This window comes from Methylomonas rapida, from assembly GCF_024360925.2.
In the GTDB taxonomy this organism is placed as follows: domain Bacteria; phylum Pseudomonadota; class Gammaproteobacteria; order Methylococcales; family Methylomonadaceae; genus Methylomonas; species Methylomonas rapida.
On record NZ_CP113517.1, the window covers coordinates 3,279,256 to 3,394,598 of the forward strand.

Consider the following 115,343-nt stretch of genomic DNA (forward strand, 5'->3'; position numbering starts at 1 on the left):
ATACAAGGGATCATTCTCGCTATCGCCCCCTTCGACACCCGCAATTTCGCCACTGTCGGTTCGCTCTTGCGTGATTTCATCCAGATAATTGGTGGGCCCGGTTTTCTTCAAGAACTCGACCACGCGATGCACCTCATGATCGTCCACGAAGGCGCCATGAGCGCGTAACGGAATACTGGTACCGGACGGCAGGAACAACATGTCGCCGTTACCCAACAAAGCCTCGGCGCCACCTTGATCGATGATGGTGCGAGAATCGATCCGCGACGAAACCTGAAACGAAATCCGGGTTGGCACGTTGGCCTTGATCAAGCCGGTCAATACATCGACGGACGGCCGTTGTGTGGCAAGAACCAAATGTATCCCCGCTGCCCGCGCCTTCTGCGCCAGCCTAGCAATCAACTCTTCGACCTTTTTACCGACCACCATCATCATGTCGGCCAACTCGTCGATGACGATGACGATACTCGGCAAGGTCGTCAGCATTGGATAATCTTCCAAGGCGATTGGGGTTTGCGGATTGAACAATGGGTCCCGAATCGGCTGACCCTTGGCTTCGGCTTCCTTGACCGCGTGGTTGTAGCCGGCCAGATTACGCACGCCTACCTTGGACATCAGCTTGTAGCGGCGCTCCATCTCCGCGACCGCCCAACGCAAGGCATTCTGGGCGTCTTTCATGTCCGTCACGACTGGCGTCAATAAATGCGGAATCCCTTCATAAACCGACAACTCAAGCATTTTCGGGTCGATCATGATCAGGCGAACGTCTTCCGGCTTGGATTTGTACAGCAAGCTCAAAATCATCGTGTTGATCGCCACCGACTTACCGGAGCCCGTGGTACCGGCCACCAAGGCATGCGGCATTTTGCCGAGATCGGCCACGACGGGGATGCCGGAAATATCCTTGCCCATCGCAATGCTGAGCTTGGATTTGGCGCGTTCAAACTCGTCCGACACCAACAGGTCGCGCAGCGACACCATCTCGCGCTCTTGATTCGGAATCTCGAGACCGATTACCGACTTGCCCTCGATGACTTCTACGATACGCACACTGGTCACCGACAAGCCCCGAGCCAAATCCTTGGCCAGACTGCTAATCCGGCTGACCTTGACTCCGGCCGCCAAGCGCAATTCGAAACGCGTGATCACGGGACCGGGCAACACGGCTTCCACTTCGGCGGAAATCCCATAATCCTGCAATACGTCTTCGACCTGTCTGGAAATCTCTTCCAATTCGGTTTTGGAATAGCGTTTGACCTTAATTTCCCGTTTATCCAGCAATGTCAGAGGCGGCAACGCATTCAAGTAAACATCCTCGCCAAACTCCTCGGCGACAGACTTATTGTCTTTTTTGCGCTGTGGCTTGACTACTGCTGGTTTCTCGGTCGGCACCGATTTCAGGATCTGCAATGCAGGTTTCTTCGGCGCTTCTTCTGCGGGAATTTCAGGGGCACGCGCCTTTTTGCCGCTGACCGCCACTTTCTCCTGCTTGGGTTTGTCGGCGCGATAACGAGTCGGCGCGGCAATGGCCTCTCTCCCAACCACAGTAAATGCACCCAAGGCGAACTTGCCCACCCAATTCATCGCGCCCAGCCAGGACAACCCGGTCAACATCGTTACCCCGGTCATGAAAATCGCCAACAACAGCAAGGTCGATCCGGAATTACCGAGCAGATGCACCAGAACATCGCCGATTTCCCGCCCCAAAATTCCGCCCGGACTTTCCGGCAGATCGACTTTGGTTCTGAGGAAATGCAAATGCAAGCAAAAAATGGCCGAACCGGAAATCATCGTCGCCACAAAGCCGCCAGTGCGCGTCAGCAACATCCATCGACCTTTGTTGACTGGACCGGTCGTATACAGCATATAACCCAGCCCGAATACCATCAGGGGTATCAGATAAGCCATCAAGCCGAAGAAATACAACACGAAATTGGACAGCCAGGCCCCGAACAAACCGCAGGCATTATGGATGGCTTGGTAAGACGTACTGTGACTCCAGCCCGGATCGTTGGAGTCGAAGGTCAACAAGGCGATTAAAAGAAACAGTCCGATGCAAGAAAAACCCAATAGAGCAATTTCGCGAAAACCTCGCGCAGTTCTTTCTTCCACAACAGCTACCATAACTCAATGCTCACAAAATAAGCGTAATAAAACATGATTATAGATGATAAACACAGACTTCACATTAGCTTGAGGCATCAGGAGGCTGCGCTATCGACAATGAATCCGGGTTTAGCCGGCGGTTGATCGAGGGGAACTTGGCGGAAAAGCGGCAGTTTTTTCACGCCAGAAATGCAATCGTTTTGCTTAGCGACCGCTTATTTTCCAGCATGCCTCCCTCTTTGAAACGAGCTATTTGCCTGAAACAGAAAAGCTTCTCCCAGTGTTTTCCGGAACATATCGGGGGCATAATCCTAGAAAAACTCTTTGTCCACGAAACACAGGAAAATCACAAAAAGTTTCAAACAGTTATCACCCCCAAAGAGCAGCGCCGAACAGGTGAATCGATAAATTTCATATCGCAATGATTTATTTCGTGCTTTTCATGGACGTGCTGCTGCAATATTCCTGGCCGCTATGGCATGCGCGCAAGCGCTTGTCAGTTTGCGCCCTGATCGATCCAGTTTTTTATGCGCAAGACCTCGGATTCCGGCAGAAGGTGGCGCTCGGCCATCGGCATATTATTTCGCTGGCCAGATACGATTTGAATCAGCAGACTCTGTTCCCCCTGCCCCGGCAACACCAACGGCGCATCCGCTTTGAAAAAATCTTGTCGTCGATCGACGCGCAAATTTGCCAACGACGTCCGCGGACCATGACAGGCCATGCAATGCTCTACAAAAATGGGATAAACATCCTGCCAAACAAGCTTGACATCGACCGAATCCGGCCCCGGCGTCAAGCTGGCACCCGTCTGTGCCGCCGAATCGAGGCTACTGCCGCCCCGATGCTGCCTTTGCATGGGACGATCATAGGTCTTGACGCTCACCTCGACCAGCCAAGCGAAACCGAAGCAAAGAACGACCAAAACGGCCACTGTCCACGCCGCGCTACGGACCAAGGAAAACGACTTGTCTCTTGCCGCGCCACAACGCTTGCCGATCACCGTCACGATCCAGTTCCAATGCAAAGCCAAATGCACCAGCAAAGTCAGCAACAAGCCGACACTGATCCAAAAATGCACATCGCCCCACTGATGCCGCCCCAAACCCCAGAGCACATGCGTTTTGTTGCTACCGGGCGGCAATGGAAAACGCAGCAAATAGCCCGTTGCGATCATGCCTAGAAACAGCAGCGCCGCAACCAAATCGATGATGATATTTACCAGCGTACGATTCATGCTATTACCCTTTGCGTTACGCCGGCATGCGCGAGGTTTCGTTACATCAACCAATCCGGCCTTAGAAACATGGCCAGCGCCAAAGCCATCATCACGATACCGCTGATGAGTTTTAACCAACGCCCGGACTCTTCGGTGAGTTTATGACTGCCCAGCGTAATAACGGCGATGGTCACCATCAAGGAATCGTCGGCAATATAAGCCAGGATATACAGCAGCAAATAACCGTAGTAACCCATCAAGCCCAATTGATGCTGACTGAGCACGGCGGTATAGATCGCCGGCAAGCCGGCGGTGCACAGCAATTCTATAAAATTGACCAGCACCGCCAGGATCGTTACCGACAACAACGATGCCGCCAAGGCTTCGGTTTGCAGCAAGCCCCGCATGCGCGCATATAAACCGGGCTTGGCTGCAGCCGGAATCGACAAGGAAATGCCTTGCTGAAAGGCGAAGTAATCCTTGACGTTCACCGCGCCTATCAGTAACGCCAGGCCTGCCAGTGTCCAGCGCACCGGATTGGACATGCCCATGATCAGGAACACGTTCAGCCAGGCCGCCATGAAGGCGTAATAAACAGCCCCGCTTACCAATACGAAGGTGCCTGCCACCAGGGCCATCCGCTGCCTGTCTTGCAAGCGAATCAACAAGGACAATAAAAATAGCAACACCCACATCGCACAAGGGTTGAAGCCGTCCAGCAATCCCATCGCCAGCGTGAATAAAGGAAGCCCCAAGCGTTCGACACTGAGCGTGCCAAACCAGCCTGCATCGACTTGCTGGCTGGCGGTAATCGCATCGTCGATAAAAGCCTTTAGCTGCGGACCACTGTGCTCGGCATCGGCGAAACCCACCAGTATTTTGCCGTGCATCACGAAGGTCGGCACTCCCGGCGGCCAGACTCCCGCTTGCCGGGACAAATTGAACAGATCTATGCGGGCATGGGGGTCGCTATCGAGCGAGCGATAGACGATCTTTAGATGCGGCCGTTCAGCGGCCAATTTAGGCAGAAACTGCTTTGCCTCCGCGCAATGCGGGCAACCCTCGCGCACGAAAACCTGCAACTCGCCCAAGGTTGCCGCTTCGCCGGCAAAGACTGGAATCGGCAGCAATAGACAGAGCAAGCAGACGAAAACACTAGCCCAATGGAGAGGCGCGCGTTCCACTGTCAATCCATCCAATCCATTTGAAATAACCGGTATTCGCGCAAGAGGGAGACCGCTAGGTTAGGCTTTAATCCCAAGTAATGCGATCATTTCTTCGCGCTGAATGACCTCTTTTTCCTGCAGCAAGTCGGCCAGTTGATCGAGCTGTTGCCGCTTGGTGGTCAAAATGGCTTGCGCCCGTTGCTGAGCGTCTTCCACCAGCGCCTTGATTTCGGCGTCGACGATGCGCGCGGTTTCCTCGCTGTAATTACGCTGTTCGGAAATGTCTCCGCTCAAAAATTGCAATTGTTGACGTTGGCCGTAGATCAGCGGCCCGAGTTTTTTGCTCATGCCCAGATAACACACCATGTTACGCGCAATCTCGCTGGCTTTTTCCAGATCGTTCTGCGCCCCGGTCGATACGCTGTCCAAGGCCAGTTGTTCGGCGACGCGGCCTCCCAATAGGATGGCCAGCTGATCTTTCAGCTCGGCTTCTGTAGAAAGATATTTTTCCTCGACCGGCAATTGCAAGGTAAAGCCCAGCGCCGAGACCCCGCGCGGGATGATGGAGATTTTGTGCACCGGTTGACCGGTCGGCACGTTTTCCGCGATCAAAGCATGCCCGGCTTCGTGGTAAGCCACGCGACGCTTCTCTTCCGGCCCCAGCACGCGGTTTTTCTTTTCCGGGCCCGCCATCACTCGATCGATGGCGGCTTCGAAGTCAGCCATCGTCACCGTATCACGCCCACCACGGGCGGCCAGAATCGCCGCTTCATTGGCGATATTCGACAAATCGGCGCCGACGAAACCAGGCGTACGCTTGGCCACTGTCGTCAGGTCGATGTCTTTATCGAGCTGCATGGCTTTACTGTGCAGTTTCAAAATCTCGATACGGTCATGCAAATCTGGTTTGTCGACCACGATTTGGCGATCGAAACGTCCGGCACGCAACAAGGCTTTGTCCAGAATTTCCGGCCGATTGGTCGCCGCCATCACGACTACGCCGGAAGCAGGGTCGAACCCATCCATTTCGGTCAACAATTGATTCAGGGTTTGTTCGCGCTCGTCGTTGCCGCCCATCACCACCGGGCCGCCTCGAGAACGGCCGATGGCGTCGAGTTCGTCGATAAAAATGATGCAAGGTGCTTTTTGACGGGCCTGCTCGAACAAATCCCGCACTCGCGCCGCGCCCACACCGACGAACAATTCGATGAATTCCGAGGCGCTGATATTGAAGAACGGCACGCCAGCTTCGCCAGAAACGGCGCGCGCCAGCAAGGTTTTACCGGTACCGGGCGATCCGACCAGCAACACGCCTTTGGGCATGCGGCCACCGAGCTTTTGCAGCTTTTCGGGGGATTTCAGAAAATCTATGGTTTCCTTCAATTCCTGCTTAGCGCTTTCGGCCCCCGCCACATCATCGAAGGTAGTCTTGCCCGCTTCTTGTTTGATCTTGATCTTATTGCCCAGATTCAAAAAACCGCGCCCTGCACCACCTGTCATGCGCGGCAGCAGCCACATCCAGATACCGGCAAAAATCGCGATCGGAATGATCCAGTTGAACAAAATATTGCTGAGCCAGTTTTCGCCACTTCTGACCACATATTCGACCTTGTGGTCCTGCAGATTTTTGGTCAGCGCCTCGTCCCACAGCGGAATCGTGACGAAATACTTGCCGAATTCCTTGTCTTCGTCTTTCAACGAACCGTTGATGAAACGTTGCGTAACAACGGCCTTGTCGACCTTGTTCTCGTTGACCAAGGTCAAAAACTGGCTATAAGGAATTTCGTGCCCGCGCGGTTTTTCGCCGCCTGCGAGCAGCGATAATACGAAAATGCCGACCAGCACATACAACCAAAGGCGGGACGGTTTATGGGGGGCATTTTCGGCATCGTCAGCCTTGGCGCTCGCATCCGCAGACGGTTTAAACAACGATCGCAACCAATTCCAGGCCAGGCATAACCAATCGAATAGGGTTTTATAAACTTCGGTTAGTTTTTGCTTGTCTATCATGACATTTACCCCCGCGGGAAAAAATTAAAACACCGGTTTGCGACCTCGTAGACTCGCTCTTAATAAACTATTATGCTGGCGACAATTGCCGATAGGCACCGTTGTAATACAGCAAAGGTTCACCGCTACGGCAAATCACCTTTTCCACTTCGCCGATTACAATCCAGTGGGTCCCGGCCTGAATTTGCTGAACCACTTTGCATTCCAGGCAGGCCAAAGCCCTGCTCAGCAACGGCGCGCCATTGTCGCCGTTTTCCCAGTCCACGCTGGCAAAGCGTTCGGCTTGCGTACTGTTGCCGGCAAACTGGTTAGACACATCCTGCTGATCGCTCGTGAGTATATTGACCGCAAAATGCCGGCTCTCCAGCAAGGCGCCGCCCGTATCGGTAATTTTGTTCAGACAGACCAGAATTTGGGGCGGATCGACCGATACACTGGCAAATGAAGTCGCCGTCATACCCTTGAGGCCTTGTTTTTCGGACTGCGTGGTAACCACGGTCACGCCGCTGGCCCACAATTTCAGGGCATTTTTAAACTGACTTGCATCGACACTCATAAATTTCTCTTGATTATCCTAAACGCGATGAAGCTTTCAAAAGCTTCTTCAAATCATAATGGTAAATAAAGCCCGGCAGCGCAAATACCACGAATAGACACAGGGTGGCCACATAAAACTCCCACTGCTGCTCATGTAGCTCGCCGGTCATTTTGTGTTCCAGGGCCAGGGATAATCCCCCCGTCAAGCCATAGCATACCAGCCATTCCAGCCACCGACACCAGGCATTCTTGTTCAACTTGAGCACCAGCAGGAAGCGTTCGCTCAGCCAGGGCAAATTGGCGGCCACAAAAGCCACCAGCAACAACACCCAGAAAACACTGCTCTGGGTCATCAGTTTTTAGGCCGCATATGCGGGAACAGTAACACATCCCGGATGCTCGGCGCGTTGGTAAACAACATCACCAGGCGATCGATACCGATACCTTCGCCCGCTGTCGGCGGCATGCCGTGCTCCAGCGCGGTGATGTAATCGGCGTCGTAATGCATGGCTTCGTTGTCGCCGGCCTCTTTTTCCTCGACCTGTTTTCTGAAGCGTTCCGCCTGGTCCTCGGCGTCGTTCAACTCGGTAAAGCCGTTGGCGATTTCGCGGCCGCCGACGAAGAATTCGAAACGGTCGGTGACGTGCGGATCGTTATCATTGCGGCGCGCCAGCGGCGACACTTCCACCGGATAAGCGGTAATGAAGGTCGGATTCATCAAGCGGTGCTCGACGGTTTTCTCGAAAATCTCGATCTGCACCTTACCCAGGCCGTAACTGTCCTTGACCGGGATTTTCAGATTTTCGGCGACTTTGACTGCCGCTTCGCGTGTAGTCAAATCAGCTACCGTCAAATCGGGATTGAAGTGCAAAATCGATTCCAGCACCGTCATTCGGGCGAACGGTTTGCCGAAATCGTAGCTTTCGCCCTGATATTCGATGGTAGTGTTGCCGACGATATCCTCGGCGATGCCGCGCAACATGGCTTCGGTCAGATCCATCAAGTCGCCATACTCGGCATAGGCCTGATAGAACTCCAGCATCGTGAATTCAGGGTTATGCCGAGTCGACAAACCTTCGTTACGGAAGTTGCGATTGATTTCAAACACGCGCTCGAAACCACCGACCACCAAGCGTTTCAAATACAGTTCCGGCGCGATGCGCAGATACAGCTCCATATCCAGCGCGTTGTGATAAGTCGTAAATGGCCGCGCAGTGGCGCCACCGGGGATGACTTGCATCATCGGCGTTTCCACTTCCAGGAAATCGCGTTGCACCAAAAACTCGCGAATATAATTGACGATTTTCGAGCGCATCACAAAAGTTTTGCGCGCGTCGCTGCTCATGATCAAATCCAGATAACGCTGGCGGTATTTGATCTCCTGATCGGCGATGCCGTGGAACTTCTCCGGCAATGGTCGCAAGGCCTTGGTCAGCAAACGAATGTCGTCGACCTTGACGCTGAGCTCGCCCACCTTGGTTTTGAACAACACGCCTTCCGCGCCGATGATGTCGCCGATGTCCCACTTCTTGAACTGGTCGTTGTAAACGCCTTCCGGCAAATTGTCGCGGGCGACATAAACCTGAATTTGCCCGGACATATCCTGCAAATGGCAAAAACTGGCCTTGCCCATGATACGGCGGGTCATCATCCGGCCGGCGATCTTGACCCGTATCGGATCGGCCAGCAGTTCCTCTTCCGTTTTTTCACCGTACTCGGCCAACAATTGGCCGGCTACCACGTTGCGGCGAAAGTCGGTCGGAAAGGCGATACCTTCCTCGCGCAAACCGTTGAGTTTTTCGCGGCGTTGTTTGATCTGTTCTTGTTCGTCGTGTTCGAGTTCTGACATGTTTATGGCAAATTTAAAGGATTTCTATAGGTTGAAGCACTCGCAAGAGCTACTTCAGAAAGGGATTAACGATAGTCAAACGACCTTCAATCACTTGTTCGTGCTGCATGTCTTCACTATAAAGCAAGGAACAACCTGCCGACAAAGCCGCAGCAAGAATTAAACTGTCGTAATAAGAAAACCGATAGCGTTCCAGCAACTTCCAGGCTAAACGGACTGTAGCAATATCACTGTATTCCACGGTGACAAATCGCAAGATTTTATCCAGGGCTTGAGCAACATCCTGCACATGCCATTGCCGTTTTCGATTTAGGACATTGCTGCACTCGTTGAGAACTTGCAACGAGATACACGGCCTTGTGAACAATAAGTTCCAGGCAACATCCCTTTTCTGCTGATCAGCATCCAGAGCATAAAGCACAATGTTACTATCGATAAAAGCGCGTTCAGCGGCGGGCATTCGCTTCCTCGCGATCCGCAATCGGCTTACCGTTCCAGTCGATGCGAATCTTGTCTAAATATTCATAGGCTTCGCGCTGTTCGGGCGTTAACGCCTGCAAGCGCTCATCAACCGGACTTTCAGCCCGCTGAGTTTTTTTCATTATAAAATCAATGAAATCAATAACCTCCCTAGCCTTATCGTCGGGCAAATGCAGGGACTTTTCATAAATCATTTCAGATAATGTCACGAAAACCTCCACTATAAAAAGCCCATGCTGGACGTCTATCGTCGCTTAGCTTGAGGCTCTTGAAATTGAACGTATATGTTTTGATGACCGTTTTCCATCATTCTTGATTCGGACTTTACATAATCAAGCGACATAATTAGTTTGCCTAGTTTACTAAATCCATAATTTCTCGAATCAAATGAACTATCTACCCGAGGAATGTAAGAACCTACACCACCCAGGTTTGCCCATCCATCTTCCTCTGAAGCCGATTCAATGGCATCTTTTATTAGTTTTTTAAGGCTCTCATCGCTAGTTGGAGCTTCCTTTTTAACTGCTTGTTCTTTTTTACTATCCTTAGTTATTTCGACGATATTGGTATTAGCAGCCAAAGATGATTTTGAATCACTACTTACCAAATCCAACTCTTCCGCTACAGAAATTTCATCTTCCATAATGGTTTCAGTAAAAATAAATTTGTTACAGGCCGCACGAAAAGCTTCGGGTGTATTTCTTCGCCCTATTCCAATAACTTCAAGTCCAGCTTCTCTAATGCGAGTTGCCAACTTGGTAAAATCGCTATCGCTTGAAACCAGAAAAAAACCATTAAACTTGCCCGTATACAGCAAATCCATTGCATCGATTATCAATGCAGAATCTGTGGCATTTTTGCCGGTGGTATAGCTAAATTGCTGGATAGGCTGAATGGCATGCCTGTTTAAAACCGTTTTCCATGGCGCAAGTTGTTGACTAGTCCAATCTCCGTAACAACGTCTTGACGTCGTATCCCCGTATCGCGCAGCCTCCGTTAAAACTGCATCTATCGCTTTAGCTTGCGCATTATCAGCATCAATTAACAAGGCAAAACGTTTGGTTTCAGAGGGATACATATATTTTCCTTAATTTTAAATCAGCAAAAGCTTACAACCCACTCTTCAAACTCGCCTCGATAAACTGATCCAGCGCCCCGTCCAGCACCGCCTGGGTATTGCCGGTTTCGACGTTAGTACGCAAATCCTTGATGCGCGACTGATCCAATACATAGGAACGAATCTGGCTGCCCCAGCCGATGTCCGATTTGGAGTCTTCCAAGGCCTGCTGGGTTTCGCTGCGTTTCAGCATTTCCATTTCATAAAGCTTGGCCTTGAGCTGCTTCATCGCCGTGTCTTTATTTTTGTGCTGCGAACGGTCGCTTTGGCATTGCGTGACGATGCCGCTGGGAGCATGGGTAATGCGCACCGCCGATTCGGTTCTATTGACGTGCTGACCACCGGCGCCGCTGGCGCGATAAACGTCGATCCGCAAATCGGCCGGATTGATGTCGATTTCGATATCGTCGTCGATCTCCGGCGAAACGAAGACCGAGGCAAACGAGGTGTGGCGACGGTTGCCGGAATCGAACGGCGATTTTCTGACCAAGCGATGCACGCCGGTTTCGGTGCGCAGCCAGCCGAAGGCGTATGGCCCTTCGAATTTGATGGTCGCGCTCTTGATGCCGGCCACGTCGCCGGGCGATTCCTCGATCAATTCGGTCTTGAAGCCTTTGGCCTCGCCCCAGCGCAAATACATACGCTCTATCATCGAAGCCCAATCCTGCGCTTCGGTGCCACCGGAACCGGCCTGAATATCCAAAAAGGCATTGTTGGCATCCATTTCGCCGGAAAACATGCGCTGAAACTCCAGAGTGGCCACTTGTTTTTCGTAACCTTCCAGATCGGCGGCCACGGTATCGACGGTTTCCTCGTCGTTTTCCTCGACCGCCATCAGCAACAATTCCTCGGCGTCGTTGAGGCCTTGTTCGAGTTCGTTGATCGTCAAGACGATGCCTTCCAGCATCGCCCGTTCCTTACCCATGGCTTGCGCCTGTTCCGGCTTGTTCCAGATGGCAGGATCTTCCAGTTCGCGCAGCACTTCGACCAAACGCTCGCTCTTGGCCGCGAAATCCAGATAGGTTTTCAGACTGGCGCTACGCTCGCGCAAATCGGCTATTTTGTATTTAATCGGATTGATTTCTTGCATGAACCCTCAAAACTCAAGCAAAAACGCCGGCCTTAGCACCGGCGACTTGAAAAAAACTTGCAATTATAAACGATTAAGCCGCCGACTTGCTCGAGCGGTTTTTCAAAGACCAAGCGATGCAGCCCATGCCTGCCAATACAAACGGAATGCTCAGCAATTGCCCCGTAGTCAACGCGACGCCGGTATCGTACATCGCCTGCTCGGTTTTGAAATATTCCAGAAAAAAACGCACACTAAACAACATGCTGATGAAACAACCAAAGGCGAAACCGGGTTTATCGCCGTGTTTCTTGTAGATCAGGAGCGAAATGCCATAAATCAGCAAATAGCAAAAGGCCTCGTATAGTTGTACCGGATGACGGGGCAAGGCGTCGATGCGGGCAAAAACGACGCCCCAAGGCTTTTCGGTCGGCAACCCGAGAATCTCGGAATTGAAAAAATTACCGATGCGTATCAAGGCGCCCGCCAAGGCTGTGGGAATGCTCACGCGATCCAACAACCAGAAATAACCGTCGCCAAATTTTCGACTGTACAAAAACAGCGCCAGTATGATGCCCAAAGTGGCGCCGTGACTGGCCAAGCCGCCTTCCCAGATCGCCAGGATTTTAGCCGGATGCGACAGGTAATAAGCCGGATCGTACAGCAAGGTATGCCCCAGCCGAGCACCAACTATGGTGGCAATCACCATGTACCAGAGCAAGGTATCGAGTTCCTCGACATTTTTGCCCTCGCGTTGATACATCCACTGCAGGGTCAAAAAACTGCCAACAAAACCCAACGCGAACATCAAGCCGTACCAACGGATTTTCACAAAGCCAAAGTCGAACAGGATAGGGTCGATATTCCAGATGAAATGTTCCATGATTTTCAGGATTACTTGAGAGAGTAGCCAAGCCAAGGCCCGACATTGTAACCTTCGCCCGGATTTTTAGCTTCTATCTTAGATTTTTCAGCGCTTTCAGGCTTTCTCCGACACCTGAATCCTGCCATCCACCACCCGCACCGGAAACGTGGCCACATCCTCATAGGCCGGGGCGCATTTGACTTCGCCGGTTTTTACGCAAAATCGAGCGCCATGGCGCGGACAAACGATTTCGTCACCCTCCAACTCGCCGCTGGCAATCTCGGCGCCGTCATGCGTGCAGACATCTTCAATGGCATAAAGCTGACCCTCCAGCTTGAAAATGGCCACGTCATATCCCTCGACATCAACCACCACATGCTCACCGTCCGCCAAGGCGGATTCAGGCATTACATCTATCCAATCGCTCATGCTTACCTCATCGTTGCAAAAACCAGAATCTTTCGTCTTTGACGCCCAAACATGACCCGCGTCAAAAAATTGTCTTTTGTTTCTTATAAATCAATAAATTATGCATCATTTGCAGTGTTGCCTATCGCAGCAAACCAACCTATAGTCCAAATTCGTTTAACCACCGGACCATCATCATGAGAAGCTTACCCAAAGACATCGTGACAGGACTGGCGTTTATAGCCGGTGTAATCGGTTTTATCAACGGTGAATTCATCATTTCATCGGCGCTCTTCGCCGTCACGACCTATACCAGCAACATTCACATCAACCGAAAAAAACATCAGCATTGAATACCATGGGGCTGGGAATCGCTAGCTTTACCCGCCCCGTTCGCAAAGCCAATTTCGACAGCGCCGGTATGTTTGGCGGAAGGCTCACCGCATAGGATGCTGTCACGGAATTCATACAGCCGTATTGAGGGAATCCGCTGACCGACATACCGGCGCCCAATTTGGATCAGGGGACTGTATATTCCATACAGTCTCGATTGGGTCAGCCCCTTGCATCGCAATGCATTAGAATGGTGCCTTGCAATCATCACTTTAATCAATCCGATGGCCGACTCGAAAACCTATCTCAACGTTCCTTATGCGCAGAAAGACGCGGCAAAAGCCCTGGGCGCGCGCTGGGATGCCGCCGCCAAAAAATGGTACGTGCCGGCCGGCAAGGACATCGCGCCTTTTGCGCAATGGCAGATGGACACTATGGCCTTGGCTGAAATATCCGCCGCCGCAAATCCAGGTCAAGCTTCACCCTCCAGGCACTCGATAGTCACCAATGGGAGTGGCGTATTTACCTACCCCGGTATCGCCAACTTTACCGCCTACACGGGCAATGAAGCGCCCTGGGATTAAATCCCTGGTTTATACCAGCATCTTAACCATTGCCAGCTTCCCCTCGATTACATGACTTTGGAAGGCCTTTACAGCCTGATCGATCTGTCAGACTCCCGCACGCTGGCTTATATAATCGGCAGCATTGGCATTTCACTGGAATGGCGCGCCTATTACCTATCCTCAGGAAGGGCTTTCCGTCGTTGGTCGGCGGCCGGTGCCGTGCTATGGGGCTTGCAATACCTGTTTCTGGATGCCTGGACGGCAGGCTTGAGCATGGGCTTTACCGCCTTGCGCACCTTGCTGTCGGGGCGCTTGACCACGGGCTTGCCCAAACACCTGGCGGCGGCAGGCTTTGTACTGCTGTTTGCAGGCTTGACCCTTGTTTCCTGGCAAGGAAACATTTCTTTGCTGCCCGCCTTTGCGGTGATCAACACTACCTTGGCGTTGTTTTATCTGAACAACCGTAACATGCGCATCGCGATGCTGGCATCCAGTATCTCCTGGATTATCAACGATTGTTACTGGCAAGCCTGGCCGGCCCTGCTGGCGGAAACCGTTGCCATGGGCATCAACCTGAAAACGATACATTCATTCTTTGTCACGAAAACCGGCGATTGAAGCAATCGGTCAATCCGGCTGCAACAGGATTTTTCTGACGCCACGACGCGATGCCTGCTCGAATGCCAACAAGCCATCCTGTAGCGCATGACATCCATCTATCAGCTCTTCGACAGCCACGGTTTTTTGCCGCAAAACGGCCAGGGCATCCGCAAAAGAACCGCAGCGCGAGCCCAGTACATGGATTTCCGCCACCACTATTTTGCTTAAATCGATGGTCTCTTGGGCGGAAAATGTGCTCTTCAAGATCAAGGTTCCCAGCGGCCGCAGAATGCGGAGCGCTTGCGCAAAACCCGACGGCGTACCGGTCGCATCCACCACGCAGTCATGCCCGTTATCCGGAACCTCAGCCACCAAGGCTGTGGCGAGTTGCCATTGCCGCGGTAAAACCAAAGCAGCCTCGGAGCGTCCCAACACCGTGACCTGGTATCCGGCCAGCGACAAGACTTTGGCAATCAACAAGCCAAGCCGTCCGGGGCCCAGCACCGCCACGGCCCCGAACGGCCGGGATCGCAGTTGTTCGACCACTCGCAGCGCGGCGGCCAAGGGCTCGGTAAATACGGCCTCCCGATCCGAGACATCGTCTGGAATGACATGGAGATTATCGACCGGCAAGGAAAAATAGTCGGCAAACACACCGTTTTTACCCCGAATTCCCAGCACCGTTCGTCGCAAGCAATGTTCCGGCCCCTGATTCATGCACGTCTCGCAGTGATTGCAACCGATGTTGATGCTACCCACCACGCGCCGTCCCAGCCAATGCCGATGCTTGTCTTCGTTTACCGCCGCAACCACGCCGACAAACTCATGCCCCGGCACGCCGCTGAAACCCACATAGCCGTTAAGCAGCTGCAGATCGGTCGCGCAAATTCCGGCCAAATTCAGCCGAATCAAGGCTTCGCCCGCACCCAATAACGGTTCGGGGACATCTGTCCGATAAGTCAACCCTCCTTCCAACAGCAAAGCTCTCATAACCCTTCACGCCTTGTCGACGCCGGCTTTATCCAGGCCGACAGCATCCGGCATATCTTTCTTTTTACTGACGGACTCGGAGAAGCCAAAACCTTGATCGATACGCGCCATTTCTTGCAGAATTTTTTCAAACAACTCGCCCTGGGATTCGGCGGAAAAAACGACATGCCGCATCAAATTTTCGGCATGCACCTGGCGTTTCTTGTAATGACCATACAAGGCAAACATCAAGGCAGCCCAGCCGGTTACCGATGTCTGCACGATTGCGCTGAAACCGACCTCCAGACTATCCAGCCTGAAGGCAATCGCCGGCCAAATCAGTAGCGAAATCCCCGCCACCAGGGCCAGCCAAAAAAACACCTTGTTCAAGATCGCGTAACTTCGGGCTTTGATGAACAAGTCGTACAGCATCAGATAACGTAGCCGTAGCGCCTCGATGTCGCTATGCGCCCAATGCTTCGCTGCAAAATCCACCAATAAACGGGCACTGGTCTTGTTGGGTGTAAAAATCGTGTTCATGATTTCTCCAGAACGAATCCAAACCAAAAACCTCGGCATTAACAGCTCAATCCAGCGAAATTTTATGCCGCGCCCCACTCAAACGGGGGTAACATAATCGAATTTACTCTTTCGCCTGTCCGCCATGTTGTCACATATTCTGCCCAAAGCCGAAATTTCGATCCGGGAAAACTTAAACTGGCTGTATATCCTGAGAAACTTGATGCTGTTTTTGGTGGTCATGGCGGTATTCTTTGCCGTACATGGCCTCGGCATCGACTTGCCGATGAATCAATTGTGGCTGGCGATTTTCGCGATTTCGATATTGAACCTGTACACTTGGCTGCGCCTGCGCACACCCGAGCCGGTCACCGAACACGAGATTTTTTCGCAGATCTGCATGGATGTGCTGGCGCTTTCATATTTGCTGTATCTGACCGGCGGTGCTTCCAATCCCATCATCTGGGTGTTTTTATTGCCGCTGATCGTCACCGCGATCATGTTGCCGCAGTCCTATGCCTGGAACATGGTCATCATCACTTCTTGCATCTATACGGTTCTGATCGCCTACAACGTGCCGCTACCCGCCCTGGCACCGCATGCCGAACATCACAACATGTCAAACTTGACGCCGGAAATGAGCCTGCGTATGCAACTGCTGGAAGACCGACGCTATTTCAATTTGCATGTTTTCGGCATGTGGTTCGGTTTTGTGTTTAGCTCCGGTTTGGTGGCATTCTTCGTCGTGGCGCTGGCAAAGACCCTGAAAGACCGCGAGCGCAGCCTGGCGGAAGCCCGCGAAAGCGCCCTGCGCGACGAGCGCGTGGTATCGCTGGGCACGCTAGCGGCAAGCGCGGCTCACGACATGGGCACGCCGTTGGGTACCATAGCCATTCTGGCGCACGAACTGGCCGAGGACTTCCCGGACCACCGCTTTCCCGAGCTAAACCAAAAGCTCATGATATTGCAGCAGCAGGTAGACCGCTGCAAGCAAGCTCTCTCCGTGATGTCTGCCTCGGCCGGTGAAATGCGCGCCGAATCCGGTAAAGTCATGCTGGTCAGCGATTATATCGACGAAGTCCTGAATCAATGGCGCACGCATAAAGCCGCCACCAAGCTCAATCTGTTCATTTCCCCCCACGTGAACTTGCAGGCGCAAATCATCGCCGAGCGCACGCTGACTCATTCCTTGATCAACATCCTGAATAACGCGGCCGAAGCCACTCAAGACGATTTAGGCATAGAATTCCATGTCGATTGGAATTCGGCCTCGCTATCGCTGAAAATCCGGGACTTCGGTCCAGGTTTACCGTCGGAACTGGTCGATTTCGCCGGTCAGAAACCGGTCAAGAGCAATAAACAGGGCATGGGTGTGGGTCTGTTTTTGACGTATAGCACCATCAAACGCTTGAAGGGTACAATAAGCTTCAGCAATCTTGAATCAGGCGGCGCCTGCGTCGAAATCAGTTTACCATTATTGACCAAGGAGAGTGAGCATGACGGCTTCCACGGATAAACCCAATCTATTGCTGGTCGACGATGACGTCACGTTCTGCTCGGTCCTGAAGCCGGCGCTGGAAAAACGCAATTTTCAGGTAACGGTGGCCAACGACGTTAACACAGCCATGCAGTTAGCGGAGCAAACCGAACCCGAGTACGCCATCATCGATTTACGCATCGGTTACGATTCCGGCCTGGAAATGGTGAAAAAACTGATTTCGCTGGACAGCAACACCCAAATCGTCATGTTGACCGGTTTCGCCAGCATTGCCACCGCCGTCGAAGCGATCAAGCTGGGTGCGATTCATTATCTGACCAAACCCGCCAGCCCGGATGAAATCGTCAGGGCGCTCTACAAAAACGAAGGCGATGCCACAGTGGCGATCAGCGACAACCCGCTTTCGGTGAAACGGCTGGAATGGGAACATCTGCAAAAGGTGCTGATGCAGCACGACGGCAATATTTCCGCCGCGGCAAGGGCGCTTAACATGCATAGGCGAACGCTGCAAAGAAAACTGGAAAAACGTCCGGTCCGCGAATAACTCCCGCCCCCGCCTCATGACAAACCCTAAAATGCTCGACGTTTCGGCTCTGTTGGCTTATTGCGGCTTGATCTTTTGGCTGTCCGCCCAAGAGAGGCTGCCGATGCCGGCGGTGTTCGACTTTCAAGACAAATTTCTGCACTATGCGGCCTATTTTGTGATGGGCGTATTGGCCGTCAGAGCCTTGCGTCATTTCGTGCGGTCGCGAGAACGAATCACGCTGATCGCCGCCTTGTTTTGCAGCCTGTACGGCCTGTCCGACGAATGGCACCAGAGTTTCGTACCGGGTAGGGACGCCAGTTTCAGTGACTGGCTGGCCGATAGCATCGGCGCGGTGATGGCCGTATGGGTAATGAGCCGATTTCTGGTTAGCACCCAGAAAAACGACTAAGCAGCATCTACTTTTTTTTGGTCTTTTGGGGCGTCGATTTACTGCTGACCTGTTTTTTGCCCGCCTGTTTCTTGGTCGTGATTTTTGCCGGCTTTTTCTTGGCTTCCGCTTTTTTGGCTGTCGTTTTCTTGTTGGGATTGGACTTTTGCTTGACTGGTTTAGCGCTCGTCTGCTTGGCTGATTTAGTGCTCGCCCGTGGGCTCGTAACGGCGGCCGGCTCTACTGTCGGTTTCTCATTTTCCCGTTCCTCGGCAAGATCTTCCGCATCGGGCGGCATATCGGGCATCGCAACGGCTGCGGCCGGCGGGGCTGCTTCGTCATCATGAACGGCCTGTTCGCAATCCGGCAACACTTCGCCACCGGGCGTGCAAATCACCCGATAGGTGATACGCCTGTCATTGTTGACGACAGGGGCTTGGCTTTCAGCGGCCATTTCCGAATCTTCGGCAATATGACCCAAAATTTCAACCGCACGGGTTTGAGCCTGCCAAAGCAGCAGCGCGCCTAGCATGGTGATTTTAGATACACCGCGCATAGTCATCGATTAAGACCTTTGCTTTGCACCCGTTTGGCTTCGCCCCACAAGCCATCCAATTCCGCCAGCTCACAATCCCGCAAGGTTCGCCCCGATGCTTCGACTTGTTTCTCGATGTAATTGAAACGACGCGTGAATTTTTTGGTCGCTTCGCGCAGGGCGATTTCCGGATTGACTTTCAGATGTCTGGACAGATTCACCACAACCAGCAATAAATCGCCGACTTCCTCCTGAATATGGGCTTGATCGCCCGATTGCCAAGCTTCGTGGACCTCATGCAGTTCTTCCCTGACCTTATCGAACACCGGCTCGGTATCTGGCCAATCGAAGCCGTGGCTTGCGGCCCTGTTTTGGATTTTTTCGCATTCCACCAAGGCCGGCAAGCTTTTGGCGACACCCGCCAAAACGCTTTCGGTCTTTTGCTCGGCCTCTTTTTGCCGCCTTTCTTGCGACTTGGCCTCTTCCCAGGCCTGTTGCCGCTGTTCGTCGGATGCGAAAGTCACGCCGGCAAACACATGCGGGTGACGACGGATCAATTTCTCGCCGATCGCGGCGGCCACTTGCTCGAAATCGAACAAACCGCGTTCTTCGGCGATGCGGGAGTGAAACACCACTTGCAACAATAAATCGCCCAACTCGGAACGCAAATCTTGAAAATCGTTGCGCTCTATGGCATCGGCCACTTCGTAGGCTTCTTCGATGGTATAGGGAATCAGGCTGTTAAAATCCTGTTTCCGATCCCAGGCGCAACCCGTTTCCGGATCGCGCAAACGGGCCATCAGACTCAACAAGGCTTGGGTTTTTTCCAGACTCAAAATGACGATCCAAACACTTCCAGATAACGTTCCTTGAATTCGGCCATCGTGAACACATGATTCTGCGTGCCGTTATGTTCGATTTTGATCGCACCCAACAAGGACGCTATCCGCCCCGTGACCTTCCAATCGTAATCGTTCATCAGCCCATACATCAAACCGGCACGATAGGCATCGCCGCAACCGGTGGGGTCGAGCACTTGCTTGGGCGTCACGGCTGGAATATCGATACAGGTACCCTGGGTATAGATTTTCGAACCCTTGCCGCCCAAGGTGATGATCAAGGCATCGACTTTTTCGGCAATTTGCTCCAGCGTCAAACCGGTACGTTGCTGCACCAGTTCCGATTCATAGTCGTTGAAAGTTGCGTAATTGGCCAGCTCGAGGAAATGCAGCAATTCCTCGCCATTGAACATAGGCATGCCTTGGCCCGGATCGAATATGAACGGTATGCCTTGCTCGGCGAATTGTTCCGCGTGCTGCAGCATGCCCTGTTTGCCGTCCGGCGAAACGATGCCAATGGAAATATCCGGCGCCGCCGGCACATCGTTCAAATGGGAAAAATTCATCGCTCCCGGATGAAAGGCGGTAATCTGATTGTCATCCACATCGGTGGTGATATAGGCCTGGCCGGTGTAATGATCATCCAGCACCTTGATATAACGCGCCGAGATGCCGCATTGGCTGAGCCATTGCGCATAGGGTTCAAAGTCATGGCCCACCGTGGCCATGATCAACGGCTCTTCCTTCAACAGTTGCAAGTTATAGGCGATATTGCCCGCGCAACCACCAAACTCGCGCCGGATCGCCGGCACCAAAAACGATACGTTCAGTATTTGTACCTTTTCCGGCAGGATGTGATGCTTGAATTTGTCGTGAAACACCATGATGGTGTCGTAAGCCATTGATCCACAAATTAATGCGCTCATTATTCTCCTTTTTGCGAGATTTATTTCGGGGGCTTAAAATACCGGATGTTGGAAATAGACACAAGATGAAAGATAAAAGGCAAAAATATTAAAACGCCTTTTTGGGCTTCACCACGCTATGCCAATAGCAAAAACCATGTCGCGGCCGCCCACGCCAGCGACAGCATGACCGCCGCTGAGCCAATATCCTTGGCCCGCCCGGACAACTCATGATGCTCCAAACCCACCCGGTCGACAACCGCTTCCACCGCCGAATTCAACAACTCCACCAGCAAAACCAGTACCACGCTGCCGATCAACAAAACTTTTTCGATGCCATCGCTTCCGAGCCAGAGAGCAATGGGCGTGGTCACGATAAATAATGCGACTTCCTGCCGGAACGCTTCTTCGTGCCGCCAAGTCGCCTTGAAGCCGGCCAGCGAGAAAAAGCAGGCGTTGATTAGACGTTTAAAACCCTTCGCGTTTTGGTTGGCCATCGTTTCGTTCGCTATTCTTCTATCATGCTCTGGTAAGCCGAAGCACTCATCAATTGATCCAATTCGGCCGGATTGTTCACCTTGATGCGAAACAGCCACGTCGCATAGGCATCTTCATTGACTTTTTCCGGCTCGTCCTGCACCGCGTCATTGACGGCAACCACCGTGCCAGTCACTGGACTGAATAAATCGGAAGCCGTCTTGACGGATTCAACCACGGCGATCTGTTCTTTTGCGGACACCGATCTGCCGACGTCCGGCAAACCTATGAAAACGATGTCGCCCAATTCGGATTGCGCAAAGTCGGTGATGCCGACTCGTACGAGATCGCCCGCTTCCAGCACCGCCCATTCGTGGGTCGCCGCATATTTCAGATTCTCTGGTAAGTTTTTCATTTCCATTTCCTGTTTTAAGCTTGAATAGCAAGCAATAAAGCATAACCGGCATTTATTTTTACACAACAAAAAAATACGCCGACCGGCAAGCCAAACCCTATAATGCCTGCCTGCACTGCTTACAAATCCTGCCAGAATGACGCTATCGATACGCTTTGCCTGCCTGACTTTCTGCTTACTCAGCGCGCCTTTATCTCTAGCCAATGACGACGATCAGGCCTTGCCGAAACATGATCATGCAGCACAAACGCCCCAGTCGCCATCAGTCGATGACGATGCCGGCTTGCAACAATACGCGGACATCAAAACCCAGCCCTTGGTTTCCAGCACGATTCAGCCCGAGTTTGTCGCCTACGGCGTCGTGCTTGGCCTGGAGCCTTTATTGGCATTACGTCAACAATATTTGGCCGCGCAATCGCTGCAGGACAGCGCCGCGGCCAAATACCAGGAAGCCGATGCGAATTTGAGTCGCACGCGCAGTTTGCATCAAAGTGACATAGTGTCGACTCGCCGCCTGCAAGAACAACAAGCACAATGGCAAACCGACAAAGCCAATCTGGCGACCAGCAGCTATCAACAACAAACCATCTTGGCCGCAGGCCGCCTGCAATGGGGCGATACCTTGGCGACATGGTTCACGCAACATCACGACAAACAGGCGGAACGGTTTTTGAACCACCGCGCGCAGTTGCTACAAATCACGTTACCCGCCAACACATCCCTGCCACCAGGCTTAAAAAGCCTCACGGTAGGCACGCAGGGCCGCCGTGACCTGGCAATTCGCGCGACCTTGATTTCCCAGGCGCCCCAAGTCGATCCCATCACCCAAGGCGAACGCTATTTCTTCGAATACGAAGGACATAATTTGCCCTTCGGCACACATCTCAACGCCTGGATTCCCAGCGGCAGCCCAGGCAAAACCGGCGTGCTCATTCCGGAAAGCGCGGTAGTCTGGCATTTGGGACAAGCCCATGTCTTCATCAAAACCGCAGAAGGCCAATTTAGCCGCCGCACCTTGACGGAACTGGTTCCGGACAAAAACGGATACTTCGCCGCGGCAGGTTTCGAGCCAGGCGAAGAAATCGTGATAACCGGCGCGCAAACCCTGCTATCCGATCAGCTGAAAAACCTGATTCCCAACGAAGACAAGGATTAACGCCCAGTTCGAACGCCTGCTCCATACGCAGACATCGAGCTTGATCTGCGGCAGGTCATTAACGTCTAACTTGTAAAACTTCGACGTCATTCCAGACACTTTCGACGAAATCTTTCTGGATTTCCGGCATACCCTCGCGCAGCCATTGCACCAAAACCTTGGCGACATTAGGGTAAGTCACCCGCACGGCGTGAGGATCATGCAACCAGTCTTCGATGACCGCGCTATCCAAATCGAACATCGCGTGGCCATAACCCAATTGCTCCAAGGCGGCGGCATTGGAAATCTGTTCCATCTGCGCATGCAGGGGCTTAGCCAGGATTTTTTTGCCAAGCTGCAAGGATTCGCTGGCCAGTTCGAAACCGGCGTTGCTGATGATTCCGCTGCAATCGTATAAATCGCGTTGAAACCCTTCCCGCGATAAGGGCTTGAACTCGATATGCGAGTATTTCGAAGTCACGACTTCGGGCGAATAAACATGGAACTGAAAATTCTCGAACGGACACAAATATCGCGTGACATCATGAGGATCTTCAAATGGCAGGTAGACCACGATTTTGTCGGCTTGTACCCGCTCTGGAAAGGCTGGCGTCTCTATGATCGGCGGCAAGATCGGTTGACCGAAATGATGCCAATGCAAACCCACGCCAATATCGGCCGGAGCAAAATGTTTCATGACCTGGTCCGCCAACGGGTCCGAGCCTTTACGTGGAATGTCATGTTTAAACGCATATTGATGACCGATGCCGAGCACCTTTTTTTTCTGTCTTTTGCCGGCCCAGGCGGTTACCGGTTCAAAATCGCTGATCACCAAGTCATAAGGCCCAAGGTCCAAGGAGGCAATGTCTTTGACAAACTGGATCGGCTTAGCCTGTAACGCCGTTTTCAAATAGGAAACCTGGCCTTTGCGGGTATTGAAGGTCAGGCCCTCTTTAGTGCGGTAGCCATTGAAGACTTCCATGTCGAAATATTTATCCGCGGGCCGGCCGCTGAACTGAAAATCCACCTCGAAGCCGGCCGCGTAGAGTTCGCGCGCCATCACCCGTGCCCTGGTAATGTGACCGTTACCAGTACCTTGTACGCCGTAAAATATTTTCATCATAAAATGTAGTTGAGAGCGAAGAATGCGATGCCAACACCCAACACCATGCCTATCAGGGTGTCGGTCGGAAAATGCACGCCTAACACGACACGCGAAAAGCCGACCAAGACCGCCCAAAAATAGAGGCCTATCGCCACAGAAGGGAAGAAATAGCTGACGAGTGTCGCCATCATGCAGGCGGCCGAGGTATGGCCGGAAGGAAAACTAAATTGATCGGAAGGCGTAATGACGCTGCGAAAATCCTGGATGGCCTGTTGTGGCCGATTACGCTTGAAACCGTTTTTCAACACGAAATAGACAGGCCTTTCCAGTGCAAAGGCTAGCAACAGGCTTTGCAGCAATGGCGAGCTCGGTCCTTGATGCCAATACAATCCAAGCGCCAACGCCACATATAAAAAGCCGTCGGCGCTCCATGAAATCAATCGGCAAACACGGATCAAATTGGCATGTATGCCACTGCTGTTCAAACCGATGAACATACGGACATCGAATTGGTGGATCGAATACATTAATCTCATCACGCTACCCTCGTCTTGCCGCACCCTTGCGGCGCTTTTTCATCATTCTCTTTTTCGCCTTCAGCTTACAGGCGCTTTATGACAATGATGTGAAGGTATGTTTAAGATTGCATGACAAGCCCGTTGAACCGGCTGCGCTTGTTCCTGCAGGCAAGCCTGGAGAACGAAGTTTTTATAAGAAAATGCAAAAAAGGGATGGCAAACGATCGCGTTTTATCGGCCAAGCCATGAGCCGACTTTCTATAAGATTGTGATAAACATCATTTTTTTGAGTTTGGGACCTGAAAATTCTGCCCGTCAATTCACAACAATTTTTTTATGAACAAGGACAATGCGAAGGGTCCAATTCGATCGGGAGCCTGCCATGTTAGATTCACAAACCAGACAACGCATCAGTTTTTTCGAACAATTACATCAACAGTTTCTGTACCTAAAAGGTTATGGTACCTACGCCTACATCAGCGCCAACGAGGTTGATCAACTTTACGACTCATACTTGAGACATCAACAGGCATTTGCCTCATCCCTCTCGCCGCAGCACCTCGAAATAAACTTTATCCAGTCTTTCATCAAGTCTTTGTAGTCGCGGGCTTGCTGGCATGAAACCTTGCCAGCAAGCCTGTCCGGCAATGGATTCCCCCGTTTCGACTTCCGCAACTCAACCCTCAGTATTTTTCCGCACGCCCGCCGCCTGCAAACCGGAGAGTCGCTATTTTTGCCGAAAGATTTTTTCGGGCATCCTGCTAGAAAAAATCGGCAAAAATCACGCGACCGCTTATGCCTTCGGCGCCCCGATTCGTCCGCGTCACCTCGTTCCGACCCAGCAAGGGGTCGGAACTTTGGTTCTCGCATGACTTGCGTGCTATGCCCTGAGGCATCGGTGATTTGGTTCAGGTTGCCGTTGGAGTCGTATTGATATTGGGTGGTCTGGTTGTAGGAAGACCAGCGAATAGGGCAAATGAACCTTTGGCAATGAGTCGCCGCCTATTGGCGACTATTGATATGGGGCCGCGGGCGATATTCTTCATTTCATAATTTCGTCAAACGCGGTATTCTCCCGGCAAATTGGGCGAGTGGCATATATCCTGAATTGGATTTGGCGTAATCTATGGTGTTTTTGATGGGTTTCGGCTAGCGCCACTACCCATCCTACTAGCTGAGCAATTCGAGCCAATTTAATCGGTCCTTATCATCAAGGTATATCGCGTTCCGCGCATTCCTCCGCGACGTCACATGATATAACCCGCCCGCTAATTCTAATCTGAGTGGTCTAGCCATGGCTCTTAGGACAGACCATATTTGCTTGATTGCAAGACCTGACCCCCTATTTTGTATTTTGTGACCCCCTATTTTGCGCAGGCTGGTTAGATGTAGCGACCCGATAACATAAAATGACCCTTCCTGGGCCTTATCGGCCAAAGCCCCAATCGTCTGTCGAACCACATCACCCGATAATTTAACGACCGCACCATAGTCGTAATTAGACCTATCTATCGCAGCCTGACTCTCATAATATCGATAGATATCCTTTGGCGTAACAACCAAGCCCCAGGACTGGCAGGAGAACAGCAGTATAAAGAATATTGAAATCAGGTTTGCGATCCTAATCATCAATTCCACATGAATCAGCTTCAATAGCTTTAGCGTCTTTCCTGCATATCTCAATAAGCTCATCTAAATCTACCCCTTTAGATGAAACCTTGTGACCTAATTTATCAGTACCAACTACCTCGTAGACATTTGCTGAAACCTCGTCCAGTTCAAATTCCCACTCTGGTAAATCAGGATATGTCTTTTTCATTTGGTGACCTCCCTCAAGAAACCTTGCTCTAAGAGTTCACCAAGTTGTTGGCTGGCTCTGAATTGTGTTCCCAAACCTATCTGGTTAAACGCCGGTGCTACTTGACCAGATTCAACACCAATGGGCTTTAAAACTTCAAAAGTTCTTAGCGGCTGTTGTGCAGTACCAGGAGGAAGGGCCCTCATTGCTGCCGGAGTACCTATAGGAGAGAAGAAACGAGATACGTCACTCCCACCAAATCGGTCTATGGTTTGTCCCGGCTGTAACGTCGTTTTGGTTGTAGAACCTAAGAAGCCGTTATTAGGTGGAAAGAATGTTGTTAGTTCTTTAGATGTCCCCTTTGTAACCGGACAAGATTTACCAATGCCACCAGCCGGTACATCATCGACCGCCATCATCGATAAATCGATCATTGGTAAAAAGGCACCCAATAACCTCAATCCTCTCAGAATAAGCAAAGGGCTTCGTCCGTCAGGATCGATCAGGTTGACTGGGTTGTTGTAAACGTAGGTATAAGTATTAACGCCCCCATGTAACCCAAGCTATGCCATTATTTCAATCGCTATCAGCCTCAATGTGAGTAAGCTTGCCCTCTTTAAAGAAAAACGAAATTTGTGCAGCCACTATTTCTTCTTTCCCTTTCTCAAAACTGGAATCCTTTGCTACCGAGTTAATCAAATCTCGCACTTTACTTTCTGATGCGCCAATACTTGTTGAATTTACAACTTTTGCTAACAAATTGCGTTGCTCAGCGATTTGGTTTGCATACTGCTTTTGGTAATCAAGAGTCACAGATTGATCAATGATTTTAAAAGCCAGCCAAAGAATAATCCCAATTAGAAGAACGCATATAACCCAAGGAATACGAGTAATTACTTGCATGATGAGCCCTCCTGGCAGGCTGTAGCAGCGGCTTTACCGAAGGTTTTACAATTGTTGTTTAACAAATCGTACTTAGGATGCTGACGTTTAAACTGCTCAGCAAAATTAATTGTGCCTTTGTAATCAGAGTTTGGGTAGTACGTTCCGGTTACATGGACATCATGCCCAAAATTATGAGATAGAAAATCGTAAAGATGATTGAGTGAATCTTCTGTAGGTGAACCGTCTGCTCCAAAGGAAATGTTCGGGATTTTCCCGCCACGAACAATTCCATTGTCGTCACCATAACGGCCAAATTCGTAATATTTAGTATCACCGGAATTTGGATCAACAGAAACAACCGCACCATGGCCCAAAGGTAACTTTCCAATCGGCGTAGTTACAGGGTAGTAATCGTAGTTGATATAGATGGAATCCAAGCCAAGTGGATCAATCGCATTAACTGGATTATTCCCCACATAGGTGTAGGTATTAATGCCCCCACTCAACCCAATCGGATCACTCTGCCGATAGCGGCCAATAGCCGGATCGTAATAGCGCTGCATATTGTAATGCAAGCCGGTCTCGGCATCGAAGTATTGGCCCGGAAAGCGGATGTTGTTGGTGACGGATTGCGTCGTGATGCTGGCTTTGCCGAAGGGGTCGTAGTCGGCTTGCCAGACGATGTTATGCCCGCTGTCGGTAAGGATTGTGGGCGTACCCAGATGGTCGGCGTGGGCAAAATATATCGATACATCAGCTGCTGCGTTCATGTCGGCACCCGGCCCGGGTTGCCGGCCAAACAGGCTCTTCATGATACTGAGATCACTTGGATCAACAATGCCGTTACCGTTAATATCCAGGTTAGGATCTTGGGTACCCAAACGGGATTTAAGCAAATTAATATCAATCGGATCGACGATGCCGTTGTTATTAAAGTCCGCATCGCATCGATTGCCAAAGCCATCGCCGTCGGTATCGCGCTGGTCGGGGTTGGCGATTGTCCGGCAGTTGTCATGCTTGTCGATCACGCCATCGCCGTCCTGATCAGGCGCAGGTGTTGCCAAGGCAATGAGGCGGTTGTTGAGATAGAGGTATTCTTTTTGCGGACTGCCATTGACGCCGGTTTCGGCTATCAGTTGCCCAACTTGATTGTAGTGGTAGTGCGTCGTCGCGCTTGGCGTGATCTTTTTTACCCGTTCACCGAAGGCGTTGTAGGTGTATTCAGCCACATTGCCGCCGCCGCTGTTGCTGACGGCGCTCAGCCGGTTACGCTCGTTGTAGTGATATTGGTAATGACCGTCTGTCGTAACGTTGCCATTGGCGTCGTAACTGTAGTTGCGTTGCGGCGTAGACAGTAGTTGGCCGTTCGCCAGGTTATAGACATAGTTGTCCGTTTGGGTGTTGCGGGTGATAGCCGTGCGGTTGCCGATAGCGTCCAGCGTATAGTCGGTTTGCGTTGCGCCAAGCGCCTGCGATAGACGACTTAAAGCGTCGTAGACGTAGGTTTTGTCGTTGGCGGCGTTATTGACGTCGCTTATGCCGGTGATGTTGTCGGTCAGATCATAACTATAGCCGTGGACCAGGGTTTGCCCTTGCGTCCTTTCCAGCGGCAGGTAGTCCAAGTTGATCTGTTGGCTTTGCGTTAAGCCGTTACTCAAGCTAAGTCGGGTTTGCTGTCCGAACGGTGCGTATTGGATGTTATCGGCCAGGGTTTGCGTACCGTTGACGCCGTTTGTGCTTAGCGATGTAGCACGGCCATTGGCATCGTAGGCGATGTCGAGTTGCCGGCCCGTGGGATATTGGGTATGGACGAGCACATCGTCGGCGTTATAGGCGTAGGCGGTGATATAGGCTCTGCCGTCGAGTTGTATTTGCTGACTGCTTAGGTTGCCGCGACGATCGTAGGCGTATTGGGTTTCGCTACTGCCATCGGTGATGGAGGACAGGCGTCCGATACTGTTGTGTGCAGCGACTGCGCTGTCGTAGAGATAGAGGGTATCCAATGCATTGTCGGCGTAATCCTGTAAAGTCAGGCGATTCAGAGCGTCATGCTGATAGGCTGCGGGTTGTCCGCGCGCATCAATCTTCTGCACCATATTGCCGGCGCTGTCATAAGCGTATTGAGTCACACCGGTGTTGGGGCTGTCCAGTTGCGTGAGGTCGCCGAGGCCGTTGTAGCTGTAGATTGTGCCGTGGTTGTTGGCGTCGGTGACTTGTACCAGCCTGTCCAGGGTGTCGTAGTCGTAGTCGGTTTGGCCGTTGATCGCGTCGGTGCTGCGAATCAAACGATCCAATGTATCGTATTGGCGTTGCGTGCTATGCCCTTCGGCATCGGTGATTTGGGTCAGGTTACCGTTGGCATCGTAGGCGTACTGGATGGTTTGATTGTAGGCGCCGATGTCCTGGTAGAGACGATTTAAGGTATCGTATGCGCGGCTATGGGTTTTGACGATGTGGCCTTGGGCGTCTTTGATGTCGTCTTGAATGCGATTACCCATGGCATCCAGTGTGTAGTGGATTTTACCGCCTAAGGCGTCCTGGATGTCGGTCAGGCGGTGGGCGGCGTCATAGGTAAAGTTGTAAAATGCGCCACTGGGCCGAGTAATTTTGATCAGGTTACCGACATTGTCGTAGTCGTATATGGTGGTGTGGCCGTCGACGGTTTTGTGGGTCAAACGGCTACGGGCGTCGTAGGTAAAATTGATCACCAAGCCGTTGGGGTCGGCCAGCCTCAATAGGCGGCCGTTGGCGTCGTAAGCGGTGAAGGTGGTAACGTGGCCCAGGGCGTTGGTGACGGTTTGCAAGTCGCCTGGCTTATGGTCGGCGGTCGTATCAGCGTAATAGGTGTAGCTGGTGACGTCGTTGACATCAGTGCGCGGGCCGTCTTCGGTGAGGACTTGACCAAGGCTGTTGTAAGTATAATTCCAGCTGCGGCTTTGCTGAGTAGCCGTGTCGATAATGGTTTTATTCAGCAGATTGCCATTCGCATCATAACCGAAGGTCGTGCGGCGACCGGTTTCGTCGATTTGAGTAGGTAACCGGTAATCGGTATGCCATTGGGTGGCGGTTTTGCGTTCACTGCCGCCGGTAGAAGGGGCATAGGCCGCCAAGTCAGACGGGCAGGTTGAACCGGGTGCCAGGCCTTCGACCCGCACAGTTTCCAGGTTGCGGTTCAGGTCGTAAGCATAGCAGCTTAAATTGCCGTTGAAGTCGGTACGGCTGGCGACGTTGCCATTAGCGTCGTAGCTGATGCTGCTAGCCGAGGCGGCGCAGCCGGAACCGGCGGGTTGACTTTGGCCAACATTATGCTTGAAGCCTAAAATCGTCTGATGCAGGAATGTGCGCGGTTGTCCCAACGCATCGGTAATTGTCGTGCTGCCATCTGCGTTATAGGCCAGTTGATGCAAATCGCTGCCGCCGGCATGTTCAGTCGCGATACCTCGCCCCTGTGCATCGTAACGATAGGTCGCATATCGGCTACCGTTTTCATCCAATATACCGGTCAATGCATAAGGCAGGTTGGTATTAGATGTATGAACTTGCTCGTTATAGAGGTACTGCCGGCCGGGATTGCCGGGTACTGCATCCGGCGGCGTGACTTGCACCAGTCGCCCAGTCGAATCGTAACTGTAGGTATACCCGTTGCCGTTCGGGTCGGTGACGCTCGTCAATCGGTTTTTGCTGTCGTAACTAAAACTCAAACTCCTTTGCGTGGTCCGATCGGTTACGCTACTTAATCTACCGCCTGCGTCGTAACTGAGATCCTGGCTCATTCCGCCCAGATCGACCAAAGTGATCAAGCGGCCATCGGTATCGTAATATTCAAAACTGTTGTCTTCACTTTTAAACAGACTCCAACCGGTAATGTTACCGCCCGCGTTGACGATAGCGGTAAACCGATCGTTGATATCGCCTTCCGCCACCCAAATACTGCCCGATTTGCTAAATCGGTAGGCTTGGCCACTCGGCCTGATAATATACGCTGCGGTCTTGGCGCTATTGAAATAAAGTTCGCGTTCATAATTATGACGCCACGATTTACCTAGCGCACGCACATCGCTATACGCACTGTTGTAATAACGGATAAATTGCAGCGGAAAATGGCCGCTGCCTTGATAATCCAGTTCTTGCTGAAATTTGTTACCTGTTGCATCGTTTACCGGATTGGTACCGTTACAGATCTCCGGCTCTCCAGCATTTTTTTGTTCTGTCGGCGGCGCCGGCTGGTAATAAACCACCATGCTGTCCGAGGCAGAGCAACCGTTGACACTGCCGGAAACCGATAAGGTGTTGGCACCTTTTTGCAACGTGACTGAAGCAGCACCTGAACCTAGAAAATTGATCAATGTGGTAAAAGTACCGCTCTGACTGAAAAACGGCACCCCGTTGAGATAGGCGGTCACTTGGCCTTGGTCGCCCGAATTGGCGGTACCGGAACCGGTACCCGATACACCGACTTGCGCTGTGCTGACTGTGCTCCCGCGTACTGGGGAGGTGAATTGCAGCGAGCAGGCTTGAACGCGATGATTCATACTTAAGCCTAGCAACAAGATCATGACGATTGGATACAAACGCAGCCCTTCAATGGGCAATATGTTCAGTTTTCGAACAGCGACATTATGGATAAGTCGTTGATTAAGGCATAATTTCGTAAACAGGTTCATATACTCTCTCTGAACATATTGAATTTAAATTATTAGAGAATTCTTGTCGTAATTGACAGGCTTGCGAGGTATGTTATCGATAAATAACGCAACCACTACTAACTAACTTAATGAGTGGATAAACTAACACAAGGTCATTTATTCCGGTAACTTTAAATAGAAACATTGCCAAAAATGTGATCGGGAACTGATTTTATGCGTAGAACGTTAGAACAATAGCGTTATGCCACTTCTTTTGGATTCTCGTACAGTGGATTCACAAATTATGCGTAAAAATGTACAGCAGAATTTGTACCAGCACTGAAACCTTGTGATTTTCTATGTTGCGATGAAACATAAAAAATAAATCTATGCTAAATGCCACCTGAATCCGTGACTTAAAAGGCCATCCACGGCCGCAACGCAATGATTTAAAACGCTTATTCTGGGATAATACCGCTATTCTTCCATTCACCCGGCGAGTGATTCATGAAGCGGTTTATCCTGGAGCAATCTGAAACTGAATTTTATACCAGCCATTCTGGATTAGCCTTGGTCGGTTTATGTTTGAATCAATATGGCCAGCTCAATCAGGCGCTGGAAAAAGGTATTCCGCTACGGCACGGTATTGCTCACGCCGATATTATCAAAAGCTATATAGGCACCCTTAGCCTGGGCAAAAGCGACTTCGAAGCCATCGAAAACCATCGCGACGACGACTATTTCAAAGCCGCGCTCGCCATTCATCAAGTACCCTCCAGCGCCCGCCTCAGACAGCGACTGGATGAACACGCCGACGCCTTATTACCGATCATTTATCAAAGCAACCTCGATTTTCTGGCTCACGCCCAGGTGCCGGTAACGCCGTTAGCCACAGGCCATGTCGCGTTGGATATCGATGTTTACCCCATGAACAACGAAAAAACCTGCAAAGAAGGCGTCTCCCGAACCTACAAAGGTTTTGACGGCTACGCCCCGATTGCCCTCTATCTGGGTAAAGAGGGCTGGTGTATTGGTAATGAACTGCGCGAAGGCAAGCAGCATTGCCAATACGAATTCCGCTATGCGCTGGAGCGCGGACTCGCCGCCGCGAAACGTTTGACGACTTTGCCTTTGTTGGTCCGGCTGGATGGCGGTCACGACGCGCTCGACAATCGCATCGACTTACACGAAGCCGATCAGGTCGATTTCATCATCAAATGGAACCCGCGTAAACAAGATGCCGACGCCTGGCTGGCCTACGCCGAACAACACGGCCAGTGGACCACACCGCGCGAAGGCAAACGCGTGGCCTTGTTCAGTGTCATGGAGCAACACACTCGCAACGGTAAAACCTATACCTGTCGCAGGGTCATGCAAATCACCGAGCGCACCATCACGGCTCAAGGCCAAGCCCTCGTGCTACCGGATATCGAAATCGAAGGCTGGTGGACCAGTCTGCCGGTGGCCGATTACGACGATGCCATGGTTATTGCCCTCTATCGCGACCATGCCACCGCTGAACAATTCCACAGCGAATTCAAGACCGATCTGGATATCGAGCGCCTGCCATCCGGCAAGTTTGCCACCAACGACCTGATCATGAGCCTCAGCGCCTATAGCTACAACATCCTGCGCTGGATAGGCCTGATCGGCTTGCTGGGCGAACAAAGCCCGGTCAGGCATCCTGCCAAGCGGCGGCGTATCAAAACCGTGATCCAGGAACTGATGTATCTGGCCGCGCGACTCATCCGTAGCGGGCACCGGCTGAAGCTGCGCTTTTCACAGAGCTGTCCCGGTTTCATCGCTTTTGAATCCACCTACGCCAAACTCGCCGCCGGCTAGCGACTGATCGCTCTGCCATCGATAGCACAACGCCGCAAATTCACAGTGGCTTGGGAATCCTGCGCCTAAAGTCCATCAAATTGAATCATGCAGGGAAAATATTCCAGATAATACGCTGCATTTCTAGCCGTTAAACTCGATTGCCCGGACCACACTTTTAAATTCAGCGAATTTTGGAAGAGTATGACGAATAAAAGGTCTGGCAATATGTGGAGTCACGGATTCAGGTGCCAAATAATCCAAAAACAACCGAGGGATATACCTCCGTTTCTTTTGGTTCGGTTTTGCCATTTACTGCTCAATGTTGACCATTCTTACCATACGACTTTTCTGCCCTTAACGAATAACCTGAATGTCGGCTTTTTTCATTTCAAGCAATTTTGGTTGCGTCAGAAAACAAGGAGGTGAATGTTTCTTTTGGGTCGTAACCTGATGGCCAACCTATTTGAAATGAATAATTCCTGAATCCGTGACTCCACATATTGCCAGACCTTTTATTCGTCATACTCTTCCAAAATTCGCTGAATTTAAAAGTGTGGTCCAGGCAATCGAGTTTAACGGCTAGAAATGCAGCGTATTATCTGGAATATTTTCCCTGCATGATTCAATTTGATGGACTTTAGGCGCAGGATTCCCAAGCCACTGTGAATTTGCGGCGTTGTGCTATCGATGGCAGAGCGATCAGTCGCTAGCCGGCGGCGAGTTTGGCGTAGGTGGATTCAAAAGCGATGAAACCGGGACAGCTCTGTGAAAAGCGCAGCTTCAGCCGGTGCCCGCTACGGATGAGTCGCGCGGCCAGATACATCAGTTCCTGGATCACGGTTTTGATACGCCGCCGCTTGGCAGGATGCCTGACCGGGCTTTGTTCGCCCAGCAAGCCGATCAGGCCTATCCAGCGCAGGATGTTGTAGCTATAGGCGCTGAGGCTCATGATCAGGTCGTTGGTGGCAAACTTGCCGGATGGCAGGCGCTCGATATCCAGATCGGTCTTGAATTCGCTGTGGAATTGTTCAGCGGTGGCATGGTCGCGATAGAGGGCAATAACCATGGCATCGTCGTAATCGGCCACCGGCAGACTGGTCCACCAGCCTTCGATTTCGATATCCGGTAGCACGAGGGCTTGGCCTTGAGCCGTGATGGTGCGCTCGGTGATTTGCATGACCCGGCGACAGGTATAGGTTTTACCGTTGCGAGTGTGTTGCTCCATGACACTGAACAAGGCCACGCGTTTGCCTTCGCGCGGTGTGGTCCACTGGCCGTGTTGTTCGGCGTAGGCCAGCCAGGCGTCGGCATCTTGTTTACGCGGGTTCCATTTGATGATGAAATCGACCTGATCGGCTTCGTGTAAGTCGATGCGATTGTCGAGCGCGTCGTGACCGCCATCCAGCCGGACCAACAAAGGCAAAGTCGTCAAACGTTTCGCGGCGGCGAGTCCGCGCTCCAGCGCATAGCGGAATTCGTATTGGCAATGCTGCTTGCCTTCGCGCAGTTCATTACCAATACACCAGCCCTCTTTACCCAGATAGAGGGCAATCGGGGCGTAGCCGTCAAAACCTTTGTAGGTTCGGGAGACGCCTTCTTTGCAGGTTTTTTCGTTGTTCATGGGGTAAACATCGATATCCAACGCGACATGGCCTGTGGCTAACGGCGTTACCGGCACCTGGGCGTGAGCCAGAAAATCGAGGTTGCTTTGATAAATGATCGGTAATAAGGCGTCGGCGTGTTCATCCAGTCGCTGTCTGAGGCGGGCGCTGGAGGGTACTTGATGAATGGCGAGCGCGGCTTTGAAATAGTCGTCGTCGCGATGGTTTTCGATGGCTTCGAAGTCGCTTTTGCCCAGGCTAAGGGTGCCTATATAGCTTTTGATAATATCGGCGTGAGCAATACCGTGCCGTAGCGGAATACCTTTTTCCAGCGCCTGATTGAGCTGGCCATATTGATTCAAACATAAACCGACCAAGGCTAATCCAGAATGGCTGGTATAAAATTCAGTTTCAGATTGCTCCAGGATAAACCGCTTCATGAATCACTCGCCGGGTGAATGGAAGAATAGCGGTATTATCCCAGAATAAGCGTTTTAAATCATTGCGTTGCGGCCGTGGATGGCCTTTTAAGTCACGGATTCAGGTAATTGCCAGCGACCGCTTTTGGCTATTATGGATTCCGTTAAAAACAACTTCCCGAAATTACCTGTTTTGAGGCAGAGCTCGGTAATTCCATCGGGGTAGAAAATCATCAAATACGATTCGCATGTTTTGGATGAAATCGGCGGCACATTTCTTTCCGGTTTCATAGATACCGGTCAAAATGTCGACCGTGACTTTTAATCCGGTTGTGGTCTTAGCTTTTTCCATAAATTGCCTGGCAATGTCGAGCGTATGAAACACGACACCTTGGCAGGCGCGGGTGATGTGCGGAAACAAGCGATGCTCAATCGGATTGTGCTTTGAGCAATAGGGCGGATAGTGTGCGATGCGAATTTCCAAGCCCAAACATTCTGCCAAAGCCTGCACGGCTTCTTTGAAAACATGACGATTAGCGGCATTACTGCCACCCCCATCACACAGGATTAATAACCGCTTGGCATGGGGGTAGTGCTCGCGGCCCTGCCGTTGCCACCACAGGGCGATGCTATCGCAACACAATTCGCTGGTATCGTGGCTGGTATTGAGGTGAATCGTGCCTTCATTCCGAGCCACGTCATAAATACCATGCGGAATGAGCTTACCTTGGCCAGCACTTGGAAAATCATGATCCAGCGTTTCGACAGGGGCTTGTGTATGGGTATGCCCTTCGCGGGCGAAGTCACCGATGAGTTCTTTCTTCTTGGTGTCGATGCTGATCACGGGCTCTCCAGCAGCCAAGTATTCCGCTTTGAGACGAGCAATGTTTTCGAATTGGGCATTGCGGTCGGGATGGGCGCCCATGGATTTTTTCTTGCGCGCCTTGCGTTGGCCCAGGCCGTGTTTTCGCAACAGCTTGCGCACTGTATGACGGCTAGCCGGCGTTCCCATCTCCCGTAACCGGCGACTAATTTCGCAACGGGATAGATTGGTCCATAACACACCTTCCCGCATCGGATCACCGGCGGTGAATTCCGCCAGCAGTGCCAGAAAGTTAACCAATAGCTGGGGTTGCTGTTCAATCGCGGGTTTCCGGCCCCCACCTTTTTTTCGGACCCGCTCCGATGCTGGGTCATCGGCAAAGTCTAATTCCTGCAGTCCACGGCGGACGGTTTTGGGATCGATATCGAATAGCTTCGAAATATAGTCAATACCGCCATGGCCCAATTTCGTCGCTTCTATGCCCGCATAACGACGCTTATCCTTTTCGGATAAGGTTCTAAACAGTCGCTGCATTTTGATTTCGATGGCTTGCTCGTAACCGATCACCAGGGCAATCGCGCTATGTTGCAGATGTTCCGAAGAGTAATTTAAAGCGATAGTTATCGTTCAAACATGCTCGCAACTTGCGGCGCTTCAAGCTGTCTTTAGTAGGTCCGTTATTTCGTAGTAAATTGAGTGCCATCCGTCGCATCAACGCCAAGTTTTCGGCGGAATGATCTGTTCTGGCGCGATTCGCATCTTCGCCAAACTGCACATCCAGCACCCAGTGCTGGGAATTTTCTATCGCCCAATGCTGCCGTACCCCTTCGGCAAAGCGCTGCAAATCCGTAAACGAACACAAATAGTAGCGACACTCAACCGAGGTCTTGTCACCGAGGGTGCGAATCGATTCAACCCGACCAATGGCTTGTAGCCCGGCCCAGTCAGGTTTTTGCGTCAACCAAGCAATCTCGCTACTCAAGCTGTAACGGCGTATTTCCAGGCGACCGTGATCTTTGTCGATGGTTTCGTAGACCGGTAAGCGGTCGTTGGCATTTTCAGTATCCAGCCACAACCTGACATCCTCGCAAAGGTTCGGATGATTATCCTTCAGTGCCAACACGTAATCCGCTTGCGCCGTAACGATGGTTTTCGCAATGGCTTTTTGACAACCCATGGCATCGATCGAGATCAGAGCTCCTTTGATGTCCAACATCGACAATAAATCGGGGATCGCCTTGATTTCGTTAGTCTTCTCATCCACCGCCTGTTGCGCCAACACCCAACGCGCTTCAGCCGCAAAGGCGCTCATCAAATGCACGGCCTTATCCCCTTCGCGGCTGCCGCGCAAGGTCTTGCCGTCCAAACAGACTTGCTGTCCTGAAAGGCTTGGCAATGCCGCCTGCACCCAACGTTGAAAGGTCTCGGCAAACGCTTGGGGATTCAGGCGGCCCAAGACATTACTCAGGGTATCGTGCGAGGGAATTCCATTCGGTAATTCCAAAAAGGTCCGCAGCCAATCTTCTTTTTCTTCGGCAAACTCTTCCATGCCGACCCAATCCTCGATGCCGCTCAATACTGCGCATAAGACGATCATCACGATATCCGTGAGTTTGTGGAGTTTGTTTTTGCCCTCTCGCCGCGGGTCTGTGAGGTCAGCAAAATAGGGGGTTGGATCTGGGAGCATCTGGGATATTAGGCAAAATCGCTATACTAAACCCCTTGCCCGTGCAAGTGCTACAAAGCGCGATTGCCCTGAACCGATCACTGGCTTTTTATCTTACGCTGCGAAAAACGCTTATTATCGTCGATTCGCCCTTAGCAATTCAGGGAAGTTGTTTTTAGCGATATCCTATGCATAGCTATGCATAACGGCCATTATGTGAAGTTTCCTTTTATGTATAGCGATGTTGTCGCGAGCGAGATGTGATCTGGCTTGAAAGCCTCTATCTTGCTCGCAATCTTTGCATAATTTCCATGATTTGAAACAAGCTTTCAAATACACCAAAAGGGAGCAATATCAGCGTTTATTCCGGTCGATGTCGCCAGGCGCATCGCACTCTCACTTTTTAGCGACATTATGGATAAATTTCGTATGATTGTTTCCCTATTGGGAACTATTTTAAATAGAAAAAGCTATCTGTAGTGCTGAGGGTTGTTTTCTGAATTGAACAACAGAAAATCGACTCCTGAAGTTTGCAAAAATTATGACCAGCTTTTTATCTGACTGCCTTGCTCAATCCGCATGATTCCTGATGTCAACAATTCGAAACCAAGACAGTATGCATAAAAGGAAACTTCACATAATGGTCGACTGCACCCCATAGACAGTGACATATTTCAGTTGCAAATAACGCCGGTTTGCGGTGGATGATTGCAGGTCGCAACACCTACGCCTACATCAGCGCCAACGAGGTTGATCAACTTTACGACTCATACTTGAGACATCAACAGGCATTTGCCTCATCCCTCTCGCCGCAGCACCTCGAAATAAACTTTATCCAGTCTTTCATCAAGTCTTTGTAGTCGCGGGCTTGCTGGCATGAAACCTTGCCAGCAAGCCTGTCCGGCAATGGATTCCCCCCGCTACGACTTCCGCAACTCAACCCTCAGTATTTTTCCGCACGCCCGCCGCCTGCAAATCGGCGTGATAGGAGGATCGCACCAACGGCGCACTGGCAACCTGTTGAAAGCCCAATTCACGGGCTATCTCGGCATAACGCTTGAATTGATCGGGGTGAACATATTCCTTGACCGCCAGATGATCCTTACTCGGCTGTAAATATTGCCCCAGGGTCAACATGCTGCAACCATGCGCCATTAAATCCCGCAGCACCTCTATCACTTCCGCTTCGGTTTCGCCGATTCCCAGCATCAAGCCTGATTTTGTCGGCACATTCGGCAACAATTGCTTATGCCGCCGTAATAATTGCAACGAGGTTTGATAATCAGCACCCGGCCGCGCTTCCAGATACAAGCGCGGTACGGTTTCCAGATTATGATTGAATACATCGCATGGCTGTTTGCGTAAAATTTCCAGCGCATTATCCATACGCCCACGAAAGTCCGGCGTTAGAATTTCGATCGTGGTTGCGGGTGACGCCCGGCGAATCGCGGCGATACAGGCGGCAAAATGTCCAGAGCCACCGTCGCGCAGATCGTCGCGGTTGACCGACGTGACGACGACGTATTTCAAACCCATCGCCGCGACAGTACGCGCCAAATTTAGCGGTTCCTCCTGATCCAAAGGCTTGGGCTTGCCGTGGGCCACATCGCAAAACGGGCAACGCCGGGTACATAAATCGCCCATGATCATGAAGGTGGCGGTACCATGGCTGAAGCATTCGCCCAGATTGGGGCAAGCGGCTTCTTCACAGACGGTATGCAAGCGGTTTTCCCGTAGCGACTGCTTGATCTGGTTGATCTTGTCACCGCTCGGCAACTTGATTCTGATCCAATCCGGTTTACGCAACACCGTTTCCGGTTTTTCGACCTTGATTGGAATCCGCGACAACTTGTCGGCGTTGCGCTGGTGGGTTTCGGGCGTGGTGCGGGAAGGTGCGGTCAATTTCATGATTCGATCGCCTTGATAATGTGATGAACAACCGGCACTGCCAGTTCGTGAAGCCTGATTTTCACTCCGAAGTCAGCCAGCTGGGTGACTTGCAAGCCGGCATAACCGCAGGGATTGATATTGTAAAAGGGCGATAAATCCATATCGTTGTTCAGGCTCAGGCCATGGTAACTGCAGCCCTGTTTGATTCTGAGCCCCAGGGCGCCAATCTTTTTGCCATCGACGTAGACCCCCGGCGCATCGGCCCTGGCTTCGGCCCCGATACCATATTGGCTCAGCGCCGCTATCATCGCATTTTCCAGCAACGACACCGCTTGCCTGGGCCCCATCGCCAATCGACGCAAATCCAGCAGTGCATAAACAACCAATTGCCCGGGGCCATGATAGGTTATCTGCCCCCCCCTGTCGGTTTCCACCAAGGGAATGTCGCCGCCGTGTAACAGATGCTCGTGCTTGCCGTTCAAGCCCAAAGTGTAGACGGGCTGATGTTCGGTAACCCAGATTTCATCCGCTTTATCCGCGCCACGTTCGGCGTTGAATTGCCGCATCTGCTGCCAAACGGTCCGATAGTCCCGCAGTCCCAGTTGCCGTATAACGGTTTGCCCGCGCACCAAAACCTTACAACGCCATCAATACGTCGGGATGATCGGTCAGGCCCTGATAGATCGCATCGAGCTGCTCGCGGCTGGTGGCTTCTATCATGACCGTAACCGAGGTATAGGTGCCCGCCTTGCTCGGCCGACTGGTCACGGCACCCTCGCGAATATCGGCGACATGCCGACGCACGATTTCAACCACGATCGCGTCGAAATCATCCCGACTCTTCCCCATCGCCTTGATCGCGAATTGACAGGGAAATTCTAAAAGGCTTTCTGTTTCGCTCATGCTGACGATTGCTTGTAAGCTTGAAATAGTTGATCCATTTTCCGATAAACCTGGCCAGGCTTGCCGCTGCCAACCATCATGCCGTCCAATTCGGTCACGGGCACGATTTCGCGAGTGGAACTCGTCACCCAGATCTCGCTGGCGTCTTGCAGGGCCTCTACGGCAATCACCTCTTCCCGGCAACGGATTTGATTGGCCTCGGCCAATTCCAGTATTACATCCCGGGTGATGCCCGGTAAGATTTCGTTGCTTTTTGGCGGCGTGATCAACTCGTCATCAATCACCGCAAACAGGTTACTGGCGGCCCCTTCCGTGACATAGCCGTTTCTGACCAAAATCGCTTCGGCACAATCCTGATCCAGAGCTTCCTGCCGCAACAACAGATTGGCCAGCAGCGTAATGGCCTTGACGTTACACATCCGCCAGCGCGTGTCTTCCAGGGTAAGGGCCTTGACACCGGTAGCTCGCCCTGCAAACGGTTTCATTTCCGAACACATTGCAAACACCGTGGGCAAAACCTGCTCGGGAAAGCCATGATCGCGTTTAGGCGCATAACCTCGAGTAATTTGCAGGTAAATGTATTGGTCCTTGCTGCTATCCAGCATCGGCGAGAAAATCGCCCGCCACTCGGCAACCGTTTTGTTCACATCCAGCCGAATCGCTCGCAGGCTGGCGTTCAGACGGGTGATGTGGTCATCAAATCGAAACAAGCGGCCGCGATAAACCGGGATGACTTCGTAAACACCGTCACCGAATAAAAAACCGCGATCCAGGACCGACACTTTCGCATCGGCCAACGGCAGGTACTCGCCGTTCAAATAAACCTGATCAGCCACTAGCGATCCAGCATTACCAGCACGGCATCATACAGGCGCCGAAAAAAACCACCTTCGGCCACCGCATCCATCGCAACCAGCGGTTTGGTCAAAATGCTCTCTCCGGCTAGCGTGACATTCAAGGAACCAACGGTATCGCCTTTGTTGATCGGAGCCAGAACCGCCTTGTCAACTTGAGTTTCGGCTTTCAACTCATTGAAGTGTTTGCGCGGCGCGGTGACATACACATCCTCGGCGACCCCAACGGCCAATTTGGAGGTTTCGCCCTTTCTAACCCGGGCTTCGGCCAGCGGCTTGCCGGCTTCGTAGAGTTTATGGGTTTCAAAGAAACGGAAGCCGTAATTCAACAATGACTGACTTTCGTTGGCGCGGGCATTCGGGCTTGCCGTGCCCATCACGACCGAAATCAGGCGCATGTCGTCGCGCTTGGCCGACGCCACCATGCAATAACCTGCGTCTTCGGTATAACCGGTTTTAACGCCGTCAACCGAGGCATCCCGCCACAATAACTGGTTGCGGTTTTTCTGGGTGATATTGTTATAGGTAAACTCTTTTTGCGAATCCCAGCGGTAATATTCCGGAAATTCCCTGATCAAGGCTTGGGCCAATAACGCCAAATCCCGTGCGCTGCTGTAGTGGTTCGGCATCGGCAATCCGGTAGCGTTCTCGAAATTGCTGTTGACCATGCCCAAGCGCGAGGCTTGCTCATTCATCATCGTCGCAAAAGTCTGCTCGCTGCCGGCGACATGCTCGGCCAAAGCCACGCTGGCATCGTTGCCGGACTGAATGATCATGCCTTGCAGCAATTCCTCGACGGGCACCTGTTTGTTCACTTCGACAAACATCTTGGAACCGCCGGTTTCCCAGGCATTTTGGCTGATCGTAACCTTTTCATCCAAGGCCAGATGTCCTGCCTTCAGTTCGCGAAAGACGACATAAGCCGTCATGATCTTGGTCAAACTGGCCGGCGCAACCCGTTTATCGGGTTCCTTTTCGGCGAGTACGCGCCCGCTGTCAAAATCCATCAGAAAGTAACTATTACCGGCAATGCTCGGCGCGGCCGGGGTAAAAATTGGACCGGCAGCTTGCAGAGTCTGCATGGTCAATAGCAGCAACAATCCAGCCAAAAGACTGAATGTCAAACGGAAAGATAACTTCATGATTGCAATTCGATAGTTATTCTGGAAAGCTTTATTGTAACACCGTCGCGCGCCGCTTAGAAAAACCGCTTGAAGCCGGCGGATCGTATTCAATCGACATCAAGCCAGGGCAGTGGCCGAGTCGAAGCCAAAACCGAACCGGGACTGGCAACCACGCCCGAGCCCCACGGCGCCTGCCTCAAGCGTTCAATAAAGTTAAGCCCCCCAGCGATCAATTTTCGGGTATCATGTGCCGCCTTTTTGACTGCCTGCCGACACATGCAAATTGGCCCGTACCTTATCCCCAGCAACATCATTCTAGCTCCAATGGCCGGTGTCACCGACAATCCGTTCCGCCGCCTGTGCGCGCAATTCGGAGCCGGACTGACCGTGTCGGAAATGGTGATTTCGCATGATCATTTGCAACACCATCCGCGCACCTTGAAAAAATCCGACTTCAGCGGTGAAATCGGTTTGCGCGCGGTGCAAATTTTAGGCACCAACCCAGAACAAATGGCCACCGCCGCCCGCTTGAATCAAGATCGCGGCGCGCAGATCATCGACATCAACATGGGCTGCCCCGCCAAAAAGGTTTGCTCGGTGGCAGCCGGTTCGGCCTTAATGAAGGACGAAAACCTGGCCGCACGCATTTTGAGCGCCGTGGTCGCTGCCGTCGAAGTGCCGGTAACCTTGAAAATCCGCACCGGCTGGGACGCGGCTCATCGCAATGCGGTCAAAATCGCCCGGATCGCCGAAAATTGCGGCATCCAAGCATTGACCATCCATGGCCGCACACGGGCCTGTAAATTCAATGGCCATGCCGAATACGACACCATCAAACAAGTGAAAGATAGCATCAAGATTCCCGTGATTGCCAATGGCGACATCGATAGCGCGGAAAAAGCCCGTCATGTGCTGAATTACACCGGCGCCGATGGGGTCATGATAGGTCGCGCGGCCCAAGGCAAACCCTGGATTTTCCAGGAACTGCACAGCAAACTGTCGACGGGCCGGGAATCTTCAATGTCGTTGTCCGACATGCAAGCCGTGATCAACCGGCACCTGGAGCATTTATACAGTTTTTACGGCTCTACCAGTGGTGTTAGAATTGCTCGCAAGCACATCGGCTGGTATTTCGACCAACTCGGCACTTTGTCCGCCGAACAAAAACAACAAATCAATCAGGCACAGCAACCCGCGCAACAACTTGCGCGGGTCAACGCCTCGTTTAACCTCATCACGCCACGAGTTGCCTAGATGGAAGCAGAATCAATCAAGCTAAGTCACAACAACAATCACACGCTATCGGAGCATGTGCGCCAATCGGTCGAGGACTATTTCGTCCAACTCAACGGCCACGATTCGTCAGGCTTGTATCAGTTGGTTTTGACCGAAGTCGAAAAACCGCTATTGGAAACCGCGCTAAAACATTCCGATTTCAATCAAAGCAAAGCCGCCAAAATCCTGGGCATGAGCCGTAGCACCTTGCGCAAAAAGCTAGAACAGTACGGCATCGGTTAATTTTCCCGTTTTTTCTCTTCTTGAGGTTCGCATGAATACCCACTTGGGCACCAATACAAAAGTCACCCGCGCGCTGATCAGCGTGTCCGATAAAACCGGCGTTCTGGAATTTTGCCGCTCGCTGCACAGCCTGGGCATAGAACTGCTGTCGACGGGCGGCACCGCTAAACTGCTGGCCGACAACGATGTACCCGTCACAGAAGTCTCGGATTACACCGGCTTTCCGGAAATGATGGACGGTCGGGTCAAGACCCTGCATCCCAAGGTGCACGGCGGCATTCTCGGCCGGCGCGGCATCGATGACGCGGTGATGGCGGAAAACGGCATCAAGCCTATCGACATGGTGGTCGTGAATCTTTACCCTTTCGAGCAAACCGTGGCCAAGCCCGATTGCGACCTGGAAACCGCGATCGAAAACATCGACATCGGCGGCCCCAGCATGATCCGCGGCGCGGCCAAGAATCACAACGATGTCGCCATCGTCGTCGATCCTGCCGATTATGAACAAATCCTGGCAGAACTGAAAGCCAACACCGGTTTCTTGAGCCACGCAACCCGCTTCAAACTGGCGCTGAAAAGCTTCGAGCATACCGCCCGTTACGATACGATGATCGCCGCGTATTTGGGCAAGGTCGTCGATGCCGGCCACTTCCCGGAAACCCTGAACCTGCAATTTCACCGTCTGCAAAGCATGCGTTACGGCGAAAATCCGCACCAGAACGCGGCCTTCTATGGCGAAAAAAATCCGCCGGCGGGCAGCATCGCCAGCGCCAAGCAGTTGCAAGGCAAGGAACTGTCCTACAACAACATTGCCGATGCCGACGCGGCGCTGGAATGCGTGAAAAGCTTCGACGAACAGCCGGCCTGCGTCATCGTCAAACACGCCAACCCTTGCGGCGTCGCGGTCGCCGAGACAATTTTCGAGGCCTATAACCTGGCCTACGCCACCGATCCAACCTCTGCCTTCGGCGGCATCATCGCCTTCAACCGCGAACTGGACGAAAAAACCGCCACTGAAATCGCCGGCCGCCAATTCGTCGAAGTCGTCATCGCGCCCAAAGTCTCCGCAAGTGCAAAAGCCGCGTTCGCGAAAAAACAAAACGTCCGTATCCTGGAAACCGGTTTCTGGACGAACGGCAACGTAGCGGCGCTGGACTTCAAACGCGTTGGCGGAGGTTTGCTAGTGCAGGATAAAGATACCGGCAATATCAGCGCAAATGATCTGAAAGTCGTCAGTAAGCGCTCGCCGACCGAACAAGAGTTAGCCGATCTGTTGTTCGTCTGGAAAGTGGCGAAATTCGTCAAATCCAACGCCATAGTCTACGGCAAGAACGGCCAGACCATAGGCATAGGCGCCGGCCAGATGAGCCGGGTTTATTCCGCCAAAATAGCTGGCATCAAGGCTGCCGACGAAGGCTTGGTCGTGCCCGGTTCGGTGATGGCGTCCGACGCCTTCTTTCCGTTCCGCGACGGCATCGATGCGGCGGCAGCCGCCGGCATCACCGCGGTGATCCATCCCGGCGGCTCTATGCGCGATCAGGAAGTCATCGACGCCGCCGACGAGCACAACATCGCGATGGTGTTGACCGGCATGCGTCACTTCAGACACTAAAGGGTTTTGTTTTTGCTTGCGCGACCTATGGCACATAACCGCCGTAAACGCTTCCAGGGTTGATGTCATTAAATTCCTTCTCCCGGCGGGAGAAGGAATTGTTTTGACTTTTACGACAATCTCAGGAAATGCTCGTATCCGATTTAAATTCAGGCACCAAATTTTTCAGCAGTTGCAAAACATGCTGCTGATCCGTGCTTTGACAGGCCAAAGTGAGTTGACTGATGGTGTCAAACCATTGGTCGTTATCGTAGATTCTGGCTCTTGCCAGGCGTAATTTACTGTAGCCGGTTTCGATGAGCTTTTCTTCATCATGAAACAACTCTTCGTATAGTTTTTCCCCGGGACGCAAGCCGACAAATTCGATCTTGATATCCTTGCCCGGCACCTTGCCGCTCAAGCGTATCATCTGTTCGGCCAAATAAACGATCTTGACGGGTTCTCCCATATCCAACACAAAGATCTCGCCGCCCTCGCCTACGGTTTCTGCTTGCATGATCAGTTGGCAAGCTTCCGGGATGGTCATGAAATAACGGGTAATATCGGGATGGGTAACGGTAACGGGGCCACCTGCCTGTATTTGCTCTCTAAACAGGGGCACGACGCTACCGGCCGAATCCAACACATTGCCGAAGCGCACGGTCATGAAACGAGTCACACCATTGCGATTCAAATTTTGACAGAGAATTTCGGCGGCCCGTTTGGTAGCCCCCATCACATTGGTTGGATTGACTGCCTTATCGGTGGAGATCAATACAAATCGCTCTACTGCACCCGCTATGGCTGCTTCCGCCAGAATTTTGGTGCCTATCAGATTATTATGCACCGCTTCGCGCGCCTGGCTCTCCAGCAATGGCACGTGTTTATAGGCGGCCGCATGAAAGATGACATCGGGTCTTTGCTGGTCGATCAATTGTCCGACCGCCAGTGGATCGGCCACATCGCCCAGTACCGCCAGATGCTGCAACTGACTATTCAATCGCGTAAGATCGGCGTCGATCTTATACAAATTGAATTCGCATTGATCGAAAATGATCAGTTTTCTCGGCTGCAAGCGGGCCAATTGCTTGCAAAGCTCGGAACCTATCGAACCGCCGCCGCCCGTCACCACAATGGTTTTGTCGTTCAAACTGGACCTGATCCGCTGCCAATCCAGCCGCACTGGATCGCGCCCCAGAATATCCATGATGGATACGTTTCTCAGGTTGGCCTTGGTCACCGAGCCGCTCAGCAATTCCTTGACGGAAGGCAGGGTCTGAAACGGCACGTGGCAGCTTTCACAGATTTCCACGATACGGCGCATTTGGCTGTCGGTTGCCGACGGTACCGCGATCAGCACGACCTCGATTTCCCATTGTTCGATCAAATCCGCTAATTGCTCGACCCGGCCGGCTACCCGAATGCCGCGTATCTCTCGCCGGAATTTGCTTGGTTGATCGTCCGCAAAAATCACCGGGATATAGCCGCTGTCCGGATTCGACAATAAATCCCGTGCCAGCATCTCGCCCGCGGAACCCGCGCCTACTATCAATGCCCGCTGTCCTACCCGTTCGACAAATCCGCGCTCCTTCCAGAAGCGATAGACAAACCGCGGCACACACAAAAACGCCAGCAAAATCAGCACATACAATGGCAACACCGAGCGCGGCACACCTTCCAGGCGGTTATACAGAAACAGCAAACCCGTGATAAAAAATATGCCGGTGAGCACGGACTGGGCAATACGCACCAAATCAGGCATCGATGAAAAACGCCAAACCCCCCGATACAAGCCAAACGCCGAAAATGCCGTTACCTGAATCGCGATCACCACAGGTAAAAACAGCAAGCCCGAGTAAAAATAGTCATCGGGGATCACATCCAGGTTAAAGCGTAACCAGTAGGCACCAAACCAGGCCAACGGCACCATCAACAAATCATGGATGAATATGGAGGTGCGGGAACGAAACTTGAATGCCATCAAGCCACCCTATCCTGTCGGCCTGCTTCAAAGCGATAGGCCAGATATAGCAACGGCAAATAGGCCACTATCAAACCCAGCAAAGCGAAACGAGGCTGTATAAATATCAGCCATGAAATCGGCAACAACCACAGCAGATTAAGCGCCCAACTTGCCTGCAGTACGCGCAAATGCCCATATCGTTTGGCGGCATGCTGGTAAGCATGGGAACAATGGGCGTCATACCATTTTTGGCCGCTGAAAAAACGAAACCCCAGGGTATAACTGGCATCGACGATAAAAATCCCGAACAGTATCAGGCCGCAATATAACAATACCGCCGCCTGTTTTGCGGCCATCAGGATTAAAATCCCCAACATCAGCCCCAAAAAACCGCTGCCGACATCGCCCATGAAAATCTTGGCCTTGGGCCAATTCCACAACAAAAAACCCAGCGAAGCCGCGACCAGGCAGATTGCGACTAAAAACGAAAACCGGTCCAGATAATACAAATAACCCGCCAAAGCCCCCGACACGAATACGGACTCCGACGCGGCAATGCCATCGATACCGTCCATGAAATTGAACAGATTCAAAAACCAGACCAACAGCAAGACACCGAGCGTATAGCCAAACCAGCCCAGATCGATCATCCCTCGCTGCATTAGCACATCCACCGGTGCCGGTAATAGCAGCAGCGGGAAACCATGCAAAAACCCTACTGCCAAGCCCGAGGCTAATAAATGAATCAAAAATCGCCAACGCGCCGGCACATGGCCATGATCATCCATGAACCCAATCCCGGCCACCAACAACGCCCCACTCAGGGCGCTCAGGACGTCGTCGTCAGCCAAGCCCTTGAGGAACAAAATCAGCATGGCAAAGGTAAAAGCCAGCACAACGGCCAAGCCACCGCCACGCGGCGTCGGCACCGTATGAGAACTGCGCTGATTGGGAATATCCAACACTTGATTCGACAGGGCGTAAAACCGAATCAGTCCCGTCAACACGACAGCAACGAGCAAAACACCGATGAAGAGCAATAACACGCTAATTTGAATTCAGAAAGCGGACAATGTCCGGCAAGGTTTGTGGGAGAGTATGTTGAGGTTTGAAGCCCAGTTCGCGCTCGATTTTAGCAGACGAATACCAGGCCGAGCCCGTCAATTTTCGCAAGGCCGCGCTGTCGAAGAAAAATCGCCGCCCAATCACTCGGCCGATGATATCACCGGTTTTCGCCAGCACCGTCAGCAAGCCACAAGGCACCGTCCAGCCTATGGGCGGCTTGCCTAACGCGCTTCTGATGCTGTCGTGGATTTGCCGGGTCGAATAGGCTTGTCCGTCCGTCACGATATAAATTTGTCCGGAAGCTTTGGCGTTTTCGGCCGCAAGCACGGCAGCCCTGACCAAATCGTCGACATGCACCATGGAGCGCCGGTTATGGAATTCCGGTAACGGCGGAAACAAACCTCGCCGGACAGCCATGATCATACGTGACAAATTACCTTTGTCGGTATTGCCATAAACCATGCTCGGGCGTATCACCACCGGTTGCGGCACATAACCGCCCTGCAGCACCAGCTGTTCCGCGGCGAATTTCGACTGGCCATAACCCGTATCGGCGGGTGCTGCCACGGACTCGTCCATCGGTTGTAAACCCGATTCCCCCACCGCCTTGACACTGCTGAAAAACACGAACCGCTTAACACCGGCCAACTTGGCGGCTTCCAATAATTTACGGGTGCCATCGGCATTGACCTGCCGATAAAGAATTTCATCTTCTCGTTTTTCTGCTACGGCATGAGCTATGCCGGCGAGATGAAAAACGGTATCCACACCATCGAACAAGCCGACGGGGCATTCATCGTTAGCCAAGTCCATTTGAAACTCCCCGGCTTGAGCGTTAACGGCTACACGGCTCAATGTCTTGACGATAAATCCTCGCGCTCTTAAAGCTTGGCAAAGCCGGGTCCCGATGAATCCGGTAGCTCCGGTAACCAACACGACCTTGCTCACAGCATTTCCTGGTAAATATCAAGCGTTTGCGCAACGATAATCCGGTCCGAGAACGCTTGCTCCACTTTATGCCGAGCTGCCGCCCCCATTTTTTGGCGTAAGGCTTTATTTAATATCAAAAACTCCATGGCCTCCGCCAATTCAGTGACCTCTTTTACCGGCACCAAGATACCATTGACACCATCGTCGACGATTTCCTTGCAACCCGATGTATTAGTAGTAATGAGCGCTCGTCCACAAGCCGCTGCTTCAAGGAGAGATTTTGGCAACCCTTCTCGATAGGACGGTAGAACGGCAACATGCATTTTGCGCCAAAATTCAGCAATGTCATCGATATGTCCTACACATTGAACATAGCCTTCGGCGTTCCATTGCTGTATTTGACCGGCATCGATCGAAGCCATGTTTTCCGGGTCTGGCTTACCGACCAAAAAAGCATTGAATAGCAAGCCTTTTTGTTTTAAATGTTTCACCGCCGCCACATACTCGCCCACCCCCTTGTCCCACAACAAGCGAGACACCAAGGCAATGTTGACGATTCCATCGGGCTCTTCGGTCGCCCGAAATCGCCGTATATCGACACCGGAGCCTTTGACGAGCTTGAGCTTTGAAGTGGGAATTCCGAGCTGCCTGGATAACAAATCAAAGTCTTCGTAATTTTGAACCGTAACCAAGGTATTTTTGCGCCGGAATAAAAAATGAAAAAACCCATTGATCAAAGGCCTCAAAAGGACGGCTTTTTTACGCTCGGACGAAAAAATAGCCCCCAACCCAGCCATCAAATTCACTACCCTCAGAGAAGGAAACAGCAAGGCCACCAAGGTGCCGTATAAAACGGGCTTGACCGCAACATGATGCACGATGTCGGGCCGGTATTGTCGATACGCTTTCCAAACCTGCCAAAGGGTGTTTATTTCGTATAGCGGATTGACACCGCCACGCTTGATGTTCAAAGGCAGCAAGAGTATCCCGGCATCGCGGATGGCATCGCCATGTTGGGCAACGCGGGTTAATACGCCGACCTCAAACCCCTCGCGCAAGGCTGCTTTGGCCAAAACCAAACGATGTGAACAGAAATACCAATCTTCCGTGACGAAATATAAGATTTTTTTGCGGGTAGTCATCGATGACAACAATTCAAGGTTTATTTCCTTAAGACTCTCTGCTCATCCAACCAAGCTTGAAACATAAGGACTCCCCACAAATGATACTGCCAATTCCGTTGGCCGGAGAGATGTTCTTGCCACTTTTTTCTGATGCCCGCAGGTGCAAAAAAACCGTCCTGATTCAAGCGGGATTCATTCAACAAAGATTCGGCCCAATCCCGTAAAGCGCCACGCAACCAGTTGTCGAGCGGAATGCCGAATCCCATTTTAGGCCTTTCGATCAATGACTTCGGCACGTAATCGTATAACACCTGCCTCAATAGATGCTTGCCTTGACCATCGCGAATTTTCATCGACAACGGTAGCCGCCAGGCAAATTCGACCAATCTATGATCCAAAAACGGCACCCGGGTCTCCAGACTCAAATTCATCGCAGCCCTATCCACTTTGACCAAAATATCATCCGGCATATAGGTCAGCGTATCCAGCGCCATCATCCAGTCCACGGTAGTTGGCAAAGCCGGCCACTGCCGCCGGTCGGTCAGAATCGTCGTAGGTTCGGTACTACCCAGCACCACATTGCTCGGTTCATCCCATAGCGATATCAAGCCGAAGTAGAGACTTTCAGGCCCCTGACAACGCAGTACGCCAGCCAATTTATGCAGCTTGTCGCCGGGGTTGCCGAAACGTAACTTACCCGGCAGCATGAAACCCATTGCCGACAGCATCGCATTCCAGCGCTCCGGCGGCACGCTAGTCATTAGCCCGGCCATCCTCGCTCTAACGGGTAAGGGCAAGCGCTCCAATTTACGCCAAAGCGCTTGCCCGATGAAATAGCGATTATAACCACCAAACAGTTCGTCGCCACCGTCGCCCGAAAGGCTGATGGTCACTTGCTCTCGGGCCAGTTTAGAAACCAGCCAGGTCGGAATTTGCGACGAATCGGCAAAGGGCTCATCGTAAATTTCAGGCAACCGCGGAATCACCGCCATTGCCTGCTCGGGAGACACATAGAGCTCGGTATGTTCCGTGCCCAAATGCTTGGCCACGGCATGAGCGTATTCGGCTTCGTTATAACCCTCCTCGCGAAAACCGATGGTAAATGTTTTAACCGGATTGCTCGACTGCGCCTGCATCAACGCCACGATAGCGGAAGAATCGACCCCGCCGGACAGAAAAGCCCCAAGCGGCACGTCGGCCATCATCTGTCCACGGATAGCCTGGGTCAACAAACGCGTCAACTCGGCCTTGGCTTCCGCTTCGCTCCCCACGAACAAATCACCGCTACCCGATTCGGCAACCTCATTGACGGACCAATAGGTTTCGACGTCCATCTTGAGCGCCGTATCCACCTGTAGATAGGTGCCGGGCAACAGTTTTTGTATGCCTTTATAGATGGAATAAGGAGCCGGGATATAATTGTGGCGCAAATATAGCGCTAGCGCGTCCCGGTCGATTTCGCCGACAAACGCGGGATGCGCGCGCAAGGCTTTCAGCTCGGAACCGAACAAAAAGGTATTATTTTGGATACCGTAATACAGCGGCTTTTCGCCCAATCTATCCCGCGCCAATGTCAGCACGCGCCGCTGCCTGTCCCACAGCGCGAACGCAAACATGCCGACACAGGCTTTCAGCGCGGCATTTACACCCCAAGCCGCAATCGCGGCCAACAGCGTTTCGGTATCGGAATGCCCATTCCAACCGCCATGGGCTCCGGATAACTGATTGCGTAACTCCAGATGGTTATAAATCTCGCCATTGAAAACAATGACATAACGACCACAAGCCGAATGCATCGGCTGATGACCGGCAGGCGATAGATCGAGAATGGACAACCTGCGATGGCCCAATGCAATACCCGCGTCCTGATCGCACCAGACGCCGGCATCGTCCGGGCCGCGATGATTCAACCCATCGGTCATTATTTGCAAGATAGACCTGGAATCTAAACCCGAATTTTGACTTTGAAAAACACCTGTTAATCCACACATAGAAAGCGTTATATTCCCGTTGTCCCAATAATCCAATTTGACAAACTTGGCAAACTTATCGACAAAACGGCTACCCACTTAGGAATGTACATAAAATAAATTAGACGTCTTGTGTGCTTGGTCATGCGTATTCCTTAATAACTGTCTAAAGAGCAAGTCCCACCCGGTCAAAAACATTTTGGGCCATTGTCTTGAGTTAAATGAATATAAAAATCTTCATAATCGCGAACGACCTGACTGATTTCATAATGACTGAGTACTCTATGTCTTATTTTTTCGCTCAAGCTCTGCTTTTCTTCGGGCGACAAACAGAGAAGTTCTTGCATTGCCACTGCGAGTCCCCGCATATCGCCAACCGCCACCGATCGGCCCACGTCTCCGACAATAACTGCCGAATCTCCGGCGTCCGTCACTGCACACGGCACACCACTGGCCATTGCCTCGCCTAAGACATTTGGAAAGGCCTCTCCATCCGAAGAGGAAGCCAAAACATCCAATGCCGCCATCAGGCGCGGAATATCATCTCGTAAACCCAAAAAATGACAGTTTTCCAATACGCCGGCGTCCTTTGCCATTTGCAGCAAATTTGAATTAGCGGACGCTATGTTTTTACCCGCCAACAAAAAGCGCACAGAGGGCATTTTCTCGAGCAAATAGCCAGCCGCCCTAAAAAAACCGGCATGATTCTTTTGCGGATCGAAACGACCGATCAACCCCACCAGCAAAACATCTTGCATCAATCCCAGTTCCTTGCGCACACTGTGCCTTGCGTTGTTATCTGGCTTAAAACGCATGAGATCAAAACCGTTGGGGACAACGACCATTTTCTCCGCCGCATAACCTTTCTCTATATGAATGAGCCGCGCCTGCTCAGAGCAAGATAGAATGAGTCTCGGAAGCCATGGGGAGAAAAATGCACACAATCTGACAATCGCGCGCGTAGACAATTTGGTTTTATCGGCATCAAGGTTACTATTATGTATACCCCAGCCTATGGCTTTCACGCCGGCCAACCTTGCGGCCAATCCGCCCAGTAAATCCGCATGATACATCCAGGTGTGCACGACGTCGGGTCGAATCGTTTTGATCATTCGCAGCAAAGATACGAATCCCGCCATATCAGAAAGCCCGCCTTTCATATCGACGGACCGCACCGAAACACCCAATGCCGAAATTCGCGGAGCCAATTCTCCGAGCGGACTCAACGATATGACATAGGGCTGAAAACGCCGCCTATCCAAATGCTCCAGAACTTTAATAAGCATCATTTCGGCGCCTCCGGTCGAAAGACCGGTGATTACAAACAAAACTTTCATACGACGGACCGAAGCAGACAGGCCAATTTCGGGGCAATGACGTTGACACCAAAGTGATCGAGTATTACTTGCCGGCCGACCTCGCCCATGGCCTTTGCTGTGTGAGGTTGAGTGATCAGCATGTCCAGCCCCGCTATCCAATCATCCTTTTGCGTAACGCCAAGCCCGATTTTACCTAGTCCTAATACTTGACGATTCATGCCAACCGGAGAAACGACCACCGGTAATCCGCAAGCCATATACTGCAGCATCTTAAAACTGCACTTTCCGCGCTCCCAATCACCATCCGCGAGCGGCATCAGGCCTACATCGAAACTCTGAATAAGCGACACTTCGTTACCGGGTGTCCAGCGAACATACTCGACTTGATCCGAGGGTAGCCCGGTAAAACACGGCGGTTGGTCGGATACGATGCGCAATCGTGTTTCGGGATGGCGACTGAGCACTTCGGCTATCGCCGGTTCGATAAGCGACAGATAACGGTAATTACTACTGGTTCCTATCCAACCCATTACGCTAACGTCATCCCGTTGTTTCGCTGCCGGAGCATATCGTTCGGTATCGACCGCCGTCGGAAGAACGCATACCCGGCTTGCCCAGACGGCAAAACGCTCAGCCAAAAAATCGTTTCCACAGATTACAAGATCGGATTGCTCCGCCAGCTTCCGAGCGAAACGGCCGCCCCGATTAAGGAAAATTGCATCGTCGACATCGAGCACCCGTGGTCGACGGGTAAATCTTTCCAATGTCGATAAAGTGGAAAAGAATTCCCTTTGAAGTAGCGTTACATCGTAATTCTGCGCGGCTATCACCTGAGGAATACGCGACGCAACGCCCGCGACCAGCCAAACAGGTCTCAGCCAGCGTTGACGCGGAGGGAAAGAGGAAATCGGCGATATAAATTCATCCAGCGTCACATCTTCTTGCGCCAGGCGAGGCACCAGTTGACGTATACGAAACCGAGCCGACGGGACATTTAGCCCGCCAGTAAATGCCGCTACTTTCATGATGAGGCTTCGATGGTTGAGTTGTTAACAGGACGCGCCCAAACCGTCATCCGTCCCGTTTGTCCGAATAAACTAAAAATCCAAGCCAGGGGATAAAGCAGATAAGGCCACCAAGCGGAGCCTTCAGGCACATCGATCAGCATTTGTCCAAATTTGCCAAATCCCTTGTCGCGCAATACATACCCCATGCTGGCGATCAGATTGCTCAAAATACGCTGGTGATGAACTTTTTCCAGCTTCCAGCCGCATGACTCCAGCAGTTGCCCCATCGACTGCGGCGTAAAGTGATAAAGATGTGTCGGCAGTTGTAAAGCATACCAACGCTGTTTGAAAAGCCTAAATTCCAGCGAGGCCGCATTCGGCACGGAAAGCACCAACCAAGCGTCGGGTTTGGCCCATTCTCGCAGTTTTTTTAGCCCCCCCACTGGGTCGTGCAAGTGCTCGAGTACCATCCAGCCGACAATCAAATCAAAAACTCCATCGGGCTTCGGTGCCGTCTCCAATGGTCCCGCATGAACGCTATAACCTAAATCAGCAGCCATCTTTGCGGCTGTTCCTGAAAATTCTATCCCTTGGACGTCCCATCCTAAGTTCGCCATCCGGTACAAAAACACGCCGGACGCGCAGCCCAGTTCCAGCATTCGTCCGGGTTCTAGTGGCGGCAAAACCATTGTATTAAAATCAATGAAGTGGTGAATAAGGGATTTGACTTGGTCTTTAAATGTTGACAAATGGGTTGGTTCACGGCGTTTGACTTGCGTCCCCAAATAAGGCCCGTAATTATCCGGATAATAAAAACCCATTGTTCCTGGTGTTGGTCTTGGCGAGGTACGCATCAGACCACAGGACCGGCATTTGACAACCGTAAACTCTCCCGGCAAATCATGCAATCTATCCCGTCCCGTTAAAACAATCTCATCATTCTTAGCGCAACCCAGTGGGCAATCTATATTTTCTAATTTGACAGTCATATTAGGTTAGGGAATAACTCGTTCATTAAAAAACCTCACCAATGCGGCAATGTCATTACTCAATAAAAATGGCGTAGCTTCTCGTATGATTTTTTCCGGCCAATTCCACCAAGCAATTCTTTGCAAAACTTCGATAGTTTCTTCATCGAAACGGAATTTGATATGTCTAGCAGGATTGCCTGCTACAACGGAATATGGCATCACATCTTTGGTCACTAAAGCGCGAGCACCGATGACCGCGCCATCGCCAATGGTTACACCAGATAAAATCAATGCTTCGCGCCCGATCCATACGTCGTTGCCGATAACAACATCGCCTTTGGTTGCAGGATGCCCTTTTAATTCCGACCATTCTGGATAGTAAAGGTGAAGCGGATATGTCGTCACCCAATCGATTCTATGATCGCCGCCTAACATGATGACAACATCATCGGCCACTGAGCTATATTTTCCAACCGTTAGGCTGGCTTGATCGCTTTCAAACAGAACCCTCGGCTTCCCATAACTATGATCTCCAATCCTGAAGCCTTTAAGTTTTGGATTATCCAGCATTAAAAAACGTCGCGGCCCCTCCGGCAACATGAATATTGTGCGTAAACGCCATATCAATTGACTTATGAGCCTGTTAAACATATTTTTTTTCAGTAATTTTATTTTGCATCAAGATTAATGAAATCAAAAAATAAATTGAAACGCCCAATGCCAGTCCTAAATTACCCATCCAGTAAAACAGAGAAATTTTAAAAAAAATTCCAAAGGTATACGCATAAATACCAACGATAGTTGGAGATTTTGTATCTCCCACGGCATAAAACATTGAAGTCATAACCATACCCAAGTTTCCAATAACAAACTGTCCCGACATCAATAACATCATCATCCATAATAATTCGACGTCTTGACCGGAAACCTTGCGATATTCCACCAGAATACTCAAAAACTGCCTTCCTAGCGCGGCAAAAAATAACAATCCTAAAAATCCAGCAATGGCGACTTGAAATAATTTACGTCGATAAATTTTCCGGAACAGTTCGCTGTCCTGTTTTTTATATGACGTACTCAAAACTGGCACCAAAGGTGCCACTATCGCTTTATTGATAATCTGACTAATTGCGCCATAAATCTGCTGTGCGAGATAATATAGTGATAGGCTTCCGCTAGTTGCCGTGGAAAGCAAAAACCGATCAACTACTGGATCGGTTTTGTAATAAGCCGTACCCAATAACAAAGGCTTAAGGCGCTGCCATGTTTGTTGAATCGCCGAACTTGTAAGGTTGGGCCGTACCACCCTGCCCATGCCCGGCAAAAGTAACAAGGTTTGCAAAGCCATGCGCAAGCTAAGCAACCACGCCGCCGCCATCACCCCAAAACGTGGCAAAGCCCATATCAACAACGCAAATGTAATCACACTAGACACAAACGGCGAAAACTCAGCCCATATAAATCGCTGCCGAGCATGGTAGGCCGCCCATTGCACGCCATTGATGGCGGTAAACACCATGCCTATCAGCTGTATCCGGCTCAGTTCGATTGTCAGATGCTTTGCGGCTTCATCAAATCCCGGAACAGTCAAAGGCACCCACCAAGACGCCGTGACATGAAGAGCAACCGCCAACATGCCAAACAACGCGCCAATCAAGACAAGCAAAGCCCATGCATCGTGCCGCAGGCGGTCTTCGTCCTCTCCGGCGAGAATCGGCACCAAGACATGCATCAGTGACCCGCTGATAACAGCCAAAACTAACTGTGGAATCGTCATCCCCGCAAACAAGGCATCGGACTCCATACCGGGCCCTAGTTGAACCAGGACATACCATTGAAACAAAAAAGTAATACCCAGATTTGCCGAAGAGAGTATCGCCAGTTGAATCGACTGCTTCATGAGCCGCCGCCAGTCTCTAACCCAACCACACAAGTATCACGCCGGCACCGAAAAATATTCACACCTAAATATTGCTTGATTAACATTTATTATTTAAGAAGCTACGCAGAAGCTAAGGAATGAACTTGAAACAATCCATGCAAGTATTCGGTTTAGGTGCGGATTTATCCGCACAGTACGAATGAATTCGCACCGACCATTGTCGAGATTGTTTCTCATACATTCCTAAGTCAGATAGGGTAAGGCTTTGAAATTTTCTAATCGTCGAATTGATGCTTGTTTCGGTGTCAGTATTGTTATCAATGCACGGCAGAAGTTGCCATAATTCAGAGGGCTTGGTTCTCAGAATTTGCCGCATGCTGGAGAGGCCTTATCGTAACACAAGCTATCAAAACTGCCTCAGCCTACGCTGTCGAGAAATTGACTGAATCCACCAAACCATTATTTTCCCTGAATAATCAGCATATTGCTTGACTTACTGATCAAAAAAACGGATGTGTAAGGTGTCGGCGCCGCTTCTTGCCTTATCGACACCGCAAACCTTTGAAGCACACGCTTATGCGACAAGCATAACTCCACATCGCCTGAAAATTATCCTAGAATCGCCGATTGTTTTATATCCTGGCCGTCATTTACTCATGGACAGCAAAGTCAACCTATTCCCCTATTTTCAACCCATCGTCAGCGTGGCCAACGGAAAAATCATTGGCTATGAAGCACTTGCGCGCCAACTTGATGCCAACAACAAAGCCGTTTCGGCCGGCTCGCTTTTTTCTTCCCGCGAATTGAACGCCGAGGAAAGCATGGAGCTGGACCGTCAAGTGCGCTGGCAAGCTCTGCAAAAATTTGCCGAGCTCGATAACAATACTTATTTAGCCATCAATATTTCCGCGGCTTGGATAGATAATCTCAAACACCTCAATGCATCTCCCACGTTGAAAATGCTGGAAGAACTCGATATCGACCGCCAGCGTGTCATCATTGAAATCACCGAGGAACATGCCGACCTGACCAAACTGACGGAAATCGTCAAACGTTATCGCAAGCAAGGCTTGCGCGTCGCACTGGACGACTTCGGCGCAGGCGCGTCGCAATTGCAGCGCGTCATGGCCATACAGCCCGACATCATCAAAATCGATATGCGCCTGTTCAAAAAAGCCTCTAAAGGTGGCATAGCCGCCGAAGTGGTTTCGATGATGACTCGTTTGGGCAAGCGTACCGGTTGTCAAATCATTTGCGAAGGCGTCGAAACGGACGAGGAATTTTTGTTTGGACTGAATTGCGGCGCCCAATACATGCAAGGATACTTGTTTTCGCCGGCACTCCCCGACTTTTTACCCGCCGATATGTATGAACAACGCATCATTTCGTTGCGGAATAAGTTCTTGAAAAGAAAGGTTGCCAAAATACAGGAAAAACTGAAGTCCATCGCCAACATCAAGGAACTGATCTATCGTTTGGCGGAAAGATTACAAGCCGACTTCAACTTAAACGAACTGGCCCATTGGAACTTTTCGGAAAGCGGCGTGATTCGTTTTTATTTGTGTAACAACGAAGGTTATCAACTGTCACCCGATTTCAATTTTTCCAAGAACAAATGGTTCACCGATCCGCGTAAAATCGGTTTCAATTGGTCGTGGCGGCCTTATTTTTTTCAACTGCTGGCGTTGGAAGACGGCACCGAGCAAAATCGCATCGTCACGTCCGAGCGTTACCGCGATTTCAGCACCGACCAACTTTGCAAAACCTTGTCATTGCGTTTGGATGCCGAGCGCATATTATTGGTTGACATTTTTGCCTCAGAATAACGATTTGCGAAACCCAACTATGAAATACTGGCTCATGAAATCCGAACCCGATGCTTTCAGCATCGACGACTTACAACAACGCCCCGGTCAAACCGAACATTGGGATGGGGTGCGCAATTATCAGGCCCGTAACATGATGCGCGATGACATGAAAATCGGCGACCAGGTTTTTTTCTACCATTCCAATTGCGACTCGCCCGGCATCGTCGGCATCGCGGAAGTCGCCAAGGAAGCCTACCCGGACTTCACGGCTTTCGATCCGGCCGACAAGCACTTCGACCCCAAAAGCAATCCGGACAAGCCCACCTGGTTCATGGTCGACCTGCGTTTCGTTAGAAAACTCAAACGCGCCATCAGTCTGCAGGAACTCAAGCTCAAACCGGAATTAGCGGAATTGGCCCTGGTGCGCCGCGGTAACCGGCTCTCCATCATGCCCGTGACAGCGTCGCAATGGGACTTTATTTTGCAACTGGAATAAGGGTTTTAACGTACAGGGGGCGAGGGAGCAAAAGGCGGAAGTTATTTTGATCGAATCCCAAACGTCCAATCCTATTGTTTGAGCCAGAGAAAATCCCGCCTTCTCCCGCGCCAAACCGTTCATGCTTGGCGCCCAGGTCCGGCACGAATGGTTTGGCGGAAGCAGCTATTCCGGGAAGTTATTTGCGGTCAAATCCTTAACCGCTTAACCAGCCGGTTTGAGTTTTTCCAACGTTTGCTTGGCTTCATCCAAGCCGTCGAAATTGGCTTTCGAATCCACCGCTTTTTGCAAGTGCTCCTGCGCTTTTACCGTGTCGTTTTGTTTGAAATACAGCATACCGATATGGTAATTGGTAATCGGCGACGCGGCATCGGCTTCCAGCGCCTTAGTCAGCATATCCTTGGCGAGTTCCAGTTTATCTTGCTTATAGGCTATCCAGCCGACCGTGTCCAGAAAACTGGGGTTTTTGGATTTTGCCAACGGCTCGGCCATTTTTGCCGCGCGCTCCAGATTTTCCGGCGTGGCCGCATAATCGGACAAATAGCTGGCCAAATTATTCACGACCATTGCAGCCTGCGGATAACGTTTATACGACTCCTCGTACAGCGCCAGCACTTTATCGTGTTCGCCGGCACCATGGTAGATTCTCGCCAAATCCTCGACCAATTCCATCGCCCCCTTGGTTTTTTCTATACCTTGGGTATAAATCTTGATGGCTTGATCCTTGTTGTTTTGCACCAATTCCGCCAGCGCCAGATTCCGATAAGGACTGAACCAGTCCGGCTTGATCTCCTGCGCTTTGGCGAAGTTCTTTTTAGCCTCGGCAAAGTTCTTCTGGCTCAAATAAACACCACCGAGCAGGTTATAAGCGATGAAATGATCCGGATGACGCTTGATGACTTGCTGTAATTCCGCGATCGCCTTGGCGTCCTGTTTTTGCGCCATGTAAGTTTTGACCAGTTCGGTCAAAGGTTCGATCGCATCGGGCTTTTTCTCGAGCGCATTTTTAAAGGCATCAACCGCGGCATCCAATTTGCCTTCGGCCTGATAGCCCAAAGCCGACATATAAAACCCTGCCGCATCATCGGGGAAGGTTTGCTGAACCTGTTTGGCCACCTCTTGCGCCTTGTCCCATTGCTTTTTGGCCACTTCCAGCCTGAACAAGGCTTCCAGGCCTTTTTGGCTTTTGGGGTTGGCTTTCAACAGCTCGGCGATCTGCTGTCTGGCTTGCTCTTCGTTACCCGCATTAAGCTGCAAACCGGCCAATTCCAGGCGCGCCGACTCGTCCGCCGGAGCCGCGGCAACTACTTTTTCCATGTTTTCACGCGCCAGTTCCGGCTCGTTGTTGCGCAGATGCGTGGCCGCCAGCAGTTTCAACACGTTGACATTGTTGGGCTGATCGACCAAGACCGAACGAAAATCGCCAATCGCTTCCGGAATCTTGTTTTCGGCCAGGGCAAATTGACCGCGCAAGGTCAAGGCTTCGGCATCGCGGGGATTGGCGTCCAAGACCTCCTTGATCAAGGCCTTGGCCTCATCGATGCGTTTGGTGGCCGCGTAGATCCCAGCCAGTTTGTCGCGCGCGGAAATGCCATTCGGTCCCAACTTATCCTGCTCGACGACTTGTTTCAGGGTTGCCTCGGCTTTATCGGCCTGTTTGTTGGCCATTTGCAAGGAAGCCAGTTTAAACTTCAGCGCATAGGCATCCGGCTTTTGTTGCACGACAGACTGCAACTCGGCGATCGCAGCTTCCAAACTACGTTTTTCCACCAGGAAATCGATCAGATTACTCGTGGCCGCTTCGTTATCGGGCAATTTCTGAATCGCCTCGCGTAATGTTGCTTCGGCCTTGTCGAGCTGATGAGTGCCGACCTGGAATAACGCCAGATTTTTATAATGCTGCACCTCTTCCGGTTGCAGCTTGATGATGGCGCCCAGCAACTCCTCCGCCTCGGCGGTTTGTTGGTTTTTGGCGTAAATCCCCACCAGCATCGTGCGTAGCGGAATGCTGTCCGGCTTTTTTTCGATGCCTTGCTTCAACAAGGCGATTGCCTCGCCGACTTGATTGTTCTTGACCTGTATCGATGCCTTCATCAAGGTGGCCGATACATCGTCCGGGGATTTTTGCAGGGCCTTTTCCACGGACTGAATCGCGGCATCGCTGTTGTTCTTGGCCATCTGCACACCGGCCATCAATACCAGCGCTTCCGCATTATCCGGTTGCTTGGCCAATGCCTCCGTAGCCATTTTTTCGGCGTCATCCACCGCACGGTTCAATAGCAGCAATTGACCCACGCGAACACGTGCCATCACATGGTTTTCATCATTGGCGACGATGGTGTTGTATTCCTTGAAGGCGTTTTCGATCTTACCTTGTTTGCTCAAGGTTTCCGCCATTTGATAACGGCTTTCCCAGTGTTTGGGATCGATCTGCAATACGTTTTTGTACGCCAACTGGGCTTTTTCGTAATCCCCCGCCTGGAAAAGCTGACTGCCTTCCTCCATGTATTTCGCCTTGCGCTCATCGGCACCATCACAGGCTACCAATCCGGTCGTTAAAACAGCAATACCTAGATTTCTTAAAATAGTTCTTTTTGTATACATCTCGCTTCCATTTGCTTGAGTTTATCGGATCAGATCCGGGATAACGTTATTGCCTTCGGGATTTTATCGTATTTGCCCAAACGAAAAGCGCCCTACTTGGCTAGTTTTCTCAAGCCATGGTGCGGCATGTTGCCGCAGGCTTGTAGTCAGATTGGCATCGAAATCGTCGCTTCTGGACAGGCCAATCTCCAGGCGCTATGCTCTGAAATCATTCTCATCGTCTAGCTGGAGACCTCATGTCACTGACACCCGCACACTTACCGAAATTGTTCGATGCAGTCGCCGCCGCCATCAATGAAAACGCCGCCGCCGTTACCGAACTGGATCAAGCTATCGGCGACGGCGACCATGTGTTTAATTTGCAGCGCGGCATAGAAGCCTTACAGAGTCACGCCACCGAGATCGCTGGCCTGGACTGGACCGCGGCCTGGCAAAAAATCGGCATGACGGTGATGGCGGCCATCGGCGGCGCCTCGGGTTCTCTATATGCCACCTTGTTCATCAGCCTGCATAAAAACACGAAAGACAAGCCTGTAGATCCCAAAACCTTCGCCGAGGCGCTACATTTGGCGGTAGAGGCGGTCAAGCAACGCGGCAAGGCCGACGTCGGCGAAAAAACCATGCTTGATGTATGGGTACCGGTGGCGGCTGCCCTGAAACAGGATGTGGAGGAAGGCAAAAATTTGCATGAGATTCTGGATCATGTTCACGCCGTTGCCGAAGCGGGCGTCGAAGCCACTCGCGACATGGTGGCCACCAAAGGCCGCGCCTCGTTTCTGGGCGAGCGCAGCAAAGGCCATATCGATGCCGGCGCCAAAACCGCGCAATTGATGATAGCCGCGATTGCAAACCACATTAAAACGGTCGCAGAGTAAGTCAACCAAAAAGGGGAGTAAAACTCCCCTTCCCGCCGAGGCATAAAAGTAAAAAGCGCCTGCGTTATTCGGCAATAGCTAAAGCTGTTGCATTCCTCAAGGTTACGACTGACGTGATAAAACTTTGGCTTTTTCCGGTAAATGCGCTGGATCAACAACCCCAGCGTAAAGCGGCGGTATTGACCGGCGCATCCCACAAATGCAACATCTCGTCATCCAGCAAGGTCAGCGTCAACGAGCAACCTGCCATATCCAGCGAAGTCGTGAAATTGCCGACCAGCGAGCGCTGAATCTGCAAACCACGCTGCTGCCAATATTGCCAGGCCAATTCGTAGACCAGATGCAATTCCACCAACGGCGTGCCGCCAAAACCGTTGACATGCAGCAGCACAGCCTGGCCGGCTTGCGGATTCAGTTCAGCGTGGATATGACCGGCCAATTGCGCGACGATTTCAGTCGCCGAAACTAGCTTGCCGGTTTCCCGGCCGCGTTCGCCGTGAATCCCCACGCCCATCTCGATTTCATCGTCGGCAATACTGAAGGTTGGATGCCCCAGGGCCGGCACGGTGCAACTGGTCAAAGCCACGCCCATGGAAGCCGTGGCTTGCACCACTCTATCCCCCAGGGCTTTGCAGGCCATCAAATCGTAGCCCTCTTCCGCCGCCGCACCGACGATTTTCTCGACGATCGTGGTGCCGGCCACGCCGCGACGGCCTATCGCATGATCCTTCGGCAAGGAAACATCATCGTTGACCAGCACGGTCGCATTCGGCCCTTCCAGCATCTCGGCCGCCATCTCGAAATTCATCACATCGCCGGCGTAATTCTTCACGATGAACAACACCCCGGCTCCGCCGTCAACGGCTTGCGCGGCAGCCAGCATTTGATCCGGCGTCGGCGAGGTAAAGATTTGCCCCGGACAAGCCGCATCCAGCATGCCGAAGCCGACGAAACCGCTGTGCAAGGGCTCATGGCCGGAGCCGCCGCCGGAAATCAGCGCCACCTTGCCGGGTTTGGGCTGCTTGCGGGCAACGAAGTTGGGATCGGTGCTCAGTTGCACGATGTCGGCATGGGCCTTGGCAAAGCCTTGCAGACTGGTGTCCAGAACGGTGGCGGGACTGTCGATGAATTTTTTCATGGTTATCTCCTTATTTATATCAGCAAGGCCCGGGTCAAGGCCTGAATATCTTGCATCACCCAGGTGGGCGCGTAATCGAGCGAGGCAATGTCGCTTTCCTTGGAAATACCCGACAATACCAACACGCTCCGTGTGCCCGCTCGCACCGCGCCCAGAATATCGGTATCCAGCCTATCGCCGATGGCTATCACGCGTTCCGGTTCAACACCCAGTAAAGCCAAGGCTTGTTGATAAATGATCGGTTCCGGCTTGCCGATGAGGGTGGGTGTAACGCCGGTCGCGGCGCTCAAGGCCGCCAGCGTCGCGCCATTGCCCGGCAAAAAGCCGCGCTCGCTGGGCAAGGTCACGTCGCCATTGGTGCCGTAAAAATGTGCGCCAGCTTGAATATTCAAAGCCGCCGTACAGAGCTTGTCCCAGCTCAAGTCCTTGTCCAAACCACTGACGACCAAATGCGCGCGTCTATCGCCCTCGATATCGTCCAAACCGGTCAAGATAAAACCCAAATCCAGCAAGGGTTGGCGCGCGCCGACACCTCCGATCACGAACACGCGTGTCGTTTCCGGTTGGTAGCGCTCAGCCAGATATAAAGCGGTCGCCATGCCGGAAGTCAGAATTTCACCAAGCTCGACTCTCACCCGCATCTTCGCCAGTTTTGCGACGTATTGCTCGGCACTCAGACTGGCGTTATTGGTCGCCAGCACGAACGGTAGACGCAAATCGCGCAAAGTCTGAAAAAACTCGCTCAACCCGGCTTGCGCCTGATCGCCGTGCCACAACACACCATCCATATCGATGATCAAACCGCTAATATCACTGAATGCTTGCATATCCAAAACCAGGCTCAACCCGCAAAAAACAGTCGCAAAGAATTGCATAAAGCCCAGCACCTGTCTACCCGGCCAATAGCCATTCAATTTTATTGCTTGACTTGAAGGCGATAACCTTGTTTAATAAGCGGCTCTTGAGCAAGCCCAGGTAGCTCAGTCGGTAGAGCAGAGGACTGAAAATCCTCGTGTCGACAGTTCGATTCTGTCCTTGGGCACCATGAATTTCAAAGGCCTTGCCGCAATGCAAAGCCTTTTTTATTTCCCCTTCCCAGCAGCCTCAATCAATTGTCCGAAACTGATAGCGCCGTCGCCAGCGGGTAATCGTTCGGACAGATAAACGCTAAAGCCCTGCTCGATCAATTCACCTTGCGCCAACTCGGTCAACAAGCGGTTTTGGAATACGCCGCCCGTCAAACCGACGTTGACAACGCCATGAATCTCGCGCAAATGCTGCGCCTGATCGACGATGGCTCTTGCCAGACTGGCATGAAACGCCCCTCCCCGCTCGGCTTTACTCAATGCTGGGTTCGTCAGCATCGGCAGCAACGGGCGCCAGTCCGTCACCAGGATACCGGCGCCGTTGAACGACAAGGGCAAATCCAGCCCCGGTACATCGGCGCGGCTAATGGCTTCCAGCCGCATCGCGGCATGGCCTTCGTAGCTGGAATAGCATCCGATGCCCATCAACGCCGCTGCCGCATCGAACAATCTGCCAACAGAACTGGTCAGCGGGCTGTTGACGCCTTTTTCCAGCGCGCTTTTCAGCAAAGCGGCATCGGGCAATCCCACTTGCCACTCCAGGCCCGCTTCCCAGCAGACCGCCAACGCGCACCGCCAGGGTTCGCGACTGGCTTTCTCGCCTCCCGGCAATCGAAATGTCTTTAAAGTCCCTACCCGCAGCCAACTACCGGGCGCACCCAGCAAGGTTTCACCGCCCCAAATCGTGCCATCCTCGCCGTAACCGGTGCCATCCCAAGTGAACACCAGCATGGGATCTTGTACGCCGTGCTCACCCACCAGCGCCGAAGCATGGGCATAATGATGAAAAACCGGTATCACCGGCAATCCCGCCTGCCTGGCCCAGCGCGTGGCATGATAGCCAGGATGCGCATCGCAAACCACAGCCTCAGGTCGAACGCCGTACAGCCTTTGCAAATCGGCGATGACTTGCGTGAACACCTGCTCGCTGCGCGGCGACCCCAGATTGCCGATATGCGGCGATACCACCAAGCGCCGCCCGAACCCCAACGCCACGGTATTTTTCAAATCAGCGCCGACCGCCAATAAGGGCTGCCCGAAACTGAACGGCACAGCCAATTCCAGCGGCGCCGTGCCACGGCCCAGGCGTATCGGCCTGGGTTTGCCGGCGATGCGGCGATAAACCGAGTCGTCCGCCGGCCTTAAAATCGGCCGGTCGTGATGCAAAAACGCATCCGCCACCCGCGCCAGCCGGCTTTCGACTTCCTCGCCGTCGGTCAGCACCGGCTCGCCGCTGATATTCGCGGACGTCGCCACCAAGGGTTTGCCAAAATCATTGATCAGCAAATGATGCAACGGGCTGTAAGGCAACATCAGCCCCCATTCCGCCAAATCGGGCGCAATCTCGTCGACCAGCGGCGATGGCAAGCGCTTCCTGCCTAACACGATGGGCCGCAGCGGCGAACGCAGCAACGCGCGCTCGTCGGGCTCCAGCTCCGCCAGGGTATCGACGACCGCCAAACCATCGTCGCCGCGCCAGGGCACCAGCACCGCCAGGGGCTTGTCCGGCCTGGCCTTTTGCAAACGCAGTCGCCTTACCGGTTCTGACTGGGCGGCATCGCACAAAAGATGATAACCGCCTACCCCCTTGACCGCGACCAGCAAACCCGCGCGCAACGCCACCGAACAAGCGGCCAATGCGGCTTCATTGCCGGTTTGGTCAACAAATCCCAGCCGGCGGAACAGCAATCCCGGACCGCAACGAGCACACGCCAGCGGCTGGGCATGATAACGGCGGTCGTTAGGATTGCTGTATTCTGCCTGGCAAGCCGGGCATAGCGGAAAGTCCGCCATCGCGGTGTTGGGCCTGTCGTAAGGCAAGCCATCGATCAGCGTATAGCGCGGACCGCATTGGGTACAATTGATGAAGGGGTAACGGTAACGGCGCTCGGCGGGGTCTTGCATCTCCGCGAGGCAATCGTCGCAAACGAAATAATCGGGCGGGATATGCGCGTCGGTGGTTTCATCGGCGGCACTGGCCAAAATCCTGAAATCCGGGTAGTCGGCAAGCTCGACGATCGCTACCGTTGGCGTTTCCGGTTGCGCCAATGGCGGCGCGCGCCGAATCAGCTCCCGTTCGAAACAACGCAAAGACTGGGCACTACCTTGGGCATGAATCTCGACCCGGCCGCTACGATTGCGCACCCAGCCCGTCAGGTTCAATTCATGGGCCAAGCGGCTGACAAAAGGCCTAAATCCCACGCCCTGCACGCGGCCGATGATGACGATATGAACAGCGTGCACCGCGATAAATTCGTTAAAATTAGGCCATCAATAACTGACAAAATATCCCCTCGCCCTCTGGGAGAGGGTTAGGGTGAGGGGAATATACTGGGGCGTTATTGAAACCAAATCCTTAGTCCATTGGAACGACTTGCGCGGTTTCCTTGCGCATACCACTTGCCCACCAGATGCGGCAGGCGCCTTCGTCCGACACCATGCACGGACCAACCGGGGTGCGCGGCGTGCAGGCCGTGCCGTAAATGCGGCAATCCAGCGGTTTGATTTTGCCCAACACCACCCGCGCGCAATCGCAGCCGGGCGGCATTTCACCGACATGTTCGCGGGCCTGGCTGGAGGCATCCGGAAAACGCAGTCTGGCGTTGTGGCTGTCGTAATCCGGCTTGAGCTCGAAACCGGAAGCCGGAATCACCCCAATGCCGCGCCACGGTGCATCGACCACGGCCAAGGTTTGCGCCAACAAGGCCTTGGCTTTGGGATTGCCATTAGGCTTGACCACCTCGGGATAACAATTATCCAGAAAAGGCCTGTTCTCTATCAGTTGCCGCAACACCGAATACGTCGCGGCCAACAGGCTCTCCGGCGTGAAACCGGCGATAGCCGCCGGAATTTGATGTTTATCGACGACAAATTGCCATTCTTCCGACCCCATCACGGTAGAAACATGACCCGGCGCAATCAACGCATCGAAGCCGGGTTGCTCGGACTCCAGCAGCATAGACACCGCAGGCCAGGTCAGGCGGCCACTCATCAGCAGCAATAGATTGTCGGGCATGCCCTCAGCGATCATGCCCGCTACCGGCGCGCAGGTGGTCTCGAACCCGGCGACGAAGAACACCACGGTCTTGTGCGGTTCGGCACGGGCTATCTTGACCGCTTCCAACGGCGAGGCGATTGGTCGCACGTCGGCACCGGCCGCCTTGGCTTGTTCCAGCGAACGAATGGCTTTTTTGGATACATTGACCGGTACCCGCAGCATATCGCCGAAACTCAGCAGCACGATGTCTTCGTTCAACGCCAAATGAATGGCTTGATAAATATCTTGCTCCGGGCACACGCAGACCGGACAGCCGGGGCCGGGGATCAGTTCGATTTGTCCCGGCAGGGCTTTGCGCAAACCGGCCATCGAAATCGAGCGTTCATGCCCGCCGCAAACGTTCATCAAGCGCACCCGTTCCGGCAGCGGCAGCGCGCGAATTTTTTCCAGCCAGTGTTGTGCGCTATGCATCATTAACCATGAGTCTGCCGATCCCAAAAAGTCCGTTCAAGCCTTGCATCATCAAACCCTGACAACCGGACGGAAACGCGGCTGCGACGCCGGGTCATGCAGGCTTTGCCCATCCTGCTGCACCCTGGGACGCAGCGTTTGCCCGTTTTTGACCCGCTGTTTATGTTCGGCCACTTCATGTTGCAGCCATTCCAGCCAAGCCTCCATGCCTTGCCCCGAGCGGCTGGACAGGTTAAAAACCGGCGCGCTGCTGGCCAACTTGCGTTGACACAGCTCCGCCCGTTCCGGCGAGAAATCGTCCAGATGCGGCAACAGATCAATCTTGGTGATCAGCATCAAATCGGCAGCGCGGAACATCACCGGATATTTGGCCGGCTTGTCGTCGCCTTCCGTCACCGACAGCAAGGTAACGTTACGGTGATGACCCAAATCGAAACTGGCCGGGCACACCAGATTACCGACGTTTTCGATGAACAACAGATCGAGCTTGGACAAATCGAAATGATCGAGCGCCGGTCCCAGCAAATGCGCATCCAGATGACAGGCCGTGCCGGTGGTGATTTGATGGGCCGGCACGCCCTGGGCGCGAATACGGTCGGCGTCGTTCTCGGTTTCCAGGTCGCCTTCTATCACGCCGATGTTCAAGCTATCCTTGAGCCGCTGAATGGTGGCTTCCAGCAACGCGGTCTTGCCGGAACCCGGCGACGACATCAAGTTGATGGCCAGCACGCCCTGCGCATCGAGCCTGGCCCGATTCTGCTCGGCATGGGCATCGTTGTGCTTGAGCAAATTGCTCAGCACGGTCACGGCAGATACCGGTTTTTGTGCCGGCGCGGTAAACAATAAATGCCGGTTACCCGACGTTACATTACAGCCACAGGTATTACACATGGTCAAACTCCCCTCAAATTCAATGCCGTACTTCTTCGACGCTTTCCAATTCGACCCGCGCCAAGATCAATTCGTCGCCGCTCAACAACCGGGTAGCAAAATCGCCGCAGTGGCGACAACTGAGATCGCTGGCCGTCGCTTCCGACTCCAGGCCGCACACATCGCAATAGACGCGTATCGCTTGTAGAGCCGTCACCAACTCCGCGCCTTCGGCCAGCGTGCCTTCGCAACTGACGCTGAATGCGCTCTCCAGCAACAAGGGTTCGACGCCCGCCAGCGGCCCAATGTTCACGATGACGCGCACCACTTTTTCCGCCTGATGCGCCCTTGCGATGGCGATGACCTGTTCCAGCAAATCCTGACACAGCGACAGTTCATGCACTGGCTGCGTCCTGTGCAAACCACTCATCGAACAATTCCCACGACGATTGAGCCTCGGCCTCGCTGATTTTCTGAATCGCATAACCTACGTGAATCAACACGTAATCGCCAACCTTGACCTCTTCGTCCTGCAATAAAAACAAACTGGCTTCACGCTGCACGCCCTTGGCGGTACAACGCGCCTGATGGCCCTCGATATGGCTGATCTGCATCGGAATGGCTAGGCACATGACAAATGACGTCCTTTGGCTGGAATGTGAAACAGGGGCGTGCGGCGAATAAAGTTCAAGTTTACCGCCAGCTCATTATAATCGGTAGCTAAAAATCATTACCTACCTGTAATCATGACTTTATCTTCCGTATTTCCCGACACTCACATCGCACTGGCGCACGGCAACGGCGGCCGCCTGATGCGCGAATTGATCGCATCGTTATTTGCCCGCCATCTGGCCAATGAACACTTGAATACCCAGGTCGATGCTGCCGATTTGCCGCTGTCGACCGACGAAGGCGAGCTGATGATGACGACGGACGGCTTCACGGTCGAGCCGCTGGAGTTTCCGGGCGGCAATATCGGCAGTCTGGCGGTGCATGGCACGATCAATGATTTGGCCGTCTCCGGCGCCCTGCCCCGTTATCTGAGTCTGAACGCCTTCATCGAGGAAGGCCTGGAAGTGGCTTTGCTGGATCGCGTGCTGGCCAGCATGGCGGCGGCTTGCCGGGAAAGCGAGGTCAAGGTCGTGGCCGGCGATACCAAGGTGCTACGCCGCGGCCAGGGCGGCGGCATCTATTTCGCCGTCACCGGTATCGGCATCCGCCCCCGCACTTTGAAACTGGGCCTGGACCGGATTCGCCCCGGCGACACGATTCTGGTCAGCGGCTCGGTAGGCGATCATGGCACCGCGGTATTATTGGCCCGCGAGCAATTTGGCTTGTCCGGCGAGCTGCAATCGGATTCCGCCAGTGTCTTGCCGATCACGCAAGCCCTATGCGACATCCCCGGCTTGCGCTTCCTGCGCGACCCGACCCGTGGCGGACTGGCGACGGTGGCGCATGAAATCGCCCATGCCACCGGCCACAGTGTTCGCCTGCAACAGGCCAGCATCCCGGTACAAGACCCGGTGCGGATGGTGTGCGACATTTTGGGCTATGATCCTTTGTATCTGGCCTGCGAAGGCCGGGTCGTCGCGGTGGTAGAGCAAGCCTCCGCCAACCAAGCCATGGAATGTTTACACGGCCTGGGCTATCACGACGCGGCCATTATCGGCTCGATCGAGAGCGGCAAAGCCATGGTGATCCTGGAAACCGACATCGGCGGCGAGCGCATACTGCAAGAACTGGAAGACGATCCGCTGCCGCGTATTTGCTAATGTTTATTCGCAGCGCAAAGGCGTGACCTGGCCGGTTTCCAGATAACGACGGAAATCCGCCAGCACCTGGGCGTGATCAAACGCCAATTGTTCGGGCATATTGTCAAAGGTAAACAAGCCGCAGTTTTTGGCGTCGTCGGCGGCCAGCGGCATGCCGTGCGCCTCGCCGACATAAACCGCGGTGACGGTGTGATTACGCGGGTCGCGTTTCGGATTGGAATAAATCCCCAGCAAGGCGGTCAAGTTCACGCCCAGTCCGGTTTCTTCCTTGGCTTCGCGAATCGCGGCACGTTCGACGGTTTCGCCGACATCGACGAACCCACCGGGTACAGCCCAGCCATAGGGCGGAAACGCGCGTTCGATCAACACAAACGGTCGTTGCGGAAGATCGAGCAATTGGATCAAAATATCGGCGGCGAGCAAGGGGGTAACGGGTTTGGCCATGACAATCCTGAGGTTTGAGTTTAAGCGACAGGATTTTACCGGCTAGCCCGACGTTAAACCAGCCACTCAGCCAGATTGCCGACCGATCATTACCATAACCTTCCACCAGGAGGTGCTCATGAAGTCGCTTTTCTACAGCCATGCGGATTTTCTCGATCACGATACCGGCCCCGGCCATCCCGAGTGCGCGGCGCGATTGCGGGCGATTGAACAGGCCTTGAGCACGACCGAATTTACCCACTTACAGCGCGTACAAGCGCCGATTCCAGACGACGTCGAAGGCAAACTGGCCTTGATCCATACGCCGGCCATGATCAACCGGGTATTGTCCGGCATCCCCAGCCACGATCTGACCTATTTCGACGCGGATACTGTGGCGTCACCGGGCTCTAAATCAGCGGCCTTGCGCGCGGTAGGAGCGATCTGCGAGGCGGTCGATAAAATCTGCGCGGGGCAAGCCGATACGGCCTTTTGCGCGGTGCGGCCACCGGGTCATCACGCGATGCCGGGTTATCCGATGGGGTTCTGCCTGTTCAACAACATCGCCATCGCCGCGGAATACGCCCGCCGGCATTACCAACTCGAGCGCATTGCCATCGTGGATTTTGACGTACACCATGGTAATGGCACTCAGGCGGCATTCTACGAACAACCGCAAGTGCTATATGCGTCCAGCCATCAATGGCCACACTATCCAGGCAGTGGACATCCGCTGGAAAACGGTGTTGGCAACATCGTCAATGTGCCACTGCCGGCCGGCACCGATGGCGATGTATTCCGAGCCAAATACGCTGACATCATCCTGCCGGCCGTCCGGAAATTCAGACCGCAATTGATCCTGATCTCGGCCGGCTTCGACGCCCACAAAGACGATCCCTTGGCCTCCCTGCGCCTGGTTGAAGATGATTATCGCTGGGTCACCGAGCAACTGTTGGAGATTGCCCTGGACTGTTGTGAAGGCCATATCATTTCCACCCTGGAAGGCGGTTACAACTTGAAAGCATTGGCGGCCAGTGTGGCCGCGCATATCGGGGTATTGGCAGGCTTGCAGCTTGCGAATGAGCAATAGCTGAAGCGATTGCACGCCGTGGTACTGGAGTGAAAAAGCTTTAGCTTTTTCCGTTTGCGCAATTGGAATCCGCGGGAGGAAGCGTTTAGGCTTCCTCCCGCGGAAACCCGCTGAATTATGGCAGGGCTGGAATCGTGAACACGTAATCGGCGTCTTTGACCGCGGTATGGCAGGCAAAGCATTCGGCGGATTTTTCCTTGCTGTTCATCACCAACTTGTCGCCTTCCCAGTGACCAAAACCCCAGCCGCCAGTTTCCGGAAATTTCTTGCTGTCCTTGATCATCGCTTCGGCGGCACTGAATTCGCCCGGCACGATCGCGGACGGCCAATTCGGATGCGGCCTTTCCTTCCAGACGATTTTGCCGATGACGGCGCCATCCGGCCACGGATTGATCTTGCCGCCGCGGGCCGCTTCTATCGCCTTGTCGTTACCAACGATGGCGCGCAGGGTATTTTTTTCGGTGCGATGGGATACACCCAGCACGCGCCAATCTCTGTATTCACCGTGCACGGGTTTGTCGGCTTTCGCAGCCGGTGTTTCCGCGTAGGCATTGCTTAAAGTCAATAACAGCGCACCCAATAAGGCGCCAGTCATAGCGTTGAATTTCATGTCTTCCTCCGTAAGCGTTCGCAAAATGTTTACTACAGCGCTGGGGATTTTAACGGCTAAATGCCACCTCTGCTAACGGAAATAGACATTTTTCCTCGTTCCCACGCTCACGCGTGGGAATGCCTACCGGACTTTCAGACCCCATCCGTTCCCACGGCGGACCGTGGGAACCAGTTAAACTCCATTGAATCACTTCGGTCGACAGCCAGCAACAAGCCGCTCATTCCATCAATGCCCCGCCGCCGCTTCCGCAGCTTCGGCCGACACTTTACTCACCCACGGCATCAGCAGCAAAGCCAGTGCAAAGATCAGCGCCAGGGTATGAAACAGGGTGTTCAGAGTCATCACTTCGGCTTCGCGCATCAACAGTCCGTAAACTTGCTTCAACGCGGCCGTCTCGGGATCGGGCGCGCCGGCGGCGGCCAGACGCTGGCGCAGGCCGGCCAGCAGGGTTTGCGCCTGCGGCGAGCCGGGCGTCACATGCTCGCGCAGCACCGCGTAATGTAGTTTGTTCAGATGCGTCATCAGGGTGTTCGCCAGCGCCAGGCCTATCGCCCCGCCCAGGTTGCGGGTCAGATTGTAAAGCCCGCTGGCGTTTTTGACTTCGTCCGGCGGCAAGGTGCCCAAGGCCAGCGAATTGATCGGCAAAAAACAAAACATCAACGAAAACCCGCGAATCGCCTGCGGCCAGAAAAACTCCCAGTAGCCCGATTCCTGCGTCAAATTGCCGTTGATCCAGCAACCGAACGCAAAACCGGACAAGCCCAGCGCCAGCATCAACCGGGAATCGATGCGTTTGGCCAAGGGCCCGGCGACGAAGGCGGACAAAAACTGAAACAAACCAGTCACCATGATGTATTGGCCGATTTGCAAGCTGTTCAAACCCTTGACGCTGGCCAGATAGACCGGCATCAAAAACATCAAGGTGAACAAACCGATGCCGAGCACGAAGCCCAGCGTACAACCGACCGCGAAATTGCGGTTGCGGAAGGCCCATAGATCGACGATGGGATGTTCTATGGTCAATTCCCGGTAGAACATCGCAAAGCCCGACAGCGCCGCGACCAGGCTGAAAAACACGATCTCCCGGCTCTCGAACCATTGCTCGCGCACGCCCTCTTCCAGCACGTATTGCAGGCTGCCGAGGAAGATCACGATGTAAACGATGCCGAGAAAATCGATCTTGTCGAGTAAATCCCAATTCGGCTCATCGACCCGCACGAATTTCCAGGTCGCCAGGCACACCAAAATTCCCGGCACGAGATTCACCAGAAACAGGGTTTTCCAGGACGACACTTCGGTCAGATAACCGCCCAGCACAGGGCCGGCGGTCGGCGCGATCATCACCACCATGCCGACCACGATCACCATCGCCGGCTGCAAGTGGCGCGGAAACAAGGTGTAGATCACCGCGAACACCGTTGGAATCATCGCGCCGCCGAACACGCCCTGAAACGCCCGGAACACCACCATGGACGGCAGATTCCAGGCGAACACGCAGCACAGACTCATCAGCGTAAAACCGCTGCAAGACAGCACGAACAGAATGCGGGTGGAAAATGCCCGCGCCAGCCAGCCGGATAATGGAATGATCACCACCTCGGCCACCAGATAAGCGGTCTGCACCCAGGTGATTTCATCCGCCGTTGCCGACAGGCCTGCTTGAATTTGTTCCAGCGAACTGGCGACGATCTGGATGTCCAGAATCGCCATGAAGATGCCGAACACCATCGCGAAAAAGCCTATCCATTGCTCGGTCGTGACCGTGTGCGCCTGCTCCGCGCTCGCCGACAAAGCTGGCTCAGTATTCGCCGTCATGCCGTTTACCGTACCTTGACCTTGAGGACGGTCGATAGCCCCGGCCGCAAGCGGCTCAAGTCGCTGCCCGCATCGAAACGGATTTTTACCGGCACCCGGCGCACGATCTTGGTGAAATTGCCGGTGGCGTTTTCCGGCGGCAACAGACTGAATTCCGAACCCGAGGCCGGCGCAAAGCTGTCGACGACGCCGTTAAAAATCTGGTCGGGATAGGCGTCCACCTCGATTTCCACTGCTTGCCCCGGCTGCATCTCGGCGATCTGGGTTTCCTTGAAATTGGCCTCGATGAACAGGCCGTCGATCGGAATCAAATATCCCAAAACCTGCCCCGGCTGCACCAATTGGCCGACCTGCACGCTGCGATTGCCGATCACGCCATTGATCGATGCGGTGATGCGGGTATTGTCCAGATCGATGCGCGCCAGCTCCAAAACAGCTTGCGCGGCTTTCAGGCGGGCGCGGGTTTCGTTGATTTGCGCATCCAGCGCCGCCAAATGGCTTTCCGCTTCGGTTCGGGCAGACAGCACTTTGTCCTTCAATGCGGCGGCTTGCCTGTGCGCGGAGTCGGCTGTGTCGCGGGTTTGCGCCGATACCGCCCCCTCTTCCGCCAGATTGCCGAAGCGCTGCAAATCCTTGGCAGCGCGCTCCAGATCGGCTTCGGCGGCATGAATGTTGGCCGCCTCTTGCCTGATCTTGGCGTGCTGCGTGCGTTTGTCGGTTTCCAGTGTCTCTATGCGGGCCGTTTCGGCTTGCACTTGGGCTTCGGCTTGCGCCACCCTGGCCTGAAAATCGTGATCGTCTATGACCACCAACAGCTCACCGGGCGAGACGCTCTGATTATCTTCGAACAACACCTGTTTGACATAACCGGTTTCCTTCGGGCTGATCAAACTGATATGGGCTTTCAAATAGGCGTTATCGGTACTTTCATAAGGATGCACGGCTTTCAACCAATACAGGAACCCGGCCGCGCCAATGGCCAGCAGCAGAATGACGATGAAGATTTTTTTACCTGACGGCGGGAAAGACATGGACGACTCTTGCTTAACTAAACGGTGTAGTTTAGTCTACTCAGCAAACCTATCCGGATGCAACCGTTATTTTCAGCCCGCCTAAAATGAACAAAACCCAAAACCCAAAACGTCAAGCCATACTGACCGCCGCCCGGCAGGCCTTCATCAGCCACGGCTACGCCGGTGCCAGCATGGAAGCCATCGCCGAAGCGGCGCCGGTATCCAAGCCTACGCTATATAATCATTTTCACAGCAAACCGGACCTGTTTGCCGCGGTGATAGACTACGAATGCCAACATCTGCTTGGCACGCTCAGCAACGTACACACCGAAACCAGCGACCCGGTGGCAGGCCTGAGCGCGATAGCCGCTGCGTTCATCGATCTGACTTATGCCGACGAGGCGCTAAAGCTTTATCGCCTGATCATCGCCGAACAGCTACACTTTGCCGAACTGGGTCAGCTGGTTTACCGTTCCGCCGTCGATCCGATCATGCAACGCATGGCCAGCTATCTCGGCGAACTGAAGGCGCGCGGCATTCTGGACGTCACCGACCTGGATACCTCCAGCCATTTGTTCCTGGACATGCTGAAAGGCGAAAGGCATTTTCGCTGCCTGATGGGGTTGCAAGCCGGCCTTGACGCATCGGAAAAACGCCAGTTGATCGACGCTGCGGTAACATTGTTTTTAAGAGGTCACGGTTATGAAATCTAAGCTTGCTGGATTGCTAGTGATGGGTGGCCTTAGCGGCTGCATGCTGGGGCCGGACTATCATCAGGAAACACCGGCAGTGCCGGATCATTGGCAAGCCAACGTTTCTTCCCAGGCAAACCTGGACCCGGAAACCCTGAAAAGCTGGTGGAAGAATTTCAACGATGCCGGCCTGGACAGCTTGATGAACCGGGCGCTGGCCAACAACCTGGACGTCAAGATGGCGCTGGCGCGTATCGAAGAGGCCCGCGCGGAACGTCGCGGCAACCGCGCGGAACTGTTTCCGAGCGTCAACGCCACTGCCGGCGTGCAGCGGCAAGAGAATCCGTTTCCCGGCCTGGCGTCCGGCATTAAATACGATTTGTTCGAGATAGGTTTCGACGCCTTGTGGGAAATCGATCTGTTCGGCCGCCAGCGGCGCCGGCTGGAAGCCGCCAGCGCGGATCTGGATGGCGCCAACCAAGAATATCGGCAAGCGCTGGTGATATTGACGGCGGAAGTCGCCCGCAACTACATCGATTACCGCAGCCTGCAACGGCAATTGCACATCACTCGCGGCAATCTGGAATCCCAACGCCACACCCTGTCACTGACCGAAAAACTCTTCAACGAAGGCGTCGGCACCCGCCATGATGTGGTGCGCGCCCGCGCCCAAACCGAGGCCACCGAGGCACAGATTCCAGCCTTGGAGGCCGCGCAAATCGCGGCACAGCGGCAATTGGAAGTCTTGCTCGGCCAACAACCCGGTACCTTGAGCGAGGAACTTGCGACAGATTCCCCCTTGCCCCAGGCACCGGCCCAACAACTTTTGACCTCGCCGGCCGAAACCATCCGCAACCGTCCGGACATCCACGTCGTCGAACGGCAATTGGCGGCGGCCACCGCGATGCAAGGGGCGGCGATTGCCGAGTTGTTCCCGAAAATTTCGTTGTCGGCCTTTTTGGGGCTGCGCAATACCGACATCGAAACGCTGTTCAAATCGGCGTCGTTTTCCTACGGCACCGCCGCCAACCTGATGCAGCCATTGTTGAATTTCGGCAAGATTCAAGCCGGCATCGATCTGGCCGAGGCCAAACAAAAAGAGGCCTATCTGGCCTATCAAAAAGCCGTGCTCGCCGCCTTGCAGGACACCGAGACCGCGCTGACGCATTATCTGAAGGAAGAAATCCGCCGGCAAAGCCTGGCGCGTTCGGTGGCGGACATGCAGGAATCGGTGCGCTTGTCGCAGTTGCGTTATCATGAAGGCGTCATCTCGTTTCTGGATGTTCTGGACGCACAGCGGGCCTTGTATCTGGCCGAGATCGAACTGGCCCGCTCCGAAGCCGCCACCTCGACTCATCTGATCGCGGTTTATAAATCCATGGGCGGCGGCGCCAATGCGGCGCAAGAAAAATCCTAAATCGTAAGGAGACGCGACGGTGCCGAGACATATGCCATCCACGCTGCTATTCGTCGGCTTGATCGCGGCCGCGGCTTTTACTCTCTGGTGGAGCTTGCACCCAAACGGCCTGCCGGCCGGCATCGTCGCCGGCAACGGTCGCATCGAGGCCACCGAGATCGACATCGCCACCAAGACACCGGGCCGTATCGTCGAAATCCTGGCGCGCGAAGGCGACTTCGTCTCCGCAGGTTCTATCTTGGCCAAAATGGACACGCAGGTCCTGGAAGCCCAACGCACGGAAGCCAGGGCCAAGGTGCGCCAGGCCGAAAACGCCTATCAAGCCGCCAAGGCCATCGTCGCTCAACGCAAAAGCGAACAGACCGCCGCGCAAGCCGTGGTCGCCCAGCGCCGCGCGGAACTGGACGCCGCCACGAAACGCTTGCGGCGTTCCGAACGCCTGGTCGGCGAAGGCGCCACGCCGCAACAGGAAGTCGACGACAATCAGGCCCGGGTGTTGGGCATGCAGGCGGCCATCAGCACCGCCATCGCCCAGGTCGCCGCCGCCAGCGCCGGCATCGAAGCCGCGGCCGCCCAGCTCATCGAAGCGCAATCGACCATAGAGGCCTACAAGGCCACGGTAGTCAGACTGGATGCCGACATCGAAGACAGCCTGCTAAAGGCGCCGCGCGATGGCCGCATACAATACCGCGTCGCCGAACCCGGCGAAGTGCTGGACGCCGGCGGCCGGGTATTGAACATGGTGGACTTGTCCGACGTTTATATGACTTTTTTCCTGCCAACCGAAGCCGCCGGCAAGGTCGCGATCGGCAGCGACGTGCGCCTGATATTCGACGCGCTGCCGGGTTACGTGATTCCGGCCAAGGCCAGTTTCGTCGCCAGCGTCGCCCAGTTCACGCCCAAGACCGTCGAAACCGAAAGCGAAAGGCAAAAGTTGATGTTCAGAGTGCGCGCCCGCATCGATCCCGGCTTGTTGAAAAAACACATCGAGCAAGTCAAGACCGGCGTCCCCGGCATGGCCTACGTCAAGCTCGACACCGTGCAGCCCTGGCCGCCCGAACTCGAAGTCAAGCTGCCGCAATAAGCCCAAGAATTCCGTCAATCCCGCGCGGCGATCTTCATTTAGGGTGAGCAACGGCCGGCAGCACCCTCTCGGGCGGAACCAACTGCTCGCCACCCGACAAACCCGACACGATCTTGACGTAGCCATCCGCCAGCGGCCGGCCCAAGCGCACGAAGCGGCGTTCGATTTGGCCGTTGTTGACGAGCCATACCACATCCAGCTGCCCTACCTGGTGCACATAATTCAAGGGGATCGCGACGGCCTGTTCCTCGCCTTGCGGAATCCGCAAGCGAACGAACAAGCCCGGATACAGGCCGGGCCGGTTTTCCAGGCGCAGCTTGATCAGCACATTGCGCGCGTCGGGTTGGGCGGCGGGGACGATTCCCGCAATCGTCGCCGGCAGGGTCAGTTTTAGCGCATCGACCTCGGCTTCCAGCCTTTGCCCGAGCTTCAGGCCGACCGCGACCGATTCGCGGATATAGGCTTCGATGCGCAACACCGCCGGATCGTACAAGGTCAACAGTTTCTTGCCGGGATAGGCTATCTCGCCGGGTTCGGCATATCGATCTATGACGCGCGCCGGATACGTCGCCCTAATATGAGTGAAATCCAGGGTATGGCCGGCTTCCTTCAGTTGCGATTGGGCGGCAGCTTTCTGCGATTTCAGGCTTTCATAGTCGCCCTTGGCCACGTCGAGATCCGCTTGGGTCGCGGCCTCCTTGGCAAATAATTGCTGCGTGCGGCGGTAATGCGCCTCCGCCGCGCCCAACCGGGCATTCAGTGAATTAATGCTGGCTTTAGCCTGCTGGGTGCGGGCGGCCATGGTGTCGTCGTCCAGCGTGATCAACAAATCACCAGCCTTGACCGTGTCGCCAGCCTTGACATGAATGGCCTTGATGCGGGCCTGGACCTGGGCGCCGATATCGCCGGCCTGTTTGGCTTCGATGGTGCCGGCGGCGGTTTCAACAATCGGCACGCTGAGCCGCTCGACGGTCAGTGTCGGGCCTTGATAAGCCGACTGGCCCGCCAGCGTGCCCGGCTTGATCTTGCTTTGAAAGGCACCGGCCATCCACAGGATCATCAACAGCAAAATCAGCAGCGTCAGCGCGGACAGCGCCACGGTTCTTTGAGTATCGGTCAGCATCATGATGTGGGCAACTCGCTTTTTGCGTAAATCAAATAATAAACGGCTGGGACGACGAACAAGGTAAACAAGGTCGACGCCAGTATCCCGAAGATGATCGCAATGGCCAATCCGCTGAAGACCGGATCTAGCACGATGACGATATTACCCAGCAAGGTGGTGCCGGCCGTCAGCATGACCGGCCGCATCCTGATGGTGCCGGCCTGACGCAAGGCGTCCTTCAAATCCAGCCCTTCGTTTCTGGCCTGCACGATGAACTCGATCAGGATCAGCGAATTTCTGACCACGATGCCGGCCAACGCGATCATGCCTATCATCGCCGTCGCGGTGAACAACACCGGATCGGGACTGCCGTTGATGACGCGCTCGCCGAACTGGTTCAGCAGCCAAAAACCCGGCATGACGCCGATCACGGTCAGTGGAATGGCCGACATGATGATCAAGGACAGCGTCGTCGAGGCGGTTTGCACCCTGAGCACGAAGAAAATACCGACCAACGCGAACGCAAAGGCCAGGCCCATGTCGCGAAACACGTCGACGGTGATTTTCCATTCGCCCTCGCCGCCCCATTCCAGGCGGATGTCATCCGGCAAATGCCAAGGCAGGCCGCCACCGGAATTCAGGAAGGTGCGCGCATCCCAGGCCGGCGCCTGGTCGTCGTTACCGTTCAGATCGGCGCCGACGTCGGCGATGACTTCGGCCGGCGTGCGGCCTTCCAGCTCAGCCATCACATAGACGACCGGCTGCAAATCCTTATGAAAAACAGGCAGATCGGTTTTCGACTCGACGAATTCACCGAGTTCGGCCAGCATCAATGGCCGAGCGTCCGGATTCAGGTCCGGCTTGACCGGCAGTACGCCAAAATCGTGCTGGCTGCTGCGTACGCTCAAAGGCAGTCTCAAACGGATGGGCACGGGCCAGATTTCCCGTTCCAGATTCAAGAAGCCGGCGACGTGGCCGTGATTAGCCAGCCCCAGATTCAAGGCCAGATTCTCGGTGGAGATGCCAGCCAATGCGGCCTTTTCCTTGTCGGCTTCGAAACGCCAGCGCGTTTGCGGTTGCTCGACGCTGGAATCGATGTCGACCACGAAAGGCTCCTGGGCCAGCCTTGCCATCACCGCGGCGGCGGCATCGCGCTGCTTTTGGTAGGGCGTCAGCGTACCGCCGTAGATTTCGGCGACCAAAGTGCTGATGACCGGCGGTCCGGGCGGCACTTCGACCACCTTGACCGACACACCGCCGCTATTCAGCGGCGCCAGCAAGGCCCGAAGCCGGAGCAATACCGCATGGGATTGGTGCTCGCGCAGTTCCTTGGGCGCCAGCGTCAAACGAATGTCGGCCAGATGTGGCGCGATGCGGTAGTCGTACTGCCGCACCAGGCCGTTGAAATCGATCGGCGACGGCACGCCGACGAAAGCCGCGATCGCATTGACTTCCGGCAGGCGCGCCGCCAGCGCTGCCGCCGAGCGGGTGGTGGCCGCGGTTTGTTCCAGCGTGCTGCCCTCCGGCATGTCGACGATGATCTGCATTTCGTTCTTGTTGTCGAACGGCAGCAATTTCAACGGCACCATGCGCAGCACCGGCATCAGAGCCGTCAAAACGAACAAGGTCAGCATCACGATTATCAGCATCCAGGCGGCCTTGCGACTGGCGATGCAGGGTTCTATCAGCCTTGCGTAGAAGCTGGGCCCGCCAGCGCCCTCCTCCGTTGCCGCTGCCGGTTTCAAGGCCTTGCCGGACATCCATGGCGTCACGATGAAGGCCGTGACCGTCGACAAGATCACCGCCACCGGCACGTTGAAGGCCATCGGCGCCATGTACGGCCCCATCATGCCGGTGATGAAGGCCAGCGGAATGAAGGCCAAAATGATTGTGACGGTCGACATCAACAGCGCGGTACGAATCTCGGCCATCGCGGCGATGATGCGCTGGTTCAGGCTGCCCTGGCCGATGCGCATGAAGCGCTCGATGTTGTCTATGCCGGTGATCGGGTCGTCTACCAACAAGCCCAACGCCAAAATCAACGCGAACAGCGTGACGCGGTTGATCGTGTAGCCGAAAAACATGTCCAACGCCAGGGTTGCGCCATAACAGACCGGAATCGCCAAGCCGACCACCAAGGCCGGCCGCCAACCCAGAAAGATGCCGATGAACAACACCACCGTGACGATCGCAAAGGCCAGGCTCGAAGTCAGGTTATTGACCTTATCATTGGCGGTCTGGCCGTAGTCGCGCAAGATTTCCAGTTTCACTTCGGGGGGTAACAATTCCTGCTGCAATTGGGCGAGGCGTTCATGCAGGTTTTCGGCCACCGCCACCGCGTTGGCGCCGCGCTTTTTGGCGACCGCAATGGTCACCATCGGGTAGTCGACCCGGTACTGCGCCGCCAGTGGATGCCCGGCGGCGAAACTGAGCCAGCTGTAGCTTTCGGGTTCCTCGGGGCCATCGCTGACTTCGGCCACATCGCGCAAATAGACCGGTATGCCGTCCACGGTATTGACGACCAAGCCTCGCAACGCTTCGGCCGAACGCACGAAGTCGCCGGCTTCCAGGCGTATCGCCTGATTATCGGCCGAGACGATGCCGGCGCCATGCAATTGATTGGCTTTCTGCACCGCCCGCGCGATGTCCAGCGCGGACGTATTCCGCGAGGCCATGCTGGCAGGATTCAACATCACATTGACACTACGGGCGCGGCCGCCGACCACGCTGATCTGATTGGTGTCGGCGATTTGCTGCAGTTGCACGGCGATTTCGTGGGCGAAGCGGCGCAGTTCGTAATCGTCGTACAATTCCGGCGCCCTGCTCCATAGCGCAGCCAGCACGATGGGCACGTCGTCCACCTCGGCCGGCTTGACCTGCCAAGCCGTGACGGCGGCCGGAATTTGATCTTGGTTGGAATACAGCTTGTTATAGGTGTTCAGCAGCGAATCTTCGCGGTCCTCGCCGACGAAAAACCGCAACGTGACGATGGCCTGGCCGTTGGCCGAGCGCGAATAGACATGCTCGACGCCGCTGATCTGTGTCAGCAATTTTTCCAGGCGTAGCGTGATCTGCTTTTCGATCTGCTGCGCAGACAGCCCCGGCGCCGACACGATGACGTTGGCCATCGGCACCACGATCTGCGGTTCCTCTTCGCGCGGGGTAAACATCAGCGCGATGGCGCCCAAAGCCAGAGACAACGCGAAAAACAGTACCGGCAGGCCACCGCGCAAGGCGTAAGCGACTAAACGATCGAAGGGATGGGTGAATGGCACTTCTGGAGTCGTCGACACGGCAGGCTCAGTCCTGGTTTGCTGATCACGAACCAACTATAAACGCGAACGAGCGCGAATACAAAGCACCATGCAAAGCTAATGCCGGCGTCATTTTCGGTTGCTAGACAAGCTACAGTAACGTAAATAACCGAACCGGTTTCGTCTGGACTAGTGCTTTTCGCCCATTTGTCACCCCAACCACAGGCAATTCAGATGACAACCTTTTCTCCGCTTGCTAGAGTAGAACGGGTTTAGCGCGTTTCATGCATTTCAATCAACAAAACTTTCAAGCGAGATGCCGACTTATGATTCGTTGTTGGAAAATCCAACATCCGCCCGCAACACCTGGATTTTCGCGCCTTTCGTGCTTCGCTCGCGCCCCATTCCGTTTTTGAGATGACTAGCGATAACGTCGTCGACATTCAAGGCGTCAGCCTGCGCTACGGCGACGTATCGGCCCTGACCGATCTGAATCTACGGATTCCCGCCAATAAGATGATCGGCGTGATCGGGCCGGACGGCGTCGGTAAATCCAGTCTGATGGCGCTGCTGACCGGCGCCCGCGCGATGCAGCAAGGCAAAATCAGTGTGTTGGGCGGTGACATCGGCAATGCCGCTCACCGCCGCGCGTTATACCCCCGCATCGCCTACATGCCGCAAGGCCTGGGCAAGAATCTCTACTCAACCCTTTCGGTGCTCGAAAACGTCGACTTCTTCGGACGCCTGTTCGGCCAGCATAAAGCCGAACGGGCGCGGCGCATCGCCGAATTGCTGGACAACACCGGACTGGCGCCGTTCAAGGACCGCCCAGCCGGCCAATTGTCCGGCGGCATGAAGCAAAAGTTGGGACTATGCTGCGCGTTGATCCACGACCCCGATTTACTGGTTTTAGACGAGCCGACCACCGGTGTCGATCCGCTATCGCGTGCCCAATTCTGGGAACTAATAACCCGTCTGCGCCGGCGTCATGCCAATATGAGCGTGCTGGTTTCCACCGCCTACATGGACGAAGCCGAACGTTTCGATTGGCTGGTGGCGATGGATGCGGGCCGGGTGCTGGCGACCGGCAGTGCCGCCGAATTGCGCGCGCAAACCGGCAGCGATAGCCTGGAAGCCGCTTTCATCCAGCTGTTGCCGGAAGACAGGCGCTCAGGCCACAAAGCCATCACGATTCCGCCACGCTCTGTGAACGGCACGCCGGAAATCGCCATCGAAGCCGACGGTTTGACCATGCATTTCAACGGTTTCGTCGCGGTCGACAATGTCAGTTTAGCGATAGAGCGCGGCGAGATCTTCGGCTTTTTAGGCTCCAACGGCTGCGGCAAATCCACGACGATGAAGATGCTGACCGGACTGCTGGAGCCCAGCACCGGCCAGGCGCGGCTGTTTGGAGAAGTCGTCGACGCGGGCAATCTCAACACGCGTAAACGCGTGGGCTACATGTCGCAGGCATTTTCGCTGTATACCGAACTGACGGTGCGGCAAAATCTGGAACTGCACGCCAGGCTGTTTCATCTGCCACAAGCCGAGATTCCGGGTCGCGTCGCCGAGATGGCGCGGCGGTTTTCCCTGAATGCTGTGATGGACGCGCTACCCGACTCCCTGCCTTTGGGGGTGCGGCAACGCCTGTCCCTGGCCGCGGCGGTGATACACAGGCCGGAAATGCTGATCCTGGACGAACCCACCTCCGGGGTCGACCCGATCGCCCGCGACGGCTTCTGGGAGCTGATGATAGACCTGTCCCGCCGCGACAAGGTCACGATCTTCATTTCCACCCATTTCATGAACGAGGCCGAACGCTGCGACCGCATCTCGCTGATGCATGCCGGCAAAGTGCTGGCCAGCGGCAGCCCGCAAACATTGATCGAACGCGGCGACCATGCCACACTGGAACAAACATTTATCGCCTATCTGCAAGCAGCCGGCGATGCCGAGCAACCCCGCGAGGACACGCATACAAACCCAGCCGAACCCTCGCCGATCGCGCCGCCAGCCCAACCCTTGACCACCGCGCGCCATTTCAGCTGGCTGCGTTTGTTCAGCATCAGCCGGCGCGAAGCCCTGGAGCTGCGCCGCGATCCGATGCGGGCGGCGATCGCGCTGTTCGGCACCGTGTTTTTGATGCTGACCTTTGGCTACGGCATCACGCTGGATGTCGAGGATTTGCGGTTTGCGGTACTGGATCGCGACCAAAGCGCGCTCAGCCGCAATTACACGCTGGATCTCGGCGGCTCGCGCTATTTCATCCAGCATGCCCCGATCAGCGATTATGACGAATTGGATAGGCGCATGCGCAGCGGCGAACTCAGCCTGGCGCTGGAAATCCCCCCCAATTTCGCGCGCGATCTGCAGCGTGGCAATCCCATCAAAATCGGGGCCTGGATCGACGGGGCCATGCCCAGCCGGGCCGAGAACATTCTGGGCTATGTGCAAGGCATGCATCAAACCTGGCTGCAGGAACAGTGGCGCCGGCATTCCACCACCCCGTCGCCGGCCGGGCTGATCGACATCGAAACGCGCTTTCGCTACAACCCGGATGTCGAGAGTCTGCCGGCGATCGTGCCCGCTGTGATCCCGATGCTGTTGATGCTGGTATCGGCCATGCTCAGCGCCCTCAGCGTGGTCAGGGAAAAGGAGCTGGGCTCCATCCTGAATTTGTATGTCACGCCAGTCACTCGCCTGGAGTTTCTGCTTGGCAAGCAGCTACCCTATATTGCCCTGGGCATGGTTAATTTCTTCCTGGTCTGCGCGCTCGCGGTGTTCGTTTTCGGCGTGCCGCTCAAGGGTAGCTTCGTGCTACTGACCGTGGCCGCGCTGCTTTATGTGGCCGACTCTACGGGAATTGGCCTGCTGATGTCGGCTTTCACCCGCAGCCAGATTGCCGCCATTTTTGCCACATCGATCGCCACCATCATCCCGGCCAGGCAATTTTCCGGCATGATCGACCCTGTGTCGTCGCTGGAGGGTGGCGCGCGCTTCGTCGGCGAAATTTTTCCGGCCACGCATTTCGTCACGATCTGCCGCGGCACCTTTTCCAAGTCACTGGGTTTCGCGGAACTAAGCGCTTCATTGCCGCCCCTCGCCCTGGCCATTCCGGTGATTCTTGGCTTGAGCGTTCTGCTGCTGAAAAAACAGGAGCATTAACCGTGCATATCCTGTTCAACATTTTTCATCTCGGCATCAAGGAATTACGAAGCCTCGGCCGCGATACCATCATGCTGGTCATGATCCTGTTCTCGTTCACCGGCCAGATCTATCTGACCGCCACCAGTCTTCCCGAGTCGCTGAACAAGGCCCCGATCGCCATCGTCGACGAGGATCACTCCCCGCTGTCCGCGCGCATCATCAACGCCTTTTATCCGCCCCATTTTCTGACGCCAGCGCTCATCGAACCCTACGCCATGGACCCCAGCATGGATGTAGGGCTCTACACCTTCGTTCTCGACATCCCGCCGGATTTCCAACGCGATGTGCTGGCCGGACGCCAGCCAGCCATTCAGCTTAACGTCGATGCCACCCGCATGTCCCAGGCTTTCATCGGCAACAATTATGTGCAAAACATCGTCAATGGCGAAGTCGCGGCGTTCGTGCAGGGCCATCGCGCCAGCACCGCCCTGCCCGTCGACCTCGAAGTGCGCGCCCGTTTCAATCCCAATTTGAGCTCGGTCTGGTTCGGCTCGGTGATGGAGCTGATCAACAGCATCACCATGCTGTCCATCATTCTTACCGGCGCCGCGCTGATCCGCGAACGCGAGCACGGCACCATCGAACACCTCCTGGTCATGCCGCTGACACCCTTGGCCATCATGACGGCCAAGGTCTGGGCGATGGGTCTGGTCGTGGTCGTGGTGGCGACGGCATCGCTGTTTATCGTCGTCCAGGGCATGCTAGCAGTGCCTATCGAAGGCTCGATCGGCCTGTTCGTTTGGGGTATGGCGCTCCATCTGTTCGCCACCACGTCAATGGGTATTTTTCTGGGCACGGTCGCGCGCTCGATGCCGCAACTGGGCCTGTTGATGATCGTCGTGCTGTTGCCGTTGCAGATGCTGTCCGGCGGGTACACGCCGCGCGAGAGCATGCCCGTCCTGGTACAAAACTTGATGCTGGCCGCGCCATCCACGCACTTCGTGGCGCTGGCCCAATCCATACTCTATCGCGGCGCGGGTCTGGACATCGTATGGCCGCAATTTCTGGCATTGTTTGCGATTGGGCTGGTGTTTTTCTTACTGGCATTGAGCCGCTTTCGTAATATGCTCGGTACACTGGCCTGAGTTAAAAAAACCCATGTACCGTCAAGACTTGCTTTATCTCTCGCAAAGATGATGGTTCAATGCGTCTTCAACCATGGATTCATGGCGTTTCAGCCAAGTTTGGCGTGACGCCATATCCGATAAGAAGCGACGCAAACTGATTTTTTTTGGCGATGGAGGCTGAAGGCAATGGCGCAAAACAACCCTGCTAAAAATGTAGACCTTGTGACACAAGCCCGGCTTTGGTTCGATCGGAATATCCTGGAATTGGGACGCCAGCTGCGCATGAGTTATTTACCGCCGCTGATGGTGTATTTGGCAGCCGGCATTTCCGGACTGACCGGCATCGTCGGTACGTTTTTCGTCAAGGAATATCTGGGGCTATCGGCGGAATTTCTGGCCGCGCTGAGCTTTTGGGCCATGCTGCCCTGGACCTTGAAAATGCCGGTTGGTCATTGGGTCGACTTATGCTGGCAACACAAAAACAAGCTGGTTTACCTGGGCGCCGCGCTCATTGCGGCGAGCTTGTCCATCATGAGCAACCTGCTGGCCGACGCCCACTTCATGGCGTCCATCATGCCGGCCGAGAATTGGTATGTACTGGCCACGCTATTGGCGCCAATCGGTTATGTGATACAGGATACCGTGGCCGATGCGATGACGGTCGAGGCGGTGCCTCGCTACGATGCACAAGGCCGCCCGGTCAGCGAGGCCGAATCTCATTTGGCGCACACCACGATGCAAACCCTGGGCCGGGTGGCCATCATCGGCGGCACCATGCTGGTGGCGGCGGCCAATGTAAGCTTTTTCAGCGGCGTCGAGGCCATGTCGGTAGCGGATAAAGCCGCGACTTATCTGCGCATCTACCACTGGGCCATGCTGGTGCCGTTGATTTCGGTGGCCGGCGTGGCGCTGGCCGCCTATCAGCGTCATCAGCGCGCGACTGAACTGGCTGCGCGGGGCTATGAGTTCGAAGACATAGACCGTCTATTGGGGCGCGACGATACGCAACTTACCCAGGTAAACTGGTGGATACTGGGCGGCGGATTGGGGTTTGCGCTTTTCGCTCTGGCCATGGGCTTGGCCAACTTGCCGTATAACGCGGAAATCGTGTTCGCCGGCTCGCTGGCGATCGTGCTGTTTTTGATCCGGCGTTTGACCTGCGATTTGGACGAGCGCGCCCGAAACCGCCTTTACGGCACGGCGTTCGTGATCTTTGCCTTTCGTGCCGTACCAGGCACCGGCGCTGGCGAAACCTGGTGGATGATAGACGAGCTGGGATTCGATCAGCAGTTTTTATCCAAGCTGTCACTGCTGACCAGTTCCTTGACCTTGCTGGGCATGTTCATTTTTCGCCGCTTCATGGCCGAACGGCCGATTACCTATATCATCGCGGTTTTGACGCTGGCGTTGGGCCTGTTGTATTTGCCCAATATCGGCTTGTATTACGGCCTGCACGAATGGACCGCGGCTCATAGCGGCGGCATGGTCGATGCCCGTTTCATCGCGCTGTTCGATACCGCGCTGGAATCGCCATTGGGACAGATTGCGATGATACCGATGCTGGCCTGGATCGCGCATTCCGCCCCAGAAAGACTCAAGGCGACCTATTTCGCGGTGATGGCGGCTTTCGTCAACCTGGCCCTCTCATTATCGCAACTCTTGACCAAACTGCTGAACCAGTGGTTTGTGGTTACCCGGGAAGTCAGGGATGCGGCGAGCGGCGCGGTCAGCGTACCGGCCGATTATAGTGAGCTGGGTATATTGTTGATTTGCGTGATGCTGCTTGGCTTGGCGATGCCATTGCTGGCAATCGTGATCGCCAATCGTACGTTTTTGGCCGAAACGCGCTAAGGATATATAGTGGCGCGACCGATGCGGGTTGGATAGAGCGATTACCTCCGTGAACGGTCGAAACCGACCCAAAACCGACATTGACTGGTACAAATTGAATGTCGCAAATTTGCCAAGACCAGGCACTTATTCTGACTTGTGACAAGCCAGAATAAGCTTCCATAGCGGTGCCTGCCGAAACTACTTAATTTCGCTGGCTTTTGCCTTAGTCTTGCCCATTAGATTTGGCGGTGGACCGATGGGATCGAAGTTTTTCAACAACGGCACATCGTCTTTGTTGAGCCATAGCACGTCCATGTTATAGGAGCCTTGCGGTCCCCAGCCGCCGAAGAACTTCTTGCCATCCGGCGTGAACGACCAGCACATGTCTTCACCGGCGGTATTGACGGTGTCGCCAAGGTTTAGCGGCTCTTGCCACTCGCCCTTGGGATTCTGATGCGAAATCCATTCGTCATGTCCGCCGCGCGAACCCATGTCGGTGCGGGTACTGGTGATGATCAGGCTCTTGCCATCCTTCGATAGCCCAGTCCAATGTAAATGATCGCGGTACGGCGAGTTGACGCGTGAACCCAGGCTCTGTGGTTTCTGCCAGGTACCGTTTTTCTTTTCGACCTTCCAAATGTCACTATCTTGGGTGACGCCCGGTTGCTGGTAGCTGAAATAGATCAGACTATCCGAGGCAATAATCGGGCAATGTTCTTCACCGGTTGGCGTGTTAAGGTGCGGCAGTTCCGGCACCTCGTTCCAGGTTTTGGCAGTTTGCCAGACGCCATCGATTTTCTGTACTACATACAGATCGCCAGTCGAAAGATTACCGGGTTGATAGCGTGTAAAGTAAATCGCGTTACCGTCATCGGATAGGCTGGGTTCCAGTTCCCAGGCCTCGGTATTGATGTTCGGACCTACTTTAGGGTCAATGCCCGGTCCCAGATGAATCGGCGTTTGCCACTGGCCATTGACGTTGTGCGCCATCCAGATGTCGAAGCTATAAGGGTTGCCTTTTGATTCGATTACGCCCGGTCGTGTGGAAACGAACAATACGGTTTTGCCGTCGGCACTGTAGGTCATTTCGAATTCAGCAGCATCCGAATTGATTGGAGCGCCTATGCTTTTTGCCAACGAGGGCGCTTGGGCGCTTGCGCCGGACGGCATATCCATGCCAGGCATCCCATTAGAAACTCCGTGCGCCAGTATCAGCATCAGCCCCACAGAACAAGACGTTAGAACCCGGAAGTTCTCTTTCATATACTATCCCCTCATTTAAAATGAATTTTTTAATTTTGTTAAATTAACGCAATAGAACCAGCAACCTGGTTGCGATAATTTTTCCGATCTTGATCTGGGATCAAATAGCTAAACTTTTGCCTCAAGCACCAAATTGGTCGGTGTCATTGCCGCCCGCCTTACTCGGCTGAAGCCTCCTGTATTGAGCACTTCGGTGAGTTTTTTTTGACCGGCCTGGGCGCCCAAGCCCAAACCGACTTCCTGAGACTTGGACGCGGGTACGCAGACCATCGTGGAAAAGGAATAATAAATCTGGCCCAGAGGATGCAGGTTTTCTTCCAGACTGTCGCCAGCAAAGGGCTCGACCAGCATAAAGGTTCCGCTGTCGGACAAGGAGCTTGCAATATGCAGTGCAGCGCCAACAGGGTCGCCCATATCGTGCAGAGCATCGAACATCGTGACAAGATCGTAGTTTTTCCCGGGATAGTGTTTCGCTGTCACGACTTCGAAAATCGTATTGCTGGCGACGCCTTCGGCTCGAGCCCGCTCCCGTGCGTGTTCGATCGACGGTTCGTGAAAATCAAAGCCATGAAAGGTCGAATTTGGGAATGCCTTGGCCATCAGGATCGTCGAAGATCCATGTCCGCAGCCAATATCGGCAACTTTGGCGCCGGCCTCGAGTTTTTCGCGCACGCCATCAAGCGCGGGCAGCCATGAATCGATCAGGTTCATCGCATACATTGGCCGGAAGAAGCGTTCGGTGCCGCAGAACAAACAAGGACTATGATCGCTCCAGGGCAAGCCCTTACCGGAGCGGAAAACTTCAGTCAGTTTGGGTTCATCGACATAGGCAGACATGACTGCCTGGAAGAAGCCTTGCATGCAAGCCGGATGCCCTTCGGCGGCAAAAACGACGGCTTGTTCGGGCGATAATGAAAATCTGCCGGCTGCTGAATCGTAATTCACATACCCCGCCGCCGCGTTGGCAGAAAGCCACTCTCGAAGATAGCGTTCATCCATTCCGGTGCTGTCGGCCAGTTCCTGGCTGGTTGCGGGAGTAATCTCGGCCAAGGCGCTATACAGGTCGAGTTTGTCGCCTATATAGGCTATCAGCAAGCCCAGTGAACCGGCCACATCACCCATCACTTTTCCCTGCAACTGTTCCAGCTTGTTCTCATTAATATCTGTCAAACGTATTGCCATCTCTTATGCCTTCTGTTGTTAAGATCATTGCGAGTAATCTTTTGATCGTTGTGAAATTGCGGCCAGTTAAATTATAAGCGGGGGCTTTTCCGTCTCGAACAGAATCGCCTGCATCGGGTAACGCGTCGGGCCAGAGCCGAATTCTTTTTTGAACGCCTCAGCCAGTTCCTTGACTATGTCCTCGGGATCGATGCCGCCCCGGTCCTTGATTTCAAAAATAACGGGTGTGTAAACCAGGGCGCGCGCAAACGCCGTCACATCTAGAATGTCATAGACATGGCGCTGAACGGAAATAACGACTGGATCGAAACCGATCTGAATCAACTGCTCTTTGAGTGGATCGATTTGATGGCAGGACATGGGATCGAATAGAAACTGCGGTGTATCCGACGGAAAATATTGCTTGAGAACTTCGAAACTCAAACTGGCAAATGGGTTATAGCGTTCCGAATCCCAGACGCGGAACAGATAACGGCCGCCCGGCTTCAAGGTCCGGTAAACCTCGCGAAAGCCCTTGTCCCGGTTGAAAAACATGATGCCGAATTGGCAGACCACGGCATCGAAGGTTTCGTCATCGAACGGCAACGCGGTGGCATCGGCGTTTTGGAAGATTACCTGTTCGCCAGGCTGAAACTTTTGCCTCGCCACATCCATCATCGAATCGCTAATATCGATGGCGGTCAGGCGTGCTTCTTTTGCCAATAAATTACGCAAGTGACGCGTCACGATGCCGGTGCCAGCGGCGATTTCCAACACATCCATCGGCGCTTGCTCGGCGACGCGTCTTGCGGTATCGGCACCGTAATGCTCAAACAGCACCGGGCCAAGATCACGGTCATACGGTATGACAACCTCATCAACATAACCAGCCATAGTCAATTCCCTATATTAAGTCTGAATGTTATTGCAACCCAAAGCCTTACCAATGATTGAATGCCGCATGTTTAGTAACGGCATCACTGGGATGGCTTTGAAATAAGCTATAAATTGTATCGTAATGTGCTATCGATTAAAATGCATGGCAAATATCGAATTTAGCATAAGGCTTTTGCAAATATGCATAACATGAATTGGGACGATCTACGCTATTTCATCGAAGTGGTCCGCTCGGGCAATGTGACCGAAGCAGGCTTACGCCTCGGCGTTAATCAATCAACCGTAAGTCGCCGGATTGCTCAGCTGGAAAATCAATTAGGCAAAGCCTTGTTCGACCGAACAGCCAAAGGTTGGCTAATCACACCGGTTGGGGAAAAGATCGTTATGCTTGCCGAAGAAATGGCAAACCAAGCCAACGCCATTCATCGGAAAATAGAAAGCGATTCGGAAGACGTTTCGGGAGTCATCAAATTGACGGTTTCCGATGTTTGCGCCAAGCGATTCGTATTCCCTGTCATCCGCGATTTCAAACGCGACTATCCTGATGTCGATTTCGTGTTGATTGCTGCCGAAGAAGTCTTGAATCTAGCTGGCCGCGAGGCCGACATTGCGATTCACGCCATTATGGAGCCACCGCCGAATGTGGTGGGCAAACGCATCTGTCGGCTTGCCTATTCTGTCTACGGTCACCCGGAATTAGTGAAAAACCTGTCAACTGAAATGCCGCCCTGCATCACTTGGATAGGTGATGGCGCCACCTTACCCAATTGGATAACGAAAAACTTTCCGAAACTCAAACGGGCATATCGGACGAATTCCAGCGTAGCCATGTTTGAAATGTGCCGGGAAGGTTTGGGCTTGGCTTTGCTGCCTTGTTCGCTGGCCGATGAAGCGGATGAGTTGGTCCGTGTCCCAGTCGAGCATATCGAATCCGGTTATGACGTATGGGTTCTCAGTCATGTTGATTTACGTACCACCGCACGAGTTCGTATCTTTCGAGATCGCATGGTCGAATTTTTGACTAACGAAATCGACTTATTGGAAGGGCGTAAACCAAAGATCAATTCATGGAGTTGAAATTCAGCTTTGAGTAAAATTCCGGTCATTCCGTTAAGGATATTCATTGCCTGCTTTTGGCCGTTCCTGAGCATTCAATCCGGCAAAAATCTATCGACATGATTGACTGATTTCATTGGAATACTCAGTTTTTTGCTGTTCTCAATTAAAGTGAGCTCATTCTCACTTAATCTGATTCCTGATGCCCGGATATTCTCAGCTAATCTGGTCCCGATAAACGGATGTAATCAATTCCTTTCGAATATGTTATCGGGTCGCTACACCTAACCAGCCTGCGCTGGAAAACAACGTCAAGTCATCGTTAGGAAGCGACGATCTTGACGTTGTACCTCCGCAGAGCAAGTAGTTTGTTCAAGAGAAAAACGATTTCACCGAAGCGGTGAAACTATCCCAGCCTTTTTCAATGGTTGCGGAAACCTCGTTCCAGCCTTCTTCCAGGGAATCCTTGACCTCATCCCATTTGTCGTCGGCGATATCCGCGATTTCCGCGGCTTTCGCTTTGGCTTGCTCCAGTTTGGGCTCCAAATCCGCGATGGCCTCGCGAATGTCGTCCAACGCCTCTTGCGACTCGTCCATGGCCTTGTTTTTCAGCTCGGTGAGCTTTGCTTGTTGTTCGTCGATAGTGGATTGGATCTTGCCTAATAATTCATCTTTGTTCATTGCCGTTTCTCCTGGTGGATTAAATTTAACCTACTACATTCCACGTTCCGCCGATAAGCGGCGCGTATGATTGATGGCTATAGTCAAATCGGCGCGGCAATATCAGGTTTTTTGACCGAATAGTTTGCCGACCGCATTCATGACACCGCTGACGCCACCGACGCTGTTCAAAAGCTGCCCACCAAGATCGGCGAGCGAACCTTCGGGTGAAGCCTTGTCGATAACGTTGGGAATCGCCTGCTGCAAGCCGCTCAGCGCCGAAGTTTCGCTGATGCCCAATTGCTTGGCGAAAGCGGCGATTTTTTCGTGGCCAAAGATTTGTTCCAGCTGATTCCCGGAAACCGGCGCGTTTTCACCCTTACCGAGCCAGGATGCCGCCAGCGCCATCAGATCCTGGCTATTGCCACCTTGCATGCTGGAGATGATGGAAGACAGGTCCAATTGGCCCTGTTGGTTACCCAATAAGCTCATCAGCGCCGAGGCGATTTCAGTTGTTTCTATCTGGCCGTCGCGATCGGTGTCGAGTTTGTCTTTAAATAATTGTGCACCGCTTTGCAGCAGAGAATTGATATCCATGATTACACCACCTCAAGTCAAAGATTTTTGGGAATACGGATTTTTTGGCCGGGATAAATCTTGTCTGGGTCTTTGATGACTTCCCGATTGGCCTCGAAAATCTTTTGATATTTGGCACCGTTTCCATACGCGTGTTCGGCGATTTTCCACAGTGTGTCGCCTTTTTCTATCGTATAGAATTGGTCGTCACTTGCCACTGCACTGCCGTCAGCGATCTTTACGCCGGCGGCATCGACATTTTCAATGCCTTGCACGTTACCGGCGATCAGCACGGCTTTTTCCAAGGCCTCAGCGGATTTTGCGGTACCGCTCAGAACGGCTTTGCCGTCCTTGACTTGCACCTGCAAGTTTTCGATACCCGGATTGTCTTCTTCGATGGCTTTTTGTAATGCGGCGGGTGCTTCATTTTCGGCGCCGAATAGCTTTTTGCCGATATTCAGCGCAAAGTCGAATAAGCCCATGATTTATCTCCTTTCATTGGTCAAGCCAATGAGGCTTTTTGGATGGGGGGAGCCAGCACGATACACCCGGCACCGGGTCATTGCAACCCAATTCAACTGTTAATCATGATGTTTTCATGACACGTTTAATTTGACTTATTTGCGCCGAGTTGTCTTCAAGCCACAGCGAAAAATCCATGACCTCGGCATTTCTGGTATAACACCGTCACAACAATAATTCTTAGAGGAACGAAAAATGATTACCGTGGCTATTTATATTTTGACGATGTCTTTTGCGGCCTATGTTATTTATCGGGTACGCAGCAAATAGCGTCGTCGCAATGCAAAAGAGATAGAGGGGGGAAGGCGACAAAAAGAGCCCTCATGTCATTGACAATGAGGGCCATGAAGTGCAGAGCTTTAGATACTGCGAGGAAACAACGAGAAATTTTAAACGGGTATGATGCCTGGCCGCGTCGTACGGATGACAATCGAGCACCGCTCTCTAGCCTATTGATTCAACAAGAGGGCAAGCCAACGGCCATACTACAGTAACGACGAGACCGGCTTTAAACGCTCTAGTTCAGGAACAGCTTTCAGGATTGAGCCTCATCCAAATCCAGATTGCTGGACAGGGAAGCCGCCCCGAACAACATGGTGGAAAGAACGAATTCACCGGACATGAAGCCAAATACCCCTGTCATGAAAAAAAAGCCGGTAATGATGTCTCTATATAGATTGTTAGATTTATTCATGGTTACGTCCAAGACTGAATGCAGTCGGTTGTTAATTGAGTTGGCTTAACTATAACCCCTGGCTAATAATTTACAATAGACACATTATTAGATGATTTGTTTCTTAAATAGAAACAAATACAAGCCATCCCGGTTTCCAACCATGAAAAGACTGCTTTGCTTATTACTGCTATTGCTACCGCCCCCCTCGAACGCCGACGACATCATTGCGATCAAACTACCGGAATGCGAAGCCAGGCTCGAGCGTAGAAAGGTAGAGCCCAACCTGGCGCTAGTCAGAAGCGATTGCCCATTATCGTTACCGTCTTTGGCGCTGTTGTTAGAGCAGGGTTTACCGGACCTATTCCCTGATAAAACAGCGGAGATTCGCTCGATTTATCTCGGTCGATTGATGAATTATCCCGATTGGTCACGCTTGTTGGCGGAAACAGCGGCCAAATCCCCCCTCTGGGATGCCAAACGCGGCCGCCCGCGCAAGCGCGGCGAACATGACAACCGCAGCGTGACGACCTTGCTGAATGAGCCCGCGTATCCCATGGCTTTGCTCCCGGCATTTGCGCGCTACGGCCTGAAACCTTGTATCGCCAGCGTGGAAAAAGTGCTGGTATTCAAAGTCAAAGAACTTGAGTCCGCGCAACAGCGAGTTGCAACGTCAATTCCCGCCGATGCCCGTTTACCCTTTGACGCGCAAATCTGGTTGTCCTTGCATCCCTTAGCCGACAGTTGCGGCGGGCGTTAAGCCCAAACCACGGTTTTGCCAGAAATAGAATGGCTGCTGCATGCTAAACTGAAATCCAAAGCCCGTCCCGAACTGTCAAAGATTGTGCAAACCGTGAGACACACCATGCAAGAAACCGGTATCAAGAGCAGTTTTTACGCTTACCTGTCAAGGCTCAGATGGATCAAACGCTGGGGCTTGAAGCGCAACGCCCACGAAGAGAATGTCATGGAGCATAGCTGGGAAGTCGCCGTCATCGCCCACACGCTGGCATTGATCAAAAACCGCTACTTCCAAGGCAGTGTCGATGCCAATGCCGTTGCCGCCGCGGCCTTGTATCACGACATTACCGAAGTGATCACGGGCGATCTGCCCACCCCGATCAAATACCACTCGCCGGCGATTTTGCATGCCTACAAACAGATTGAACTTCAGGCCGAAATCGAACTACTAAAACTATTGCCCGATGAGTTAGAAGAGGACTTTAGGCCACTGATTCAACATGACAAATTATCCATTGAGCACCAGCAGATCATCAAGGCGGCCGATAAAATTTCCGCTTACTTGAAATGCCAGGCCGAGCTGAAAGCCGGTAATACCGAGTTTGAACTGGCCGCGCAGCAATTGGCGCAAAACATCCATGCGCTACAACAACCCGAGGTCGTATTTTTCATGCAAGCCTTTGCGCCGAGTTGCGGCTTGACGCTGGATGGCTTGATGCAAACCCATTGAGCCGAATCAAGCGGAGTTTTAATCCATTCCTAATCTATTGCTCATCCCGTATTAACCAACGGCATATAGAATTCGGGACAAATTGATTAACTTGCAAAAACAGGAGTTTTTATGTCCAGAGTCGGAATGTTTGCCGTCCTCGGTTTATTGTTTTCTTCCGCCACGCTTGCCGATCATGGCCATGGTCACGGTCATCATCATGGCCATGGCCACGGACATGGCCACCACCATCATCACGATCATTACGTGGAAGTGGAACGGGTTTACTATGCCGAGCCTGTCGTTCACTATGCCCCCGTACCGGCGCCGGCACCGCGTTATCGCAGTTACGATCAACGCTCGCCTCAAGGCTTGGTCGGCGGTGTACTCGGTAGCGCGGTAGGTTATGAAATGAGCCACGGCGATCCGCTGGGCGCCGGCATAGGCGCGGCGGCCGGCGCCTGGATGGGCAACGGCATGAGCCGATAAGGAGATTTGGCATACTCCTTTTGAAAAAGGAGGATTGAGGGGGATTTTATTACAAATCTCCCCCTAGCCTTTGGCAGCCACTGCATGCATTGCCCCACCGTCTGCATCCCTGCAAGTCGTCTTTCCTTGCGATACCAGCCCCTTATCCTAAAAACATCAGTATTCCACGAAAAGCACGAAAGACACTAAATAAAACAGATGGTTACGTCACTTGATTTAGTTGCCCGCAAGGTGTCGGCTTTTTGAGCAATAACTTTTTGAAACTGTTCGTGATTTTTGTGTGTTTCGTGGACCAAATGATTTTTATAGGCTTATCGGAAATCAAAAGCGGTAAGTTCCGCGACCAAAGCCAATCTACGACAAACCCCATTGCATCGCCGCCCAAGGTTCTGTTTCACGTCCCACAACCCGTCCAATATCTCTTTTTATAAAGTTTCGGGATAGCGAACTCAAGAAACGACATTTCGATAACAATTGAACATAGTTCAATTTGACTTTATAGTATTGCCTGCAAATTGCATTTCGTCTGCTAAGATGCGCTCCCAAGGAGGCAAACCATGTTAAAACGATTTCTACACTGGCTGTTAACGTTACTATTCCGCGTCAAGGTCAACGGCCTTGAAAATTACCGTCAAGCCGGTGATCGGGTATTGATCATCGCCAATCATACCTCGTTTCTGGATCCACTTTTACTCGGCGTGTTTTTGCCGGATGACATCACCTTTGCGATCAATACGCAAATATCCCAGCGCTGGTGGCTGAAACCGTTTTTACGTCTGTCCAAGGTTTTCCCGATGGACCCTACCCACCCCATTTCCTTGAAAGCACTGATTCATCATTTGCAATCGGACACCAAAACCGTGATTTTTCCCGAAGGCCGCATCACGGTGACGGGTTCGATGATGAAAATCTACGATGGCACCGGCATGGTCGCCGACAAATCCGGCGCCACCTTGTTGCCGATTCGCATCGATGGCGCGCAATACTCGCATTTTTCCAAGCTGAAAAACATCGTGCGCTTGCGCTGGTTTCCTCGCATCACGATACACATCCTGCCGCCGACCCGTATCGACACCCACGGCGCTTTCACAGGCAAGGCCAGGCGTAAACACAGTGGCCACGTGCTGGCCGACATCATGACCGAAATGATGTTCGCCACCAGCCATTACCGGCAAACCCTGTTCTCGGCCTTGCTGGAAGCCCGGCGCACTCACGGCGGCCAGCATATCGTCGCCGAAGATTTGGAGCGGAAGCCGCTCAGTTACGACCGGTTGATCACGGGTAGCATTATCCTTGGCAAATTGATCAAAGCCTTGACCAGTCCCGGCGAAACGGTCGGCGTCTTGCTACCCAATTCCACCAAAACCTTGAGCGTCATTCTGGGTTTGCAACTCTACGGCCGGATACCGGGCATGCTGAATTATTCGATTGGTTCCGCAGGCATGGCCTCGGCTTGCAATACCGGCAAAATCAGCATCGTGCTGACCTCGCGCAAATTCATCGACATGGCGCACCTCGGCGACGAAGCGGCCCGCCTGTCGGAGCATGTCAAACTGGCCTATCTGGAAGATCTGGCCGCCTCGCTGTCGCCTTGGGATAAATTGGCCGGTCTGATCCAGGCCAAAACCGCCGATTACTGGTACAAGAGCCATTTCTACGATTCCGACGATGCCGCCGTAACGCTATTCACCTCCGGCTCGGAAGGGGCGCCGAAAGGCGTGGTGCTGTCGCACGCGAACGTGCTGGCCAACCTCCAGCAGGTCAAGGCGCGCATCGATTTCAATCCGACCGACGTGGTGCTGAATTTCCTGCCGATGTTCCATTCGTTCGGCTTCACGATAGGCACGCTGCTACCGATCATGAACGGCATGACCACATTCCTGTATCCATCGCCGCTGCATTACGCGATCATCCCGGAAATGGCCTACGAGGTCGGAGCCACCATCATGTTCGGCACCAACACCTTCCTGGCCGCTTATGCAAAGAAAGCCCATCCTTACGATTTTTTCAGCCTGCGCTATGTCGTGGCCGGCGCGGAAAAACTGCAGGAAAGCACGCGGCAAATGTGGCTGGACAAATTCGGCATCCGCATTTTGGAAGGCTACGGCGCCACCGAAACCTCGCCGGTGACTTCGGTCAACACCGCGATGGACTACAAGGCCGGCACCGTCGGCCGCATCATGCCGGACATGCTGTACAAACTGGAACCCGTGCCCGGCATCGAACACGGCGGCAAATTGCATGTGGCGGGCCCCAACATCATGAAAGGCTATCTATTGCCCGACAATCCCGGCGTGCTGGTACCGCCCTGCTCGCTGTACGGCGAAGGCTGGTACGATACTGGCGACATCGTCGACATCGATGATGAAGGCTTCATCAAGATTCAAGGCCGCAGCAAGCGTTTCGCCAAGATCAGCGGCGAGATGGTGTCCTTGACCGCCGTGGAACAACTGGCCAGCGCGGCCTGGCCAGAGGCTCACCATGCCGCCGTCGGCCTGCCGGAAGCCAAGAAGGGCGAACAGGTGATTTTATTGACCACGCAGCGCGACGCCAGTCCCAAACACCTGGCAGAAGCCTCGCCCGGCGTGGCATCGATCAACCTGCCAAAAAAAGTATTCGTCGTGGAAAAAGTACCCGTACTGCCGACCGGCAAAACCGATTACATCGCCGCAACCCAATTAGCCGATAGCCTGCTGATGGCGGAGAATTAAGGCGATTTATGAAAATAGCATCCCTTTGCCTAGCCCCACCCGCTCTCCCAAGGGGTGAGGCAGTAAAATTCGCATGCCATTTTGATGGAATCCCCAGCGAACATAAACTGGCAAGGTACTTCCCTAAATAGCCTGATACGTTATGAGCAAACACATCTATTCCCTGCTGATCGCCCAATTTTTGTCGGCCTTTGCGGATAACGCGATATTGTTTACCGTGATCGCATTGGTGATGCAACACCCCGAGGCGCCCGGCTGGTATGTACCGGCCTTGCAAAGCGTATTCCTGGTCGCATTCGTGCTGCTGGCCCCTTGGGTAGGCACATTCGCCGACAACCAGGCCAAATCGCGGGTACTGATCATCGCCAATCTGATCAAAGCCGCCGGCGCCGGATTGTTGTTGCTCAAGGTCGAGCCGTTGATCGCCTATTGCATCGTGGGTGTCGGCGCCGCGCTATACAGCCCGGCGAAATACGGCATTCTGCCGGAACTGGCCAGACATGACTGTTTGGTCAAGGCCAATAGCTGGATAGAAGGTTCGACGATTCTGGCGATTTTGACCGGCATGGTGGTCGGCGCCAAAGTTGCCGATTATTCCACCAGTTGGGCCTTGCTGGGAACCATTGCATTGTTTCTGATTTCGGCCGCTACCACGGTACTGTTGCCGAGCAACGTCAGCCGCAAGGAAGTTACTGGCTCGAAAGTCATGCAGTTTTTTCAGGAAGTACGCAGTTTTCTGTCGCTGCCGCGTTCGCGTTTTGCAGTTCTGGGAGCGTCGCTGTTTTGGGCCGCCGCGGCTTGCGTGCGGGTCATCATTGTAGCGTGGGCGCCTTTGGTATTGATGTCGCACAATGCTAGCGACATTGCCAATCTGACCTTGTTTTTGGCCCTGGGCATCATTGCCGGCTCGGCCTTGGTGCCGCATTTGATTCCATTGGAACATCTGCGCCGCGCCCGAATTCCGGCTTATTTCATGGCGCTGTTGATCATGGGCCTGGGCTTTACCGACGAAATCTGGCCGGCGCGTATCGTGTTGTTTTTGATGGGTACTGCGGGCGGCATGTTCATCGTGCCGGTCAATGCTGCACTACAGGAATTGGGGCAGCAAAGCATAGGCAGCGGCGGCGCGGTAGCGATGCAGAATTTCTTTCAAAATGCGGCGATGTTGTTATCGGTGGGAGGCTACACTTTCGCGGCTTCTTTACGGGTCGGCCCGATCGAGGCCTTGTTGGCGCTTGGCGCCCTGCTGTTGCTAACCATTTTCTTGGTGGTGTCGCGCTTGCCCAATAATCAAGCTACGACCATCCCTGAATGAAACCGCATACCAGCAAGGCAACGGTGGCCTGAGCGTCTTCGACGCCGACTCGACCCAGGCTACCGTTCAAAGACAAGACACACACGCCGTGCACGCCGCTCCACAAGGCCCTTGCCGCCAGACTGATCTGCTCCTGAGTCTGTTGCGGGCGTAATTCCTGCAGCACGTTTTCGATAATCAGGAAAATATCCCGCACTTTTTGCTGATACCATGCCGGCGTGGCCACATCGTTGATGGCTTCGAAAATCATGCGCCAGCGGTTGTAATGCTGCCGGGCAAAATTCAAGTAAATCTCGGCCAGGGCCTGGATATGCGCTTCGGCCGACTCAAAGACCTGCTCGACACGCAAGGCCTCCGCAAGGCGATCCAGCGTTCGGCCTTTGACATGCATGATCAAATCATCCATGTTTTCGAAGACCATATAAATGCTGCCGACGGTATAACCGATTTCCATCGCCACCTTGCGTACGGTCAACGCATTGAAGCCCTCGTCAATGACGATGTTTTCGGCGGCACTCAGCACCATTTCCCGAATCTGCTCTTGAGTATGCTCACTTCTTCTGGCCATATTTTGCTCTGCTGGGTGCAATCAAAAAACGTTACCATACACGACCTTTCAACTGGAATCGATAGTTAGCCATGCAAAACGAACTGCTTGCCGTCGTCGACGAGCATGACGTCATCCTCGAGCACCGCCCTCGCCACGAAATTCATGCCCAAGGCTTGCGCCATCGTGCCGTGCATATTCTGGTATTCGACGACCAGGGTCGGCTATTGTTGCAAAAGCGCTCGATGAAAAAGGATTTGAACAAGGGCTTATGGGACACATCGGCCGCCGGCCATGTCGACCAGGGCGAAAGCTATGACGCCTGCGCGCCGCGCGAACTGCGGGAGGAACTGAACGTTACGGCGCCACTGACGCCGCTATTCAAGCTATCGGCAACGCCGGCATTGGGCATGGAATTCATTAAAGTCTACCACAGCCAACACAACGGCCCATTTGAATTCGCCACGGAAGAAATCGACGAAATTCGTTGGTCAAGTCGCGATGAAATAGCCCGTCGAGTGACTGAAAACGACGCGACGCTGACCGAGACCTTTAAAATCATCTGGCGCCACTACCAGGAAATTTAAGGTTTTTGGAACGGGCGGGCGAAACCGCCCACCCGGAGGAACAACAGCGGTTTTATTCGATGGTCATGCGCTGACCGGCCTGCTTTTGCTTTTTCACCAGATTCAGCGTCAAGATCCCGTTATCATAACGAGCCTTGCTGCTGGCTTCGTCGATATCGGACGGCAGTTGAAAGCTGCGCGATACTTCGCCGTAGTAGCGCTCACTCCGCAATAACTTGTCTTCTTTGGTTTCGCTATCGACTTGGCTGATTTCGGCGCGAATGCTGACTACGTTGCCATCGATATTGACATGAATGTTATCCTTGCCCGCGCCCGGAATTTCCGCTTCGACGATAAACTCGTTTGGATTTTCCTTTACATCGACCTTGATTTGCGACGGTAACGGATCGCCATGTAACGGCTTGATAAAATAGCCAGGATTGATGTCCCGAAACAAATCATCAAACAAACTGCGACTTACGAATGGGGTTAAGCTACTCATGTTTAATCTCCTCTGCGTTGCGCAAAATTTATGTCTTATGCGAGAGGAATTATGGTAGCGGAATCGAGAATTTCAAGCCTGGCAAAGAATTATCAGGCCCAACAGATAACAAGATTGGAGAAAAACGGAAGTGGCGGAGCGGACGGGGCTCGAACCCGCGACCCCCGGCGTGACAGGCCGGTATTCTAACCAACTGAACTACCGCTCCGCAGTTGGAATTCAGGCATTATACAGCAACCACATACATCGTCAAGCCAAAAATAAACTTTCGCCAAAATCCATGCCAAATCCTGTTTGTCCACTTTGTCTCGATGCTGCGCCCGTTGCGTTCTATCAAGACAAAAACCGCGATTATTATCGCTGCCGTCGTTGTCACTTGGTTTTCGTCCCGCCTGCACAACACTTGTCGCCGGATGCCGAAAAAGCCATTTACGACTTTCACCAAAATCAACTAGACGATCCGGGGTATCGGCAATTTTTATCCCGTTTGGCCACGCCATTACAGGAAAAGCTATCTCCGGCCTCAAGCGGTTTGGACTATGGCTGCGGGCCCGGCCCCTTGTTGGCGCAAATGCTGAAAAGGTTTGGCCATGATGTCGAAGTGTATGATCCCTTTTACGCCAACCGTCCCCAGCATTTGCAGCGTCGGTATGATTTTGTCACCTGCACCGAAGTCGTTGAGCACTTCAGACAGCCCGCGCAAGAATTCGAACGCCTTTTCGGCTTACTTCAGCCGGACGGCTTATTGGGCCTGATGACCAAGCTGGTCATCGATGCCGAAGCCTTCAGCCGCTGGCATTATAAAAACGACTTGACGCACGTCAGCTTTTTTTCCAAAACCACAATGCAATGGCTCGCCGAGACTTACCACTGCGAACTCGAGTTCGTCGGCAAGGATGTGATGATTTTTCGTGACCAGCGCAAGGGCGGATAACCCCAAAACCAGAAACGCCAGGTAAATATCAGAAGTGGCCCCAATCGCTTGAACAGTAGAATCCAAAATTAAAGTGAAATCCCCGCTGTTGGTTAGGCTGCCTTTTTAACGATTGGCAGCAAGTCGTAATACGCCTGATGAGGCGTTTGTCGATTCAAGCTGGAGTGGGGGCGATCCTGGTTATACCATTCGAAATAATCCAGGATTGAAGCGCGGGCTTTGGCGACGGAATCGTAGGCATGCAGGTAAACCCGCTCGTATTTGACTGATCGCCATAGTCGCTCGACGAAGACATTATCTCGCCAAGCGCCCGTCCGTCCATGCTCAACTGGCAGCCCTGACTTTTCACGGCCTCGACAAACGCTTTGGCGGTAAATTGGCTACCTTGGTCGGTGTTGACGATCTCCGGTTTGCCATATTGCCGGAATGCTTGTTCCAGCACATCCACTGCATGACAAGCTTCCAGCGTGATGGCGACCTTGGCGGCTAGGACTTTGCGACTGGCCCAATCGACTACGGCCGTCAGGTATGCAAAGCCTTTACTCATCGGAATATACGTCGTGCCCAAGGCCCACACCTGATTAGCCCGATCAATGGTGATGCCGCTCAGCAAGTAAGGATAAATCTCGTACCCTGGAGGTACTTGCAAAATGATGAGATTTTACGCAAAAACCACTAGATATAGTGGTTTTTAAAATTAATTGGCCACTAATAGTGGTATTTTGCAAGTTCCTCCTTTAGTATCTTTTAAAACGGTATATCATCATCGAAATCGTCATACGCTGGCGGCGCCGATTGCGGACCGGCAGGTGCCGATGGACGATTGTCATAGCTGTTGGCAGGTGGCGTATTATCGGAGTAACTGGCGGTGCCACCGCTACGGCTATCCAGCATATTCATCGCATCGGCGACGATTTCGGTCGTGTATCTGTCTTGCCCGTCCTGGCCCTGCCATTTCTGGGTGCGGATACGGCCTTCCACATAGACCTGACTGCCCTTCTTCAAGTATTCCCCAACGGTTTTTGCCAAACCGCTAAAAAATACCACCCGATGCCATTCGGTTTCTTCCTTGCGCTCATTGGTATTGCGATCGCGCCATCGCCGAGTCGTCGCCAGGCGGATGGTCGCAATCGGATCACCACTGGGCATATAGCGAATTTCCGGATCAGCACCAAGTCGGCCGATCAACATGACTTTGTTCAACATAATTGTCTCCGTATAAAAACTCGGCTAGCAACGACTCAACGCCATTGCTGTAAAAATATATTCAGTTCGTTCTTGTTCAGTATCTGGCTATCCACTTTCAGATAGGCCGTATTTTCCTCGAAATGCAATCTCACTTCCTCGACGCCGTCGATCGCCAACAAAGCCTTGGAAAATTCGGCGCCGCGCTCCGGCCTGACGGCCTGAAGCGACAACAATAGATTGGCCAGATAGCGCGGCTGCGACATGAACAAGGCGATCAACCCCCAAGTCCCTGCCACCGCGGCGGAAAATACGAATACCGAGGCGGGGCCATATTCACCGTACAACCAGCCGCCGCTGGCGCCTCCCAGAAAAGCACCAATGAACTGGGCCGCTGAATAAATACCCATCGCCGTGCCTTTCAAATCGCCCGGCGCGGTTTTGGAAATCAACGACGGCAAAGTGGCTTCCAGCAAATTGAAACCGCAAAAGAACACCCACAAACAGGCGATCAAGCCAAGCAACTGTCCGTGCAGCAGCACAAAACCCAGGTTCGCCAGTATCAGCGCCAAGATGGCGCCGATAAACACCTTTTTCATTTGCCGCTTCTTCTCGGCGATGATCACGAACGGAATGATCGCCGCCATCGAGGTTACCAGAACCGGCAGATAGACCTGCCAGTGGCTACCGCCCCCCAGCCCCGCGTCGCGCATCAACAAGGGCACAACCACGAAGCTGGCCATCAGAATCAGATGGAGCGCGAAAATGCCATAGTTAAGTCTCAATAAATCGGCATTTTTGATGACCGTCTTCAATTCGGAAGGAATGTATTCCGCGTCGCGATGTATCGATATTTTTTGCGGATTTGGCACGATGAACAAGATCACCAAGATAGCCAGCGCGGCCAAGATCGCAATCAACCAGAAAATGCCGCTGATACCGAAATGGTGCGCTACCACAGGGCCTATCGTCATCGCCACACCGAACGACACGCCGATACTGGCGCCTATCGTAGCCATGGCCTTGGTTCGGTTGACTTCCTGCGTCAGATCGGCCAGCAAGGCCATCACGGCCGCCGATACCGCGCCGCAGCCTTGCAAGGCGCGCCCAATGAGCACGCCATAAATATCGCTAGCCAACGCGGCCACCACGCTGCCCAGCAAAAACAGCAGCAGACCAATCACGATTATGGCTTTGCGGCTGAAACGATCGGAAAGCAAACCGAAAGGTATCTGCAAGACGGCCTGGGTCAGGCCATAAATCCCCATCGTCAAACCCACCAGTTTCGGTGTCGAACCCGGCATTTGCTCGGTAAACAGCGACAATACCGGCAGCAACATGAACAAACCCAGCATCCTGAGTGAATAAATACTGGCCAGCGAGACTGTCGCCCGCTTTTCCATGGACGTCATCCCGCCTGAAACATCCTGAACCTGTGTCAAACTCCAACTCCTCTTTACCCTCGTTTAAAGGTGCCTATAGTATCAGTTTATGGATACCCGGCTCCAGCCTCGGAAAATATCACGAGCACGCGAATCTTTGCTCAACCCGAAGCAACCTCGTATAGTATCCGGCTGTTCTAATCCCAGGAATTCGCAGCAGTGGACACCATTAGCATACGCGGCGCCCGTACCCATAATCTGAAAAACATCGATCTGGATTTGCCGCGCGACAAGTTGATCGTCATCACCGGCCTATCCGGTTCCGGCAAGTCATCCCTGGCCTTCGACACCATTTACGCCGAAGGCCAGCGCCGTTACGTCGAATCCTTGTCGGCCTATGCCCGGCAGTTCTTGTCGATGATGGAAAAACCCGATGTCGATCATATCGAAGGCCTGTCGCCGGCGATTTCGATCGAACAAAAATCCACTTCGCACAATCCGCGTTCCACGGTCGGCACCATCACCGAGATTTACGATTACCTGCGTTTGCTCTATGCTAGGGTCGGCATCCCGCGCTGCCCTGAACACGACGTATCCTTACAGGCGCAGACCGTCAGCCAGATGGTCGACCAAGTCCTCGCCCAGCCCGAAGGAGAGCGCTGGATGCTGTTGGCGCCGGTGGTCAACGACCGCAAGGGCGAGCACGTATTATTGCTGGAAGACTTGAAAGCCCAAGGCTTCTTGCGCGCCCGCATCGACGGCGAGGTCTACGAACTGGACGAGCCCCCGGCGCTGGATTTGAAGAAAAAACACACGATAGAAGTCATCGTCGATCGTTTCAAGATTAGGGAGGATATCGCCCTGCGCCTGGCGGAGTCCTTCGAAACCGCGCTGCGCCTTTCGGACGGCCAGGCAATTGCCGCATCGATGGAAAACGGGCAACAACTGCTGTTCTCGGAACGCTATGCCTGCCCGCATTGCGGCTACAGCCTCAGCGAACTGGAGCCCCGCATTTTTTCGTTCAACAACCCCAAGGGCGCCTGCCCGAGCTGCGACGGGCTCGGCGTGCGCCAGCATTTCGACCCGCAACTGGTGGTGCACAATCCGGAAATCAGCCTGGCCGGCGGCGCGGTGCGCGGTTGGGACCGCCGCAATGCCTATTACTACCAGATCATCTGCGCGCTGGCTGCCCATTACGGCTTCGATCCGGAGGCACCGTTTTCGCAAATTCCGAAGGACATCCAGGCGGTGATCCTGTATGGCAGTGGTGAGGAGAGCATCAGTTTCCAGCTGCACATGGGCAGCGGCAAGCCTCGCACCAGCCATAATCCATTCGAAGGCATCATCCCCAACATGGAGCGCCGTTATCACGAGAGCGACTCGCAAATGGTGCGCGACGAACTGTCCAAATACCTGGCCCAACAGACCTGCACGGCCTGCGAAGGGGCGCGCTTGAATCTGGGCGCCCGCCATGTGTATGTCGAGAATAAACCGCTGCATCAGATCACCCGTCTACCGATCCGCGAAACGCTAAGTTTTTTTCAAGACTTGAACATCCCCGGCCACCGCGGCGAAATCGCGGCCAAGATCAACAAGGAAATTCAGGAGCGGCTAGAATTTTTGGTCAATGTCGGTCTGGATTATCTGACCCTGGACCGCAGCGCCGACACGCTATCGGGCGGCGAAGCCCAGCGCATCCGCCTTGCCAGCCAGATCGGCGCCGGCCTGGTCGGCGTCATGTATGTGCTGGACGAGCCATCCATCGGCCTGCACCAGCGCGACAACGAACGTTTGCTCAATACCTTGTTCAGACTACGCGATCTCGGTAACACCGTGATCGTCGTCGAACACGACGAAGACGCGATCCGCGCCGCCGACCATATCGTCGACATCGGCCCCGGCGCCGGGGTGCACGGCGGACAAATCGTAGCTCAAGGGTCGCCCGAACAAATTCTGGCCGACACCCATTCGCTGACAGGCCAGTATTTGTCCGGTGCGCAAAGCATAGACGCGCCCAAGAAAACCACGTCCAACGATCCGACCCGGCAATTGGTCATCAAGGGCGCCGGCGGCAACAATCTGAAAAATGTCACGGTCAAATTCCCGGTGGGGCTGTTGACTTGTGTGACCGGGGTATCGGGCTCTGGGAAATCGACCTTGATCAACGATACCTTGTACAGTCACGCCGCGCGCGTCATCAACGGCGCCAGTTGTATACCGGCGCCGTGCGAAGCTATCGAAGGCCTGGAGCAATTCGACAAGGTCGTGGACATCGACCAAAGCCCGATCGGCCGCACGCCCCGCTCGAATCCGGCCACCTACACCGGCATCTTCACGCCGATCCGTGAACTGTTCGCGGCCGTGCCGGAAGCCCGTTCGCGCGGTTACACGCCGGGCCGCTTCAGTTTCAACGTCAAGGGCGGTCGCTGCGAAGCCTGCGCCGGCGACGGCGTGATCAAGGTGGAAATGCACTTTTTGCCCGACATTTTTGTCCCTTGCGACATTTGCCATGGTAAGCGTTACAATCGGGAGACCCTGGAAATTCGCTACAAGGGCAAGACCATACACGAAGTGCTGGAAATGACCGTGGAAGATGCCGCTCAGTTTTTCTCGGCGGTTCCCAGTTTGTCACGCAAGCTGCAGACCTTGATCGACGTGGGCTTGAGTTATGTCACGCTGGGCCAAAACGCCGTCACGCTATCCGGCGGCGAGGCGCAGCGGGTCAAACTGGCCAAGGAACTGTCAAAACGCGACACCGGCAAGACTTTGTATATCCTCGACGAGCCGACCACAGGCCTGCACTTCCATGACATCAAACAGCTATTGTCGGTGCTGCACACCCTGCGCGACCACGGCAATACCGTGATCATTATCGAGCATAACTTGGACGTGATCAAAACCGCCGACTGGATCATCGACATGGGTCCCGAGGGCGGCAATGGCGGCGGCACACTGGTTGCGGAAGGCACGCCGCGAGATATAGCCAAACACCGGGATTCACATACAGGAAAGTATTTGAAGCGTTTTTTTGCCTAACCAACATGAAGACGCGGCATCCCTCAGGCAAACCCAAGACTACTTCAGGAGCGACACCCTCATCGCTACCTTCAGGGCAAGCCTTGAAAGGGCATTAACGTTTTTGCTTGAAACTGCGTAGGAGATTCGATAAGACGGAATTTATCGAGATTCAGAAAAGAGTTGGTGGGTGCTGAGGGGTTCGAACCCCCGACCCTCGCCTTGTAAGGGCGATGCTCTCCCAGCTGAGCTAAGCACCCACTCGTTTGAGCCGCGTATTCTACACAATTTAACGTCAGGCACAAACTATTTTTGCTTGCAAAATCCGGAAACAACCTCATCGGTAAAGGAATGCGGCCGCAATAAAGTCGTTCACCCTAAAAACGACAGTCAGTCCACGAACCTCACGAAAGACAAGAAAGACAAGAAAGAAATCATTGCGTTATGAAGCTTATCGATCCATCTGTTTAGTGCTACTTTTCGGCGGTGACAACTGGTTGAAACTTTTCGTGATTTTCGTGTGTTTCGTGGACCAAATGATTTTTCTAGGTTCATTAATCACAAAAAAACCGGCAGTCACACAAGGCGAAGCCGGCTTTTCAAAAACGAAACACGCCAAATTCTAAGGCATGTACATGCCGCCATTGACGTGCAAGGTTTCGCCGGTAATGTAAGACGCCTGCTCCGAAGCCAGGAAGGACACCGCATGAGCGATCTCTTCCGGTTGCCCCAAACGGCCCAGGGCAATCGAATTCAACAAAGCATTCTTGATGTCGTCGGACAATTCCTTGGTCATGTCGGTATCGATGAAACCGGGCGCCACGGTATTGACGGTAATGCCACGCGAACCGACCTCCTTGGCCATTGATTTTGCGAAGCCCACCATGCCGGCTTTCGCCGCCGCGTAGTTGGTTTGGCCGGCATTGCCGGTGGAACCGACCACCGAAGAAATATTGATGATGCGACCATAGCGGGCCTTCATCATGCCGCGCAAAACCGCCTTGCTCATCCGGAAAACCGAGGTCAGATTGGTGTTGATGATGTCATCCCACTCCTCATCCTTCATCCGCATCAACAAGTTGTCGCGGGTAATGCCGGCGTTATTGACCAGCACGGCCGGCGTACCGTAATCATCGCCGGTGACCTTGATGAAGTTTTCGATGTCGGCGGCGTCGGCTACATTCAGTTTGTAGCCCTTGCCGTTTTCCCCCAGATAGGCGGAAATCGCCTCGGCGCCGTTGTCGGAAGTCGCGGTACCGATTACAAAAAAACCGTCGGCGACCAATCTTTCGGCAATCGCACGACCGATGCCGCGGCTAGCACCCGTGACAATGGCAACTTTTTTATCCATGTAAGTGCTCCAATACATTGTTTAAAGAATCCGGATCGAATATCGTCATGTGCACGGCATCGGGCGCGATGCGTTTGTTCAACCCTAGCAAAACCTTGCCTGGCCCACATTCGATGAAGCCAGCCACGCCTTGTTCATGCATGAATTTGATGCTTTCGACCCAGCGCACCGGCATGAATAACTGCTCTTTCAACGCATGGCGAATCACTTCCGGCGAGCCATGCGACTTGACGTCGGCGTTGTGTATCAGCGTGACATCCGGCATCTCGACATTGATACCCTGCAAAATTTCGTTGAGTTTTTCCGATGCGGCTTCCATCAAACGGCAATGCGACGGCACGCTGACCGGTAATTTGACGGCGCGTTTCGCGCCCAATGCCTTCAGCGCCTCCATCGCTCTGTCAACCGCCGCGGTTTCACCGGCAATGACAACTTGACCCGGCGCATTGAAATTGGCCGCCGCGACGACTTCACCGCGAGCGACTTCGGCGCAAGTGTTCACTACCTGGTGATCCTGCAGACCCAAGATCGCCGCCATGGCACCCACGCCGACCGGAACGGCTTCTTGCATCAAACGACCGCGCGCCGCCACCAATTTGACAGCATCCTCGAAAGCAATCGCACCCGAGCAAACCAGGGCGGTGTATTCGCCCAGGCTGTGACCCGCCATCCAGGCCGGTCGGATTTGGCTTTTCTCACACCATATGCGCCAAACCGCAACGCCGGCCGCCAACATCGCCGGTTGCGTATTTTGCGTTTGATTCAAATCGGCTTCAGGGCCATTTTGCACCAGATTCCACAAATCGAAACCCAAGGCATCGGAAGCCTGCTCGAAAGTTTGCTTGGTCGAAGGATAAGCCTCCGCAAGCGATGACATCATGCCGACGGATTGCGAGCCCTGCCCTGGAAAAACGAAAGCCAAGTTATAATTTTGTTCGTTCATAGCCTTTTTAATATTTGATTAACGCGGAACCCCAGGTAAAGCCAGCGCCGAAGGCTTCCATCAACACCATCTGGCCTTTTTTGATCCGACCATCGCGGACGCCCTCGTTGAAAGCCAGCAATATGGAAGCGGACGAGGTGTTACCCTGGGTTTCCAAAGTCAAGATCACCTGATCCATGGACATGCCCAGCTTCTTGGCTGTAGCGGCGATGATGCGCGTATTGGCCTGATGCGGCACCAACCAGTCGATATCGCTTTTATGCAAACCGCTGGCTTCCAAGGTTTCATCGACGATGCGCCCCAGGGTATTCACGGCCACCTTGAAAACTTCGTTACCGCGCATGCTGATATAACCCAGTTCGTCTTGCTTGTCGAATGACGCCACTTGCGGATTAGGGCAATACAACAAGTCTTCGTAACCGCCGTCGGAATGAATATGGGTCGACAAAATCCCCGGCTGATCCGAAGCGCTCAACAAAACGGCGCCGGCACCGTCGCCAAATAAAATACAGGTACTTCTATCGGTCCAGTCGACGATGCGCGAGCACACCTCGGAACCCACGACGAGTACGTTTTTGCTGAAACCGGTTCTGATGTATTGATCGGCAATACTAAGGGCAAAAATCGAGCCGGAACAGGCCGCCTGCACATCGAAGCCCACGCATTGCTGTATCCCGAGACGTTGCTGCAACAAGCAGGCCGTACTGGGGTAGACGCGGTCCGGGGTACCGGTAGCAACGATGATCAAATCGATGGCTTGTACGTCGATACCAGCCATGTCGATGGCTTCGCGCGCGGCGATCTCGGCCATGGAGGAAGCCGTTTCCCGTGGGCCGGCGATGCGTCGACTCTTGATACCCGTGCGCTCGTAAATCCAGCTATCGGAGGTATCCACCATCGTGGAAATATCATCATTGGTGCGGATGGTTTCAGGCAAATAGCCGCCCGTGCCAATCACATTACTCCAGATCGTCATTCTGCTTCCTTCTGGGCCAGGGCGATTTCAAGTTTTTCGCTGATTTTACGAATAACATCCTTCTCAACCTCTACTTCCGCCAAGTGAATCGCGGTTTCAAATGCCAACGCGTCGGCACCGCCATGACTCTTGATCACCAAACCGCGCAAACCGATAAAACTGGCGCCATTATATAGTCGCGGATCGATACTGTCCTTGAACATCTTCAGCACTGGATAAGCCAGCAAGCCCAAGAATTGGGTAAACAGATTGCGGGAAAAGGTTTCCTTCAGTTTCACGGCGATCATCTTTGCCGCGCCTTCGATGGATTTGAGCGCGACATTGCCGACAAAACCGTCGGTGACGATCAGGTCGACCTTTTCGCTGCCGGCATTGATGGAGTTACCTTCCACATAGCCGATGTAATTCAGGTTAGAGTTTTCCAGCAGCTTGGCGGCCGCCTTGACCTGCTCGTTGCCCTTCATGTCTTCTTCGCCGATATTCAACAGACCGACGCGAGGGCGTTCGATATTTTCCACGGCCTTGACGACTTC

103 protein-coding genes, 3 tRNA genes and 2 pseudogenes (2 of these 108 only partly in view) are annotated in these 115,343 nt (G+C 53.5%); 32 read left to right on the forward strand and 76 right to left on the reverse strand.

Annotation, left to right across the window (positions count from 1 at the left end; all coding sequences use genetic code 11):
* From NM686_RS15410 to NM686_RS15475, 13 genes are all read right to left on the reverse strand, one after another.
* Positions 1 to 2,124, reverse strand: partial view of a DNA translocase FtsK gene (locus NM686_RS15410; protein WP_329959147.1) — the 5' portion only. The gene continues 180 nt to the left of window position 1, outside the view; 2,124 of the gene's 2,304 nt are visible here — the first part of the coding sequence; it begins with the start codon at positions 2,122 to 2,124; its stop codon lies off the left edge, out of view.
* A 478-nt stretch (positions 2,125 to 2,602) separates the two neighbouring features.
* On the reverse strand, positions 2,603 to 3,343 hold the full coding sequence (locus NM686_RS15420) for a DUF4405 domain-containing protein (RefSeq protein ID WP_255188744.1): 741 nt from the start codon (positions 3,341 to 3,343) through the stop codon (positions 2,603 to 2,605).
* 41 nt (positions 3,344 to 3,384) lie between these two features.
* Positions 3,385 to 4,509 (reverse strand): glutaredoxin family protein, encoded by a 1,125-nt coding sequence (locus NM686_RS15425; RefSeq protein WP_269022977.1) that lies wholly within the window; start codon positions 4,507 to 4,509, stop codon positions 3,385 to 3,387.
* A 60-nt stretch (positions 4,510 to 4,569) separates the two neighbouring features.
* Positions 4,570 to 6,501, reverse strand: a complete 1,932-nt coding sequence (gene ftsH, locus NM686_RS15430; protein ID WP_255188746.1) for an ATP-dependent zinc metalloprotease FtsH — start codon at positions 6,499 to 6,501, stop codon at positions 4,570 to 4,572.
* A 70-nt stretch (positions 6,502 to 6,571) separates the two neighbouring features.
* Entirely contained in the window at positions 6,572 to 7,057 is a 486-nt protein-coding gene (locus NM686_RS15435; RefSeq protein WP_255188747.1) for a flavin reductase family protein, read from the reverse strand.
* 13 nt (positions 7,058 to 7,070) lie between these two features.
* A complete protein-coding gene (locus NM686_RS15440) occupies positions 7,071 to 7,391 on the reverse strand; it encodes a DUF2818 family protein (protein WP_255188748.1) in 321 nt (106 codons plus the stop codon).
* Complete coding sequence (lysS, locus tag NM686_RS15445) at positions 7,391 to 8,887, reverse strand: lysine--tRNA ligase (protein WP_255188749.1); 1,497 nt, start codon at positions 8,885 to 8,887, stop codon at positions 7,391 to 7,393. The genes NM686_RS15440 and lysS overlap by 1 nt, the downstream gene beginning before the upstream one ends.
* Before the next feature lie 49 nt (positions 8,888 to 8,936).
* Entirely contained in the window at positions 8,937 to 9,347 is a 411-nt protein-coding gene (locus tag NM686_RS15450; protein WP_255188750.1) for a PIN domain-containing protein, read from the reverse strand.
* Positions 9,334 to 9,576 carry a hypothetical protein gene (locus NM686_RS15455; protein ID WP_255188751.1) on the reverse strand — a complete coding sequence of 81 codons (243 nt, stop codon included), beginning with the start codon at positions 9,574 to 9,576 and terminating at the stop codon, positions 9,334 to 9,336. Before NM686_RS15455 ends, NM686_RS15450 begins: the two co-directional genes overlap by 14 nt.
* A 35-nt stretch (positions 9,577 to 9,611) precedes the next feature.
* A complete protein-coding gene (locus NM686_RS15460; protein WP_255188752.1) occupies positions 9,612 to 10,445 on the reverse strand; it encodes an NYN domain-containing protein in 834 nt (277 codons plus the stop codon).
* Positions 10,446 to 10,476: 31 nt separating this feature from the next.
* Complete coding sequence (gene prfB, locus NM686_RS15465; protein ID WP_255188753.1) at positions 10,477 to 11,574, reverse strand: peptide chain release factor 2; 1,098 nt, start codon at positions 11,572 to 11,574, stop codon at positions 10,477 to 10,479.
* 73 nt (positions 11,575 to 11,647) lie between these two features.
* Positions 11,648 to 12,436, reverse strand: a complete 789-nt coding sequence (gene lgt / locus NM686_RS15470) for a prolipoprotein diacylglyceryl transferase (protein ID WP_255188754.1) — start codon at positions 12,434 to 12,436, stop codon at positions 11,648 to 11,650.
* Between the two features lie 96 nt (positions 12,437 to 12,532).
* A complete protein-coding gene (locus NM686_RS15475) occupies positions 12,533 to 12,847 on the reverse strand; it encodes a non-heme iron oxygenase ferredoxin subunit (RefSeq protein ID WP_255188755.1) in 315 nt (104 codons plus the stop codon).
* A 176-nt stretch (positions 12,848 to 13,023) separates the two neighbouring features.
* On the opposite strand from NM686_RS15475, the gene NM686_RS15480 reads away from it, so the two are divergent.
* The 3 genes from NM686_RS15480 (at position 13,024) to NM686_RS15490 (ending at position 14,343) form a co-directional block, all read left to right on the forward strand.
* Complete coding sequence (locus NM686_RS15480) at positions 13,024 to 13,179, forward strand: hypothetical protein (RefSeq protein ID WP_255188756.1); 156 nt, start codon at positions 13,024 to 13,026, stop codon at positions 13,177 to 13,179.
* Between the two features lie 264 nt (positions 13,180 to 13,443).
* Entirely contained in the window at positions 13,444 to 13,743 is a 300-nt protein-coding gene (locus NM686_RS15485; RefSeq protein WP_255188757.1) for a DUF5710 domain-containing protein, read from the forward strand.
* Between the two features lie 51 nt (positions 13,744 to 13,794).
* Complete coding sequence (locus NM686_RS15490) at positions 13,795 to 14,343, forward strand: YgjV family protein (RefSeq protein ID WP_255188758.1); 549 nt, start codon at positions 13,795 to 13,797, stop codon at positions 14,341 to 14,343.
* A 9-nt stretch (positions 14,344 to 14,352) separates the two neighbouring features.
* Here the strand turns inward: NM686_RS15490 and NM686_RS15495 are convergent, their stop codons facing one another.
* Both NM686_RS15495 and NM686_RS15500 read right to left on the reverse strand, forming a co-directional pair.
* Positions 14,353 to 15,315 (reverse strand): MDR/zinc-dependent alcohol dehydrogenase-like family protein, encoded by a 963-nt coding sequence (locus NM686_RS15495; protein ID WP_255188759.1) that lies wholly within the window; start codon positions 15,313 to 15,315, stop codon positions 14,353 to 14,355.
* Between the two features lie 6 nt (positions 15,316 to 15,321).
* The gene (locus NM686_RS15500; protein WP_255188760.1) at positions 15,322 to 15,834 is read right to left on the reverse strand and encodes a hypothetical protein; all 513 of its coding nucleotides are present in this window, start codon (positions 15,832 to 15,834) and stop codon (positions 15,322 to 15,324) included.
* A gap of 124 nt (positions 15,835 to 15,958) precedes the next feature.
* On the opposite strand from NM686_RS15500, the gene NM686_RS15505 reads away from it, so the two are divergent.
* The 3 genes from NM686_RS15505 to NM686_RS15515 are packed head-to-tail and all read left to right on the forward strand — an operon-like array spanning position 15,959 to position 18,246.
* Positions 15,959 to 17,329 carry an ATP-binding protein gene (locus tag NM686_RS15505; RefSeq protein WP_255188761.1) on the forward strand — a complete coding sequence of 457 codons (1,371 nt, stop codon included), beginning with the start codon at positions 15,959 to 15,961 and terminating at the stop codon, positions 17,327 to 17,329.
* Complete coding sequence (locus NM686_RS15510; protein ID WP_255188762.1) at positions 17,310 to 17,855, forward strand: response regulator transcription factor; 546 nt, start codon at positions 17,310 to 17,312, stop codon at positions 17,853 to 17,855. Before NM686_RS15505 ends, NM686_RS15510 begins: the two co-directional genes overlap by 20 nt.
* Positions 17,856 to 17,871: 16 nt before the next feature.
* Positions 17,872 to 18,246: a VanZ family protein gene (locus tag NM686_RS15515; protein ID WP_255188763.1), complete on the forward strand. Its 375-nt coding sequence runs from the start codon at positions 17,872 to 17,874 to the stop codon at positions 18,244 to 18,246.
* Between the two features lie 7 nt (positions 18,247 to 18,253).
* On the opposite strand, the gene NM686_RS15520 is transcribed toward NM686_RS15515, so the two are convergent.
* The 5 genes from NM686_RS15520 to gcvH form a co-directional block, all read right to left on the reverse strand.
* The gene (locus NM686_RS15520; protein ID WP_255188764.1) at positions 18,254 to 18,781 is read right to left on the reverse strand and encodes a hypothetical protein; all 528 of its coding nucleotides are present in this window, start codon (positions 18,779 to 18,781) and stop codon (positions 18,254 to 18,256) included.
* A 2-nt stretch (positions 18,782 to 18,783) separates the two neighbouring features.
* Positions 18,784 to 19,596, reverse strand: coding sequence for a nucleoside triphosphate pyrophosphohydrolase (gene mazG / locus NM686_RS15525; protein ID WP_255188765.1), 813 nt, complete (start codon positions 19,594 to 19,596; stop codon positions 18,784 to 18,786).
* Positions 19,593 to 20,525 carry a carbohydrate kinase family protein gene (locus NM686_RS15530; protein WP_255188766.1) on the reverse strand — a complete coding sequence of 311 codons (933 nt, stop codon included), beginning with the start codon at positions 20,523 to 20,525 and terminating at the stop codon, positions 19,593 to 19,595. The genes mazG and NM686_RS15530 overlap by 4 nt, the downstream gene beginning before the upstream one ends.
* Before the next feature lie 116 nt (positions 20,526 to 20,641).
* The gene (locus tag NM686_RS15535; protein ID WP_255188767.1) at positions 20,642 to 21,001 is read right to left on the reverse strand and encodes a diacylglycerol kinase; all 360 of its coding nucleotides are present in this window, start codon (positions 20,999 to 21,001) and stop codon (positions 20,642 to 20,644) included.
* An 11-nt stretch (positions 21,002 to 21,012) separates the two neighbouring features.
* A complete protein-coding gene (gene gcvH, locus NM686_RS15540; RefSeq protein ID WP_255188768.1) occupies positions 21,013 to 21,396 on the reverse strand; it encodes a glycine cleavage system protein GcvH in 384 nt (127 codons plus the stop codon).
* Positions 21,397 to 21,532: 136 nt separating this feature from the next.
* Here gcvH and NM686_RS15545 point away from each other — a divergent pair, with 136 nt between their 5' ends.
* On the forward strand, positions 21,533 to 22,552 hold the full coding sequence (locus NM686_RS15545; protein ID WP_255188769.1) for an efflux RND transporter periplasmic adaptor subunit: 1,020 nt from the start codon (positions 21,533 to 21,535) through the stop codon (positions 22,550 to 22,552).
* Between the two features lie 58 nt (positions 22,553 to 22,610).
* Here NM686_RS15545 and NM686_RS15550 read toward each other — a convergent pair whose 3' ends face one another.
* From NM686_RS15550 to NM686_RS15575, 6 genes are all read right to left on the reverse strand, one after another.
* Entirely contained in the window at positions 22,611 to 23,651 is a 1,041-nt protein-coding gene (locus NM686_RS15550; RefSeq protein ID WP_269022979.1) for an MJ1255/VC2487 family glycosyltransferase, read from the reverse strand.
* Positions 23,651 to 24,172 carry a phosphatase PAP2 family protein gene (locus NM686_RS15555; RefSeq protein WP_255188771.1) on the reverse strand — a complete coding sequence of 174 codons (522 nt, stop codon included), beginning with the start codon at positions 24,170 to 24,172 and terminating at the stop codon, positions 23,651 to 23,653. The genes NM686_RS15550 and NM686_RS15555 overlap by 1 nt, the downstream gene beginning before the upstream one ends.
* A gap of 1,603 nt (positions 24,173 to 25,775) precedes the next feature.
* The gene (locus NM686_RS15560; protein ID WP_255188774.1) at positions 25,776 to 25,973 is read right to left on the reverse strand and encodes a hypothetical protein; all 198 of its coding nucleotides are present in this window, start codon (positions 25,971 to 25,973) and stop codon (positions 25,776 to 25,778) included.
* The gene (locus NM686_RS15565) at positions 25,970 to 26,404 is read right to left on the reverse strand and encodes a TNT domain-containing protein (RefSeq protein ID WP_255188775.1); all 435 of its coding nucleotides are present in this window, start codon (positions 26,402 to 26,404) and stop codon (positions 25,970 to 25,972) included. The genes NM686_RS15560 and NM686_RS15565 overlap by 4 nt, the downstream gene beginning before the upstream one ends.
* A 124-nt stretch (positions 26,405 to 26,528) precedes the next feature.
* Positions 26,529 to 26,855, reverse strand: coding sequence for an Imm58 family immunity protein (locus NM686_RS15570; RefSeq protein WP_255188776.1), 327 nt, complete (start codon positions 26,853 to 26,855; stop codon positions 26,529 to 26,531).
* The gene (locus NM686_RS15575; RefSeq protein ID WP_329959148.1) at positions 26,846 to 31,369 is read right to left on the reverse strand and encodes an RHS repeat-associated core domain-containing protein; all 4,524 of its coding nucleotides are present in this window, start codon (positions 31,367 to 31,369) and stop codon (positions 26,846 to 26,848) included. The genes NM686_RS15570 and NM686_RS15575 overlap by 10 nt, the downstream gene beginning before the upstream one ends.
* Before the next feature lie 600 nt (positions 31,370 to 31,969).
* On the opposite strand from NM686_RS15575, the gene NM686_RS15580 reads away from it, so the two are divergent.
* Complete coding sequence (locus tag NM686_RS15580; protein WP_255188233.1) at positions 31,970 to 33,304, forward strand: IS1380 family transposase; 1,335 nt, start codon at positions 31,970 to 31,972, stop codon at positions 33,302 to 33,304.
* A 688-nt stretch (positions 33,305 to 33,992) separates the two neighbouring features.
* Here NM686_RS15580 and NM686_RS15585 read toward each other — a convergent pair.
* The 8 genes from NM686_RS15585 to NM686_RS15620 form a co-directional block, all read right to left on the reverse strand.
* Positions 33,993 to 35,327: an IS1380 family transposase gene (locus NM686_RS15585; protein WP_255188233.1), complete on the reverse strand. Its 1,335-nt coding sequence runs from the start codon at positions 35,325 to 35,327 to the stop codon at positions 33,993 to 33,995.
* 163 nt (positions 35,328 to 35,490) lie between these two features.
* Positions 35,491 to 36,696 (reverse strand): ISAzo13 family transposase, encoded by a 1,206-nt coding sequence (locus NM686_RS15590; protein WP_255188777.1) that lies wholly within the window; start codon positions 36,694 to 36,696, stop codon positions 35,491 to 35,493.
* 13 nt (positions 36,697 to 36,709) lie between these two features.
* Positions 36,710 to 37,816 (reverse strand): ISAs1 family transposase, encoded by a 1,107-nt coding sequence (locus tag NM686_RS15595; RefSeq protein ID WP_255187025.1) that lies wholly within the window; start codon positions 37,814 to 37,816, stop codon positions 36,710 to 36,712.
* Positions 37,817 to 38,731: 915 nt separating this feature from the next.
* On the reverse strand, positions 38,732 to 39,703 hold the full coding sequence (gene lipA / locus NM686_RS15600; RefSeq protein WP_255188778.1) for a lipoyl synthase: 972 nt from the start codon (positions 39,701 to 39,703) through the stop codon (positions 38,732 to 38,734).
* Entirely contained in the window at positions 39,700 to 40,314 is a 615-nt protein-coding gene (gene lipB, locus NM686_RS15605; RefSeq protein WP_255188779.1) for a lipoyl(octanoyl) transferase LipB, read from the reverse strand. The genes lipA and lipB overlap by 4 nt, the downstream gene beginning before the upstream one ends.
* Positions 40,315 to 40,321: 7 nt before the next feature.
* Positions 40,322 to 40,588, reverse strand: a complete 267-nt coding sequence (locus NM686_RS15610; RefSeq protein WP_255188780.1) for an HP0495 family protein — start codon at positions 40,586 to 40,588, stop codon at positions 40,322 to 40,324.
* Positions 40,585 to 41,424, reverse strand: a complete 840-nt coding sequence (locus tag NM686_RS15615) for an aminotransferase class IV (RefSeq protein ID WP_255188781.1) — start codon at positions 41,422 to 41,424, stop codon at positions 40,585 to 40,587. The genes NM686_RS15610 and NM686_RS15615 overlap by 4 nt, the downstream gene beginning before the upstream one ends.
* A complete protein-coding gene (locus NM686_RS15620; protein ID WP_255188782.1) occupies positions 41,424 to 42,584 on the reverse strand; it encodes a D-alanyl-D-alanine carboxypeptidase family protein in 1,161 nt (386 codons plus the stop codon). The genes NM686_RS15615 and NM686_RS15620 overlap by 1 nt, the downstream gene beginning before the upstream one ends.
* A gap of 258 nt (positions 42,585 to 42,842) precedes the next feature.
* Between NM686_RS15620 and dusB the strand changes: the two genes are divergently transcribed.
* The 3 genes from dusB to purH are packed head-to-tail and all read left to right on the forward strand — an operon-like array spanning position 42,843 to position 45,696.
* Positions 42,843 to 43,820 (forward strand): tRNA dihydrouridine synthase DusB, encoded by a 978-nt coding sequence (gene dusB / locus NM686_RS15625; RefSeq protein ID WP_255188783.1) that lies wholly within the window; start codon positions 42,843 to 42,845, stop codon positions 43,818 to 43,820.
* Complete coding sequence (locus tag NM686_RS15630; protein ID WP_255188784.1) at positions 43,821 to 44,084, forward strand: helix-turn-helix domain-containing protein; 264 nt, start codon at positions 43,821 to 43,823, stop codon at positions 44,082 to 44,084.
* A 31-nt stretch (positions 44,085 to 44,115) separates the two neighbouring features.
* Positions 44,116 to 45,696 (forward strand): bifunctional phosphoribosylaminoimidazolecarboxamide formyltransferase/IMP cyclohydrolase, encoded by a 1,581-nt coding sequence (gene purH, locus NM686_RS15635; RefSeq protein WP_255188785.1) that lies wholly within the window; start codon positions 44,116 to 44,118, stop codon positions 45,694 to 45,696.
* A gap of 121 nt (positions 45,697 to 45,817) precedes the next feature.
* Here the strand turns inward: purH and NM686_RS15640 are convergent, their stop codons facing one another.
* The 10 genes and pseudogenes from NM686_RS15640 to murJ form a co-directional block, all read right to left on the reverse strand.
* Positions 45,818 to 47,656, reverse strand: a complete 1,839-nt coding sequence (locus NM686_RS15640) for a polysaccharide biosynthesis protein (protein WP_255188786.1) — start codon at positions 47,654 to 47,656, stop codon at positions 45,818 to 45,820.
* Positions 47,656 to 48,684 carry an MraY family glycosyltransferase gene (locus NM686_RS15645; RefSeq protein ID WP_255188787.1) on the reverse strand — a complete coding sequence of 343 codons (1,029 nt, stop codon included), beginning with the start codon at positions 48,682 to 48,684 and terminating at the stop codon, positions 47,656 to 47,658. The genes NM686_RS15640 and NM686_RS15645 overlap by 1 nt, the downstream gene beginning before the upstream one ends.
* Before the next feature lies 1 nt (position 48,685).
* On the reverse strand, positions 48,686 to 49,651 hold the full coding sequence (locus NM686_RS15650) for an NAD-dependent epimerase/dehydratase family protein (RefSeq protein ID WP_269021858.1): 966 nt from the start codon (positions 49,649 to 49,651) through the stop codon (positions 48,686 to 48,688).
* Positions 49,648 to 50,775, reverse strand: coding sequence for a glycosyltransferase family 4 protein (locus tag NM686_RS15655; protein WP_255188788.1), 1,128 nt, complete (start codon positions 50,773 to 50,775; stop codon positions 49,648 to 49,650). The genes NM686_RS15650 and NM686_RS15655 overlap by 4 nt, the downstream gene beginning before the upstream one ends.
* Before the next feature lie 20 nt (positions 50,776 to 50,795).
* Positions 50,796 to 52,748 (reverse strand): asparagine synthase (glutamine-hydrolyzing), encoded by a 1,953-nt coding sequence (gene asnB, locus NM686_RS15660; RefSeq protein WP_255188789.1) that lies wholly within the window; start codon positions 52,746 to 52,748, stop codon positions 50,796 to 50,798.
* Positions 52,749 to 52,915: 167 nt separating this feature from the next.
* Positions 52,916 to 54,064 (reverse strand): glycosyltransferase family 4 protein, encoded by a 1,149-nt coding sequence (locus NM686_RS15665; protein ID WP_255188790.1) that lies wholly within the window; start codon positions 54,062 to 54,064, stop codon positions 52,916 to 52,918.
* Entirely contained in the window at positions 54,061 to 55,071 is a 1,011-nt protein-coding gene (locus NM686_RS15670; protein ID WP_255188791.1) for a glycosyltransferase family 4 protein, read from the reverse strand. Before NM686_RS15670 ends, NM686_RS15665 begins: the two co-directional genes overlap by 4 nt.
* On the reverse strand, positions 55,068 to 56,042 hold the full coding sequence (locus NM686_RS15675; protein WP_255188792.1) for a class I SAM-dependent methyltransferase: 975 nt from the start codon (positions 56,040 to 56,042) through the stop codon (positions 55,068 to 55,070). Before NM686_RS15675 ends, NM686_RS15670 begins: the two co-directional genes overlap by 4 nt.
* A gap of 6 nt (positions 56,043 to 56,048) precedes the next feature.
* A pseudogene (locus NM686_RS21825) lies at positions 56,049 to 56,360 on the reverse strand (CatB-related O-acetyltransferase); the annotation flags it as partial.
* Positions 56,361 to 56,667: 307 nt separating this feature from the next.
* Positions 56,668 to 57,924: a murein biosynthesis integral membrane protein MurJ gene (murJ, locus tag NM686_RS15685; RefSeq protein ID WP_255188793.1), complete on the reverse strand. Its 1,257-nt coding sequence runs from the start codon at positions 57,922 to 57,924 to the stop codon at positions 56,668 to 56,670.
* 638 nt (positions 57,925 to 58,562) lie between these two features.
* On the opposite strand from murJ, the gene NM686_RS15690 reads away from it, so the two are divergent.
* Both NM686_RS15690 and NM686_RS15695 read left to right on the forward strand, forming a co-directional pair.
* The gene (locus NM686_RS15690; protein ID WP_255188794.1) at positions 58,563 to 59,732 is read left to right on the forward strand and encodes an EAL domain-containing protein; all 1,170 of its coding nucleotides are present in this window, start codon (positions 58,563 to 58,565) and stop codon (positions 59,730 to 59,732) included.
* Positions 59,733 to 59,751: 19 nt separating this feature from the next.
* Positions 59,752 to 60,210 (forward strand): EVE domain-containing protein, encoded by a 459-nt coding sequence (locus NM686_RS15695; RefSeq protein ID WP_255188795.1) that lies wholly within the window; start codon positions 59,752 to 59,754, stop codon positions 60,208 to 60,210.
* A 204-nt stretch (positions 60,211 to 60,414) separates the two neighbouring features.
* Here NM686_RS15695 and NM686_RS15700 read toward each other — a convergent pair whose 3' ends face one another.
* Complete coding sequence (locus NM686_RS15700; RefSeq protein ID WP_269021859.1) at positions 60,415 to 62,814, reverse strand: tetratricopeptide repeat protein; 2,400 nt, start codon at positions 62,812 to 62,814, stop codon at positions 60,415 to 60,417.
* A 236-nt stretch (positions 62,815 to 63,050) separates the two neighbouring features.
* On the opposite strand from NM686_RS15700, the gene dhaL reads away from it, so the two are divergent.
* Positions 63,051 to 63,689 carry a dihydroxyacetone kinase subunit DhaL gene (gene dhaL, locus NM686_RS15705; protein ID WP_255188798.1) on the forward strand — a complete coding sequence of 213 codons (639 nt, stop codon included), beginning with the start codon at positions 63,051 to 63,053 and terminating at the stop codon, positions 63,687 to 63,689.
* A 151-nt stretch (positions 63,690 to 63,840) separates the two neighbouring features.
* On the opposite strand, the gene dhaK is transcribed toward dhaL, so the two are convergent.
* Together dhaK and NM686_RS15715 are read right to left on the reverse strand one after the other, a co-directional pair.
* The gene (gene dhaK, locus NM686_RS15710; RefSeq protein WP_255188799.1) at positions 63,841 to 64,827 is read right to left on the reverse strand and encodes a dihydroxyacetone kinase subunit DhaK; all 987 of its coding nucleotides are present in this window, start codon (positions 64,825 to 64,827) and stop codon (positions 63,841 to 63,843) included.
* A gap of 14 nt (positions 64,828 to 64,841) precedes the next feature.
* On the reverse strand, positions 64,842 to 65,654 hold the full coding sequence (locus tag NM686_RS15715; protein WP_255188800.1) for an HAD-IIA family hydrolase: 813 nt from the start codon (positions 65,652 to 65,654) through the stop codon (positions 64,842 to 64,844).
* Between the two features lie 142 nt (positions 65,655 to 65,796).
* Here NM686_RS15715 and NM686_RS15720 point away from each other — a divergent pair.
* Positions 65,797 to 65,872 (forward strand) — tRNA-Phe (locus NM686_RS15720).
* A 37-nt stretch (positions 65,873 to 65,909) separates the two neighbouring features.
* Here the strand turns inward: NM686_RS15720 and hypF are convergent.
* From hypF to NM686_RS15745, 5 genes are all read right to left on the reverse strand, one after another.
* Complete coding sequence (hypF, locus tag NM686_RS15725) at positions 65,910 to 68,156, reverse strand: carbamoyltransferase HypF (RefSeq protein ID WP_255188801.1); 2,247 nt, start codon at positions 68,154 to 68,156, stop codon at positions 65,910 to 65,912.
* 112 nt (positions 68,157 to 68,268) lie between these two features.
* Complete coding sequence (gene hypD / locus NM686_RS15730; protein WP_255188802.1) at positions 68,269 to 69,384, reverse strand: hydrogenase formation protein HypD; 1,116 nt, start codon at positions 69,382 to 69,384, stop codon at positions 68,269 to 68,271.
* A gap of 48 nt (positions 69,385 to 69,432) precedes the next feature.
* Complete coding sequence (hypB, locus tag NM686_RS15735) at positions 69,433 to 70,272, reverse strand: hydrogenase nickel incorporation protein HypB (protein ID WP_255188803.1); 840 nt, start codon at positions 70,270 to 70,272, stop codon at positions 69,433 to 69,435.
* A gap of 19 nt (positions 70,273 to 70,291) precedes the next feature.
* The gene (gene hypA / locus NM686_RS15740) at positions 70,292 to 70,681 is read right to left on the reverse strand and encodes a hydrogenase maturation nickel metallochaperone HypA (protein ID WP_255188804.1); all 390 of its coding nucleotides are present in this window, start codon (positions 70,679 to 70,681) and stop codon (positions 70,292 to 70,294) included.
* Positions 70,647 to 70,883 (reverse strand): HypC/HybG/HupF family hydrogenase formation chaperone, encoded by a 237-nt coding sequence (locus tag NM686_RS15745; protein WP_255188805.1) that lies wholly within the window; start codon positions 70,881 to 70,883, stop codon positions 70,647 to 70,649. The genes hypA and NM686_RS15745 overlap by 35 nt, the downstream gene beginning before the upstream one ends.
* 114 nt (positions 70,884 to 70,997) lie before the next feature.
* Here NM686_RS15745 and hypE point away from each other — a divergent pair, with 114 nt between their 5' ends.
* Positions 70,998 to 72,023, forward strand: a complete 1,026-nt coding sequence (hypE, locus tag NM686_RS15750; protein ID WP_255188806.1) for a hydrogenase expression/formation protein HypE — start codon at positions 70,998 to 71,000, stop codon at positions 72,021 to 72,023.
* Positions 72,024 to 72,026: 3 nt separating this feature from the next.
* On the opposite strand, the gene NM686_RS15755 is transcribed toward hypE, so the two are convergent.
* Positions 72,027 to 72,467 carry an NUDIX domain-containing protein gene (locus NM686_RS15755; protein WP_255188807.1) on the reverse strand — a complete coding sequence of 147 codons (441 nt, stop codon included), beginning with the start codon at positions 72,465 to 72,467 and terminating at the stop codon, positions 72,027 to 72,029.
* 118 nt (positions 72,468 to 72,585) lie between these two features.
* On the opposite strand from NM686_RS15755, the gene NM686_RS15760 reads away from it, so the two are divergent.
* The gene (locus tag NM686_RS15760; RefSeq protein ID WP_255188808.1) at positions 72,586 to 73,536 is read left to right on the forward strand and encodes a histone deacetylase family protein; all 951 of its coding nucleotides are present in this window, start codon (positions 72,586 to 72,588) and stop codon (positions 73,534 to 73,536) included.
* 115 nt (positions 73,537 to 73,651) lie between these two features.
* Here NM686_RS15760 and NM686_RS15765 read toward each other — a convergent pair whose 3' ends face one another.
* The 3 genes from NM686_RS15765 to NM686_RS15775 form a co-directional block, all read right to left on the reverse strand.
* Positions 73,652 to 74,146 (reverse strand): cytochrome P460 family protein, encoded by a 495-nt coding sequence (locus NM686_RS15765; protein ID WP_255188809.1) that lies wholly within the window; start codon positions 74,144 to 74,146, stop codon positions 73,652 to 73,654.
* A 228-nt stretch (positions 74,147 to 74,374) separates the two neighbouring features.
* Positions 74,375 to 75,964 (reverse strand): DHA2 family efflux MFS transporter permease subunit, encoded by a 1,590-nt coding sequence (locus NM686_RS15770; RefSeq protein WP_255188810.1) that lies wholly within the window; start codon positions 75,962 to 75,964, stop codon positions 74,375 to 74,377.
* A 5-nt stretch (positions 75,965 to 75,969) separates the two neighbouring features.
* Entirely contained in the window at positions 75,970 to 76,995 is a 1,026-nt protein-coding gene (locus NM686_RS15775) for an HlyD family secretion protein (RefSeq protein ID WP_255188811.1), read from the reverse strand.
* Between the two features lie 86 nt (positions 76,996 to 77,081).
* Here NM686_RS15775 and NM686_RS15780 point away from each other — a divergent pair, with 86 nt between their 5' ends.
* From NM686_RS15780 to NM686_RS15790, 3 genes are read left to right on the forward strand one after another with little or no spacing between them, the layout of a single operon-like run.
* Positions 77,082 to 77,690, forward strand: a complete 609-nt coding sequence (locus tag NM686_RS15780; RefSeq protein ID WP_255188812.1) for a TetR/AcrR family transcriptional regulator — start codon at positions 77,082 to 77,084, stop codon at positions 77,688 to 77,690.
* Complete coding sequence (locus tag NM686_RS15785; RefSeq protein WP_255188813.1) at positions 77,680 to 79,086, forward strand: efflux transporter outer membrane subunit; 1,407 nt, start codon at positions 77,680 to 77,682, stop codon at positions 79,084 to 79,086. The genes NM686_RS15780 and NM686_RS15785 overlap by 11 nt, the downstream gene beginning before the upstream one ends.
* A 19-nt stretch (positions 79,087 to 79,105) precedes the next feature.
* Positions 79,106 to 80,170: an HlyD family secretion protein gene (locus NM686_RS15790; protein ID WP_456238239.1), complete on the forward strand. Its 1,065-nt coding sequence runs from the start codon at positions 79,106 to 79,108 to the stop codon at positions 80,168 to 80,170.
* Positions 80,171 to 80,204: 34 nt separating this feature from the next.
* Here NM686_RS15790 and NM686_RS15795 read toward each other — a convergent pair whose 3' ends face one another.
* Positions 80,205 to 81,296, reverse strand: coding sequence for an efflux RND transporter periplasmic adaptor subunit (locus tag NM686_RS15795; RefSeq protein WP_255188814.1), 1,092 nt, complete (start codon positions 81,294 to 81,296; stop codon positions 80,205 to 80,207).
* On the reverse strand, positions 81,293 to 84,568 hold the full coding sequence (locus NM686_RS15800) for an efflux RND transporter permease subunit (RefSeq protein ID WP_255188815.1): 3,276 nt from the start codon (positions 84,566 to 84,568) through the stop codon (positions 81,293 to 81,295). Before NM686_RS15800 ends, NM686_RS15795 begins: the two co-directional genes overlap by 4 nt.
* 378 nt (positions 84,569 to 84,946) lie before the next feature.
* On the opposite strand from NM686_RS15800, the gene rbbA reads away from it, so the two are divergent.
* The 3 genes from rbbA (at position 84,947) to NM686_RS15815 (ending at position 90,654) form a co-directional block, all read left to right on the forward strand.
* Positions 84,947 to 87,694, forward strand: coding sequence for a ribosome-associated ATPase/putative transporter RbbA (gene rbbA / locus NM686_RS15805; protein ID WP_255188816.1), 2,748 nt, complete (start codon positions 84,947 to 84,949; stop codon positions 87,692 to 87,694).
* Positions 87,695 to 87,696: 2 nt separating this feature from the next.
* A complete protein-coding gene (locus NM686_RS15810; RefSeq protein WP_269021860.1) occupies positions 87,697 to 88,821 on the forward strand; it encodes an ABC transporter permease in 1,125 nt (374 codons plus the stop codon).
* 168 nt (positions 88,822 to 88,989) lie between these two features.
* Positions 88,990 to 90,654, forward strand: a complete 1,665-nt coding sequence (locus NM686_RS15815; RefSeq protein ID WP_255188817.1) for an MFS transporter — start codon at positions 88,990 to 88,992, stop codon at positions 90,652 to 90,654.
* A gap of 180 nt (positions 90,655 to 90,834) precedes the next feature.
* Here the strand turns inward: NM686_RS15815 and NM686_RS15820 are convergent, their stop codons facing one another.
* From NM686_RS15820 to NM686_RS15830, 3 genes are all read right to left on the reverse strand, one after another.
* A complete protein-coding gene (locus NM686_RS15820; protein WP_255188818.1) occupies positions 90,835 to 91,821 on the reverse strand; it encodes a TolB family protein in 987 nt (328 codons plus the stop codon).
* Between the two features lie 186 nt (positions 91,822 to 92,007).
* A complete protein-coding gene (locus tag NM686_RS15825) occupies positions 92,008 to 93,069 on the reverse strand; it encodes a class I SAM-dependent methyltransferase (protein ID WP_269021861.1) in 1,062 nt (353 codons plus the stop codon).
* Positions 93,070 to 93,147: 78 nt separating this feature from the next.
* Positions 93,148 to 93,954 carry a class I SAM-dependent methyltransferase gene (locus NM686_RS15830; RefSeq protein ID WP_255188819.1) on the reverse strand — a complete coding sequence of 269 codons (807 nt, stop codon included), beginning with the start codon at positions 93,952 to 93,954 and terminating at the stop codon, positions 93,148 to 93,150.
* A gap of 183 nt (positions 93,955 to 94,137) precedes the next feature.
* Between NM686_RS15830 and NM686_RS15835 the strand changes: the two genes are divergently transcribed.
* Complete coding sequence (locus NM686_RS15835; RefSeq protein ID WP_255188820.1) at positions 94,138 to 95,034, forward strand: LysR family transcriptional regulator; 897 nt, start codon at positions 94,138 to 94,140, stop codon at positions 95,032 to 95,034.
* A 351-nt stretch (positions 95,035 to 95,385) separates the two neighbouring features.
* On the opposite strand, the gene NM686_RS15840 is transcribed toward NM686_RS15835, so the two are convergent.
* The 4 genes from NM686_RS15840 to NM686_RS15855 all read right to left on the reverse strand — a co-directional run bounded on the left by NM686_RS15840 (position 95,386) and on the right by NM686_RS15855 (position 97,465).
* On the reverse strand, positions 95,386 to 95,694 hold the full coding sequence (locus NM686_RS15840) for a sll1863 family stress response protein (protein ID WP_255188821.1): 309 nt from the start codon (positions 95,692 to 95,694) through the stop codon (positions 95,386 to 95,388).
* A 102-nt stretch (positions 95,695 to 95,796) separates the two neighbouring features.
* A complete protein-coding gene (locus NM686_RS15845) occupies positions 95,797 to 96,270 on the reverse strand; it encodes a YidB family protein (RefSeq protein ID WP_255188822.1) in 474 nt (157 codons plus the stop codon).
* A 17-nt stretch (positions 96,271 to 96,287) separates the two neighbouring features.
* On the reverse strand, positions 96,288 to 96,731 hold the full coding sequence (gene lysM, locus NM686_RS15850) for a peptidoglycan-binding protein LysM (protein ID WP_255188823.1): 444 nt from the start codon (positions 96,729 to 96,731) through the stop codon (positions 96,288 to 96,290).
* Positions 96,732 to 97,306: 575 nt separating this feature from the next.
* Positions 97,307 to 97,465, reverse strand: a complete 159-nt coding sequence (locus NM686_RS15855; RefSeq protein WP_255188824.1) for a hypothetical protein — start codon at positions 97,463 to 97,465, stop codon at positions 97,307 to 97,309.
* Between the two features lie 142 nt (positions 97,466 to 97,607).
* On the opposite strand from NM686_RS15855, the gene NM686_RS15860 reads away from it, so the two are divergent.
* The 5 genes from NM686_RS15860 to lplT all read left to right on the forward strand — a co-directional run bounded on the left by NM686_RS15860 (position 97,608) and on the right by lplT (position 103,409).
* Complete coding sequence (locus tag NM686_RS15860; protein WP_255188825.1) at positions 97,608 to 98,204, forward strand: hypothetical protein; 597 nt, start codon at positions 97,608 to 97,610, stop codon at positions 98,202 to 98,204.
* A 105-nt stretch (positions 98,205 to 98,309) separates the two neighbouring features.
* Positions 98,310 to 98,915: a 5'-deoxynucleotidase gene (gene yfbR / locus NM686_RS15865; protein WP_255188826.1), complete on the forward strand. Its 606-nt coding sequence runs from the start codon at positions 98,310 to 98,312 to the stop codon at positions 98,913 to 98,915.
* Between the two features lie 111 nt (positions 98,916 to 99,026).
* Positions 99,027 to 99,383: a glycine zipper 2TM domain-containing protein gene (locus tag NM686_RS15870; RefSeq protein WP_255188827.1), complete on the forward strand. Its 357-nt coding sequence runs from the start codon at positions 99,027 to 99,029 to the stop codon at positions 99,381 to 99,383.
* Positions 99,384 to 99,940: 557 nt separating this feature from the next.
* Positions 99,941 to 102,094: an AMP-binding protein gene (locus tag NM686_RS15875; protein ID WP_255188828.1), complete on the forward strand. Its 2,154-nt coding sequence runs from the start codon at positions 99,941 to 99,943 to the stop codon at positions 102,092 to 102,094.
* Positions 102,095 to 102,236: 142 nt separating this feature from the next.
* Entirely contained in the window at positions 102,237 to 103,409 is a 1,173-nt protein-coding gene (lplT, locus tag NM686_RS15880; protein WP_255188829.1) for a lysophospholipid transporter LplT, read from the forward strand.
* Here lplT and NM686_RS15885 read toward each other — a convergent pair.
* Entirely contained in the window at positions 103,390 to 103,977 is a 588-nt protein-coding gene (locus tag NM686_RS15885; protein ID WP_255188830.1) for a TetR/AcrR family transcriptional regulator, read from the reverse strand. The two genes, lplT and NM686_RS15885, sit on opposite strands and share 20 nt — an antisense overlap.
* A 71-nt stretch (positions 103,978 to 104,048) precedes the next feature.
* On the opposite strand from NM686_RS15885, the gene NM686_RS15890 reads away from it, so the two are divergent.
* Positions 104,049 to 104,543, forward strand: coding sequence for an NUDIX hydrolase (locus NM686_RS15890; RefSeq protein WP_255188831.1), 495 nt, complete (start codon positions 104,049 to 104,051; stop codon positions 104,541 to 104,543).
* A gap of 52 nt (positions 104,544 to 104,595) precedes the next feature.
* Here the strand turns inward: NM686_RS15890 and NM686_RS15895 are convergent, their stop codons facing one another.
* Positions 104,596 to 105,024 (reverse strand): Hsp20/alpha crystallin family protein, encoded by a 429-nt coding sequence (locus tag NM686_RS15895; protein WP_255188832.1) that lies wholly within the window; start codon positions 105,022 to 105,024, stop codon positions 104,596 to 104,598.
* Positions 105,025 to 105,155: 131 nt separating this feature from the next.
* Positions 105,156 to 105,232, reverse strand: a tRNA-Asp gene (locus NM686_RS15900).
* Positions 105,233 to 105,304: 72 nt separating this feature from the next.
* Here NM686_RS15900 and NM686_RS15905 point away from each other — a divergent pair.
* Positions 105,305 to 105,958 (forward strand): class I SAM-dependent methyltransferase, encoded by a 654-nt coding sequence (locus tag NM686_RS15905; protein WP_255188833.1) that lies wholly within the window; start codon positions 105,305 to 105,307, stop codon positions 105,956 to 105,958.
* 92 nt (positions 105,959 to 106,050) lie between these two features.
* Here NM686_RS15905 and NM686_RS15910 read toward each other — a convergent pair.
* From NM686_RS15910 to NM686_RS15920, 3 genes and pseudogenes are all read right to left on the reverse strand, one after another.
* Positions 106,051 to 106,595, reverse strand: a pseudogene (locus NM686_RS15910) (IS3 family transposase); the annotation flags it as partial.
* A gap of 110 nt (positions 106,596 to 106,705) precedes the next feature.
* The gene (locus NM686_RS15915) at positions 106,706 to 107,164 is read right to left on the reverse strand and encodes a single-stranded DNA-binding protein (RefSeq protein ID WP_255188834.1); all 459 of its coding nucleotides are present in this window, start codon (positions 107,162 to 107,164) and stop codon (positions 106,706 to 106,708) included.
* 35 nt (positions 107,165 to 107,199) lie between these two features.
* Complete coding sequence (locus NM686_RS15920; protein WP_255188835.1) at positions 107,200 to 108,585, reverse strand: MFS transporter; 1,386 nt, start codon at positions 108,583 to 108,585, stop codon at positions 107,200 to 107,202.
* Between the two features lie 159 nt (positions 108,586 to 108,744).
* Here NM686_RS15920 and uvrA point away from each other — a divergent pair, with 159 nt between their 5' ends.
* Entirely contained in the window at positions 108,745 to 111,561 is a 2,817-nt protein-coding gene (uvrA, locus tag NM686_RS15925; RefSeq protein WP_255188836.1) for an excinuclease ABC subunit UvrA, read from the forward strand.
* 163 nt (positions 111,562 to 111,724) lie between these two features.
* Here uvrA and NM686_RS15930 read toward each other — a convergent pair.
* The 5 genes from NM686_RS15930 to plsX all read right to left on the reverse strand — a co-directional run.
* Positions 111,725 to 111,800, reverse strand: a tRNA-Val gene (locus tag NM686_RS15930).
* Positions 111,801 to 112,162: 362 nt separating this feature from the next.
* Entirely contained in the window at positions 112,163 to 112,891 is a 729-nt protein-coding gene (gene fabG, locus NM686_RS15935) for a 3-oxoacyl-ACP reductase FabG (RefSeq protein ID WP_255188837.1), read from the reverse strand.
* Positions 112,884 to 113,834 (reverse strand): ACP S-malonyltransferase, encoded by a 951-nt coding sequence (gene fabD, locus NM686_RS15940; protein ID WP_255188838.1) that lies wholly within the window; start codon positions 113,832 to 113,834, stop codon positions 112,884 to 112,886. The genes fabG and fabD overlap by 8 nt, the downstream gene beginning before the upstream one ends.
* 7 nt (positions 113,835 to 113,841) lie before the next feature.
* A complete protein-coding gene (locus tag NM686_RS15945) occupies positions 113,842 to 114,810 on the reverse strand; it encodes a beta-ketoacyl-ACP synthase III (RefSeq protein WP_269021862.1) in 969 nt (322 codons plus the stop codon).
* Positions 114,807 to 115,343 carry the 3' portion of a phosphate acyltransferase PlsX gene (plsX, locus tag NM686_RS15950; protein ID WP_255188839.1) on the reverse strand. Its footprint extends 492 nt past the window's final position, so 537 of the gene's 1,029 nt are visible here — the last part of the coding sequence; its start codon lies beyond the right edge, outside the window — the gene reads right to left on this strand; its stop codon occupies positions 114,807 to 114,809. Before plsX ends, NM686_RS15945 begins: the two co-directional genes overlap by 4 nt.

What these genes read in the sequence shown, in the direction of transcription:
- NM686_RS15905 (WP_255188833.1), top strand. Translation starts at nt 105,305, where the DNA reads ATGCCAAATCCTGTTTGTCCACTTTGTCTCGATGCTGCGCCCGTTGCG.
- NM686_RS15570 (WP_255188776.1), bottom strand. Translation starts at nt 26,855, where the DNA reads ATGCAAGTAATTACTCGTATTCCTTGGGTTATATGCGTTCTTCTAATT.
- NM686_RS15420 (WP_255188744.1), bottom strand. Translation starts at nt 3,343, where the DNA reads ATGAATCGTACGCTGGTAAATATCATCATCGATTTGGTTGCGGCGCTG.
- dhaK (WP_255188799.1), bottom strand. Translation starts at nt 64,827, where the DNA reads ATGAAAAAATTCATCGACAGTCCCGCCACCGTTCTGGACACCAGTCTG.
- NM686_RS15690 (WP_255188794.1), top strand. Translation starts at nt 58,563, where the DNA reads ATGGACAGCAAAGTCAACCTATTCCCCTATTTTCAACCCATCGTCAGC.
- NM686_RS15760 (WP_255188808.1), top strand. Translation starts at nt 72,586, where the DNA reads ATGAAGTCGCTTTTCTACAGCCATGCGGATTTTCTCGATCACGATACC.
- NM686_RS15775 (WP_255188811.1), bottom strand. Translation starts at nt 76,995, where the DNA reads ATGTCTTTCCCGCCGTCAGGTAAAAAAATCTTCATCGTCATTCTGCTG.
- NM686_RS15785 (WP_255188813.1), top strand. Translation starts at nt 77,680, where the DNA reads ATGAAATCTAAGCTTGCTGGATTGCTAGTGATGGGTGGCCTTAGCGGC.
- NM686_RS15435 (WP_255188747.1), bottom strand. Translation starts at nt 7,057, where the DNA reads ATGAGTGTCGATGCAAGTCAGTTTAAAAATGCCCTGAAATTGTGGGCC.
- NM686_RS15665 (WP_255188790.1), bottom strand. Translation starts at nt 54,064, where the DNA reads ATGAAAGTTTTGTTTGTAATCACCGGTCTTTCGACCGGAGGCGCCGAA.
- lgt (WP_255188754.1), bottom strand. Translation starts at nt 12,436, where the DNA reads ATGGAACATTTCATCTGGAATATCGACCCTATCCTGTTCGACTTTGGC.
- NM686_RS15595 (WP_255187025.1), bottom strand. Translation starts at nt 37,816, where the DNA reads ATGCTCCCAGATCCAACCCCCTATTTTGCTGACCTCACAGACCCGCGG.
- hypB (WP_255188803.1), bottom strand. Translation starts at nt 70,272, where the DNA reads ATGTGTAATACCTGTGGCTGTAATGTAACGTCGGGTAACCGGCATTTA.
- fabG (WP_255188837.1), bottom strand. Translation starts at nt 112,891, where the DNA reads ATGGATAAAAAAGTTGCCATTGTCACGGGTGCTAGCCGCGGCATCGGT.
- NM686_RS15655 (WP_255188788.1), bottom strand. Translation starts at nt 50,775, where the DNA reads ATGACTACCCGCAAAAAAATCTTATATTTCGTCACGGAAGATTGGTAT.
- NM686_RS15700 (WP_269021859.1), bottom strand. Translation starts at nt 62,814, where the DNA reads ATGTATACAAAAAGAACTATTTTAAGAAATCTAGGTATTGCTGTTTTA.
- NM686_RS15490 (WP_255188758.1), top strand. Translation starts at nt 13,795, where the DNA reads ATGACTTTGGAAGGCCTTTACAGCCTGATCGATCTGTCAGACTCCCGC.
- NM686_RS15475 (WP_255188755.1), bottom strand. Translation starts at nt 12,847, where the DNA reads ATGAGCGATTGGATAGATGTAATGCCTGAATCCGCCTTGGCGGACGGT.
- dhaL (WP_255188798.1), top strand. Translation starts at nt 63,051, where the DNA reads ATGTCACTGACACCCGCACACTTACCGAAATTGTTCGATGCAGTCGCC.
- NM686_RS15550 (WP_269022979.1), bottom strand. Translation starts at nt 23,651, where the DNA reads ATGAAAATATTTTACGGCGTACAAGGTACTGGTAACGGTCACATTACC.
- NM686_RS15515 (WP_255188763.1), top strand. Translation starts at nt 17,872, where the DNA reads ATGACAAACCCTAAAATGCTCGACGTTTCGGCTCTGTTGGCTTATTGC.
- NM686_RS15755 (WP_255188807.1), bottom strand. Translation starts at nt 72,467, where the DNA reads ATGGCCAAACCCGTTACCCCCTTGCTCGCCGCCGATATTTTGATCCAA.
- murJ (WP_255188793.1), bottom strand. Translation starts at nt 57,924, where the DNA reads ATGAAGCAGTCGATTCAACTGGCGATACTCTCTTCGGCAAATCTGGGT.
- NM686_RS15480 (WP_255188756.1), top strand. Translation starts at nt 13,024, where the DNA reads ATGAGAAGCTTACCCAAAGACATCGTGACAGGACTGGCGTTTATAGCC.
- NM686_RS15505 (WP_255188761.1), top strand. Translation starts at nt 15,959, where the DNA reads ATGTTGTCACATATTCTGCCCAAAGCCGAAATTTCGATCCGGGAAAAC.
- rbbA (WP_255188816.1), top strand. Translation starts at nt 84,947, where the DNA reads ATGACTAGCGATAACGTCGTCGACATTCAAGGCGTCAGCCTGCGCTAC.
- NM686_RS15460 (WP_255188752.1), bottom strand. Translation starts at nt 10,445, where the DNA reads ATGTATCCCTCTGAAACCAAACGTTTTGCCTTGTTAATTGATGCTGAT.
- NM686_RS15495 (WP_255188759.1), bottom strand. Translation starts at nt 15,315, where the DNA reads ATGAGAGCTTTGCTGTTGGAAGGAGGGTTGACTTATCGGACAGATGTC.
- NM686_RS15580 (WP_255188233.1), top strand. Translation starts at nt 31,970, where the DNA reads ATGAAGCGGTTTATCCTGGAGCAATCTGAAACTGAATTTTATACCAGC.
- NM686_RS15815 (WP_255188817.1), top strand. Translation starts at nt 88,990, where the DNA reads ATGGCGCAAAACAACCCTGCTAAAAATGTAGACCTTGTGACACAAGCC.
- NM686_RS15485 (WP_255188757.1), top strand. Translation starts at nt 13,444, where the DNA reads ATGGCCGACTCGAAAACCTATCTCAACGTTCCTTATGCGCAGAAAGAC.
- ftsH (WP_255188746.1), bottom strand. Translation starts at nt 6,501, where the DNA reads ATGATAGACAAGCAAAAACTAACCGAAGTTTATAAAACCCTATTCGAT.
- NM686_RS15915 (WP_255188834.1), bottom strand. Translation starts at nt 107,164, where the DNA reads ATGTTGAACAAAGTCATGTTGATCGGCCGACTTGGTGCTGATCCGGAA.
- NM686_RS15585 (WP_255188233.1), bottom strand. Translation starts at nt 35,327, where the DNA reads ATGAAGCGGTTTATCCTGGAGCAATCTGAAACTGAATTTTATACCAGC.
- NM686_RS15860 (WP_255188825.1), top strand. Translation starts at nt 97,608, where the DNA reads ATGAAAAGACTGCTTTGCTTATTACTGCTATTGCTACCGCCCCCCTCG.
- purH (WP_255188785.1), top strand. Translation starts at nt 44,116, where the DNA reads ATGAATACCCACTTGGGCACCAATACAAAAGTCACCCGCGCGCTGATC.
- NM686_RS15820 (WP_255188818.1), bottom strand. Translation starts at nt 91,821, where the DNA reads ATGCCTGGCATGGATATGCCGTCCGGCGCAAGCGCCCAAGCGCCCTCG.
- NM686_RS15870 (WP_255188827.1), top strand. Translation starts at nt 99,027, where the DNA reads ATGTCCAGAGTCGGAATGTTTGCCGTCCTCGGTTTATTGTTTTCTTCC.
- NM686_RS15560 (WP_255188774.1), bottom strand. Translation starts at nt 25,973, where the DNA reads ATGAAAAAGACATATCCTGATTTACCAGAGTGGGAATTTGAACTGGAC.
- lysM (WP_255188823.1), bottom strand. Translation starts at nt 96,731, where the DNA reads ATGGGCTTATTCGACTTTGCGCTGAATATCGGCAAAAAGCTATTCGGC.
- NM686_RS15500 (WP_255188760.1), bottom strand. Translation starts at nt 15,834, where the DNA reads ATGAACACGATTTTTACACCCAACAAGACCAGTGCCCGTTTATTGGTG.
- NM686_RS15890 (WP_255188831.1), top strand. Translation starts at nt 104,049, where the DNA reads ATGCAAAACGAACTGCTTGCCGTCGTCGACGAGCATGACGTCATCCTC.
- NM686_RS15895 (WP_255188832.1), bottom strand. Translation starts at nt 105,024, where the DNA reads ATGAGTAGCTTAACCCCATTCGTAAGTCGCAGTTTGTTTGATGATTTG.
- NM686_RS15610 (WP_255188780.1), bottom strand. Translation starts at nt 40,588, where the DNA reads ATGAGCGAAACAGAAAGCCTTTTAGAATTTCCCTGTCAATTCGCGATC.
- NM686_RS15520 (WP_255188764.1), bottom strand. Translation starts at nt 18,781, where the DNA reads ATGCGCGGTGTATCTAAAATCACCATGCTAGGCGCGCTGCTGCTTTGG.
- NM686_RS15845 (WP_255188822.1), bottom strand. Translation starts at nt 96,270, where the DNA reads ATGGATATCAATTCTCTGCTGCAAAGCGGTGCACAATTATTTAAAGAC.
- NM686_RS15715 (WP_255188800.1), bottom strand. Translation starts at nt 65,654, where the DNA reads ATGCAAGCATTCAGTGATATTAGCGGTTTGATCATCGATATGGATGGT.
- lplT (WP_255188829.1), top strand. Translation starts at nt 102,237, where the DNA reads ATGAGCAAACACATCTATTCCCTGCTGATCGCCCAATTTTTGTCGGCC.
- NM686_RS15695 (WP_255188795.1), top strand. Translation starts at nt 59,752, where the DNA reads ATGAAATACTGGCTCATGAAATCCGAACCCGATGCTTTCAGCATCGAC.
- NM686_RS15875 (WP_255188828.1), top strand. Translation starts at nt 99,941, where the DNA reads ATGTTAAAACGATTTCTACACTGGCTGTTAACGTTACTATTCCGCGTC.
- NM686_RS15945 (WP_269021862.1), bottom strand. Translation starts at nt 114,810, where the DNA reads ATGACGATCTGGAGTAATGTGATTGGCACGGGCGGCTATTTGCCTGAA.
- NM686_RS15765 (WP_255188809.1), bottom strand. Translation starts at nt 74,146, where the DNA reads ATGAAATTCAACGCTATGACTGGCGCCTTATTGGGTGCGCTGTTATTG.
- NM686_RS15670 (WP_255188791.1), bottom strand. Translation starts at nt 55,071, where the DNA reads ATGAAAGTAGCGGCATTTACTGGCGGGCTAAATGTCCCGTCGGCTCGG.
- NM686_RS15630 (WP_255188784.1), top strand. Translation starts at nt 43,821, where the DNA reads ATGGAAGCAGAATCAATCAAGCTAAGTCACAACAACAATCACACGCTA.
- NM686_RS15545 (WP_255188769.1), top strand. Translation starts at nt 21,533, where the DNA reads ATGACGCTATCGATACGCTTTGCCTGCCTGACTTTCTGCTTACTCAGC.
- lysS (WP_255188749.1), bottom strand. Translation starts at nt 8,887, where the DNA reads ATGTCAGAACTCGAACACGACGAACAAGAACAGATCAAACAACGCCGC.
- lipA (WP_255188778.1), bottom strand. Translation starts at nt 39,703, where the DNA reads ATGAAATTGACCGCACCTTCCCGCACCACGCCCGAAACCCACCAGCGC.
- NM686_RS15530 (WP_255188766.1), bottom strand. Translation starts at nt 20,525, where the DNA reads ATGAGCGCATTAATTTGTGGATCAATGGCTTACGACACCATCATGGTG.
- hypA (WP_255188804.1), bottom strand. Translation starts at nt 70,681, where the DNA reads ATGAGTGGTTTGCACAGGACGCAGCCAGTGCATGAACTGTCGCTGTGT.
- NM686_RS15640 (WP_255188786.1), bottom strand. Translation starts at nt 47,656, where the DNA reads ATGGCATTCAAGTTTCGTTCCCGCACCTCCATATTCATCCATGATTTG.
- fabD (WP_255188838.1), bottom strand. Translation starts at nt 113,834, where the DNA reads ATGAACGAACAAAATTATAACTTGGCTTTCGTTTTTCCAGGGCAGGGC.
- NM686_RS15620 (WP_255188782.1), bottom strand. Translation starts at nt 42,584, where the DNA reads ATGAAGTTATCTTTCCGTTTGACATTCAGTCTTTTGGCTGGATTGTTG.
- NM686_RS15830 (WP_255188819.1), bottom strand. Translation starts at nt 93,954, where the DNA reads ATGGCTGGTTATGTTGATGAGGTTGTCATACCGTATGACCGTGATCTT.
- NM686_RS15555 (WP_255188771.1), bottom strand. Translation starts at nt 24,172, where the DNA reads ATGAGATTAATGTATTCGATCCACCAATTCGATGTCCGTATGTTCATC.
- dusB (WP_255188783.1), top strand. Translation starts at nt 42,843, where the DNA reads ATGCAAATTGGCCCGTACCTTATCCCCAGCAACATCATTCTAGCTCCA.
- gcvH (WP_255188768.1), bottom strand. Translation starts at nt 21,396, where the DNA reads ATGAAAAACTTACCAGAGAATCTGAAATATGCGGCGACCCACGAATGG.
- NM686_RS15855 (WP_255188824.1), bottom strand. Translation starts at nt 97,465, where the DNA reads ATGAATAAATCTAACAATCTATATAGAGACATCATTACCGGCTTTTTT.
- NM686_RS15535 (WP_255188767.1), bottom strand. Translation starts at nt 21,001, where the DNA reads ATGGCCAACCAAAACGCGAAGGGTTTTAAACGTCTAATCAACGCCTGC.
- NM686_RS15840 (WP_255188821.1), bottom strand. Translation starts at nt 95,694, where the DNA reads ATGAACAAAGATGAATTATTAGGCAAGATCCAATCCACTATCGACGAA.
- NM686_RS15440 (WP_255188748.1), bottom strand. Translation starts at nt 7,391, where the DNA reads ATGACCCAGAGCAGTGTTTTCTGGGTGTTGTTGCTGGTGGCTTTTGTG.
- yfbR (WP_255188826.1), top strand. Translation starts at nt 98,310, where the DNA reads ATGCAAGAAACCGGTATCAAGAGCAGTTTTTACGCTTACCTGTCAAGG.
- prfB (WP_255188753.1), bottom strand. Translation starts at nt 11,574, where the DNA reads ATGCAAGAAATCAATCCGATTAAATACAAAATAGCCGATTTGCGCGAG.
- NM686_RS15780 (WP_255188812.1), top strand. Translation starts at nt 77,082, where the DNA reads ATGAACAAAACCCAAAACCCAAAACGTCAAGCCATACTGACCGCCGCC.
- NM686_RS15770 (WP_255188810.1), bottom strand. Translation starts at nt 75,964, where the DNA reads ATGACGGCGAATACTGAGCCAGCTTTGTCGGCGAGCGCGGAGCAGGCG.
- NM686_RS15510 (WP_255188762.1), top strand. Translation starts at nt 17,310, where the DNA reads ATGACGGCTTCCACGGATAAACCCAATCTATTGCTGGTCGACGATGAC.
- hypD (WP_255188802.1), bottom strand. Translation starts at nt 69,384, where the DNA reads ATGATGCATAGCGCACAACACTGGCTGGAAAAAATTCGCGCGCTGCCG.
- NM686_RS15745 (WP_255188805.1), bottom strand. Translation starts at nt 70,883, where the DNA reads ATGTGCCTAGCCATTCCGATGCAGATCAGCCATATCGAGGGCCATCAG.
- NM686_RS15835 (WP_255188820.1), top strand. Translation starts at nt 94,138, where the DNA reads ATGCATAACATGAATTGGGACGATCTACGCTATTTCATCGAAGTGGTC.
- NM686_RS15885 (WP_255188830.1), bottom strand. Translation starts at nt 103,977, where the DNA reads ATGGCCAGAAGAAGTGAGCATACTCAAGAGCAGATTCGGGAAATGGTG.
- NM686_RS15450 (WP_255188750.1), bottom strand. Translation starts at nt 9,347, where the DNA reads ATGCCCGCCGCTGAACGCGCTTTTATCGATAGTAACATTGTGCTTTAT.
- NM686_RS15575 (WP_329959148.1), bottom strand. Translation starts at nt 31,369, where the DNA reads ATGAATCATCGCGTTCAAGCCTGCTCGCTGCAATTCACCTCCCCAGTA.
- hypE (WP_255188806.1), top strand. Translation starts at nt 70,998, where the DNA reads ATGACTTTATCTTCCGTATTTCCCGACACTCACATCGCACTGGCGCAC.
- asnB (WP_255188789.1), bottom strand. Translation starts at nt 52,748, where the DNA reads ATGTGTGGATTAACAGGTGTTTTTCAAAGTCAAAATTCGGGTTTAGAT.
- NM686_RS15795 (WP_255188814.1), bottom strand. Translation starts at nt 81,296, where the DNA reads ATGATGCTGACCGATACTCAAAGAACCGTGGCGCTGTCCGCGCTGACG.
- NM686_RS15675 (WP_255188792.1), bottom strand. Translation starts at nt 56,042, where the DNA reads ATGACTGTCAAATTAGAAAATATAGATTGCCCACTGGGTTGCGCTAAG.